The organism is Halodesulfovibrio sp. MK-HDV (genome assembly GCF_009914765.1).
Lineage (GTDB): Bacteria > Desulfobacterota > Desulfovibrionia > Desulfovibrionales > Desulfovibrionaceae > Halodesulfovibrio.
Map to the genome: position 1 here is coordinate 111,882 of NZ_WYDS01000006.1, position 93,781 is coordinate 205,662.

General features: G+C 45.0%; 83 protein-coding genes and 9 tRNA genes (1 of these 92 running past the window's edge). 47 read left to right on the forward strand and 45 right to left on the reverse strand.

Annotated features, from left to right (window positions below):
- The 8 genes from MKHDV_RS18680 to MKHDV_RS06475 form a co-directional block, all read left to right on the forward strand.
- Positions 1–15: the 3' portion of a hypothetical protein gene (locus MKHDV_RS18680; RefSeq protein ID WP_216846871.1), read on the forward strand. It extends 459 nt beyond the left edge of the window; only the last 15 of its 474 coding nucleotides appear in the window; the start codon falls outside the window, past its left edge; its stop codon occupies positions 13–15.
- Between the two features lie 12 nt (positions 16–27).
- Complete coding sequence (locus tag MKHDV_RS06445) at positions 28–1,230, forward strand: phage tail sheath C-terminal domain-containing protein (protein WP_160713464.1); 1,203 nt, start codon at positions 28–30, stop codon at positions 1,228–1,230.
- Positions 1,230–1,739 (forward strand): phage major tail tube protein, encoded by a 510-nt coding sequence (locus tag MKHDV_RS06450; protein WP_160713466.1) that lies wholly within the window; start codon positions 1,230–1,232, stop codon positions 1,737–1,739. The genes MKHDV_RS06445 and MKHDV_RS06450 overlap by 1 nt, the downstream gene beginning before the upstream one ends.
- A gap of 8 nt (positions 1,740–1,747) precedes the next feature.
- A complete protein-coding gene (locus MKHDV_RS06455; RefSeq protein WP_160713468.1) occupies positions 1,748–1,990 on the forward strand; it encodes a phage tail assembly protein in 243 nt (80 codons plus the stop codon).
- 126 nt (positions 1,991–2,116) lie between these two features.
- Positions 2,117–4,072 (forward strand): phage tail tape measure protein, encoded by a 1,956-nt coding sequence (locus MKHDV_RS06460; RefSeq protein WP_160713470.1) that lies wholly within the window; start codon positions 2,117–2,119, stop codon positions 4,070–4,072.
- A complete protein-coding gene (locus MKHDV_RS06465; RefSeq protein WP_216846872.1) occupies positions 4,032–4,481 on the forward strand; it encodes a phage tail protein in 450 nt (149 codons plus the stop codon). The genes MKHDV_RS06460 and MKHDV_RS06465 overlap by 41 nt, the downstream gene beginning before the upstream one ends.
- Positions 4,478–4,678 (forward strand): tail protein X, encoded by a 201-nt coding sequence (locus MKHDV_RS06470; protein ID WP_160713472.1) that lies wholly within the window; start codon positions 4,478–4,480, stop codon positions 4,676–4,678. Before MKHDV_RS06465 ends, MKHDV_RS06470 begins: the two co-directional genes overlap by 4 nt.
- Positions 4,672–5,661, forward strand: a complete 990-nt coding sequence (locus tag MKHDV_RS06475) for a contractile injection system protein, VgrG/Pvc8 family (RefSeq protein WP_160713474.1) — start codon at positions 4,672–4,674, stop codon at positions 5,659–5,661. Before MKHDV_RS06470 ends, MKHDV_RS06475 begins: the two co-directional genes overlap by 7 nt.
- On the opposite strand, the gene MKHDV_RS06480 is transcribed toward MKHDV_RS06475, so the two are convergent.
- A complete protein-coding gene (locus MKHDV_RS06480) occupies positions 5,653–6,054 on the reverse strand; it encodes a hypothetical protein (protein ID WP_160713476.1) in 402 nt (133 codons plus the stop codon). The two genes, MKHDV_RS06475 and MKHDV_RS06480, sit on opposite strands and share 9 nt — an antisense overlap.
- Before the next feature lie 16 nt (positions 6,055–6,070).
- Positions 6,071–6,307: a hypothetical protein gene (locus MKHDV_RS06485; protein WP_160713478.1), complete on the reverse strand. Its 237-nt coding sequence runs from the start codon at positions 6,305–6,307 to the stop codon at positions 6,071–6,073.
- Between the two features lie 177 nt (positions 6,308–6,484).
- Between MKHDV_RS06485 and MKHDV_RS06490 the strand changes: the two genes are divergently transcribed.
- The gene (locus MKHDV_RS06490) at positions 6,485–6,691 is read left to right on the forward strand and encodes a hypothetical protein (protein WP_160713480.1); all 207 of its coding nucleotides are present in this window, start codon (positions 6,485–6,487) and stop codon (positions 6,689–6,691) included.
- A gap of 55 nt (positions 6,692–6,746) precedes the next feature.
- Here the strand turns inward: MKHDV_RS06490 and MKHDV_RS06495 are convergent, their stop codons facing one another.
- From MKHDV_RS06495 to MKHDV_RS06510, 4 genes are all read right to left on the reverse strand, one after another.
- The gene (locus MKHDV_RS06495; protein ID WP_160713482.1) at positions 6,747–7,535 is read right to left on the reverse strand and encodes a hypothetical protein; all 789 of its coding nucleotides are present in this window, start codon (positions 7,533–7,535) and stop codon (positions 6,747–6,749) included.
- Between the two features lie 145 nt (positions 7,536–7,680).
- A tRNA-Ser gene (locus tag MKHDV_RS06500) sits at positions 7,681–7,775 on the reverse strand.
- A 64-nt stretch (positions 7,776–7,839) separates the two neighbouring features.
- A complete protein-coding gene (gene tadA / locus MKHDV_RS06505; RefSeq protein WP_216846873.1) occupies positions 7,840–8,400 on the reverse strand; it encodes a tRNA adenosine(34) deaminase TadA in 561 nt (186 codons plus the stop codon).
- Between the two features lie 3 nt (positions 8,401–8,403).
- On the reverse strand, positions 8,404–9,069 hold the full coding sequence (locus MKHDV_RS06510) for a TIGR00730 family Rossman fold protein (RefSeq protein WP_160713484.1): 666 nt from the start codon (positions 9,067–9,069) through the stop codon (positions 8,404–8,406).
- 195 nt (positions 9,070–9,264) lie between these two features.
- Between MKHDV_RS06510 and rsmD the strand changes: the two genes are divergently transcribed.
- From rsmD to miaA, 3 genes are read left to right on the forward strand one after another with little or no spacing between them, the layout of a single operon-like run.
- The gene (gene rsmD, locus MKHDV_RS06515; RefSeq protein WP_160713486.1) at positions 9,265–9,837 is read left to right on the forward strand and encodes a 16S rRNA (guanine(966)-N(2))-methyltransferase RsmD; all 573 of its coding nucleotides are present in this window, start codon (positions 9,265–9,267) and stop codon (positions 9,835–9,837) included.
- Positions 9,813–10,322, forward strand: a complete 510-nt coding sequence (gene coaD, locus MKHDV_RS06520) for a pantetheine-phosphate adenylyltransferase (protein ID WP_160713488.1) — start codon at positions 9,813–9,815, stop codon at positions 10,320–10,322. The genes rsmD and coaD overlap by 25 nt, the downstream gene beginning before the upstream one ends.
- A gap of 6 nt (positions 10,323–10,328) precedes the next feature.
- Complete coding sequence (gene miaA, locus MKHDV_RS06525) at positions 10,329–11,249, forward strand: tRNA (adenosine(37)-N6)-dimethylallyltransferase MiaA (RefSeq protein ID WP_160713490.1); 921 nt, start codon at positions 10,329–10,331, stop codon at positions 11,247–11,249.
- Between the two features lie 229 nt (positions 11,250–11,478).
- Here miaA and MKHDV_RS06530 read toward each other — a convergent pair whose 3' ends face one another.
- Both MKHDV_RS06530 and MKHDV_RS06535 read right to left on the reverse strand, forming a co-directional pair.
- Positions 11,479–13,092, reverse strand: coding sequence for a sigma 54-interacting transcriptional regulator (locus MKHDV_RS06530; protein ID WP_160713492.1), 1,614 nt, complete (start codon positions 13,090–13,092; stop codon positions 11,479–11,481).
- A gap of 206 nt (positions 13,093–13,298) precedes the next feature.
- A complete protein-coding gene (locus MKHDV_RS06535) occupies positions 13,299–14,990 on the reverse strand; it encodes a carbon monoxide dehydrogenase (RefSeq protein WP_160713494.1) in 1,692 nt (563 codons plus the stop codon).
- Between the two features lie 885 nt (positions 14,991–15,875).
- On the opposite strand from MKHDV_RS06535, the gene MKHDV_RS06540 reads away from it, so the two are divergent.
- The 5 genes from MKHDV_RS06540 (at position 15,876) to MKHDV_RS06560 (ending at position 21,058) form a co-directional block, all read left to right on the forward strand.
- A complete protein-coding gene (locus MKHDV_RS06540) occupies positions 15,876–16,820 on the forward strand; it encodes a hypothetical protein (protein WP_160713496.1) in 945 nt (314 codons plus the stop codon).
- Positions 16,821–16,868: 48 nt separating this feature from the next.
- Positions 16,869–17,864 carry a hypothetical protein gene (locus tag MKHDV_RS06545; protein ID WP_160713498.1) on the forward strand — a complete coding sequence of 332 codons (996 nt, stop codon included), beginning with the start codon at positions 16,869–16,871 and terminating at the stop codon, positions 17,862–17,864.
- 173 nt (positions 17,865–18,037) lie between these two features.
- On the forward strand, positions 18,038–18,682 hold the full coding sequence (locus tag MKHDV_RS06550; protein WP_160713500.1) for an OmpH family outer membrane protein: 645 nt from the start codon (positions 18,038–18,040) through the stop codon (positions 18,680–18,682).
- 279 nt (positions 18,683–18,961) lie between these two features.
- The gene (gene glpX, locus MKHDV_RS06555) at positions 18,962–19,933 is read left to right on the forward strand and encodes a class II fructose-bisphosphatase (RefSeq protein WP_160713502.1); all 972 of its coding nucleotides are present in this window, start codon (positions 18,962–18,964) and stop codon (positions 19,931–19,933) included.
- Positions 19,934–20,167: 234 nt separating this feature from the next.
- The gene (locus MKHDV_RS06560; protein ID WP_160713504.1) at positions 20,168–21,058 is read left to right on the forward strand and encodes a DMT family transporter; all 891 of its coding nucleotides are present in this window, start codon (positions 20,168–20,170) and stop codon (positions 21,056–21,058) included.
- Positions 21,059–21,241: 183 nt separating this feature from the next.
- Here MKHDV_RS06560 and MKHDV_RS06565 read toward each other — a convergent pair.
- A tRNA-Arg gene (locus MKHDV_RS06565) sits at positions 21,242–21,318 on the reverse strand.
- 512 nt (positions 21,319–21,830) lie between these two features.
- Here MKHDV_RS06565 and MKHDV_RS06570 point away from each other — a divergent pair.
- On the forward strand, positions 21,831–22,973 hold the full coding sequence (locus MKHDV_RS06570) for an arginine deiminase family protein (protein WP_216846874.1): 1,143 nt from the start codon (positions 21,831–21,833) through the stop codon (positions 22,971–22,973).
- A 506-nt stretch (positions 22,974–23,479) separates the two neighbouring features.
- Here MKHDV_RS06570 and MKHDV_RS06575 read toward each other — a convergent pair.
- The 6 genes from MKHDV_RS06575 to MKHDV_RS06600 all read right to left on the reverse strand — a co-directional run bounded on the left by MKHDV_RS06575 (position 23,480) and on the right by MKHDV_RS06600 (position 25,295).
- Positions 23,480–23,556 (reverse strand) — tRNA-Arg (locus MKHDV_RS06575).
- Between the two features lie 280 nt (positions 23,557–23,836).
- Positions 23,837–23,913: transfer RNA gene (locus tag MKHDV_RS06580), tRNA-Arg, on the reverse strand.
- 277 nt (positions 23,914–24,190) lie between these two features.
- Positions 24,191–24,267 (reverse strand) — tRNA-Arg (locus MKHDV_RS06585).
- Positions 24,268–24,546: 279 nt separating this feature from the next.
- Positions 24,547–24,623 (reverse strand) — tRNA-Arg (locus MKHDV_RS06590).
- A 277-nt stretch (positions 24,624–24,900) separates the two neighbouring features.
- Positions 24,901–24,977, reverse strand: a tRNA-Arg gene (locus MKHDV_RS06595).
- Between the two features lie 241 nt (positions 24,978–25,218).
- Positions 25,219–25,295: transfer RNA gene (locus MKHDV_RS06600), tRNA-Arg, on the reverse strand.
- Positions 25,296–25,780: 485 nt separating this feature from the next.
- On the opposite strand from MKHDV_RS06600, the gene MKHDV_RS06605 reads away from it, so the two are divergent.
- Positions 25,781–26,458 (forward strand): phosphoadenosine phosphosulfate reductase family protein, encoded by a 678-nt coding sequence (locus MKHDV_RS06605; protein ID WP_160713508.1) that lies wholly within the window; start codon positions 25,781–25,783, stop codon positions 26,456–26,458.
- Here MKHDV_RS06605 and MKHDV_RS06610 read toward each other — a convergent pair.
- Positions 26,455–26,661: a dual CXXC motif small (seleno)protein gene (locus MKHDV_RS06610; RefSeq protein WP_160713510.1), complete on the reverse strand. Its 207-nt coding sequence runs from the start codon at positions 26,659–26,661 to the stop codon at positions 26,455–26,457. The two genes, MKHDV_RS06605 and MKHDV_RS06610, sit on opposite strands and share 4 nt — an antisense overlap.
- A 277-nt stretch (positions 26,662–26,938) precedes the next feature.
- Between MKHDV_RS06610 and MKHDV_RS06615 the strand changes: the two genes are divergently transcribed.
- On the forward strand, positions 26,939–27,445 hold the full coding sequence (locus MKHDV_RS06615; protein WP_160713512.1) for a ferritin: 507 nt from the start codon (positions 26,939–26,941) through the stop codon (positions 27,443–27,445).
- 66 nt (positions 27,446–27,511) lie between these two features.
- Here MKHDV_RS06615 and MKHDV_RS06620 read toward each other — a convergent pair whose 3' ends face one another.
- Both MKHDV_RS06620 and MKHDV_RS06625 read right to left on the reverse strand, forming a co-directional pair.
- Entirely contained in the window at positions 27,512–27,793 is a 282-nt protein-coding gene (locus MKHDV_RS06620) for a ribbon-helix-helix domain-containing protein (RefSeq protein ID WP_160713514.1), read from the reverse strand.
- 97 nt (positions 27,794–27,890) lie between these two features.
- Positions 27,891–28,454, reverse strand: coding sequence for a DJ-1/PfpI family protein (locus tag MKHDV_RS06625; protein ID WP_160713516.1), 564 nt, complete (start codon positions 28,452–28,454; stop codon positions 27,891–27,893).
- Positions 28,455–28,805: 351 nt separating this feature from the next.
- Here MKHDV_RS06625 and MKHDV_RS06630 point away from each other — a divergent pair, with 351 nt between their 5' ends.
- Positions 28,806–29,228 (forward strand): N-acetyltransferase, encoded by a 423-nt coding sequence (locus MKHDV_RS06630; protein ID WP_160713518.1) that lies wholly within the window; start codon positions 28,806–28,808, stop codon positions 29,226–29,228.
- Between the two features lie 453 nt (positions 29,229–29,681).
- Here the strand turns inward: MKHDV_RS06630 and MKHDV_RS06635 are convergent, their stop codons facing one another.
- Together MKHDV_RS06635 and MKHDV_RS19110 are read right to left on the reverse strand one after the other, a co-directional pair.
- A complete protein-coding gene (locus MKHDV_RS06635) occupies positions 29,682–30,737 on the reverse strand; it encodes an iron-containing alcohol dehydrogenase (protein ID WP_305794741.1) in 1,056 nt (351 codons plus the stop codon).
- Positions 30,685–30,837: a hypothetical protein gene (locus MKHDV_RS19110; RefSeq protein ID WP_305794742.1), complete on the reverse strand. Its 153-nt coding sequence runs from the start codon at positions 30,835–30,837 to the stop codon at positions 30,685–30,687. Before MKHDV_RS19110 ends, MKHDV_RS06635 begins: the two co-directional genes overlap by 53 nt.
- Positions 30,838–31,283: 446 nt before the next feature.
- Here MKHDV_RS19110 and MKHDV_RS06640 point away from each other — a divergent pair, with 446 nt between their 5' ends.
- The 8 genes from MKHDV_RS06640 to MKHDV_RS06675 all read left to right on the forward strand — a co-directional run bounded on the left by MKHDV_RS06640 (position 31,284) and on the right by MKHDV_RS06675 (position 42,571).
- Positions 31,284–31,640 (forward strand): helix-turn-helix domain-containing protein, encoded by a 357-nt coding sequence (locus tag MKHDV_RS06640; protein WP_160713520.1) that lies wholly within the window; start codon positions 31,284–31,286, stop codon positions 31,638–31,640.
- A gap of 165 nt (positions 31,641–31,805) precedes the next feature.
- Positions 31,806–33,494: a 2-oxoacid:acceptor oxidoreductase subunit alpha gene (locus MKHDV_RS06645; RefSeq protein WP_160713522.1), complete on the forward strand. Its 1,689-nt coding sequence runs from the start codon at positions 31,806–31,808 to the stop codon at positions 33,492–33,494.
- A 5-nt stretch (positions 33,495–33,499) separates the two neighbouring features.
- Complete coding sequence (locus tag MKHDV_RS06650) at positions 33,500–34,351, forward strand: 2-oxoacid:ferredoxin oxidoreductase subunit beta (RefSeq protein WP_160713524.1); 852 nt, start codon at positions 33,500–33,502, stop codon at positions 34,349–34,351.
- Positions 34,352–34,745: 394 nt separating this feature from the next.
- On the forward strand, positions 34,746–35,237 hold the full coding sequence (locus MKHDV_RS06655; RefSeq protein ID WP_160713526.1) for a nuclear transport factor 2 family protein: 492 nt from the start codon (positions 34,746–34,748) through the stop codon (positions 35,235–35,237).
- A 204-nt stretch (positions 35,238–35,441) separates the two neighbouring features.
- The gene (locus tag MKHDV_RS06660; protein ID WP_160713528.1) at positions 35,442–36,134 is read left to right on the forward strand and encodes a CerR family C-terminal domain-containing protein; all 693 of its coding nucleotides are present in this window, start codon (positions 35,442–35,444) and stop codon (positions 36,132–36,134) included.
- Between the two features lie 4 nt (positions 36,135–36,138).
- Positions 36,139–37,512 carry an efflux RND transporter periplasmic adaptor subunit gene (locus MKHDV_RS06665; RefSeq protein ID WP_160713530.1) on the forward strand — a complete coding sequence of 458 codons (1,374 nt, stop codon included), beginning with the start codon at positions 36,139–36,141 and terminating at the stop codon, positions 37,510–37,512.
- On the forward strand, positions 37,509–40,631 hold the full coding sequence (locus tag MKHDV_RS06670) for an efflux RND transporter permease subunit (protein WP_160713532.1): 3,123 nt from the start codon (positions 37,509–37,511) through the stop codon (positions 40,629–40,631). The genes MKHDV_RS06665 and MKHDV_RS06670 overlap by 4 nt, the downstream gene beginning before the upstream one ends.
- Before the next feature lie 611 nt (positions 40,632–41,242).
- Positions 41,243–42,571: a calcium-binding protein gene (locus MKHDV_RS06675; RefSeq protein ID WP_160713534.1), complete on the forward strand. Its 1,329-nt coding sequence runs from the start codon at positions 41,243–41,245 to the stop codon at positions 42,569–42,571.
- A 262-nt stretch (positions 42,572–42,833) separates the two neighbouring features.
- On the opposite strand, the gene argB is transcribed toward MKHDV_RS06675, so the two are convergent.
- The 4 genes from argB to MKHDV_RS06695 form a co-directional block, all read right to left on the reverse strand.
- Positions 42,834–43,727 (reverse strand): acetylglutamate kinase, encoded by an 894-nt coding sequence (gene argB / locus MKHDV_RS06680; protein WP_160713536.1) that lies wholly within the window; start codon positions 43,725–43,727, stop codon positions 42,834–42,836.
- A gap of 39 nt (positions 43,728–43,766) precedes the next feature.
- Positions 43,767–45,152, reverse strand: a complete 1,386-nt coding sequence (gene hslU / locus MKHDV_RS06685; protein WP_371416015.1) for an ATP-dependent protease ATPase subunit HslU — start codon at positions 45,150–45,152, stop codon at positions 43,767–43,769.
- A 148-nt stretch (positions 45,153–45,300) separates the two neighbouring features.
- Positions 45,301–46,746 (reverse strand): Do family serine endopeptidase, encoded by a 1,446-nt coding sequence (locus MKHDV_RS06690; protein WP_160713540.1) that lies wholly within the window; start codon positions 46,744–46,746, stop codon positions 45,301–45,303.
- Positions 46,747–46,962: 216 nt separating this feature from the next.
- A complete protein-coding gene (locus MKHDV_RS06695; protein WP_160713542.1) occupies positions 46,963–48,429 on the reverse strand; it encodes a 30S ribosomal protein S1 in 1,467 nt (488 codons plus the stop codon).
- Positions 48,430–48,743: 314 nt separating this feature from the next.
- Here MKHDV_RS06695 and MKHDV_RS06700 point away from each other — a divergent pair, with 314 nt between their 5' ends.
- A complete protein-coding gene (locus tag MKHDV_RS06700; protein WP_160713544.1) occupies positions 48,744–49,025 on the forward strand; it encodes a peptidylprolyl isomerase in 282 nt (93 codons plus the stop codon).
- A gap of 252 nt (positions 49,026–49,277) precedes the next feature.
- On the opposite strand, the gene MKHDV_RS06705 is transcribed toward MKHDV_RS06700, so the two are convergent.
- The 5 genes from MKHDV_RS06705 to MKHDV_RS06725 form a co-directional block, all read right to left on the reverse strand.
- Positions 49,278–50,879, reverse strand: a complete 1,602-nt coding sequence (locus MKHDV_RS06705; RefSeq protein ID WP_160713546.1) for an amidohydrolase — start codon at positions 50,877–50,879, stop codon at positions 49,278–49,280.
- An 8-nt stretch (positions 50,880–50,887) separates the two neighbouring features.
- Positions 50,888–52,282 (reverse strand): sodium/glutamate symporter, encoded by a 1,395-nt coding sequence (locus MKHDV_RS06710; RefSeq protein WP_160713548.1) that lies wholly within the window; start codon positions 52,280–52,282, stop codon positions 50,888–50,890.
- A gap of 212 nt (positions 52,283–52,494) precedes the next feature.
- Positions 52,495–54,864 (reverse strand): ATP-binding protein, encoded by a 2,370-nt coding sequence (locus tag MKHDV_RS06715; RefSeq protein ID WP_160713550.1) that lies wholly within the window; start codon positions 54,862–54,864, stop codon positions 52,495–52,497.
- Positions 54,861–56,495, reverse strand: coding sequence for an ABC transporter substrate-binding protein (locus tag MKHDV_RS06720; protein ID WP_160713552.1), 1,635 nt, complete (start codon positions 56,493–56,495; stop codon positions 54,861–54,863). The genes MKHDV_RS06715 and MKHDV_RS06720 overlap by 4 nt, the downstream gene beginning before the upstream one ends.
- Positions 56,495–57,145 (reverse strand): response regulator transcription factor, encoded by a 651-nt coding sequence (locus tag MKHDV_RS06725; protein ID WP_160713554.1) that lies wholly within the window; start codon positions 57,143–57,145, stop codon positions 56,495–56,497. Before MKHDV_RS06725 ends, MKHDV_RS06720 begins: the two co-directional genes overlap by 1 nt.
- A 1,116-nt stretch (positions 57,146–58,261) precedes the next feature.
- Here MKHDV_RS06725 and MKHDV_RS06730 point away from each other — a divergent pair.
- The 15 genes from MKHDV_RS06730 to MKHDV_RS06800 all read left to right on the forward strand — a co-directional run bounded on the left by MKHDV_RS06730 (position 58,262) and on the right by MKHDV_RS06800 (position 76,870).
- Positions 58,262–59,263 carry a D-cysteine desulfhydrase gene (locus tag MKHDV_RS06730; RefSeq protein ID WP_160713556.1) on the forward strand — a complete coding sequence of 334 codons (1,002 nt, stop codon included), beginning with the start codon at positions 58,262–58,264 and terminating at the stop codon, positions 59,261–59,263.
- 118 nt (positions 59,264–59,381) lie between these two features.
- The gene (locus MKHDV_RS06735; RefSeq protein WP_160713558.1) at positions 59,382–60,824 is read left to right on the forward strand and encodes a Na+/H+ antiporter NhaC family protein; all 1,443 of its coding nucleotides are present in this window, start codon (positions 59,382–59,384) and stop codon (positions 60,822–60,824) included.
- A gap of 386 nt (positions 60,825–61,210) precedes the next feature.
- Positions 61,211–61,600, forward strand: coding sequence for a RidA family protein (locus tag MKHDV_RS06740; protein WP_160713560.1), 390 nt, complete (start codon positions 61,211–61,213; stop codon positions 61,598–61,600).
- A gap of 24 nt (positions 61,601–61,624) precedes the next feature.
- The gene (locus MKHDV_RS06745; protein ID WP_160713562.1) at positions 61,625–62,626 is read left to right on the forward strand and encodes a D-cysteine desulfhydrase; all 1,002 of its coding nucleotides are present in this window, start codon (positions 61,625–61,627) and stop codon (positions 62,624–62,626) included.
- 84 nt (positions 62,627–62,710) lie between these two features.
- Entirely contained in the window at positions 62,711–63,703 is a 993-nt protein-coding gene (locus MKHDV_RS06750) for a TRAP transporter substrate-binding protein (protein ID WP_160713564.1), read from the forward strand.
- A 54-nt stretch (positions 63,704–63,757) separates the two neighbouring features.
- The gene (locus tag MKHDV_RS06755) at positions 63,758–64,258 is read left to right on the forward strand and encodes a TRAP transporter small permease (RefSeq protein ID WP_160713566.1); all 501 of its coding nucleotides are present in this window, start codon (positions 63,758–63,760) and stop codon (positions 64,256–64,258) included.
- A gap of 11 nt (positions 64,259–64,269) precedes the next feature.
- On the forward strand, positions 64,270–65,541 hold the full coding sequence (locus MKHDV_RS06760) for a TRAP transporter large permease (RefSeq protein WP_160713568.1): 1,272 nt from the start codon (positions 64,270–64,272) through the stop codon (positions 65,539–65,541).
- Positions 65,542–65,599: 58 nt separating this feature from the next.
- On the forward strand, positions 65,600–66,823 hold the full coding sequence (locus MKHDV_RS06765; protein ID WP_160713570.1) for a hypothetical protein: 1,224 nt from the start codon (positions 65,600–65,602) through the stop codon (positions 66,821–66,823).
- Positions 66,824–67,090: 267 nt separating this feature from the next.
- Positions 67,091–67,762 carry a GntR family transcriptional regulator gene (locus MKHDV_RS06770; RefSeq protein WP_160713572.1) on the forward strand — a complete coding sequence of 224 codons (672 nt, stop codon included), beginning with the start codon at positions 67,091–67,093 and terminating at the stop codon, positions 67,760–67,762.
- Positions 67,763–68,054: 292 nt separating this feature from the next.
- Positions 68,055–68,486 (forward strand): Hsp20/alpha crystallin family protein, encoded by a 432-nt coding sequence (locus tag MKHDV_RS06775; protein WP_160713574.1) that lies wholly within the window; start codon positions 68,055–68,057, stop codon positions 68,484–68,486.
- 9 nt (positions 68,487–68,495) lie between these two features.
- Positions 68,496–70,964 carry a Lon protease family protein gene (locus MKHDV_RS06780; RefSeq protein WP_160713576.1) on the forward strand — a complete coding sequence of 823 codons (2,469 nt, stop codon included), beginning with the start codon at positions 68,496–68,498 and terminating at the stop codon, positions 70,962–70,964.
- A gap of 387 nt (positions 70,965–71,351) precedes the next feature.
- On the forward strand, positions 71,352–71,600 hold the full coding sequence (locus MKHDV_RS06785) for a hypothetical protein (RefSeq protein ID WP_160713578.1): 249 nt from the start codon (positions 71,352–71,354) through the stop codon (positions 71,598–71,600).
- 815 nt (positions 71,601–72,415) lie between these two features.
- The gene (locus MKHDV_RS06790; RefSeq protein WP_160713580.1) at positions 72,416–72,952 is read left to right on the forward strand and encodes an Rrf2 family transcriptional regulator; all 537 of its coding nucleotides are present in this window, start codon (positions 72,416–72,418) and stop codon (positions 72,950–72,952) included.
- Between the two features lie 224 nt (positions 72,953–73,176).
- Positions 73,177–75,453, forward strand: a complete 2,277-nt coding sequence (locus tag MKHDV_RS06795) for a PAS domain S-box protein (protein WP_160713582.1) — start codon at positions 73,177–73,179, stop codon at positions 75,451–75,453.
- Positions 75,454–75,715: 262 nt separating this feature from the next.
- Positions 75,716–76,870: a hybrid sensor histidine kinase/response regulator gene (locus tag MKHDV_RS06800; protein ID WP_160713584.1), complete on the forward strand. Its 1,155-nt coding sequence runs from the start codon at positions 75,716–75,718 to the stop codon at positions 76,868–76,870.
- A 275-nt stretch (positions 76,871–77,145) separates the two neighbouring features.
- Here MKHDV_RS06800 and MKHDV_RS18685 read toward each other — a convergent pair whose 3' ends face one another.
- A complete protein-coding gene (locus MKHDV_RS18685; RefSeq protein ID WP_216846876.1) occupies positions 77,146–78,039 on the reverse strand; it encodes a DNA/RNA helicase domain-containing protein in 894 nt (297 codons plus the stop codon).
- The gene (locus MKHDV_RS18690; protein WP_216846877.1) at positions 77,970–79,196 is read right to left on the reverse strand and encodes a DNA/RNA helicase domain-containing protein; all 1,227 of its coding nucleotides are present in this window, start codon (positions 79,194–79,196) and stop codon (positions 77,970–77,972) included. Before MKHDV_RS18690 ends, MKHDV_RS18685 begins: the two co-directional genes overlap by 70 nt.
- 264 nt (positions 79,197–79,460) lie before the next feature.
- Here MKHDV_RS18690 and MKHDV_RS06810 point away from each other — a divergent pair, with 264 nt between their 5' ends.
- Together MKHDV_RS06810 and MKHDV_RS06815 are read left to right on the forward strand one after the other, a co-directional pair.
- The gene (locus tag MKHDV_RS06810) at positions 79,461–80,060 is read left to right on the forward strand and encodes a flavodoxin family protein (RefSeq protein ID WP_160713586.1); all 600 of its coding nucleotides are present in this window, start codon (positions 79,461–79,463) and stop codon (positions 80,058–80,060) included.
- Between the two features lie 369 nt (positions 80,061–80,429).
- Complete coding sequence (locus tag MKHDV_RS06815) at positions 80,430–81,035, forward strand: hypothetical protein (RefSeq protein WP_160713588.1); 606 nt, start codon at positions 80,430–80,432, stop codon at positions 81,033–81,035.
- A gap of 1,557 nt (positions 81,036–82,592) precedes the next feature.
- On the opposite strand, the gene MKHDV_RS06820 is transcribed toward MKHDV_RS06815, so the two are convergent.
- The 14 genes from MKHDV_RS06820 to MKHDV_RS06885 all read right to left on the reverse strand — a co-directional run bounded on the left by MKHDV_RS06820 (position 82,593) and on the right by MKHDV_RS06885 (position 93,715).
- Positions 82,593–83,141 (reverse strand): hypothetical protein, encoded by a 549-nt coding sequence (locus MKHDV_RS06820; RefSeq protein WP_160713590.1) that lies wholly within the window; start codon positions 83,139–83,141, stop codon positions 82,593–82,595.
- Positions 83,116–83,481: a hypothetical protein gene (locus MKHDV_RS06825; protein WP_160713592.1), complete on the reverse strand. Its 366-nt coding sequence runs from the start codon at positions 83,479–83,481 to the stop codon at positions 83,116–83,118. Before MKHDV_RS06825 ends, MKHDV_RS06820 begins: the two co-directional genes overlap by 26 nt.
- Before the next feature lie 372 nt (positions 83,482–83,853).
- Positions 83,854–84,234, reverse strand: a complete 381-nt coding sequence (locus tag MKHDV_RS06830; protein ID WP_160713594.1) for a hypothetical protein — start codon at positions 84,232–84,234, stop codon at positions 83,854–83,856.
- Between the two features lie 119 nt (positions 84,235–84,353).
- Positions 84,354–86,297 carry a response regulator gene (locus tag MKHDV_RS06835; RefSeq protein WP_160713596.1) on the reverse strand — a complete coding sequence of 648 codons (1,944 nt, stop codon included), beginning with the start codon at positions 86,295–86,297 and terminating at the stop codon, positions 84,354–84,356.
- Between the two features lie 279 nt (positions 86,298–86,576).
- Positions 86,577–86,939 (reverse strand): DVU0259 family response regulator domain-containing protein, encoded by a 363-nt coding sequence (divK, locus tag MKHDV_RS06840; protein ID WP_160713598.1) that lies wholly within the window; start codon positions 86,937–86,939, stop codon positions 86,577–86,579.
- Positions 86,940–86,965: 26 nt separating this feature from the next.
- Positions 86,966–87,373, reverse strand: coding sequence for a response regulator (locus tag MKHDV_RS06845; protein ID WP_160713600.1), 408 nt, complete (start codon positions 87,371–87,373; stop codon positions 86,966–86,968).
- Between the two features lie 26 nt (positions 87,374–87,399).
- Positions 87,400–88,305, reverse strand: coding sequence for a universal stress protein (locus tag MKHDV_RS06850; protein ID WP_160713602.1), 906 nt, complete (start codon positions 88,303–88,305; stop codon positions 87,400–87,402).
- Positions 88,306–88,308: 3 nt separating this feature from the next.
- Positions 88,309–88,842 (reverse strand): hypothetical protein, encoded by a 534-nt coding sequence (locus tag MKHDV_RS06855; RefSeq protein WP_160713604.1) that lies wholly within the window; start codon positions 88,840–88,842, stop codon positions 88,309–88,311.
- 21 nt (positions 88,843–88,863) lie between these two features.
- Entirely contained in the window at positions 88,864–89,256 is a 393-nt protein-coding gene (gene tmcA, locus MKHDV_RS06860) for an acidic tetraheme cytochrome c3 TmcA (protein WP_254060425.1), read from the reverse strand.
- Positions 89,257–89,268: 12 nt separating this feature from the next.
- Entirely contained in the window at positions 89,269–90,582 is a 1,314-nt protein-coding gene (gene tmcB, locus MKHDV_RS06865) for an electron transfer complex ferredoxin TmcB (protein ID WP_160713606.1), read from the reverse strand.
- A gap of 17 nt (positions 90,583–90,599) precedes the next feature.
- Positions 90,600–91,256: a TmcC family electron transfer complex membrane anchor subunit gene (tmcC, locus tag MKHDV_RS06870; protein ID WP_160713608.1), complete on the reverse strand. Its 657-nt coding sequence runs from the start codon at positions 91,254–91,256 to the stop codon at positions 90,600–90,602.
- A gap of 18 nt (positions 91,257–91,274) precedes the next feature.
- Positions 91,275–92,528, reverse strand: a complete 1,254-nt coding sequence (gene tmcD / locus MKHDV_RS06875) for an electron transfer complex subunit TmcD (protein WP_254060426.1) — start codon at positions 92,526–92,528, stop codon at positions 91,275–91,277.
- A gap of 719 nt (positions 92,529–93,247) precedes the next feature.
- Positions 93,248–93,427 carry a hypothetical protein gene (locus MKHDV_RS06880; RefSeq protein WP_160713612.1) on the reverse strand — a complete coding sequence of 60 codons (180 nt, stop codon included), beginning with the start codon at positions 93,425–93,427 and terminating at the stop codon, positions 93,248–93,250.
- A 202-nt stretch (positions 93,428–93,629) separates the two neighbouring features.
- Positions 93,630–93,715 (reverse strand) — tRNA-Tyr (locus MKHDV_RS06885).
- Positions 93,716–93,781: the final 66 nt, after the last annotated feature.

Genomic DNA, 93,781 nt, shown 5'->3' on the forward strand with positions numbered 1-93,781 from the left:
CAAACTACAGAGTAAGGATTGTAACCCATGAGTACAGACTTTTTACATGGTGTCGAGTTTATCGAGATCGACGAAGGCGGTCGCCCAATTAAGGTGGTGCGTTCTTCTGTTATCGGTGTTGTCGGCACGGCTCCAGATGCGGATGAAACAGAGTTCCCGCTTGATACTCCGGTATTGATTTACGGTAGCCCGCGCAAGGCCGCTAAGCTTGATACAAAAGGCAGTCGTGCCGGAACACTCCCGAATGCAATGGATGCAATTTTTGACCAGCACCACGGGCTTGTGATTGTTGTTCGTGTTGCAGAAGGCGCAGGCGATGCCGCTACCATGACAAATGTTGTCGGTGGGACAACTAACGAAGGCATGAAGGGTGTACATGCTTTGCTTGGTGCTAAATCTAAATGCACCGTGAAACCGAAAATTTTGATTGCTCCGGGCTTTACACATCAGCGTTATGAAGATCCAGAGAACGTTGGAACCTACTTTAAAAACCCTGTAGCTGCTGAACTTGAATCTATCGCTGATAGACTCAAGGCTATTTCCATTAAAGATGGCTGTAATACAGACTCAGAAGCAGCAATGCAGGATGCCAAGTTGTTCGGCTCCGCTCGTGTCTACATCGTAGATCCGTTTGTTACTGTGTATCGCAATGGCGTGTTTGTAGATGAACCTGCTTCCGCGCGTGTGGCGGGTGTAATTTCTCGCACCGATGCAGAAAAAGGTTTTTGGTGGTCGCCTTCTAATAAACTGATTAACGGTATTTCCGGCACTGCGCGACCTATACCGTTTGAGCTGGGCGATACTGTTAGCGAATCGAACGTGCTGAACGAAAACAAGGTTGCCACAATCATTTGTGAGGATGGTTACAGACTGTGGGGCAACCGTACTACGTCCAGCGATGCGCGTTGGTCGTTCCTTGCTATCCGACGCATTGCAGACATGATTAACGAATCTATCCAACAAGCGCACTTGTGGGCTGTGGATAGACCTGTAGGGCGCACGTATTTTGAAGCTGTGCAGGAGTCAGTAAACCAGTTCTTGCGCACTATGCAGCAGAAAGGCGCGATTTTGGGCGGTAAATGTTGGGTGGATGCAGAAATCAACAGCGCAAGTGAAATTGAGCAGGGACATACCTACTTTGATTTCGACTTTACTCCTGCATACACGGCAGAGCGTGTGACTTTCCGTAGCCGTATGACAAACGGTTATGTTGAGGAGGTATTCAACTAATGGCAGTTGCAGAAAATATTTTAAAGAGCGCTAACTTGTCCGTGGATGGGCAAGGGTTTGCTGGCAATATTAAAGAAGTGAAGCTGCCGGAGCTGAGCTTAAAGCTTGAACAGTTTCGCGCTGGAGGCATGGATGCTCCGATTTCTCTTGATAAGGGGATGGAGGAGCTAGTTGTTACCTTCTCTACCACTAAGCATTGCGTGAAAACTCTAAGCCTGCTTGGAGTTAGTAAAGACGGTGGAGTGCGACTTACAGCACGGGCCAGCCTTGAAAGCTATGACGGTACAGTAACACCTGTAGTGGTTAACATGACTGGCAAGGTTACTAAGATTGCTCCCGGTGCTTGGTCGGAAGGTGGCGAGAGCGCAACGGAATACACCGTAAACTTAGGCTACTACAAGTATACGCAGGACGGCAAAGAGGTGCACGAAATTGACGTGCTGAACATGAAACGAATTATTAACGGCGTGGATCAGCTTGCACAGCACCGCGCTAATCTCGGCTTATAGGAGTCACTATGCGAACTACACAGATTGAACTGAAATATCCGGTTACTGTTGAAAGTCATGAATATAAAGTGATTACTATGCGTGCGCCTAAAGTGCGCGACCAGATTGTTGCACAGAAAGCAGCAGGTAAAGAAGAAATGGAACTGACTCTTTTTTCAAACCTGTGCGAAATTTCAATTGCGGTGCTGGAAGAGCTGGAGCTTGCAGACTATAATCAGTTCCACACCGCGTATCAGGATTTTTTGTCCTAACGCCGGAAGTGGCGCGAAATTATGTCCTATACCTCGCTCGTTACACACGGTGGGGCTATGCAGATCTGATGAACATGTCTGCTGAAGAGCTTGTTATGTGGATTAACGAAATACCACGGGATACCAATGGCAACTAAAAAACATGCTGCAATAATTGAGATCGGGGGCGCGGTAGCGTCCTCGTTCAAGTCTGTAACGCAGACGGTAAAAGGTGACTTTTCAGAGGTCGGGGATTCAATTCGTGATCTTAAAAAGCAGCAGGACATGCTTGAAAAATTTAATCCGGATGAGGTGCGTCAGGCAGGGCGTGAATACCGGAATCTTAAGCGTGAAGCCGACAAGCTTGAACGTGCGTTTAAACGTGCCGCAAAACCTACCCGCAAAATGGAGCGGGATATGCTTAAAGCCCGCCGTGCTGCTGACAAGGCGGGCTCTGCTTATAAGCACCAAAAATCTAAATTAGATGCCCTTGGTAAAGAGCTGAAAGACGCGGGTGTTGATACTCATAAGCTTGCATCTGAGCAAAAGCGGTTGGCAAAGTCTCTTGATAAAGCAAAAGCCAAAATGAAAGCCATGCAGAAGGCAAGCGCGGCGATGCAGGATGTGGGTGATAAGTTTTCCCACGCAGGACAGCAGGCCGGACGGATGGCGGTAGGTGTCGGGGCTACTGTAGCAGCGTTTACTGCGGGTGTTTCCGTTGTAAATGCGCAGACCGCAGAGCAGGTGAGGCTTGCGAAAGCTCTTGGTGTTTCCGGTGAAGCTTTTAGTGCATGGGGCGGCTTAGCAAAAGAGGCTGGGTTTGAGGCTGATGCTGTTGGTGATCTTATGGAAGAGATGACCAACAAGCTCGGTGAATCTAAAGGGCTTGGTGAGATTACCCCTGTTACTGAATCGCTCCAGATGCTCGGGCTTGCCTTTGAGGATCTGGAGAACCTTTCTCCAGAACAGCAATTCGAAACGATCAGTAGCGCCATTAAGAATATGGACGATGCGCAAAAAGCGCAGTCTGCGGCTGATATTCTTATGGGTGGCGAGGCTAATAAGTTCTTCGGCTATCTGCGTAGCCGTAAAGAGGGCGTAAAAGAGCTGCTGGATCAGCAGAAACAGCTTAACCTGATGTCTGATGAAGGGCGAAAAGGTGCGTTAAAGTATTCGCAGTCCGTGGGTAAGCTTGGAAATATTGTTTCCAGTGCTGCTGGTGAATTTTCTGGCCTTATTGGTGGCGTGTTGGCTCCATATATAGAGGGCTTGGCTCCTAAGATCGGGGCAATGTTTGAGGAACATAGGGACGACATTAAAGCCTTTGGCGAAGGCTTAGGCAAAGCCTTACCCAAAATAGGCGAATTTGCTTTCGCTATGCTTAAAGTCATGACTTCCGTTGGTAATGCTATCAACTGGGTTGCAGAGGCTGTTGGTGGTTTCGGGAATCTGGCGGGGATAGTTGGCGCAATTATTGGTGCAAAGTACGTCTATTCCGGTGTGAAGATGGCGAACACAATGTGGGAGGTGGGCCGTTCTGTTTTACCACTTATTACTACTGCTTTTCCCGGGCTTATTGCAGGGATTAAAGCGGTCGGGGTTGCTTTTATGACGAACCCAATAGGGCTTGCTATCGGCGCAATAGTAATAGCTATTGGGCTAGTGTATTTAAAGTGGGATTCCCTTAAGCAGTACTTTATTGCAGGGTTAAAATTGCTCGGACGTGCTTTTAAATATAGCCCCATAGGACTGATTGTTGGGGGGATAGCATCGGCTATTGATACGGTAATTGTTAAATGGGATGCGCTTAAAAAGTCTCTTACAGGAGGAATGATAGGCAAAATTGCCGCAAAAGTTTTTGGTGTTGGGGGTAATGCGGAAGGGGCGTCGAAAAAGAGTGAGGCACAACGAACTCAAATAAAGCAGGACTTGCCACGGATGGACTTGCCGACTGCATCCACTACCAATTCCCAACAGCTAGCAGATAACCGCAAGTACAATATTACCGTTCATGCTGCTGAAGGACAGAACCCGCAGGACGTCGCGCGACAGGTAGGCTCTCATGTGGATGATTCCGGCTTCCTGTATGATGGAGTGTGTTAATGCCAATACCTATGATGAAGCTCGGGAACTTTGTTTTTCCCTTGATACCGCCGCGTATCAAAGCATGAACCGGACAAGTAAATACAATTGGGCAGAACAGGCTCGGATAGGTCGAAATCCTGCCTTACAGTATACAGGGACAGGTGCAGACACATTAAGTTTACCGGGTATAATTTATCCCACCTTTAAAGGGGGACTCGGGCAAGTAGAAGCCATGCGTGCCGAAGCAAAGACGGGCAAGCCGATTTTGCTGATAGATCTTTACGGGCTTAATGACGAGAACCGGAATATTTTAGGCTATTGGTGCATCACAACAGTGAAAGAAAAATCCAGTGAGTACTTAGCTGGTGGTATCCCGCAGAAGATCGAGTTTTCTCTTGAGCTAAAATATTTCGGTGAAAAGATATGATCTATAGAACCAAGCAAGGTGATGTGCTGGATGCTGTCGTTTTCAAGTATTACGAGGGGCAGGCCGGAGCACTTGAGCAAGTGCTGGAGGCAAACAGAGGACTTGTAAAACACGATCCGATACTTCCCGCAGGGCTTGCCGTTGTCCTTCCGGATCTGCCGAAGCCAAGACCCAAAGAGTGCGTGACCTTATGGTAGTTGAGTACGCTTTAGATTATCGCGTTGAGGCAAACGGAAAGGATATTACGAAGTTGCTTCAAGGGCAGAACGAACAGATAACAATTACAGATGAGGCCGGATACAAGTCTGACAAGTTGAGTATCACGTTAAGTGATTCAGGAATTGCGTTGCCGGACTCTGGTGCAGAATTGACCGTGTACATGGGCTACAGGGATAACTTACGGCTTATGGGTAAGTACGTTGTTGATGAAGTGACGCTAAACTTTCCACTGGATAGCATGACGATTACCGCCAATGCAGCACCACTTAAAAAAAGTAACTCCGGCTTTACTCCGCTACAGTCACAAAAGTCCCGCTCCTTTCCTGTTGGCACGATCGGCGATTTAGTAAGTGCTATTGCAAACGATCACGGCCTTGCTCCGGCAGTGGCTTCCAGCTTGGCAAAAGTGCCACTGCCCCACATTGACCAGATCGACGAATCGGACATGAATGTACTTACTCGAGTAGCAAAAGAACACGATGCTATAGCCAAGGCTAACGGTGGTAAATTGCTGTTTGTAGAGCGTGGTGAGGGTAAGAACATTAGAGGGCAGCATATGCCCACTATTACGATTACAAAGCAGCAAGTAACGAGCGGTTCTGTGAAACTCTCCCAACGTCAAGCATACAAAAGCGTAACAGCAACGTATCGAGATACAGCAGCCGCTAAAGACATAGAAGTACACGCCGGAGCTGGTGAGCCCGTGTTTCGACTCAAAGGTATGTATGCCGATAAAAAAGCCGCAACTACAGCAGTGCAGAAGCGGCTTAAATCTTTTGTACGTGGCAAATCAACTCTATCTCTTTCACTTCCCTTCACGCCGGATCTGGTTGCAGAGTCTCGCCTAATACTGCAACAATTCCGTACTGGCATTGATGGCGAATGGAGCGTTACTAAGGCAACGCATACCGTGAATAGTAGTGGCGGAGTGACTAGTGTTGAGGGGGAAGTGTTAATATGAGAGGCGCTTCTTTTTCTGAGGTTGGGTTGAGTGATCTATGCACGTTGTATTGTCAACAGGCGGACAAATATCAATTGCGAATTTTACACGAGACACCGTTTCATTTGTATCCTTTTTCTCTGTCGTTGCGTCTACCCCAATTGACCACACTTTAAGTTTCCCACCAGCCTCAGTACCAGTTTTAGAACTGGCTGTAATAGCAATGTCAAAATCAACCCTTCTTATTGGGTGCTGTTGGCCATTCACGATAACAACGCTACTTTTGTTGTTGCTGCCATATTTGGGGTTGGCTGGGTTTAGGATACCGCCTGCTTCATTGATGTCACTTTGAGCGTCTGAAACGCCTTTTGCGATTTGTGTAAGTGTTTCTTTGATGAATTCCTGTAGTTCCATAATTCTCTCTATAATTTTATTTATTAAACAATGATGGATGGATGGTGGCAAGTAATTCTTGAAACAAAAAGAATTGTTGTTCTGTATGAGCCTGGTAATGGTTCACGCCTTCTCTACTAGATGATTCTTTTAGTATATGCAGGCAGGTGTTTTGAAGGTCTTTAGCAAGAACAATTACGTCGGGGTGTAACTCTACATTGGGATTTTCTAACCAATTGGTTACTTGGGAAAGTATGTCTTCTACAGTCATCATGATTTTTCCTTTTTTTAAATTTTAGAAGAGAGGGACAGAATCAGTTGATTTACTAACGAGTACAACCCAATACTATCGGTAAAAATACAAAATTTAAAAATTTGTTGCCCGCTGTAATAGTTTTGTTAACATATGCTTCTCTTTCACTTTTATATACGCTGTTGAATCGAGGTGCACATGAAAAGTCAAGACAGTACAGAGACTACAATATTATATGCCATTACATGCATCAGCCAGCTTGAAAGTGGTTTGAATTATGTAATTAAAAACACAAGTGACGATAATGACACAAAAGAAGTTCTGATCATCATCAAAGAACTTGCAAAAGTAAAAGCTGATATGCTGGAACGTAAGCTAATTAAGATTACAACAGTCGCAGCATAGTATTAAAAAGGAAGTTACATTGAGTAACTTCCTTTTACTTAACTCATTGATACAGCTATTCTGGTTGGATGTAAGGAACTGTTAGTAGGTAGTCTGCGAATGAGCATGAAAGGGTAAATAGTTTGTTCCAATCATCAAGAATGGTTTTGTGAAACATGACAGGCTCGCTTTCGTGAGCAAAAGAAGGAATAAGATATGGCGCAGGTGATCCTAGGGTTTCTAGCTGAGCATACAATGTTTTGACTGTATTAAAATTGCCATTTGAATATTCTGAATTGATTTGCTCTTCAATGTTACGATAAGTCCTGTCATCTTCTGTTGATAAGCATGATGGAGGAATGTACGGTGGGCATTTGTGGGCACAAGCATGCCGAAGAGGGGATAGAAATTCCTTATTCCATCTGTCAATTTTTTCGAGTGTTAGCAAAATCTCATCAGGAAGACTGTCCCTAACATACTTGTTATTTTTTCCTAACCCAACCTGCATTCCTTTTAGTTGAGTTTCATTTTTGCCTTTAACATCCATTGCAACAACCCATGTCCACGCAATGTTGTCGAGAGCACCATAAATATTGATTAATGCAGAATGAATATAGATTTCAAGATCTGTATTATCTTCACCTGACAATTTAGCTGTTAATTCAATAGGGAAAATAGAAAAAGTTTTTTGTATGCATCGTTGTATGAGCTTAAGTCGTCTCAGAAATCCGTAAAAAGAATATTCCTTTGTTTCGGGATATCGTTCGGAAACCTTACGAAACAAAGATAACATTTTGCTATATTGCCATGTAGTACAACGAAGTTTTTCATTTAATTCGTATTTATCTTGAAGTGAATATTGCATATTTAGGGAACTGCTTACTTAACGTTGATAGTTCATTTTTTACAAAATCGAGTCACAAATCGAGTCACATAAATATTTCGAGTCAAAAAATGCGCGTAAAAAAGGCTTTAGTCAATAGACTAAAGCCTTTTTATTATTCACTATATGGCGGAGAGGGAGGGATTCGAACCCTCGTTAGGCTTTAAGACCTAAGCACGATTTCGAGTCGTGTGCGTTACAGCCGGACTTCGCTACCTCTCCGTTGATGGTTGTTTATGCAATTTTATGCAGCATTGCAAGTTGTTAACTGCACAATTGCGAATTGTTACGATGTACTCTGAGCTTTTTGGGCTTCCTTGGCAGCTTTTATCTGGTTCCTGCGTTTTTTGAAAAAGGCGGAAAGCATGCTGCTGCATTCTTCTAACAAGACGCCGGAAGTGTGCCATATTGCATGGTTGTGTAGCGGCAGTTCAAAGCTGTTCAGCTGGGAATCTAGTGCGCCGGTTTTATGATCCGGAGCGCCGTACACTACGCCTCTTACTCTAGCGTGAACCAGTGCGCCGCTGCACATAAGGCAGGGTTCCAATGTTACTACGAGCACTAAGTCTTCTGTGCGGTAGTTTTGCAGTAGATCGCCTGCTTTGCGTAATGCCAGAATCTCCGCGTGTGCTGTGGGATCATTGTCGATGATGGTTCTGTTGTATGCCTTGGCTACAATTGCTCCATCCGGTGCCACAAGCAGCGCGCCCACGGGTACTTCGTCTATGGCTTCGGCTTTGCGTGCCTCTTCCATGGCTACCCGCATTAAGTCGTCCCAGCTTGCCCAGCCTTGCGGCAGGGCGGTCAGGGCATCGTAACAATGGTCTAATTCGCGTCTGGTCGTCATTATCTACCCTTGCAGGCTCGGTGAATGTTCCATGATATATTGAACCACCTCTTCCGGTGTGTCTAAAATAACCATGGCATCCAGTTCTTCTTCGCTAATGTATCCTGCAGAAACCATCTGCTCGCGTGTCCAGTCTAATAAACCTTCCCAGAATTTGCTTTTGTACAGAATAATCGGGAATGGTTTAATTTTGTTTGTCTGGCGCAGAACAAAGGCTTCTGATAGCTCATCCAGTGTGCCAAAGCCACCAGGCATTACTACGTACGCCATGGAGTATTTGATAAACATGAGCTTGCGTACAAAAAAGTACTTGAAATTACACTTAACATCTATAAATGGATTGGAGTCCTGCTCCATCGGCAGGTGGATGCATAGGCCGGCAGATACGCCGCCTGCTTCCTGAGCCCCTTTGTTACCTGCTTCCATAATGCCGGGACCGCCACCAGTTATGACACCGTAACCACCCTCACAAAGGAGCCGTGCAATTTCTTCGGCTTCCTGATACATAGGGTGGTCTGATGGGGTGCGTGCAGAACCAAAAATGGATACGCAGTTTGTTAGGTCGCTTAAGTTTTCGATTCCGTCTACAATCTCAGACATAATGCGGAAAAGTCGCCATGACTCCTGCGTGGACAGAGAATCAATCACATATTGTTTTGCTGTGCTCATAGTAGCTCCGTAAGTAGGTCTGGGGAATAGGTATTCGTCAGACTTGGAAATTGTTTTCGCAACGTGTAGTCTAGGTGAATACGCGCAACCGGTTCTGTATCGGCTAGCAATTGTTGTTCATAGTATGGCAAGAAAGAAAAAGTAAATATACCCTTCTGATTAAGTTTTAGGGTAGTGTAAGGATATTATATAGTTATGCGTATTATTGCAGGTGAGTACCGAGGACGAGTACTCAAAACCACCAGTGCACCGGGGTACCGACCAGCAACTTCTAAAGTGCGTCAGGCAGTCTTTTCCATGCTTGAGTCACGTGGCGTGTACTGGCCGGAATCTAGAATTCTGGACTTGTTCGCCGGTAGCGGATCTTTAGCTTTTGAAGCGTTAAGCCGCGGCGCAGAGCAGACTTGGTTTGTTGAAATGAACAAAACCGCTGCTAAATTGATTACTGAAAATGCAGAAAAGATTGGTATTCCACCACATCGCTACCGTGTTATCGCAGACGATATGTTCAAAGTGATCTCACGTAGAGCAGTGGAGCCGTTTGATGTAATTTTTATTGACCCTCCATACGGAAAAAACTTCTTAACACCCGCTCTGAAAGCTGTGCTTAAGAATGGTTGGTTGGCAGAAGGCGGCATTCTTTGTGCTGAAGTTGAAGCTAAGCTCCCGCTACCGCCGGAAGCAGACCATTCAGACCTCGAACTCATTGCTAACAAAGCATATGGCCAGACAAGGATTTTGCTATGGACAACAGGGGAGAGCGAGTAGCCGTTTATCCCGGCACATTTGATCCCATGACTATGGGACATGTGAGTCTTATCAAACGCGGCTGTGAAATTTTTGATCGTGTAATTGTTGCGGTGGCTAACGACACTCCGAAGTCGCCGTTGTTTTCAATTACAGAACGAGTGGCGATGGCGGAGGAAGTATTTAAAGATACTCCGGAAGTAACTGTGGAACCTTTCTCCGGTTTGCTTGTGGAATATGCAGAACGCCGCGGCGCGCACGTAGTATTGCGTGGGCTGCGAGCTGTGTCCGATTTTGAATACGAATTTCAGCTTGCATTGATGAACCGTAAACTCAAAAAGCATATTCAAACTGTCTTTTTGATGACGGATTACCAATGGCTGTACATCAGCTCTACCATCATTAAAGCAGCAGGTAAGCTGGGCGGCGATATCAAAGGTCTTGTGCCGGATAACGTCTACCGTAAGCTTCGCGAAAAATATGGGTACCCGTACCCGCTGAACTAAATATATATGTCTAAAAAAATTCCTATTGTCTGCCTGGTAGGCCCTACCGGAGCAGGGAAAACTGCTGCGTCCTTTAACCTTAGCCGTACCTTTAACGGCGGTGTGGTTAATCTGGATTCCCGTCAGGTGTACCGCGATTTTCCAATAATCACAGCACAGCCGACAGCAGAAGAACAGCAGGTGTGTCCGCATAAACTCTATGGTTTTTTAAAAACTGAAGATAAAATTGATGTGGGCAAGTTCATGGATATGGGGACGGAAGCTATTCTCCAAACCCGCGAAGAAGGTCTGCTGCCGCTGCTTGTAGGCGGAACAGGCTTTTATTTGAAAGCATTACTGGAAGGCTTGGCGCAGATTCCTCGAATCGACCAGTCATATACAGATGTTGCTGAAGCGGAAATGGCAGAACGTGGCTCCGCGCCTATGCATGAAGACCTGACGCAGATTGATCCGGATTACGCTGCGAAGATTCACTTTAATGACAGCCAGAGAATTTGTCGTGCATTAGCCGTGTATAGAGCCACAGGTAAGACTTTTACATGGTGGCATGCCCAGCCGATGACTCCGACACCGTTCCGCGGCATACGCCTTGGTATCGATGTAAGTCTGGACGAGCTGACGCCGTTGCTTGGCAAACGCATTGATCTTATGATTGAAGCCGGAGCCATTGAAGAAGCCCGTGAGGCGTTAAAGCTTAACAATGATCCAGAATCTTCAGGCTGGTCGGGCATTGGCTGTGCAGAACTGTATCAGTACATTACCGGTGCTATGTCTTTGGATGATTGCAAAGCGTTGTGGTTGAAAAACACCAGAGCGTATGCAAAACGGCAGCTTACTTGGTTTAGAAAAGATAAAGAAATTATCTGGGTTAAACCCAAAGATTTTGAAACGATGAATCGTGAAGTTACTCAGTTTTTAGCTGAGTAGAGAATGTTTTGTCTCCGACGTTGCGGCGGGGTTTAACGAGGTAGTCCTTGCCTTTCTTCCGTAAAGGGGAATTTCCTTGATCCTGAACAGCTTTCAGGTATGCCAGTAACGTTTAGTGGAAATTCATTTAGTGACAATTCATGATGACCGCATGTAAAAAGGGTGAAGTATGTAACTTCACCCTTTTTTTGTATCTACTATTTAGCACTGTAGATAATCAGAAAACTTGTTAGCGCGAGATCTTCATCTTTTTTATTCGCGTTGCGAGTGTTGTAGGCTTCATTCCTAGCAGGTGCGCTGCTCCGGTTTCTCCGTAGATTTTTCCGTTACAGCGCTTTAAAGCCCTTTTTATGTTTTTCACTTGAAGTCGAACCATCTCTTCTTCTGTAAGTAACTGGTCGCCATCTACAGCACCTGTTTCAGGACTATCAGGCGACGTTTTAGTAAAGCCGTCTGTAAGATCCAGTTGTGCAGATTCTGAAATAGAAGAAATCGCAAATCGCTCCACGATATTTTGCAGTTCTCGAATGTTACCCGGCCAGTTGTATGTGGAGAGGGTAGCGAGTTGGTCTGAAGAAAATTGAACAACAGGGCGCTTCATGACAGTGAGCGAGCGTTGCAGGAAATGATTTGCAAGAGGCTCAATGTCATCTTTACGCTTTCGAAGCGGCGGAACGGTGATTGGAAATACGTTGAGTCGAAAATACAAATCTTCTCTAAATCTTTCCGCCTTAACTTCTTCCAGTAAGTCACGGTTGCTCGCAGCAATAATGCGTGCATTTACCTTGCGGACTTTTTCTTCACCTACCCGTTCGTATTCCCCTTCCTGCAAGACTCTAAGCAGCTGAGCCTGTAATTCGAGTGGGATTTCGCCTACCTCGTCTAAAAAGAGCGTTCCGTTGTGGGCAGCACCAAATTTACCTTCGCGGTGGGTGTGCGCGCCGGTGAAGGCTCCTTTGGCGTGTCCAAAGAATTCACTGGCAAACAGTTCTTTAGGGATCGATGCGCAGTTAACTTTAATAAGCGGTTCTGAGCTTCTATTGCTTCTTCTATGCAATTCTCTGGCTACAAGTTCCTTCCCTGTTCCAGATTCCCCTTGAATGAGTACGTTTGCTTCTGTAGGCGCTACAAGATCAATTTGCTGAACGATTCTTTGCAGTGCTGCGCTATGTCCGATAAATCCGCCGTGGAGGCTGGATTCAGACAATTCTTCGCGTAAATATTTGTTTTCTTTTTTAAGCTGAGTGGTGAGTTCTTCAATTTTTTCGAAGGCTCTGGCGTTAGCTAGTGCTGTGGCTGAATGGTTTGTTATGATATTCAGCTCATCGAGAATAGGTTGGGTTATTTGAGACTTGGTAAAAACAGCCAATACTCCCAGAACCTCACCATGAAACTGCATGGGATGCCCCGCGAAACCATTTATTCCCTCTCGTTTTGTCCATTCCCTGTCAACAATCCACTTGGAATCTTCCGAGACGGATTTAACGATTACTGGCTGGCCGGATGCGGCAATGTGTCCCACCTTTCTAAAGCCCATGGGGAATCTGCTGAATTTTCCGTTCAGGCGCGACCAGTCTTCATTTTTATTTACGACAGAATGACCCGCACTGGCGACAAGGTGCAGGCAGGTATCCCTTTGCTGACATTCTTTGAGCATGCGGCAAGATGAGCATATGTCGCCTTTTTTAACGAGCCATATGCGTACAAGTGATACATCATCAAACTGGAACAGTCGGTTAACAATAAGACTGAAGAGCGAGCTTGTTGATCGCTGCTCGCCCATTTCCAGAAGAAGTGATTGTAGTTCCATATTTTTTAAGTGGAATGTTTGCTTACCAGTCATCCCGTAACGCTAAACCAAAGGGGGCTACATAACAACAGTAAGTTAGGTATTGCGGAGGGATTAAAGGTGACGCCTTCATGCACAGAACAGTGACGTACAGTGTGGGTGATGGTGAAATGGCACTGCCCGCCCTTAAGTGGTGGGCAAGGGCAGGCAGTGCAGAGTCTGCTGACGAAAGGACTATGTGATCGCGTTGCTGGTGGGGACTAACGCCAGCAAAGCGTGGATCTCGCGTTGTTAAAGTCAGTAATGATCATGGTTGCAAGTTCCTCAGGAGTAGGAACTACGTGCATGGATGATCCGAGTTGATCCTTTACACCATCGTACAGAAAATGCTGAACATTTTCTGCCTGCTCTAATACAGGAGGAGTGAAGTGATAGGTGTCAAAGCCTGACATGCGGAATGCGAGTGTTGCGCCAAGTCCTTCTTCATGAGGCCATTCTGGAATGACAGCAGCAAAAGGAAGATCTTTCATTTTATGACCGGCATATTTAGCAATCTCTCTAAAGGTTGCCAAAGGCTGTGCGACATCAGTGCCTTCGCCAAAGTGCCATACCGGCGGCATGGTTGCATCAAGGAAGAGCTGAAGCATATCGCCGCATTTTTCGCGTGCTTTACTGGAGCAGAAACCCTGAATTGCCATAGAGAAGGCAGGGTCGCCGTTTGCGAAAACCAGCACGTTATTTTCAAGCAAGGTATTCACGAATGTAGCAAGATTTTTTGCAGATTCAGCGTCGGCAGGAGAACCGCCTGAAAGGCTGACGATACCTTTAATTTTTCCATTAATTACACCGGAAGCGATAACCTCTATGCACCCAAAATGCTTATCGATTGTATCAAGGGTGAAACCTACCTGAGCGGTGATAACTTCCGCAGGAAGGACTCTTTTGATAGCACGACGGTTTTTGAAGCTTTCAATTGCACGTGTGACAATGGCTTCTGCCAAAACATCGAGTGATTCATTTGGGGCGCCAATGAATTCAGCATTGGAAAAATGACTTGATTCATTGGTTGTTACGATGGCGGTGGCATGGCAGTCGGCAATGGCTGCAATTTTAGGCTGAACCTTTTGTGTATCAGCAAGCAGCACATCAATTGCACCAGTTTCGAGAGCTATGCTGATACCGTTTGTTGTCGCGAGGGGCAGTATGACGTCCGAGGTGTCTGTGGATGGTTCATCAGTACTGCGAATTCCGTATGCTTGGATTCCGGTTGCGCCTGCTTCTTTAGCCATAGCGGTAAATTTCTCGCTTTTGGCTGTTGCGTCTACAGAAGCTGCGAGGGTTGGGATGTGTTCGTACAGAGCAATGTTGACTGTGTCTGCCTGCAATGATTCAAGATGAATTTTAGTCGTAGTGCGTTCTGCTGGACCGCAAAGACAGTCAGTAGCAAGGGAGTTTCCTGCCATACTGTTGAGTAAAAATGCACTACCGAGGCGGAAGGATGCATTCATGCTTTTTTGCCAGTCTTCCTGTTTCTCGTCTGCGGTTTGCTTCGGTGTGGTGGAAACTTCACATGATGAGCTGACAGGCAGCAGATCAAGTTTTCGCCACAGCTGAATTCGTTCAGGCGGGGCAACCACACTAAGGGTGGAGCAGGCGCTTGACTCTGTGCAGCTAAGATCATTAAGCAGTGCGTCCGCAAGTTCAGCAGCAATGGCGTTTGTTTCTTTACCGTTGGTGCTGATGTCGAACTCGACTGCAATTTTACGCAGTTTTCTTTCACCGACAATGGAAAGAGTTGTGTCATCTTCCGCAGCTTTTTTCAGGGTAAGAATGATCTCTCGAGTTCGTGCTTCATGGGCAGCAACGTCTTTTGCCGCAGAGCGGAGTAAATCGCTGGCAGCTTTATTGTTGGCAGAATCACAGTCGTTATGGATATGGCTTTCTGTTTTCATGTATAGATCCTTTTAAAACTGAATGGTAGCAAGCGGCGGTATAGATGGCGCTATGTGGATGATTGCCTGTTACTCCATACACTCCGCGGGAAAAAATTTGATTTGGCGGTTCTTACAAAGCAAGAGATGAACCAAAAGTTCTCAGTACCTATCTTCCTAAAATAATGTGATTAAATTTTTTGACATTAACTCTCTCCAACGGGATTCCGTGATTAGAACGGGATTCCGTTGTTTCGCTAGCGAAATTCCGTTGCTGTTGCGCTGAACGACTCTCGGTTTCCCGTGTTGAAGCATTTTGAAAACGATCACGGTGAAAGGAGCAATGTACAGAGGAACAAAAAAGCGTTGTCGTCGTTAGCTGTGCTCGTCACCCGTAAAACTACAACATATTCAGAAAAATCTTTCGCGTGGTTTTGTAACTGGGCTGTTACATAGTCCATTGCGGCGTTTCTGCTCTATACAATCTGCCAATCAGCGAACGTTGAATGTCGGGTGGGCGAATAACAGATAAGTAAATGCAAATAATGTTGAGAAGCGAATAAGAATAGGTGGTTATTCACAGATTGTTTGGCTTGAAAGGGCTAAGGCAGGCTGAGGAAGCCTGTGGGACGTACTTGTGTGAGATGGAGAAGGGAACGGGAAATAAAGTTTTACCAGCAAGCTAGACTGTTGAGGGAATGCCGTATCGTCAGGTAGGGTTGTTGGGCTGTGTAAGTCTGAAAATATACGTTTTTCTGCAACACTATGCGTGAAAAGTTCAAGGCGAAAATTCTACATGTTGTTTAATGTAATAGAATGTACTTATTGTAAATATATTGACGCCTATGTTTTTTTGTGATGTTGGAATGGTTTGTATAAATCTTACTAGTCTTCATAGAGGAATGTATGCGCAAATTTCTTACTCTACTTATTGTTATGCTTTCGTTTTTGTGGACGGGGTGTAGCGCGGTACATCAAAAAACTTCACCGACACTTTCTGAAACATCACCATCAGTGTCTAAAACATCTCGAATTTCTGAAGAAGCTTCTAAAACATATGTGGCACGATTTGCAGACGTGTTTTGCGACAAGACGCCAGTGACAGAGCAGCTGATTAATGATGCTATTCTTCGCAGCTTAGAAGTAAAGATTAATGCAATGAGCAGGATCGATGACGAAGAGGACTGGTATGTGTTCAGCAATGCCGGTGTTCAATGGAAAAATGATGACACCCTGCAAATTGAAGTAAAAAAGTCATTACGTGAAAATGGACAGGAAGTGCAGTGGTTGGTGCGTTCCTACATTGCTGAAGTGCAGCGCATTCATGACATGGAAAAGAATGAGTTTGAGGTGCGTATTACTCCGGACAGCATTGTCTCAGAGAGCACTTCGCCGGAATATTATCAATATATGCCGGATGACATGTATGTACCTTCCAAATGCAATTTGAGTAACGTATCTCCAGCCCCGTGGGGCAATCATGACTTTGCAGTTGTTTCAGCTTTTAAAAGTACCTTGCAGGATTTTATGGATGAGAATGAAAATGCCATTTATTACACCCAGCCTGGTACCTATTCATTTTCAAAAACTGTTTCGGGCAATCCACAAGCCATCCGCAGGGCATTTACTGCCTATCTTGCAGATAAAAAAGAGAATGCTGTTGTAACCCGCAAAGGCGTCTTTTACGCAGGCAGTCAGCTTGTGCATATCATCGATTCTTCTAATTCCGTGACCTTTATGTGGGACGTAAAGTTGCAACAAGAGGTCGGGCTTGAAGAGGTAACGCATCGAAATTTCTTTTATGAATGGTCTATTCTCGCTGCAACAAAGAAATATGTAAGCGCACTGTAGTGCGTGTGTAGCTCTCCTTTTTCACGTTAGTAAATAATGAGATTATCCATGAAGAAGATCATATTCAGCCTGTTTTTTCTCGTGCTTACAATCTTCTGTGTGCGTGTTGTAAACTCGGTTGCCGAGGTGGAACATGTCGCGCAAGACACAACATCGTTTAGAACCTTATTCAATAAGCCACTTGTCACAACATTTGTTTCTTTGGATGCATATAAAGATGGCTCTCCTGTAACTAGAGAGCAGTTAAAGAATGCGTTTGTCGACATGATGGTGTGGAAGTACAAAAATGGTATTGGGGTTGTACGTTACAAGGCCTATTCAATATTTAAAGAAATGAAAACCGCATGGGTTGGTGATACCAGTGCCGCAGTCACGCTTGTGCAATCTTTATATAAAAATGGTAAAGCAATAGACGAACTGAAAACAACATACTTTTTCACATTCGAATATATGCATGATGCCTCGAAGTCTGTATACGAAGTACGCTGCACTGTTAACGACATGGCTGTGGAAGTGAGAGAGAAAGAGCCTAAGAAGGTTTTTAACAGGTACAAGAATGCATCTATGTGGCCTCCTTCTGTAAACGAGCAGGACGAGAAGGTGTTGTCTCTTTTTGACAAGGAGTATCGCTCCTTCTTCAATAACAGTATCCATTATAAAAAAATAGAAAACTATCATGCTGAGATCGTAACATCACTGGAGAATTCATATATTCAGCAGATGTTGGGACAGCATGTGCCCGCAAAGCGTTCTGAACTACGCGTGATGGAAAATGGAGTTTTTTGGGGCAACACCCCTTTAATTACCATTACCCCTGAAAACGGTCAGAATAAAATTACAGCGGATTTTGATTTGCACTACACCGTCTCAATGAACGGGAAGCGGCTGGCAAAAGCTGACGTAGTCCCTTACAAGTATCTGCGCGAAACGTTCGGTAGATCGTTAGCACGGTGTGATTCAGATGAAGTGCAGTTACAAACCATCCAAAAATACACTGTCGAGGAATACTTAAAGAAACTCGGCACCTTTGTTTTTCCAGAATAACATGTTTATAACTTTAACCACCCGTTATTTTTTCGTTAACTAGCCGCTATAGTGCAATTAATCCTTGGGAAAAAATGAAAGTTGCTCTATTTTAACAGCACCGTCTGAGAATGTGGTGCTTGGTGTGTGTATAACGAAAATAAATGTGGCTTCAATAACATCCGGAGATATCGATGAAAAAGTTAGTTTTACTGTGTGTTGCTGTTTTTTGTTTGGCGCTTGTAGGTTGTAATCAGGAAATGAAGGCGGACTCCTCTCCTAAAGTTGCCGTTGTAGACCCTGCAAAAGTTTTTCAGGATAGCAAGCCAGGTAAAGACGGCATGGCGTACTTGGAAAAAGTAAGCGCAGAAGTACAGCAGAAATTTAAAGATTTGCAGAAAGAAGCTGCTGAATCAAAAGGTCAGGACACCGCAAGTGTGAATGATCTTCAGGCACAGGTTGCTAAAATTCAGGAACGTGTATCAGCAGAACAGCAGATGGTTGTTACCAAGCTGAACGATCTTTTCCAGAAAGTGCTTGAGCAGTACCGTAAAGAAAACGGCGTTGCTTTGGTAATTCCTGCTGAACAAGCATTAAGCTTTGACGAATCTGCAGACGCAACTGCAGCTATCGTAGCAATTATGAATAAAGAAAATGTAACTTTTGAATCTCCAGCAATGGACGATGCTAAACCTGCTGACAAAATCGTTAAGCCGGAAGACAAAGCTGCTGATATGAAAGACGATGCTATGAAACAGGCACAAGAGAAAAAAGACGAAGTAGCTCCAGCTGACAAGCCAGCAACTACGCCTGACGCAAAAGACGTTAAAAAGCAGTAATATTGTACAAAAACCGTACTGGTATTTACAGTAGGTTAATAGTATACGACTGGGAGATCGCTACAAAGCGGTCTCCCTTTTTTTATTCAAGCGGTAAATGCTTGATGGTGTGTGCTACCTAGGGTACACAACCCGCAGGAAGACTGCTAACCGCAGATATACTGTGTTAGTTTTTTATTTTTTGCAGTTTGAAGTTTTGTGATGTTTCACAGACTTAGCTAATAATCCGCCACACATATATATTATGTGTATCCGCAACTCATATTTGGAGGAGACCCGATGGAAGCCGCCCATAAAAACCTTGCTTTAGACCTTGTTCGCGTTACAGAAGCAGCAGCATTGGCATCTGGCCGCTGGCTTGGCAAGGGTAAGAAGAACGAGGGCGACGGTGCAGCCGTTGATGCAATGCGTTACGCCTTTAATAACTTGTACCTTTCCGGCACAGTTATCATCGGCGAGGGTGAAAAAGATGACGCGCCTATGCTCTTCAATGGTGAAAAGCTCGGCATGGGCAAAGGACCGCAGGTTGATGTTGCGGTTGATCCCGTCGAAGGCACCAACCTTCTTGCATACGGTCGTCCTAACGCTATTTCTGTTGTAGGTACCGCTCCGGCAGGCACCATGTACAACCCTGGCCCAAGCTACTACATGCAGAAGCTTGTTGTGCCACCAGCAGCGAAAGATGTTGTAGACATCGACGCTCCTGTTAAAGAAAACTTGAATAACATCGCAAAAGCTCTCGGCAAAGACGTTGATGACCTTGTTGTGTTTGTTCTTGATAAGCCACGCCACGAACAGCTTATTACTAAGATTCGTGAAGCTGGCGCACGCATTCAGCTGCATACAGATGGTGACGTTGCAGGCGCACTCATGGCAGTTGATCCACGTAGCGAAGTTGACGTAATGATGGGTACCGGCGGTACACCTGAAGGCGTAATCGCTGCATGTGCAATTAAAGGTGTCGGCGGCCAGATTTTTGCCCGTCTCGACCCGCAGTCTTACGTGGAAAAAGAAGCGATCCTTGAAGCAGGCATCGATCTTCGTGAAATCCACACAGTAAATACTCTCGTACGTAGTGACGAAGTATACTTTGCTGCAACCGGTATTTCCGGCGGCACATTCCTTCGCGGTGTTCAGTACACCGGAAACGGCGTTGTGACTCACTCCATGGTTATTAAAGGCCATAGTGGATCTATCCGTTACCTCGAAAGCATCCACAACTGGGATCGCGTTCGTCCAGAAGGCTTATAGTCATATATTTGTTTGTAAAAAGGCTGCTCGAAAGAGTAGCCTTTTTTTTGTGCCTGAAATTTTAGCGGCGCTGTTTTTCGACAGTATTCCTGAAAGAACGGCTACGTAGAAAGTTTGAATTGTCTTAGATTTGTTGCCATAGGTGCGTACAGAACCTATATGCAGTGAGTTGCATAGAGAGCGGTGTATTCCGTAGGCTCAAGATGCCTAATATTCATTGAAGGAACCGAAATAATGGAAACGTTAAAGGCTCATGGTTTGATTCTGCTTGCAACTTTTTTGATTGCAGGATCATTCATCGCATCTGCTAATGTGACAGGGCAGGTACATCCTGTCTCATTGAACTTGCTCCGATTTGTGATTGCAAGCGCCTGTTCATTACCGGCAGTACTTTTGAATAAGCGATACCGTAAGCAAATACCCTCGGTATTTCCGCGTTCATTTATCATCAGCTTTTTTTACTGTGGCTATTTTGTGTGCCTGTTTGCAGCGCTGCTGACCACCACCGTAATTAACACGGGAACCTTGTATACTCTTACTCCGTTTATTACGGCCTTACTGAGTGTTGTGCTGCTTAAGCAGGCTATAGGTCTGAAACGCACGCTGGTATATATTCTGGGTGCCGTGGGAACGTTGTGGGTTGTATTCAAAGGTGATCTGGCAGCATTTAAAAGTCTTTCGCTTAACTCTGGTGATATGCTCTTTATGCTGGGTGTTCTTTCCATGTGTGGTTATACGCTTGCGCTGAAGCTTCTGTACAGACAGGACAGCGTGGTCGTTCTTACATGCTGCACGTTGATGGGCGGAACGATCTGGATGGCTCTCGCTGCGATAGCCTTCGGCATTCCGCTACAATGGAATTTGCTGACACCTGGCGACTATGTAAACTTGCTGTATCTTGCAATAGGTACAACGCTGGTTACGTCTTACCTTTTCCAAAAAGCCTCCATTACACTGACTCCGAACAATGTCACCGCGTACATTTATTTAAGTCCGGCATGTGTGGCAGTGCTCGATTATGTTGTTAACGGCATCACACTGTCTAACACCATTTTATTCGGTATTGTGCTTTCTATGGTGGCAACATTTCTGCTGCAAGCCATGAGCTATTTAAAGCAAAAATAGCAATTCGGGCGTTTGCCTGATTGTCTAGAATACGAACAAAGCCCCCTGTGGAAATTCCAACAGGGGGCTTTTGTAATATCTTATGATGGGATGCGAGGCTTGTGAGGGGGAGAAGTGATGTCAGAAAAAAGCATTGCCCACAAAAAAAGCTGCTAGTTAAAAAACTAGCAGCTTGTATAAGCATGGTGGGGATGGGAAGATTCGAACTCCCGACCAACTGGTTCGTAGCCAGCTACTCTATCCAACTGAGCTACATCCCCTCAGTGCGAAAAAAGGTATATGTCTGTAAGCCGTGATCGTCAAGCACTTTATAAAAAAAATGCAGGTAAAGTTCTCCATCAAACAGCTGAGTATTTCTTCAGTCCTCGAAATGGATCAATCCAGCTAATTAGTCAGCATACAGTATGCCGTTCTCATCGGAATTGGGTAATGATTACCTGTTCAGCGGTTGTACTGCTTGATGTCACTGTAAAAAATAATCGGAAAAAGGCTGACGATGAATGTAGTACCTTTTTATTTCTCAAATTGTGTTTCGCACTAGATAAATATTTTGTTTCAGTGAGATAGCCAGTTGTATTTATTTTCAGAGTGTATCAGCTTGGTAATTACAGGCTGGAAAGATGATTTACAGCGGCGTTAGTCTCATTTCGCATATGCTTTTATTGGCTTAAACTGACCTCTATTGTTCTTGCATGGAACCATAGAGGTTGGACAATATGTGCATTTTTAATGCACGCCGTTTTTTAATGAATGCTAACCGTTGAGGGAAGATATGAGTAATGCGACAAACAACAATACGATGAGTAACACATATCCGCGCCGCGATTTTTGCAAAAAGACTGTAATTGCCGCGGCAGTAACAGCTTCTGGCTATAATTTTGTTAATTCCGGTATAAAAGCTCATGCGGCGACCCCTAGTAAGGTGGGCACAAACAAGGTGTCAGTTCATTACGAATGGGGGACATTAAAAGAGGTTGTGTGTGGCATACCTAATTTTCGTATCCCCATAGAGCTACCGGATGCCGTCTACAAATATGCTCCCTCTGAAGGGCTTAAGTTTCTAGAAGCTAATCTTGGGAAAAACCTCAAAGAAGCTGATCCAGGTGTTCATAAAATTATTTCTGATCAGATGGATGGTGCAGTTAAAATTTTGGAAGAACGTGGAATAAAGGTGCATCGGCTCAAAGAAGTTACTGATGATGAAAATGCATATTTATCCAGAATTTTTCCGCCAAGTGTTGTGCAGTTTTTTCCGCGAGATCCGATGCTTGTCATCGGAAACAAGTTTATTGAAACAGAGCTTTTTTTCCCTTTAAGGCGTCGAGAACGGTTTGGTGTCCGGCGTACCTTAGCTAAGAGACTGGCTGATAGTGATGCACAGATTGTTTCCGTTCCCTTAGCTGACCCTGTTCAAGAACAGCAGGATGGTTCATGGGGAGCAGGGCCATTTCTTGAAGGTGGAGATGTCTTTCTTCTCGGTAAAGATATTTATGTAGGCAACACCGGGAACGCAAGTAACACAGCAGGTGTGCAGTGGTTAGCACAGTATCTCGGCGACAGTTATAATGTTCACGAAATCAAGTTATCCAACAAATTTCTGCACCTTGACTGCTGTCTTGCAACACCTAGACATGGTTTAGCCATTGTGTGTCGAGAAGCGTTTATTGATGGCCTGCCCGAATTTTTGAATGGATGGGACCTTATTGATGTTCCAATGAAAGACGCCAAAGAAAAGCTTGCTTGTAACGGGTTGGTTCTCGATAAAAAAACTATCCTAATTGCATCAGGACTCGATTATCTTGCAAAGGGGCTTCGTGAAGCAGGGCAGGTGGTTATTGAAACACCGTTCGATGCTGTATATCAATATGCCGGTGCATTTAGATGCTGGCATCATCCGCTCATCCGTGAGTCTTAGAATTCGAGTCTTAGAATTTTGGTCGAATGATTGAGTAGGGTACAGGGGGTCATAACTCAGATGCTAGGCGTTGTTTTTAGCAATTCCTCAACAGTGAAAAAATGCCAATGAGAGTTATCAGCATTTTCAATCTGACTAGAGGTGTTGTCGAGCTGAGGCACGTCTTTTTAATCTGGTTCATGGCAACATGGCAACATGGCAACATGGCAACACGAATACTGGTAACTGAGTGTAGGGTTGCATAGAGAAATGCAGCCGTGTTTTTGCTGGAAAAAGTCAATTCCCAATTGATGGGTAATAAGGCAGCGTTTCGTGCAAAAAGTACGTTAGCGCTTGGTTAGTGTTCGATTTATTTTTTTATTTGCTTAAATAAAACGTTCAGACAAGGGCTCAAAGTGGATTTTTTGGTGCGGATTGGTGACGAGGTCTTTTTAGACTTGGTGAGTAGGGGATTTTGCATAAAAAAAAGGCTGCTAGTTAAAAAAACTAGCAGCCTATATTCTCAATGGTGGGGATGGGAAGATTCGAACTCCCGACCAACTGGTTCGTAGCCAGCTACTCTATCCAACTGAGCTACATCCCCACTTGTATTGATGCCAACCTTGCACATCGCTGCGCACCCCTAGGGCACTTGCATCCGTACGGTTCGTTACCTTACCTACGGCTTGCTGGCGTTACTTCGCAGTTCTCAAATCCTCACATATGGTTAGATATGCTTCGGTCTTGATCACTGCTCGTGCCTTGCGCTGCACAAACTTGTCTCAATCCAAATGTATATGTGTGATGAAATAAATCATCACTTGGTGAGAGCTTGGATAACTCTCATATAAAGCGTCTGCATAAACAGTCGCATATAATCAAAGTGGTGGGGATGGGAAGATTCGAACTCCCGACCAACTGGTTCGTAGCCAGCTACTCTATCCAACTGAGCTACATCCCCACTTCGATTTGCTATTTTCGCGTATTGTGGCGCACCCCTAGGGCACTTGCATCCGTACGGTTCGTTACCTTACCTACGGCTTGCTGGCGTTACTTCAAAAACGTCAAACTCTCGCATATGTTAGATATGCTTCGACCTTGTCGTTTTTTCGTGCCTTGCATTACGCAAAACTATCAAAATCTCAATGTATATGTGTGATGAAATAAATCATCACTTGCTGAGAGCTTGGATAACTCTCATATAAAGCGTCTGCATAAACAGCCGCATATAATCAAAGTGGTGGGGATGGGAAGATTCGAACTCCCGACCAACTGGTTCGTAGCCAGCTACTCTATCCAACTGAGCTACATCCCCACTTCGACTTGCTATTTTTGCGTATTGCGGCGCACCCCTAGGGCACTTGCATCCGTACGGTTCGTTACCTTACCTACGGCTTGCTGGCGTTACTTCAAAAACGTCAACCTCTCGCATATGTTAGATATGCTTCGACCTTGTCGTTTTTTCGTGCCTTGCACTACGCAAAACTATCAAAATCTCTATGTATATATGTGTGATGAATTGAACCATCACTTGGTGAGAGCTTGGATAACTCTCGTATAAAGCGTCTGCGTAAACAGCCGCATATAATCAAAGTGGTGGGGATGGGAAGATTCGAACTCCCGACCAACTGGTTCGTAGCCAGCTACTCTATCCAACTGAGCTACATCCCCACTTCGATTTGCTATTTTTGCGTATTGCTGCGCACCCCTAGGGCACTTGCATCCGTACGGTTCGTTACCTCACCTACGGCTTGCTGGCGTTACTTCAAAAACGTCAAACTCTCGCATATGTTAGATATGCTTCAACCTTGTCGTTTTTTCGTGCCTTGCACTACGCAAAACTATCAAAATCTCAATGTATATGTGTGATGAAATAAACCATCACTTGGTGAAAGCTTGGATAACTCTCGTATAAAGCGTCTGCATAAACAGCCGCATATAATCAAAGTGGTGGGGATGGGAAGATTCGAACTCCCGACCAACTGGTTCGTAGCCAGCTACTCTATCCAACTGAGCTACATCCCCACTAGATATTGATGCCTGATTTCTTCACCTCTAGGTGCTTCAATCCGACTCAATCAAAATTTTGTGAAGTGACATTTGTCACAGCGAGAGGGGGTATATGTTCAACCCTCTGCAAGGTCAAGTGCTTTTTAAAAAAAAGTTTTTTTTCTAAAAACGGCTGACTCTGTGTTGTTAGCTTTGCTTGTTTTTCTTTGGAAGAAAAAGGCCTGTCAGAAAAAAACTGACAGGCTTTATAAGCAAATGGTGGGGATGGGAAGATTCGAACTCCCGACCAACTGGTTCGTAGCCAGCTACTCTATCCAACTGAGCTACATCCCCACAACAAAGCGTTGCTAACAACGTGAGGAGGGTTATATGCAGCATTGTTCAGCCAGTCAAGACGAAATTTAAAAAAAATTGAATGTTCTCTGAAGAGTGAGTGACACTAAAAGCCGTATATAAGGATACAGAATCGGAGGCGTGAAGAAGGAGTACTACATTTTTTGTGTGTACGGTTCTTTTTTTACGTTTTTTGTCTATTGCCTACTGCGGCAGAAGTGGGTAGGGGAACAATGCTTTTGTTGTGTCTATCGTAGAAACTATCTTTGTATCGGCTCTGTTGCCGATAATTATAATGCAGCAAATTGCTTTGTGCATATACTAAAGCACGCAGACGGCACTAATTACATAGTGCTTAAAAAGAAACAGCCCGCATTATAATGCCGGTTTGTTAGCAATCAAATATCACATCTTGATTGTATGATTACTTGTGTTACAGTGTAGCGCGACATTCAATCACTATGGGATATCAACTAGAGAAAAATATGCTCGAGAGAAAAATAGAAGCAGCTCGGAATGAGCTGAGACAAATAGCTGCCGAATACGGCGCAGATAACATTTCCGTGGCATGGACAGGCGGTAAAGATTCTACCGTTACCCTCCATATATGGAAGGACATTTTGGCCGAAATGGGTGTGGAGCGCGTAACGGCTCTGAACATCGATACAGGCTGTAAATTTCCGGAAGTGCTGGACCAGCGTGATACGTTGGCTCAGGATTGGGGTATTGACCTTACCATCGTGCGACCGGAAGTGGATATGTCACAATATCCAGTGGCGCAGAATAAGGTCACTTGTTGTGCAGATTTGAAGGTTGAACCGCTAAGCCGCGGTGTCAAACAGCAGGATATTGAAGTTTTACTGACCGGTATCCGTAAAGATGAGCATCCGGACAGGGACCGCCCTATGCGCGAGCAAAGAGATCGGCCCAACTGCCTTATGATGCATCCAGTACTGGATTTTAGTGAGATGGATATCTGGGCGTACACAATGCAGCACAATCTACCGTACTGCCCGCTGTACGATTCCGGCTACCGTTCATTAGGGTGTGTGCCATGTACCAAACCGTGTGACGGTTTTGGTAGTCAAACTGGCGAACGTGCCGGACGTGATGGTGAAAAAGAAGCTAAAATGGATATGCTGCGAAGCCTCGGATACTTTTAGATCCGGTCGCAGTAAACACCTTCCATAAAGGCTTCCAAAGCGTCATCCATTTCACGCAGGTAAGCTGCAATGTCACTCTTATCACCGCAATGGGTGCATTCCATATACACCTGATGACAGCTGCGTTTTACGGTAAGCGGTTTTTTGCATTTTTTGCATGGAATAGTTGTCTCAGCGCTTCGCTTCCAGCTAGATCCCCACATATGTAAACTCCTGATTAGACCCAGAGTACGCCTTGGTCTAAATATTTGATAGTTGTTTGCGAAACACGCTGATACCGCATAATTTTTCACACTGCAATTGACTTATGTGATGAATTATTGCTCACACCATCACAATATTCCTCACTTGTTGCTTTTTACATAGCAACATGCCAAAAAGTTCGTCTAACCGTTTTGATGATTAACCTGCTTTGCACAACAAGACTGGTTTATCAAAAAATGATATTTTGCACTTCCAGTTACCATAAGGAGAATTCTAATGTTGTCTGAAAAAATGAACCAAGCTTTGAATGACCAAGTGAAATGGGAAATGTTCTCCAGCTACCTGTACCTCTCCATGTCCGCTTACTTTGCTGATAAAGGCATGGGCGGCTTTGCAAAATGGATGCGCGCACAGGCTCAGGAAGAGCTTTTCCATGCAACAAAAATTTATGACTACATTAATGAACGCGGTGGTCGTGTTATTCTTCAGCCAATCGAAGCTCCTCAGAACGAATGGGCAGGCACCATCGACGTGTTTGAAGAAACTCTTAAGCACGAACAGAGCGTTACTTCCCTCATCAATAATCTCGTAAACCTTGCTATCGATGAGCGTGACCACGCAACCAACATCTTCCTTCAGTGGTTCGTTTCCGAACAGGTTGAAGAAGAAGATACTGTGAACGATGTTCTCGGTCAGCTTAAAATGATTGGTGGTGAAGGTCAGGGCATGCTTATGCTCGATAGAGAGCTTGGACAGCGCGTGTTTACTCCGCCTGTAAAATAAGCGCCTTCTCTTTCAAAAAATAGTTATTAAAAAATCCCCGCATACAGACTGTATGCGGGGATTTTTTTATGCGGTCGCTTGCTCTGCAAGCAGTGGCTCAAGGGATGTAGTACAAACAACACGAAGTAATGAGGCAAAGTTGTCAATTTCCCCATGGATAGACGTGGCTTCATTATGCAAGGTCGATAAGAACCGACCAATCGTGGTGTTTTCCTGTTGTGAAATGCGTTCAAGGATGCTCCAAAAGCGCATTTCTAGGCGTATGCTTGTAACAGCTCCGTTTAGGCGTATGGAGCGGGTTTGTTGCATGTATTCTTGCGGTGGAGTAGACGCATAAATTAGGCACATATGTTTTTCCTCATCTAGGGATGTGAACATATTGTATCGCTTTTTATGTGGATTATCTACCCCGATTGGGTCGTCTATCTGTCTGTAAAAACGTTTGTTAGCTAAGAAGCGCTACAAACTGCTTGAGCCATGCTGGGTGTGCAGGCCATGCAGGCGCAGTTACGAGGTTGCCGTCAGTAAGCGCGGAGTCGAGCGCTATTTCGCAGTATTCACCACCAGCGGCTGCTACTTCAGGGGCACAAGCAGGGTATGCTGAAATTTTATGGCCTTTGAGAATATCCGCAGCGACAAGAATCTGCGGGCCGTGGCAGATAGCTGCAATCGGCTTTTTAGTGCTGTCAAAGTGGTGTACCATGGCGAGCACTTCAGGATTAAGGCGCAGATACTCAGGTGCGCGGCCACCAGGGACCACTAAGCCGGCATATTCTTCAACAACAACAGAAGAAAAATCCTTGTTCAACATAAAGTTGTGACCGGGCTTTTCGGTGTATGTCTGATGCCCTTCAAAGTCGTGAATAGCGGTTGCAATAAAGTCGCCGGATTTTTTATCAGGACAAACAGCATCTACCTGAAAACCCATAGCCTGCAATGCCTGAAAAGGAACCATCAATTCGTAGTCTTCAACAAAATCACCGCAAATAAGAAGTAATTTCTTTTCCATATATATCTCCTAGTTTCCATGTTCTGGTGCGTGCTTAGTTCTTGTGATTTGCAACATGTATATAGTGTTTTGGGGATACGGTGGTAATATTCCAGTACTACACAGATAAGAAATCTTAGGGACACAGTGTGAAAAGTGTTGCTGAGATTTTTGTATTTCTGAAGGGCGGGGATACTTCTATTTGGTTTGAGTTGTTTAAGATACGTATGATGGTGAAGAGCTCACAACAGATAGACAGCTAAAAGGGAAAGAGCTAATCTGCTCAATAGCCTTTACTACTAGCCATCCCATAGTGTCTGTACAACATAGATAATACTGTATGGGGTAAGATAAACAATGCAGGTAAGGACAATGATAAGAGCATTCCAACAAGCTGATATGGATCAGGTTATAGCAATATGGCTTGATGCTTCAATCCAAGCTCATGACTTTATAGCGCGTACATTCTGGGAATCTAAGATTAACGATATGCGTGAAATATATATTCCATCTGCTGAAACCTATGTTTATGAGGAAAATGGAACAATCAAAGGCTTTGTTGCGTTGTATGAAAATACGATTGCATCGATCTTTGTTTCCCCCGATCATCAAAGACTAGGTATTGGCAAGCAACTTATTGCCAAATCTAAGGACGTTCGTTCCCAATTATCTCTTTCAGTCTACAAACAAAACCACAGCAGCATTGTTTTTTATAAGGAATGCGGTTTTAAAATTATACGCGAACAAGTTGATACTCATACCGGAGCTCCTGAATTTTTAATGAGTTTTCCATAACCTCCTTGCTAGCTCCCCTCAGCGCTTCGCAATACCTCAGCACAATAAACTGAGGGTGACTTCAGATACCTTGCGGGACATAAATTTTGAAAACCGGTCAGACACATTTAACGTGTTCGTCCGGTTATTTTAGATGCTCGTAGAAATATGAATTCGAGTTGTTAAGTCGATAAACTTAGGCTGAGAATTGTTTCCGGCAATGCTAGAGAGCTTAACAGCCAGCATGAAAGCAAGTTTGAAGAATAGGTTTGAAGCTTTGCTAACAGCTCGGATATGCAATGAAACTATTCCGAATCATAGCTGAAAAATTTTTCGTTAAAAGAAAGCCCCTGTTATCAGTTGATAGCAGGGGCTTTCTTTTAATTGATCTCAAAATCAGCATTTATGTCCCGCAGTTTGATACGAACTATGCAGGGTCTTTTTTTTATGCGTTTTGGAAACTACGTATGTTGCTTATTCGCCGTAGTATGCTGTTTTGAAGAGTTCTTTCATCTGCTCAACAGAAATTTCTCTTGGGTTGGTGCTGGTGCAAGGGTCACCTACAGCGCCTTCAGAGATAACATCAAGGCTTGCAAGGAAAGCTTCTTCCGGCACGCCGAATTCTTTTAAAGAAGTTGGAATATGGAGTGCGTTGTTCAAGTATTCTACAAAGCCGATGAGAGCGTTAACACGTTCTTCAGTTGTGTTGCCTTCAAGGCCAAGGCGCTTCGCAATGTCTGCGTATTTTTCACCAGCAACTTCTGCGTTGAAGCGAATAGCAGCCGGAAGGTAAATTGCGTTAGCGCAGCCGTGAGGAATGCTGAACATTTTACCGGTTTTGTGCGCCATACTGTGAACGATCCCCAGAATTGCATTGGAGAAAGACATACCAGCAAGGCACTGTGAAAGGTGCATTTTAGCGCGTGCGTTCTCGTCACCTTCGTATGACTCTACAAGATGATCCTGAACCATCTCGATGGATTTCATAGCAAGGGCATCAGTCAATTCGTTTGCCATAATGGAAACGTAGGCTTCCAGTGAATGGGTCAATGCGTCCATGCCGGTGTGGGCAACCAGTTGGCCAGGCATTGTCTGTGCGAGATTGGAATCTACAATCGCCATGTCAGGGGTGATGTTGAAATCCGCAATAGGGTATTTCAACTCAGTTTCTTTACTTGTTATGATCGAAAACGCAGTAACTTCTGTACCGGTTCCGCTAGTGGTAGGAATAGCCACAAAGCGGGCTTTGCGGCGTAACTGCGGCAGGTTGAAAGGAATTGCTGCTTCCTCAAAAGTGAAATTAGGGTTTTCGTAGAAAATCCACATTGCTTTAGCAGCATCAATAGGTGAGCCGCCACCGACGCCGAGAATGAGGTCCGGCTGGAATTCGTTCATCACGGCAACGCCGCGCATAACTGTTTCGTCAGAAGGATCAGCTTCTACGCCTTCAAAAAGACGCGTCTCAATGCCGGCTTCTTTAAGGTAGCTTTCGATTTTTTCTAACGCACCATTTTTTTTTGATGGAGCCACCGCTGATAACAATAACAGCTTTATTACCATCAAGTGTTTTAAGTTCTTCAATAGTATTTTCACCAAAGTAAACATCTCTAGGAATAGTAAAACGAGCCATGTGTAAGTCTCCCTATTGTATAAATAGTATTGTAAATTTAGTTATGTTTTTCTTTGTGCCAATTGCATTGTCGACGCGCTTAGTGAATCACATTATCTTGCTGCTTGCAGGGGGAAAGAGTGGGCAATACAAAAACAATGCACAAAGAGAAATAGGCGCTGCACCCACCTTGGATACACAGCCAAGTTGTATAAACAGTATTTCGATTTTTCTGTAAAGTACGCACTTTTCGGTGCAGTAGTGTGCATTTTGATACTGGTTTACAAAAGGTAACTACCCAGAAATACATTCGTGGGGGTGTCCAATACTTGGCGAATATGCTATTGATATCCCGATAAGCATGTGGATGTAGAACGTCATGTGCGTAGTAAAATAAACTTGCAATCAATGAATGATCAGAATCTGTTGCGATTGCTGATTACGATATTTATGTAAAGGTTGGTTTAATGCCTGAAGATAGAACGAATAAGATTAGTTGCAGCAGCTATGCGTACGAACTTGAAATTGCTTTTGAAATTCTTTCAGGCAAATGGGTGCCTCAAATTATTTGGCATTTGGCTAAAGGAGAGCAGCGTTTTGGACAGCTACGAAAGTTGATGCCGAAAGTGACGCAAAAAATGCTCACCCAGCAGCTTCGCAGTTTGGAAAAGAATGGCATAATCAACAGAAAAGCCTATCCGGAAGTTCCTCCCGTGGTGGAGTATTCACTTACGGAGATTGGAAAAAAGTTAATCCCTTCGTTTGATAGCCTTGATGCATGGGCTGTGGAGTATTTGAAAAATAGAGATGAGCAGGCTGAATAAAAAGAGTATTATAATTCCGCAAGTTGCACACTGAACAGTTTTTTACGAGCTGGCTGAATGTTACGGAAATATGTCTTTTCATAATATCTTTTGCCAAGTTGACTTATCTGCTATCGTGGAGACTACATTTTCTACAACCTCAGTTTTTCCTGTATTGGAGGTTTTGTGCCCACATTCGACAGAACAATCATAATCGCCGGAGCGGCTGGTCAGGGACTGGTCACTGTTGGTGAGTTGCTCAGTAAGCTTTTGACCCGCGCAGGGTATGAAGTATTTGCAACACAGTATTACATGTCGCGTATTCGTGGAGGTCAGAACTCCTTTCGAATCCGTATAAGCGATATGCCGCAGTTTGCTTCAGCAGATGAATGCGATATTTTGTTTGCATTCGATCAGGATGCAGTCGCACAACATTTTGAAATGCTGCACGAAAGCGGAACCGTTATTTTAAGCGATAAGCTTAATGCTATGAACAAGCAGTGCGTAAGCATCCCTTTTGATACGCTCGCTTCTAAGCCCCTATATGAAAACGTGGTGGCTTTAGGTGTGTTGTGTGCATTGCTCGGACTGGATCGTTCGTTGCCGGAACAATTGTTGTCTGAACGCTTTACTCCTAAGGGGGAAAAGGTTGTTACAGATAATATTGAAACACTAGGCGGCGCGTACGATTGGAGTTTAAATTTCACAGACAAATGTTCACAGTTACCTAAAATGCACATGCATCCGGAACGTATCCTTATCAACGGCAATACCAGCATTGCCTTGGGTGCTATGGCGGCAGGCGTAAAATTTTGTTCGTTTTACCCTATGACACCGGGATCTTCTGTCGCACAAACGCTCATTAACCACTCCCAAGAAATGGGTATAGTGGTTGAGCAGGTGGAAGATGAAATTGCAGCGTTGAATATGGCACTCGGTGCTTCATACGCTGGCGCAGCCTCGATTGTTCCTACATCGGGTGGTGGATTTGCACTTATGACGGAAGCTGTGAGTCTTTCGGGGATCATGGAGCAGCCAATTGTGGTTGTTATTGCACAACGACCGGGCCCCGCAACAGGTATGCCGACTCGTACAGAGCAAGGTGACCTGCTGTTTGCCATGTTCGGCGGACACGGTGAATTCCCGCGTATAATTTTGACCCCAAGCACAGTCGAAGAATGTTTCGAAATGGGGCATCGCGCCATCAGGTGCGCAGAACAATACCAAAGTCCGGTAATTATTCTTACAGACCAATTCCTCGCAGATGGTTTGCAGAGTCTAGAAACATACGACCTGCACGATCTGCCTGAAGTGGCACAACCGGACTATTCTGATACTCATTCAGAAGGCTACAAACGTTATTTACTGACGGATGATGGAATTTCACCGCGCCGCATTCCAGGCTATGGTAAATCCATTGTTCTGGCAGACAGCCATGCACACAACGAACGCGGTAATATTACGGAAGATAGGCAGCTCCGTAATGTGATGGTGGAAAAAATGCTGCTGAAAGAGTCCTGTATCCGTAAAGATGTGCTTCCTCCGCGGTATTTCGGAAACGAAAATGCGGACAAGTTGCTTATCTGTTGGGGCTCAGTAGAAGGCGCCGTGCGTGAGGCAGCAGCAGAGATGACAGAACGTGGCGAAAACGTCGCAGTGCTCAGCTTCTCACAAGTTTGGCCGTTGAATGTGGAGCAGTTCCTGCCGTATCTGGAAAACGCCAAAGAACGTGTGTGCATTGAAGGAAACTCCAATGCACAGTTTGCATGGCTGTTGAAAGGGCTCACCTGTGTTCCTATTCAGAAAATAGTCAGCAGATACGACGGACGTCCGCTAACCGCTGGCTACATTATCCGTAAGATGTACGAGGAGTAGGCACTATGCGCGATATCAACGAATATGGTCATTACAACGAAGCTTGGTGCCCCGGCTGTGGTAACTTTGATATTTTGAAAGCATTAAAGCAAACGCTTGCTGAACTGGATATTGCACCGCATCAAGCGGCGATTATTTCAGGAATCGGGCAGGCTGCCAAAGTGCCGCATTACATAACTGCCAACGGATTTAACGGGCTGCACGGCAGAGCGTTACCACCGGCACAGGCGGTAAAGATTGTTAATCCGGAGCTTACAGTTATTGCCGCCAGTGGTGACGGCTGTACCTACGGTGAGGGCGGAAACCATTTTCTTGCCGCCATCAGGCGCAATGTGGATATGGTAGCACTCGTGCACGATAATCAGGTGTATGGACTCACCAAGGGGCAGGCAAGCCCGACAACTTTAGAAGGGCAGATAACAAAGACGCAGCCGTTTGGTGTAACAAATTCGCCGTTTAATCCAGTGGAAGTAGCCATTGCCATGCGCGCAAACTTTGTTGCCCGTTCTTTCTCCGGTAATGTGCCGCATCTGGTGGAAACATTAAAGGCCGCTATTGCACACCCGGGATTCGCTCTTGTGGACGTGTTCCAACCATGTGTTACCTTTAACAAGGTGAACACCTTTGGTTGGTATAAAAAGCGTTGTTACGAGCTAGGTGAAGAGTACGACTCAACAAACTGGCATGCTGCTATTGAAAAAGCAAACGAGTTTGATGAGCAGATTCCTATAGGTGTGCTCTACACTAATGATCGTCCTGCCTACGGTGGGCATCTTCCTAAAGATCTTGAGTATCCGCTTGGCTCTGGGGATGTTAATCATGAAATGTTTGATAACATCGTGAAAAAGTATTCCTAAAATCAGATAAAATACATACAGGCTGCTTCCCATATAGGGAGGCAGCCTTTTTTGTTTTCAGCTTTTCTTCGACGAGATACTCGTTGGTCTTCGATAAAACATTCGCATGTCTCCGACGGATAGGAGAGCTCACCCCACGGCACTTGCTTCCGTAACGCTCCTAGACTCGCGAACGGTTGACTGGCGCAGCCTAAACGCTTCGTAGATGGACACTGTCCCTTTAACCCCGTCCATATTTTTTAGTAATTCGGTTATTGTTAAAAAATAGTGGGATGCGCGTTTTGTCTCTTTGGAAGGGCAATATATCCATTCTTTCCCTCTTCATTTTGGATATACTGAATGTACTTTTTATAGTGCGGGAAGTTGAAAGACATAAACGAAAGGACGGGTGTGTATGCTTACCTATATAGAGCGCAGAGAAAAAACGGACATTGCACTTATCGAAACCCTTGTGCAAAGCATGGCTGTGTTACCGGATTTACGGTTATTCAGCGTGCTTGAAACATTGCTTACAGATGAAGTTGTTGTTGATTACACATCGCTGGTCGGTGGAGAACCACACGAGGAGACGCCAAAGGGTGTAATCCGTCGCTGGAAAGAATCTTTGTGCGGGTTTGATGCTACACAGCATAAACTAGAGAATATTGTTGTTGAACTAAAAGGGCAGGAAGCCACAGTAAAGGCTAATGCTACCGCCACATATTTTTTGAATGAACACATATGGGAAGGCAAAGGTCGCTATGTGTTCGGATGTCGCTTTACTGCAGATGGTTGGAAGATTAACAAACTTCAATTTAATTTCGAGAGCGAAAAAGGCAAACGGGATATTCTTCAAAAAGCTCGGGAGCTGGTAGATAAAAAAGGAAAATGCAATATGAACGAGTGAGCCACACCTGCTTTGATTGACCAACATTCCTCGACAAAAAATGAAAAAGGCTTCTGCATACAAAATGCGGAAGCCTTTTTTTGTGCTTTCTGAGACACAATGTCTTTGTCGAAAGAGTGTTGACGAAATGTTGAAATCAATCTAACCAAATGAATAAATCAAATGAATGAATCAAGTGAATGAATTAATTTTAAGGATGAAGATATGTCTGCAAAAGTGTGGAAGGAACGAAAAGTTCGAAAAACACCAGAAGAAACTCGCCAGTCTCTACTGGGTGCAGGGCTTATGCTGTTTGGTCGGGATGGATATAAAAATGTGACAACTAGAGCTTTGGCTGAAGAAGCCGGAGTGAATCAGGCTGCCATTCCGTATCATTTTGGCGGCAAGAAAGAACTCTACATCGCTGTGGCAGAAAGCATTGTGGAAGATGTTTCGAAGCAGTTTGGTTCCATGGTGGAAATGTTGAATAAAGATCTACACACAGCAAATGGCGACAAGAAGGCAATTGCAGAAACACTTACTGCCTTTATTAATATCTTTTTGAATACGGTTCTGGGCAACGATGTGAATGAGCTGCGGTTCCAGTTTATCAATCAGGAATATCTGCGCCCGAGTGATGGGTTCACTATCATTTATGAACGAGTGATTCAGCATGTGCATAAATTTCTCACAGCATTGGTATCTACATGCTTCTCGCTGCCGGAAGAATCCGAAGAAGCCAAGCTGCGGGCAAACTCCCTAGCGGGTCTGATGCTCATTTATCTGTTTGGTCGTCCTGTAGTGCTGAAACGAACAGGGTGGGATGAATACACCCCGCAAAATATTGCTAAGATAAACACAGCGGTAACAGAAATGGCGTTGAACATGCTGTGTCTGAACAGTGCTCTGAAGGATTAATATCATGCGGTTGCTCGACATTGTGAAGACGAGAAAGCTGGTAGTGGTGCCAGTTCTGCTCATTGGTGTACTGGTTTTTGTGGGCATGGTTAAGACAAAAAAAGCACCACAAAGAGTGCCGCCGCAGGAGCGAGTGCAGGTTGTACGCACTCTTACTGTTCCGGCGGTGAGTGTTGTGCCGCGTGCTCTGGGCTATGGCTATGTGCAGCCGGGGCAGGTGTGGGACGCTGTTGCTGAAACGAGTGGCAAGATTGTAGCTGTGCATCCGGCGCTGAAGAAAGGTAACATTATCGGCAAGGGTGAAGTGCTGTTACGTATAGATCCTGTTGAACAAGGAAATGCGCGGCAGCGTGACGAAGCCAATGTACAGGATGTTCTCGCGCAGATTCGCAGACTGGATCAAACCGAAAAAGATACCCAACGCAAGTTGAAAATTGAGCAAGACAAGCTGAAACTGAGTCGTAGTGAGCTTGATCGTAATTCTATCTTGTTTGCAAACAATGTAATTTCTAAATCAGAACAGGACACGGTCGAACACAATTACCTGACACAGAGTAATGCTGTGCAGAATTACTCTTCTACCTTGAACACTATTCCTGCGGAACGCCAACAGTTACGTGCGCGTCTTTCATCAGCTCGTTCGCAGGTGGCAGATGCAAAACACGACGAAGCAAAGACTGTTATTCGTGCTCCGTTTGACTGCCGTGTTGCGGACGAGAAAGTGGAAATTGGTCAAGCAGTAAAAACAGGGGAGCTGCTGGCAACGCTGGATAGCATGGGACGCTCTGAAGCTCTTGCGCAGGTTCCGTTGTATCTTTTCAAAAACGTAGTGCCCCGCGGAGAACGGCCAAATTTCGATGACGGGAAATCTACAGAAGTTGTGCGCGATTTTGTTAAGCTGGATGCTATCATTCGTCTAAAATTACCGGATAGCATTGTGGAATGGACAGGCAAAGTTGTGCGCTTGAGTGATGCCGTGGATACTGCAACTCGCACCATAGGTATTTATGTTGCGGTGGATGATCCGTACCTAAAAGCAGAAGGCGGCAAGCGACCTCCTTTGCTTAAAAATATTTATGCAGAAGTAGAGCTGCGCGGTGCTCCGCGTCCGAATACTGTTATTGTTCCCCGCTCTGCCGTGCACGACAAAACTGTGTATGTGGTAGATACACAGAACCGTTTGCGTTTGCGCACAGTGGTAACGCATTCTCCGCAGTCCGGATTTGTTTCTATTTCAAGCGGCATCAAAGCTGGCGATGTAATCGTGCTGAGTGACGTAGTGCCAGCCATCGACGGTATGCTTTTAAAAACAGTGGACGATGCTAAAGCTCTCCAGCGTCTTGTTGCCGAGGCAACTGGTGAAGGGAGCGTAAAATGAGTCGGCAGATAGGATTTATCCGGTATTTTGCAGGGCATCCTACTGCGTCGAATCTGCTTATGCTGATCTTGTTGGTACTTGGTATTGTCACTGCGCCAAAATTGGTGCGCGAAACGTTTCCAGACTTTTCCCCTTCAGAAGTGGAAATTGTAGTTACGTATTCCGGTGCTACTGCGGAAGATGTGGAAGAATCTATTTGTCAGCGAATTGAAGATGCAGTGGATGGCGTTGCCAACGTGGAGGAAGTGCGAAGCGAAGCCCGCGAAAACAGGGGCAGAGTTGTTGTAAAAATGCTCGAAGGCGGCGACGTAAAACAGTTTGTTGATGATGTAAAAACAGAGATCGACGCTATTGATGACTTTCCAACGGAAGCGGATGAGCCTGTTGTGCAGCGGCTTGGTCGTAAACATAGTGTGGTATCCATTGCTGTCAGTGGTCCTATGTCGTTGCCGCATTTGAAGTTGTACTGCGAGCAGTTGAAAGACCGCATGTTGAAAGATCCGCTCATTACGCTTGTGGATGTTGAAGGCTTTTCGGAGCATCAAATTCGTATTGAAGTGCCAGCGGCAACGTTAATGCAATTCGGGCTTTCCATGTCGGATATTACCGATGTCATCAGCCGTCAGAGTATTGATTTACCAGCGGGTACAGTACAAACACACGACGCAGACATTCTAATCCGTTTCGCTGATCAACGTAGAAAAATTTATGAGTTCGAAGACCTGATTGTCGCATCCGGTAAAACCGGAGCAGAGATTCGACTCGGTGATATTGCACACATTAGCGATACCTTTGAGCTCGACGAGGATAAGTACATCTTCAACGGCAATCGTGCAGGCAAGCTGGTTATTAAAAAGACTGTAGAACAGGATTCGTTGCGAATTCTCGATTCTGTTCAAAAAATTATGAACGCAGAACTGTCAGTGGTTCCGCAGGGTGTGTCTTTAGCCTTAACAGACAACACAACAACCATTGTGCGCGATCGTCTGCAAATGCTTGTTATCAACGGCATAGAAGGGCTTATTTTGGTATTTTTGGTCATGTGGCTTTTCTTTTCCATCCGGCTTTCATTCTGGGTTGTTATGGGGCTGCCTGTGTCCTTTCTTGGCGCTGTGTTTGCCATAGATGCAGCGGGGCTGACGCTGAATATGATCACCATGGTCGGTATGCTGCTGTCTCTCGGGTTGGTGATGGATGATGCCATTGTTATCGCCGAGAACGTTGCGGCGCATATGGCACGAGGGAAAAGTGCGTTGCGCGCTGCTGTGGATGGCACAAGCGAAGTGGCAATGGGCGTACTTTCTTCCTTCGCCACCACTGTGCTTATCTTCGGTGCCATTGCAATGCAGGTGAGCGGTAATATCGGCAGAGTGCTATGGGTAATGCCCGCTGTGCTTATCTTAACCCTTTTTGTAAGCCTGGTTGAAGCCTTCCTTATACTGCCGAGTCACCTTGTGCATTCCTTGGAGCATGCACCGGAAACCAAAACTCGCTTTCGTGTATGGTTCGATACAAAATTTGAACACATTCGCGAAGATGTTTTGGGACGTGCTGTAGATACCGTCATTAAATGGCGTTATCTGTTTGTAAGTAGCGTATTCTGCTTGCTCCTTATCTCTGTAGCTATGCTTGCGGGCGGCGTGCTTAAAACAAGTGCATTCCCCGATGTGGAAGGCGATGTGCTGCAAGCTCGTGTGCTGTTGCCGCAGGGAACTCCGCTAGAGCGTACAGAATCTGTTGTAGAAAAACTCATCAGCAGTCTAGACGTCATAAATAGTAATTACAGCCCACAGCAACCGGATGGACAGCCATTGGTGCAGAATATTGCGGTTCAATACAATAAGAATACGGATGCCAACGAAGTGGGGGCGCATGTAGTGACGCTTACGCTCGACTTGCTGAGTGCAGAGCTGCGAACAACATCTATCGATGAACTCACACAAGAATGGCGCAAGACGGCAAAAAATATTCCGGATGTAGTCACCATCACATATAAGGAACCGGCGCTGGGTCCAGCGGGGCTTCCTATTGATATCCGTATTAAAGGAAACGATCTGCCGCAGCTCAAAGCCGCATCGCGCGAGCTTCAAATCTGGCTTGCTAGCTTTGAGGGCGTGTTTGATCTGACAGATGACCTGCGACCGGGGAAACCTGAAATTTTGGTGCATTTGAAATCAGGTGCTACTGTTTTGGGAATGAGTGCAGGAACTATTGCACAGCAGCTTCGTGCTGCATTTAATGGCAAGGAAGCGGCGCAGATTCAAAATGGCGCAGAAGCATATGACGTGAGCGTTCGTTTAGCAGATGCAGATAGGAACAGCCTTGGCGATTTGGAATACTTCCATGTAACCACGCCTTCTGGTGCACAGATTCCGCTAGGCACTGTGGCAGTATTGGAAAATGGCAGGGGCTATGCCCGTATCGCTCGTATTGATTCTGTTCGCACTGTAACAATACAGGGTGACATAGATACGGCTGTGGCGAACTCCAACGAAATTCTTGCAGAAACAAAGGCATCATTCTTCCCTGCTCTTATGCAGAAATATCCCGCAATTGAGTTCGCTCTGGAAGGGCAGGCAAAAGAAGGTGCCAAAACAGGCGAATCCATGCGTGACGCGTTGCTGTTTGGCATTTTCGGTATTTTTATTCTACTTAGTTTCCAGTTTCGCAGTTACATAGAACCACTTGTAGTCATTAGTACCATCCCGCTGGCATTTATCGGCGTGATATGGGGACATTTGCTTATGGGGCTGGAGCTCTCAATGGTCAGCATAATGGGCTTTGCATCCTTAGCAGGGGTAGTGGTGAATGATTCCATCTTATTGGTGGAGTTTGTGAAAATACGCCTGCGTGAAGGGGCATCTGCATCTCAGGCTGCCACATCTGCAAGTAGAAGTAGATTTAGAGCCGTGTTGCTTACATCGCTTACCACCATAGTGGGGCTGGTGCCGTTGCTCAGCGAGCGAAGCTTGCAAGCACAGGTGCTTATTCCACTGGCAACAAGCCTTGTATTCGGGCTTCTCGCGTCTACTTTGCTCGTTTTGTTCGTCGTACCGTCGCTGTATACGATACTCGATGATCTAGGACTTACCGCACGGCAAAACACTTCAGTAAACTAGCTGATATCATTAATTAGGTGGTCAAAAAGTCTGGTAAGTATCTTATGTTGAAAAATAGTAAGATGGTAAACAGTTGGCTTTCACCTTAGAATAAATACTCTTTTAACATATAATAAGAAAAGGTCTGTTCCAGAATAACTGGAACAGACCTTTTTTATTCAAGCAATACCTAATATTGCAAAGAGAGTCGCAATTAAACGCGTAAGATCGGCATGTTGCCATCAGCAATAAGAATGTCAGGCTATTTCATGCAAGGTATATGGGATAGCCTGATTTTTTGTGCTCTTGTTCTGGTTCTAAGGAGAACAAGGGCATGGTCATAAAGAAGATCAAGTTGCTGTAGACGAGATTGATATTTCTAAATGTAGAAAATTAAAAATAGGATGACGCGTGTTTTTAATTATAAGTGAAATTTTCACGAGAGATTGTCTACGGCAGCGGTTATGTAGTGTGGTTCTATGTCTCTAAAATATAGAGATAAAATATAAATATAAAGAACGTATTAATAAAGGTTTCTGCAATATTGACGATTCAATAAGTAGGGAGCAGGTATGTTCCATTTATTGAGAATAGCTGCGTAGAGTTTCAAAAAATTAGGGAGGACACTTCATATGTCAGGTATGGGCATTGCTGAACTTCAAAGGGGAATGGATGCACGGTACGCAAAGGATCGTGTACTGGCATCGCGCGGGGCTGGTTCGCCAGTTGCTTCTGCAAGTTCCAGTAGTAACTCTGCATCGACATCGGCTCCTGCGTATGTCGTAGAAATTTCGTCTGAAGCAAAAGAGCTGTCAAAGCAGGCATTGGAAAAAAGCCTTACAGAACAAGCGAGTAGAGGGATCGAACGCACTGTTGTGGATATCGATTCATCGTCTACGTCAGATGTTGCATCACTGGTTACCAAGCTGGGAAGTAAGCTTACTTTTAAGCATGGAATGGACAGGGCAAACAGCCCGTTTGTATTGATCGAGGTAACTGATTCAAATGGGAATCACTTTCATGCAAAAGTCGCTGAGAATACCATAATTAATGAAAATAAAGATGGCACACTATCGTTCCAGAAGTTTTCAGGACTTAGCGGAAATGAAGATGACATCATTATCGATTTTTCAGGTGATGTAGATTCTGGCGCGGGCGACGACTTTATTGTGTCCGTTGCGAATGAGGGCACACTGCGGCGAAAAGGCCGTGTGTCCATAGATGGTGGTGCTGGTAACGATATTATCTATTCGACCACTGATGCTGGGTTTGTTACCCTGAAGGGTGGCGCCGGTAATGACTATATTAATGTTAATGCTGGTAATGCATCTTTAGATGTAAATTCAGGCGCAGGTCATGATTTCGTAAAAATTGATGATGTTGGCGCCAGAGGTGTTGTTGATTCCGGTGCAGGTGATGACATTGTCTCTGTAACAACTGATAGTGGTGCTGCCTTAAAGATTCGTACCGGGGACGGGGATGATTCTGTTAATGTGGACAGAACAGAATCTTTCGATACGACTATAGGCTATACAGACATATCTACAGGTGCTGGCAAGGACCAGATTTATGTAAGCCGTGTCGGCTCAGAGTCGAATATTCCGATAGATGAAGTTGGCGGCACAATTGATACTGGTACTGGCGCGGATTCTGTTGTCGTAGGGAAGGCCTATAATCTCGAATTAAAGGGCAATGAGGACGGTGCAGATAATGTTACTATTGTGGAAGAATATGAGACTCCTCCAGAACTAAAAAAGAAAGGGTATGTGCAACCTGATTTCAAAGGTGAAATAGCAGAAAAAGGCGATCATCGAGCAGAATTTACTAAGGCTGTTCGAGAGGCTATGTTGCATAATGCAGATGAGAATACCACTAAGCTGGTTGCAGCCGGTAGCACTGTGAAAAAACAGCAAGAAGCAGCTGCAAAGGCTATCTATAAGGATGCTGCCACGGATGCCTAACGTCTTAACAAACTTTTTGATATCTTTTCCCGAAGGTTGATCAAACAAAAAAGCGTGAGCCATAAGCCCACGCTTTTTTGTTTAGTATCGAAACCCAGATAAGTCGAAGCCTGCGCAAGGCCTGATGACTGACTCGTTAATCGCAGTCAAGAGGACGTTCCTCTTGCGGGGATGCAAGGGGGAGAACCCTTGCCCGTCGGAGACCCGCCGGAGGCAATAGCTACATATCACTCTCCAACGTCTTGCTTTCGCAAAATCTTATCTACTTATTACCGAGAATCTGTGTACCAATGCCGCTGTTTGTAAACAACTCCAGCAGTACGGAGTTTTCTACACGACCATCGAGAATAGTAGCGCGTGAGACGCCATCATTGATGGCATCGAGGCAGCATTTCACTTTCGGGATCATGCCACCTTGCAGCGTTCCGTCCTCGAAAAGTTCGAGAGTTTCTTTTATGGTCAGCTCTTCGAGCAAGTTTTTGTCTGCATCAAGGATACCGGCAACGTCTGTAAGTAACAGAAGTCTTTTAGCGGGCAATGCGCCTGCTATTGCACCGGCTACGGAGTCTGCGTTGATGTTGTAGGTGTTACCTTCTGCATCTACGCCTACTGGTGCGATAACTGGTGTGTATCCTTCTGAGAGCAGACTGGTTAGCAGACCTGACTCTACACCTATTACTTCGCCGACTTTACCAAGATCGATGATCTCAGGTGGCTTGTCTACGCCACTTGCAACCATACGAAGCTTGCGGGCGCGAAGAAGTGTACCGTCTTTGCCGGAAAGCCCTACAGCTTTGCAGTCTGACATATTGAGCTTGTTAACAATCTCTTTGTTTACTTTGCCTACGAGCACCATTTCTACAACATCCATGGTTGCTTCGTCGGTTACTCGCTGTCCCTCGCGGAACTGGCAGGTAATATTAAGAGCATCAAGCATTTGACCAATCTGTGGGCCGCCGCCGTGTACGATTACCGGCTTTAAGCCTACGTACTTTAAAAGAGCAATGTTCTGAGCAAATGCACGACCAAGCTCTTCGTCTTTCATTGCGTGACCACCATATTTGATGACCACAATTTCACCATGGAACTTCTTAATATACGGAAGAGATTCAATGAGAATGCGTGATGTAAGCTGTGCTTTAGCGTAGTCTTTCATTTACGTAGTTCCTGCTGCGGGGGTTGCCCCGCAAGTCTATTAGAGGATGTAGCGACTTAAGTCTCTATCCTCGCGAACATCTTCTAAGTGCTTTTCTACAAATGCGCGGTCGATAACAATTTCTTCACCGGAACGATCTGGAGCTTCAAAAGAGATGTCGCTCAGAATCTTTTCCATAATAGTGTAGAGACGACGCGCGCCAATGTTTTCAGTTTCCTGGTTGGTCATTTCTGCAAAGGCTGCAATTTCTTCCAGCCCGTCGTCTGCGAAGGTAATAGTTACACCTTCTGTTGCAAGGAGTGCAGAGTATTGAATGGTAAGGGCGTTGTGAGGCTCTTTAAGAATACGTAAGAACTCGTCTTTGCCCAAAGCAGTCAATTCTGCACGGAGCGGGAAACGACCCTGTAATTCCGGAATAAGGTCAGACGGCTTGGAGTGATGGAAAGCACCCGCTGCGATAAACAGAATGTGATCTGTTTTGATCATGCCGTATTTAGTATTAACAACGCTGCCTTCAACGATTGGAAGCAAGTCTCGCTGAACACCTTCGCGTGAGATGTCTGAAGATTTGCCGCCTTGCTGGGAGCTGGCAACTTTGTCTATTTCGTCGATAAAGATAATACCGGACTCTTCAACACGTTCTTTTGCCAGTTCGGTGACTTTTTCTTCATCAACAAGGCGTGCTGCTTCTTCTTCAACCAGAAGCGGCAAGGCATCGCCAATTTTCATGCGCTTTTTCTTTTTCTTAGAAGGAAAAGCTTTGCTGAAAAGGTCGCTAAACTGGCTGCCCATGGTTTCCATGCCCGGAACTGCCATGACTTCGATGCCCTGTGGAGCGATTTCAAGCTCCATTTCTACTTCGCGGTCATCAAGTCTACCTTCACGGAACATTTTACGCATTTTCTCACGGGTGGAGTTTGCTTTGTCCGCGTCAGCTGCTGGCGTATCAAATGTTGTAACAGGTTCCTGCATCGGTTTTGGGGCAGAACCCGGAAGAAGCAAGTCGAGAAGACGTTCTTCTGCGTTGGTTTCTGCCTGTGCACGAACACGAGTTGTTTCTTCGTTACGTACAAGGGCAACGCTCAGTTCCATCAGGTCACGAACCATAGACTCAACGTCACGGCCAACGTACCCGACTTCTGTGAACTTAGTTGCCTCTACTTTTACAAACGGAGAAGCAGAAAGCTTGGCAAGACGGCGGGCAATTTCTGTTTTACCAACGCCGGTAGGACCCATCATAATAATATTTTTAGGTGCGATCTCGTCGCGTAATAACGGCTCGATCTGCTGGCGTCGCCAGCGGTTACGCATAGCAACTGCTACCATGCGTTTGGCACCATTCTGTCCAATAACGTATTTATCCAGTTCGGATACAATCTCACGTGGTGTAAGCACGTTATAATCTCCTGATAAGTATGTGTACAATAACGGGCTATATTAACAAGCTGCAGGTAGATTGCCAATCGCAAATTAGGTGCTGCCATATTTAGCTGTAGCAATCGATGCGATGGGCGGATAGCTAAACTTCAAAATAGAAAAGGGCACCTTCCGGTGCCCTTTTAGTCATCGGGGTTTATTTATCCAGAGTCATAGTCCTGAACATAACCTGCTGCTGTCGAACGATTTTGAGGAGCACAGCTCCGCGTTTTTCGCCTTGAGTCTTCAGGATGTTTTTGAACTCTTTGACTGAGTTGACCGGAGTCAGGTTTGCTTCGAGGATAACATCACCAGCGCGCAGTTCTGCGCGTGCAGCAATGCTTCCTTCAATAATATTAGTAATAAGTAGACCTTTGATCTCTTTAAGACCAAGTGCCTGTGCTGATTTCACGTCGAGCGGGCCGAGAGTAAGTCCAAGCCCTTTTATGTCACTGTCTTTGCCGCGTGGGCCTTTCTGTGAAGGCTTTTTCTGGTCTTTAGCTCCGCGTTCGCCAAGCTTTACCTTAACGGTAATATTCTTGTCTTTGCGGTACACGGTAAACTTAGCAGTGCTGCCCGGTTCGAGTGCGGATACAGCGCGAATAAGTTCTGCTGCGTCTGCAACGGCTTCACCGTTTACTTTTAAGATGATGTCACCTTCGAGGAGACCTGCCGCTGCGGCGGGCTCTCCCGGTACCACCTGCGCGATGAATGCGCCTTCTGCTTCTTTAAGTCCGAGAGCTTTCGCCATGTTCGGGTCTACGTTGGTAATGGAAACACCAAGCCAACCGCGACGGATTTTTTTGTCGGTTTTCAGTCTGGTGATGATGTCTTTAATAGTAGAACTAGGAATAGCAAAACCAATACCCTGACCACGTGCGATGATGGCGGTATTGATGGCGATTACTTCACCCTTGAGGTTAAGAAGAGGGCCACCGGAGTTACCGGGGTTGATGGATGCATCTGTCTGAAGGAAGTTGTCATACGGGTTGTTGCTGATGTTACGGCCAAGCGCGCTGACAATGCCGCTGGTGACAGTATGATCCAGCCCGAACGGGTTACCGATAGCGAGAACCCATTGGCCTACTTCAACTTCAGAGAACTCGGCGAGTTCAAGGGTAGGAAGCTCTCGTTTTGCTTTAATTTTTAAAAGAGCGAGGTCGGTTAACGGATCGGTACCGATAATTTTTGCGTCGTATGACTCGTAGTCTCCCTTTTCATCCAGAATGTTAACTTTGATTTCATCTGCACCCTCAACAACGTGGTTGTTGGTTGCGATGAAACCGTCTGAAGAAAGGATAAATCCGGAGCCGAGTGAACGTTCTGTTTCGGCGCGAGGGCGGCCACCACCGAAGTACCGCTCAAACTGTTTAAAAAAGTCATCGAACGGTGTGCTTGGGTTATCTTTAAAGAATTCCTGCATGCCCGGCTGGTTTTGCTGCGGGGCTGCAACTTTTTTTTGTGTGCTGATGTTAACAACAGCTGGGCCTGCTTTTTTTGCTAACTCGGTAAAGTTAGGTAAATCCGCCATGGCAGGGAGAGTTGTTAGCGTAACCGCTAATACAAAAATAGGGAGTAAAAGTAGCTTTTTACGAATTGTCATTATTCAAAATCTCCTAAGGGCTCAGGTGGGAACTCTATCCGTGCGGTATAATAAGATCATACGTCCATCTACATAATATTTATTTCATCATTGTAAACGAAAAAAAGTATAAGGGATGGTTATTTTTTACGGAGGAGAAAGTTGAATGCGGTAATTTTTGGACAAAAAAAAGGATCAGTTACCTGATCCTTTTCAATTAGCGTGTGCATCAACAGATTATTTTTTCTTGTTGAGCGCGTCCTGCAGTAAGGAACCCAAAGAACCGAAGTTGCTCTGTGGCTCTGCTTTTGCAGTTTGTGTTTTACGATGCGCTTTCCAGGAAGTGTCTTCAGAGGCTGCTACGCCTTTAGGAGCGAGAGTAACTTTACGCTCAGCAGTGCGGAGCTGAGAAATAGTTACTTCAACCTTGTCGCCTGCTTTGAGAGCATCAAGGTTTGCTGCTTTATCAGCTTTAGCCATCAAAGACTTCGGCATAAGACCGGTAACGCCCGGAGCAAGGTTGATAAACAGACCGAAATCAGAGGAAGACTCAATTGTGCCTTCAACTTCAGCGCCTGCTGGGAAGCGTTCTTCAACGTCTGCCCAAGGATCACCTTCAGCATCACGCATGCTGAGGGAGATGCGACGGGAACTTAAGTCGATGGACTTAATTTTAACAGAAACGGTGTCGCCAACGGAAACAACGTCTTCTGCTTTGTGGATACGTTTGGTGTAGGACATTTCAGAAATGTGTACCAAACCGTCAATGCCAGGAAGCACTTCAACAAATGCACCGAATGGTGTGATACGAACAACTTTACCGTTGCGTACTTCACCAGCAGTGATTTCAGACTCAACACGGTTCCAAGGGTTTTCCTGAACCTGTTTAGCTGAAAGAGAAATGCGGAGCTGACCTTTTTTGTCGGTTTCTACGCCAAGCAGTTTAACGCGCAGTTTATCACCAACGGATACAGCTTCGTCTGACTGGGCAATACGTGTCCAAGACAGTTCTGAAACGTGGATGAGACCTTCAACGCCAGCAGTAAGTTCTGCAAATGCGCCAAAGTTAGTAAGGCGAGTGATGGTTACATCAATAAGATCGCCTTCGTTAACGTCTTTGAGGAACTCATCACGAGCTGCCTGCTGTTCCTGCTCGAGCAGAGCACGACGGGAAACAACAATGTTGCGGCCGCGCTGTTCGAATTTGATGATAGCAAAGGAGAATGTTTGACCAACATACTCTTCTGCATTTTCAACAAAACGTGTATCAATCTGGCTAACTGGACAGAATACGCGACGTTTAGAAACTTCAACATCAAAGCCACCCTTACGGGTAGCAAGAACTTTACCTTCAACAGGAAGTTTTGCGTTGAATGCTTCTTCGAGCATAGCTGCACCAGCAGGGCCACTGATAGCTTTTGAGAGATGGATTGCGTCAGCTTTGACAGCAGTAACGTAGAGTTCTACGGTGTCGCCTTCAGCAACTGTGAGTTCACCTGCGTCATCGAGGAATTCAGAACGGTCGGCAATGCCGTCGATCTTCGCTCCAGCGTCGACAAAAAGGTTATCACCGGACATACCAATGATTGGGCCAGAAACTTTGTCGCCAACAGAAAGCGCCTTATCAGCGCCAGTGTAGGCTTCCAGCATTTCTTCAAAATTTTCCATGGTGCCGTTTGGACGGCTATCTTCGGAACCGGTCATCCAGTTCTCCTTGAGAGAGGGGGTTAGATGATTGATGCACATACGCTTTGGGCGCTATATCTTTCATTTGTCTTATATACAAGTGCGAAAACGTAAAGAGCGCCACCAAAAAATGGGCGCTGAAACTCCCGCACGTTGCTTTAACCTTGAAAACACTGACCTTCTGCGTATAAAATCGATTTTCGACAAGTCCGCAGATAATTTAATTTTTTTGTGTAACACTGTACAGTTTGGCAGTGTGAATTTACTAAGTTGATTCATTTTGTATCATCTGGCATGATATGCCTCTTATATCATACATTAGGAGTTTTACCATGGCAAAAGCTAAAGCACGTCATATCCTCGTTGATTCTGAGGATACTTGTAACGAACTTAAGGCACGCATTGTTGGCGGAGAAGATTTCGCTGCGATTGCAAAAGAGTACTCTAAGTGCCCATCTGGCCGCCGTGGCGGAGAACTCGGTGAATTCTTCCCGGGTCAAATGGTACCAGAATTTGATACTGTTTGTTTCCACGAAGAAGTAGGCGTTGTGCACGGCCCTGTTCAGACTCAGTTCGGCTACCACCTCGTGGAAGTTACTGAGCGTCAGGACTAGCAGCCTAGACTAAAAAAGTAAGTGATACTTGTGTATCGCACTGTGCAAGATACTCTTTTTGGGTATCTTGTGAATTTTTGCCCCGTTAGTTGTTGCAACAACTAGACGGGGCTTTTTGCTGGGCAAGTTTTAACAGGCGGGGGAATACTTGGTGTAAGGGAAGTTATCGCACTGCGTGAAGTCAAAACAAGAAAACTCCCTGTAGGGCATTTTACAGGGAATCTTCTTATTAAAGGTTGTAGAAAGAGAATGCTAGGAAGAGCTATCAGACATATAGACGATTTCTCCACCGACAATTGTCATCAGTACCTCTGTGTCAGCTATTTCAGCAGGTGGGACAGTGGTAATATCTTTTGAAAGCAGTGTCATATCTGCAAGCTTTCCGGCAGTGAGCGTACCACGATGTTTTTCTGACCGACTGCATAATGCCGCATGGCTTGTGTAAGCGGCAACAGCTCCATATTGAGTGGTGCATTGTTCCGCTCCGAGAACATGGCCGTCTCTTGTTTTTCGTGTAACTGCTGTCTGGATGGATTCTAAAACCTGTACTGGAAGAACTGGCGTATCAACGTGCATTGTAAATGGCAGTCCCATTGACTCAGCTTCACCTGCCGGATTCATACGTGCAGCTCTTTCCGGCCCTACAAAGAGCTCTTTATGACGGTCACCCCAGTTGTAGACGTGCATGCAAAAGAAGCTCGGGATGATGCCGCAGGTGCGCATGCGTTGCAGATGACCTGTGTGAGCCATTTGCGAGTGAATGAGCATATGGCGATTATCGTGTTGCGGTGAGGCGGCTTGCGTTTTTTCTATAGCCGAAATGATAGTTTCAATTGCCGCGTCACCGTTGCCATGAATGGATATATGATGACCCGCCGCATGATATTTTTGTACAAGAGCTTCAAACTCTTCTACCTGCATGACAAGCTCACCTTTCCAATCGTCGTGTCTCGCATAAGGGCTTAGCAAAGCAGCTGTTTCTGCTTGGATTGAGCCGTCAATAAAGAGCTTCACTCCACCGATAATGACTCGCGTGTCGCCCATTTCTGTTAGCGGAGCGGGCTGTATAGTGTCAAACGCATCAGGCATTGCAGAAAGAAAGACTCGTAAGGGCAGTCTGTTTTCTGCTTCAAGGGTTGCATAGCTGTCGTAAACAACATCGGGCATTCCCTCGATACCAAGTCCTGCATCGTGTACGCCGGTGATTCCTCTCTGGTTAAATTCCTTAACCGTTTCTTCGAGTAAACTTAGATACGTTTCGGGATCAGGTGTTTCTAGTTTTGAAACAATATTGAACCATACCGTCTCATCAAGTCGCCCTGTAGGATTGCCTTGGGAATCCTTATGAATGACTCCGCCTTCAGGGCATGGTGTATTTTTAGTAATCGAAAATTGCGCCATTGCACGTGTATCTAAAAAACCAAGGTGTGCTGATATGTGAATAACTACGACTGGTTTATCTGTGGTTACTCGGTTCAGATCTTCACATGTAATCTGGCGGTTGTCTGTAAGGAGAGTATCATCATAACTGTAGCCAACAATAATAGGGGCATCAGTATTTGCAGCATGGTCACTCAGGGTTTGAATGAGTTCATCAATTGTCATACAGGCACCTAGGTATGCATACTGTCTAAAGATAGCGTACATAGAAAGATGGTTATGAGTTTCGTTGAACCCCGGGAAAAGTGCTGCTCCTTCTAGGTCTATTGTTTTAGACTCCGACCCTGCAAGGTTAAGCATGGCAGCCGTACTACCTACTCCAAGAATTCTGCCTTTTTCTGTTACAAGCGCTTGTGCTTGGGGAAGAGCTGGGTCCATGGTGACAATTGTGCCATTTCGGTAAAGTGTTTTCATGGTTATCCCTACGCTTCTACTTTTGCGTCTGGCAGCAGTGCTGTTTTCTCTTTTCCGAAACTTAATCCACCCAGGAAGTGAATGCCGATAATGGCAGCCACACCGTAAAGAAGGTAGCAGCCCATAACCGTCAGGGCGGACATGCTAGGAATTATAGGGGCAAGCAGACAAAGCATAGGGAACGTTGCGACAACAATTGCTACGTTGAAGAAGGCCAGTTCCATTGAAACACTTGTTGAATAGTCCGGATCAACAATACGGAGTAAGAGAAGGCCGTTTGCGGTGGCTCCGCAGCAGCAACCGAACTGGGTAATCATACGTTCAGGGCCAAGGTGTTTCAGTTTGCGTCCGCATGTCCATATAAGGATAAAAGTGACGGTTGTGGCAGCAATGCAAACCAGAAGAATAGGCACGATATACGCGGTAAGGATTGAGAGTTTCACGCTCATGAAGCTGGCAACAAGCATGACATCAACGGACAGGCTTGTAATATGTTTCTGGACTCCACTGTCGAGGAGATGAACGCATCCGAGTTTGGTCATAATGAATCGGATAATTAGGCATACAACTAAGCCATGCAGAAAGAAGAAGCCCCAGCTGCACATGGTGCCGATTCCCGGAACATCTTTAAGGTTCGGAACAGCCCATGAAAGCCAATGATAGGTTATGAAATAGGCAACTCCAAGAATTGCAACATGTACTGCCAATGTGTCGATGTTAGAAGGGTGGGTTGTTTCATGGCCAATGGCATGTTTCTTTTTATCTGTGTAAATGCCGCGCAGAAATTCTTCAGTAATTTTTGCTTTTTTGTTTGTGTTAAAGTTTTTACCTACGACCCAGCGGGCAACAGGAACGCCCATAATAAATGCTACAATGAAACCTATGTTGGCATAGATGAGACCCAATACACGAGTGTCTGCAAGTCCGAAGTTGTTTTCCCACATGCCGCCGATGGCTAAACCCTGACCGGGGCCTTGTGTGAATCCGTGTGTGACCAGAAATCCGTATGCAGGATCAAGGAAATTTGGACTGAAGAGGTTGTAACCCCATATGGCTGCGGCACCGGCAGCGGCCTGTAGTGCAAAGCTGGCAGTCCAGATAAGTGTCATCCACATACTGCCGCGCAGGTATTCTTTACGTGAAGATTTAGAAGAAGTTGAGGTGGTCAGACAGAGCGACATAAAGCTGATGTTGAATGCGTGCATGGTAAAGGGGAGGAAGCTCTCAGAGGAGAGATCCCCCATACCTGAATTTACAAGGATAAAGCCTGCTATCCCGCCAAGAATTGCTGCCGGAACAAGATATTGCTGGAAAATTTTAATGTTTGCTCGAATGAAAATGCCCACAAGCAGCATTGCTCCGATGACACCAAGCGTCATAAATCCTTGATATGTTCCTAGCATGTGACCTCCTCAGGTTGCTAAAATAATCAGTGAGGAAACGGTATCTCGGGGTGTTAGGAATACCGTTTGCTTACCTTCTTTTTAACAGTCTGTTCGGAGAGTTGAATGAGGTGCATACCTTAGATGACAGAAGACATTACCTTATTTTAAGACGGGAATTCCCAGAGAGTCTCGGGAAATAGAAAAGCACCCCGAACGGGGTGCTTGGTGTTTTATGCTATGTTTTCCAAAGATGCGTCATCAGGAGGGGAAGTAGACTGAAGCAGTGGGTCAAAGGTCCATTGTGCTTCGATACGAGTCCCTTGATTCGGAGCTGTGCGAAGCGAATAAATACCCTCAGAAAGTTCAATTCGTTCTCGCATACTTACTAGCCCGAGACAGCTGCAATTGCGGGTGCGTCGTGTATCAATAAACTTATCCAGATCAAATCCTTTGCCATTGTCTTCAATACTGAGCTGCAGGGTATCGTCTTCGGATTTAAGAATGAGTGTTACTTCGCTTGCTTCACTGTGTTTAGCGATGTTGTTCAATGACTCTTGAACAACACGGTAAATAATAATGCCGAGCTGCTCGGGGATTAACTCTTCTGTTGTATGGATGCACTTGGTAACCGTTATGTGACGGAAAACTCGCTTGTATTCCTGACAGTACCAGTCCACGGCTTCCAGAACTCCAAAGTCGTCAAGGATGGATGGTCGAAGCTCCATTTGGATTTTCCCGATATGTCGGACAATTTTCTTTACGATATCAATCACAGTGTGAAGGATTTCTTTTTGAGCCGATTGGTTTTCGTGCAGATTCTGAACAACATTCTCTACTCCAAATTTAACTGTTCCCAGAGCAGGGCCAATATCATCATGAAGTTCTGCGGCCAGACGTCTACGTTCTTCTTCAAGTGCATCAAGAAGCTGTGTAGAAAGGTATTTTAATCGCGTTTCAGATTCGGAAATACGCTTCTCATTATTCTTACGATTCGTAATATCTTCTGCCATAACAGCTGCTCGAATTTTGTGACCAGCTTCATCACGGAGATGAATAATTCTTGAGAAGAGCCAACGGATACTATTGTCCGGCGATATCATGCGATATTCAAATGCATTGTTTTCAATATTATCTGTTCCCCATTGGGAGGTGAGCACTTCACGCACCATGTTCTTATCTTCTGGATGGATTTGATCCAAGAGGAGGGAAGGGCTTTGGATCAGGGAGTCGGTATCAGCTTCAAAAGCTGTACGAAATGCTCTGTTAACATAGCTGACAGTGTTTGTGTCCATCTCTACAATGCATAACATTTCTTTTAAATTTTCTGCGAGTAAACGGAAGCGGCTTTCACTTTCGCGTAACGCTGTTTCAGCTTCCAGCCTTTCAAGAATTTCCCGCTGCAATAACTCACTTCGCTGTTTAATTTCTTTTGTGCGTTTCAGAACACGTGCTTCAAGTTCATCGTGTGAGTTTTGTAATCGTTCTTCACGCTTTTTGATTTCATTAATAAAGAAATTAGTAGCCTGTCCCATTGCGGACAATTCATCATTTCCCGCAATGCAAATTATAGCATTACCGCCGTTAACATGGTTTACCATGGCATTTTTAAGCGAGAGCATACGCGCAATGACGGATCGTTTCAGATACAGAATAATGAAAAAAGAACAAAGCAGACAAATAATAGGGAGCATAATAGCTAAATAGTTTGCCGTAGCGAGCTGTGTTGCAAGTTTTTCTGCCTTGTTTTTTATGCGCAGGATGATGTGGGCGTTGACTGCGTTTGTTGAGGTAACAATACCGTTGGAAAGAAATTTGTTTCCAACCAAACGATCTTCCAATTTCTTTTTGAAGTGTACGTTTTGTTTAGACAAAGTAAAAACGCCGTCTTTTTCCTGCCCGAAGCGTCTTATTTCATTAAAGATGGGAGTAAGAAGACTTTTCAGTTTATCCGGAGCGGCGGCTAGCAATGTAGTTATTCTTTCATTGCTGTTCCTGTAATCGTCTTCAAGTCCGGCAATTTCCATCGGGCTGCTTGCTGTATTAGCTACAAGTAAGAGAATTATGGACTGATTAAGAGATTGGAGGAGTGTGCGCGTTAAGCCTGTTTGTGGAAGCTTTTGAATGGCGTTGAGCCTTTCACCAATGCGCCGGATGCGGCGTACGGATTGCGCCATCTGATTTGTATTACACATTTCAAGGTTGATGATGTCAGAAATTTTCGTGATGTTTTGGTGCAGGCTCAGGGATTTTGAAATAAGCTGATCCACTTCTGGGGGTGCTTCGCTTTCCTGTATCTTTGCTACTAACGTATTCCAACGCTCAGCAGCATCTTCAAAATCTTGCGTCAGGGATTCTCGAACAAACTCGTTTGGTGCAGCAAGGATATCTGGGGTAATAGCCTCCATATCCTGTGACTCACGAACGAGAAGAAACGTGTTCATGAGCGAAGGCATGTCTTGCATTGTAATGCTGTTTATTGAATCTGTGACGTTTCTAAACGTGAAGGCAATGACAGTTGCTGAAAGCACGATGCTGACAATAATAACCATGAGTCCTGCTGTGACTCGTGTGGAGATACTTATTTCTGAATGTGAGATCATTGCTGTTTCACCCAGTAGGTAGTGTCCATTGGAGAGAGCAGGCCCCAGCGGGAGTTGTTTATGCCACGTAGTCTACCGTCAATAATAGAGGTGTAAGGCATTGTACCCAGCCAGATAATGGGTTGGTCTTCACGTACTATTTGTTGGAATTGAGCATAAATTTCTTTTCGGCGTGCTGTGTCTGGTTCTTTTGCCGCAGCATCTAAGAGTTCATCCACTTTCGGATTGCTGTATCCTAATGTGTTCGACCAAAGCACATTTCGATGTGCGTTTGTAGAGTGGTAGGTGCGGTGGACTCCGATAACCGGATCTTCCCATGAAAATACAATATCAAAGGTCATATTAAATTTGCCGCTCGCAATCTGCTTTGACCAGACGAGAAAGTCGTAATTTTCTTCTATGATTAAGTCGATTCCGACCGTCCGGCTTAAACGGTGACGCAGGTACTTAAGTAAAGGGATTGCAAGTGCGCTTGCGTTTGGTGGGTATGTCACTTGAAGTGTCATACGTTTGCCTGTTGCGTTGCGTTTGAAGCCTGCTTCATCAAGGAGTTTGTTTGCTTGTTCTATATTAAGAAGATGTGGTTTCTCTGATGGAGCGTAGAAAGGGTTGTCCGCAGGAAGGGGGCCATCCATTGTTCGTGAATTTCCGCGAAAAATCTTATGGGTAATAAAGTTTTTATCAATTGTAAGTGCCAGTGCCTGCCGGACTCGGCTGTCGTTGAAAGGCGGACTTTGTAAGTTTAATCCCAGCCATGCCATTGCTCTGATTCCGTCCAACCCTTCTGTGGTCACCAATAAATGTTTTTGTTTTTTAAGCTGGTTATGATGTTCTTCCAAAGGAGAAAAGCCGGTCACATGAACTTCACCGTTTTCCATGGCCATCGGGATTTCATCCGGTCCTTGAAAAAGTTTGAAGTCGATGGTGTCTAAATAGGGGCGATTTGGAATGAAGAAATTTTTGAAGCGAGTAAGCAGGATGTGATTCTTAGGTTGATTGGCAGCAAGTTGAAATGGACCGGAGCCGACAACGTTCCAATTGGCTGGATGGGTTCGTATGTTTTGTCCGTCGCCATAGATGTGCTTAGGTAAGATAGGTGTGAGCACTGGCGTAAGAATTCGTAGCAATGCAGGATGGTAAGTCTTGAGCTTTAGAATAACTGTGTATGCATCAGGTGTTTCGATTTTTTGTAGCGCAGCGAGCATAGGGAAAAATGGATGGTATTTGCTGACCGTTTCTATGGAAAAGGCAACATCTGAAGAGGTGATCGGCGTGTCATCATGAAAGGTCGCATTCTTTCGTAGGTGGAGTGTGAGTGTGTGATTGTTGTTTGACCATTCCCAGCTTTTAGCGAGATATGGATAGATGATCCCGTCTTTGCCATATCGAACAAGTCCCGCAAACAGCTGTGTCCCGACGAGTCCTGTGAGTGTCCCGGAATGCACAGCAGGATTTAGATGAGCCGGAGTGCTGTTAAGGGCAACCACAAGTGTGCCGCCTTTCTGTGGGGATGCGTTTGACTGTTCCGAGGAGTAGGGGGGCGATGCATATGCCGTTTGCACGATAGAGCAGATTGAAAGAACGAAACAGGCCACGGAAGTAAGAAATAAGTACTGCACAAACTGTTTCATTAGTCCTCCACGAGCAGACCGTACTGGCGGGCATAGTGTGTCAGTTCCACAACGTTGTGCAGTTCCAACTTTCGCATGATGTTAGAGCGATGGTTGTCCACAGTCTTGGGAGAGATGGTAAGCAGGTTTGCAATATCTTTATTTGCATTGCCTTCTGCCACTAATTTCAGAATCTCTCGCTCTCTGTTGGTCAGTGTGTCAAATGACGAATGGTCTTCCGGCTCCTGAGAACGATAGACATCCAGAACAAGACTAGCGAGATCGGAGCTCACATATGATCTGCCACCAAGAATAGCTTGTATAGCGACGTAAAACTCATCCTGATCCGCCATTTTAAGCAAGTAACCGTCGGCGCCTGCTTTAAGAGCTGCCCGTAGGTGCTTCTCAGTGACATGCATGGAAACAACAAGGATTTTTGTATCCGGCGCGATTTGTTTAATTTGTCGTATAGCCTCAATGCCGCCTAATTTGGGCATGGAAAGGTCTATCAGTATTAGAGTGGGCTGGTTATCGCGTACGAGTTGAATGGCTTCTAACCCGTCTCCTGCCTCCCCGATGACTTCAAGGTCTGGCTTGGAAGAGATCAGTGAACATAGCCCTGCTCTAAAAAGTGCGTGGTCCTCGATAATAGCAATGCGATGTTTTGTCATAAAATTCACTCTGTATGGCAGTTGTGAGATGTGTTGTGAAAAACAGCTTTGTATTGAAGTGGTTATCGGTAGTTGTAATATAGTGAGAGAGCCGTTGCGGCGGCACGCGGTTGATTTAGTAACAACGAATCGTGTGTTTTTTAACCGACTGATAGGTTTCGTAAATGTTGTCTGGTTGTGCGAGGTATGTTCAAAAAAAAGATACGATTCTTTGATGTAGTTTCCTACATAGCTTTCTGTCGTAGGTAGCAAATAATTTATTGAATTCCAATGGAAGAGTGCTTTTTTAAAACTGTGTTATGTGAAATGACGCAGATATTTTTATGGCAATTTCTAATGACCATGGTCGCTCTGAAGTCGAAAAGTTTATACGGCAGGGTGCAGTAGTGGGTAAAACTTTGATAGTGTAATTATTTTACTATCTAACAGATCATTATACGATTAAAAAAAGTGAATTAGCAAAATATAGTGAATTTATTTTTGAGTAATCTTTTTCTATCTTTTTTTTTATAAAGCTGTTTTTTTTTAAAATGGTTAACACGAACAACTTTCTTTTTTTGAGTTCATTTTAACTGTTCTGAATAGATGAATCTGAAAAAATTCAAAAGATATGTTTGACAAGATCTGCAATAAATCCTTAATAAAAATCCACGGCATTTGAAATGTCGACATTTAACATCTGTACCAAAATAGCAACTGCTCGATGGGATTTGTAAGATGTCGGCAAAAAAATCAGTTTTTTAAAGAGTAAGTGCTTACGTATAAAGTTTTATTCTCAAACAATATGCCGATGACTTTGTGTGAACACTAGAAGCTTAGTTGTTTTTGTTCCGCTGGTATTCGTGAAAACACTACTACTGATAAAGTGTGTGTGATTTTGGCGAAGTGTACGGCTGTCGCAAGAATTGTTGAATGCTTTGGGTGTACCGCATAACGTCACTGAATTTTTTATCGATATTAGCGACCATAAAGAAGTTGATATCGTTGCTGGGTCCTTTCGGAAACCAGCTTTGACCCTTGATGATTTCGATTCAGCTTGCATTGTGGGAGCGGATATCGAAATCAAAGTTATTTTTTTACTAAAATTTAACTATCTTTTTTTTAAGAGAAAACATCATGAATCTCGCTAAATTTGCACGTCGTGGCTATGTTTCTTCCGCAACTCCACTCGAAGCTGCTCCTGCTTTTTCAAAAGCATTGGGCGGTAAAGTAAACGTATTTATCAAACGTGATGACCTCCTCCCAGGTACATCCGGTGGTAACAAAACACGTAAGCTTGATTTTAGCATGGCCGATGCTATCGAAAAAGGCGCTGACACTATCATTACTTGTGGTGCTGTTCAGTCTAACCATTGCCGTCTTACACTCGCTTGGGCTGTTAAAGAAGGCATGGATTGTCACCTTATTCTCGAAGAACGCGTAAAAGGCAGCTACAAACCAGAAGGTTCCGGTAACAACTTCCTCTTCAACATCCTTGGTGTTAAGAGCACAACCGTTGTTTCCGGTGGCTCTGACATGATGGGCGAAATGGAAAAACTTGCTGCAACTCTTACTGCAGAAGGCAAAAAGCCGTACATCATTCCTGGTGGCGCTTCTAACTCCATCGGCGCACTCGGCTACGTTTCTTGTGCTGAAGAAATGCTTCAGCAGTTCTTCGAAATGAAACTTAAAGTTGATCACGTTGTTGTTCCTTCCGGTAGCGCTGGTACCCACGCAGGTATGGCTATTGGTATGTACGCAAACAACTCCGGTATCCCAGTTTCCGGTATCAACGTAAGCCGTCCAAAAGATGTTCAGGAAGCACACGTTTACAAGCTTGTTGAAGAAACCGTAGCACTTATTGGCGACATCAAGTGTGACGTTCCTAGCTCCGTAATCGAATGTTTCGATTCTTATGTTGGACCAGGCTACTCCCTCCCTACTGATTCCATGATCGAAGCTGTTAAATTGCTTGCTCAGACTGAAGGTATCCTTCTTGATCCAGTTTACTCTGGTAAAGCAATGGCTGGCCTCATTGACCTCGTTCGTAAAGGTCATTTCCCAGAAGGTTCTAACGTAGTATTCCTGCACACTGGTGGCTCACCAGCTTTGTACGCGTACCTCGATACCTTCAAATAGAAAGTACCGTCTCTTTTAGCCGTGCGAAGCTTGTAGCTTTGCACGGCTTTTTTAATATCCAATTCACTATGAACACACTATCGCAACGCTGTATGATGGTGTTGCAAAGGCAGGATCTATGGAAGATTTGACAAAAAAGAAGCTTGATCTGTATGGCGGCGTGTGGGGTGGTCTTGTTCCATTAATGGTACTGATTGTAGGGCTTGTGTGGCTTTCTGTAGCAGAACGTGGCGGAACAAAACCTTTTTGGGCGTGTGCGTGGATGGCTCTTGTTGCGGGACTTTTCTTTGCAAAAAACAAACACGAATATTGTCAGGCAGCAATGCGTGGCATCGGTGATTCCACAGGCATCGTTATCATTACTGCTTGGTTGTTTGCTGGTGTGTTCGGCAAGCTGATGGTTGGTGGCGGTCTTGTAAAAGGTCTTCTTTGGCTTGGTATGACCACCGGCGCACAGGGCGGCCTGTTTACACTGGTAGTATTCATTGCAGCAATGCTTTTTGCACTTGGTACAGGCACAAGTACTGGTACCTGTATTGCGCTGACTCCCGTGCTTTATCCAGCAGGGTACTTCTTAGGTGCAGATCCGGCTCTTCTTGCCACTGCAATCCTTTCTGGTGCTGCCTTTGGTGACAACCTTGCACCTATTTCTGACACAACAATTGTATCCGCTTACACTCAGGGTGCGACTATGAGTGATGTTGTGCGGAGTCGATTCCCGCTCGCAATAGCTGCTGCTACAATTGCAGGTACTATCTTCTTGGTTTTTGGTGGTGGCGGAACCGTACAGTCCCTTCCACAGGTTCAGGCACAGATGAATCCTACCGGCGCGTTCATGCTCATCGCTCTTTTAGTAGTTGTGGTCTCTGCATTGAAAGGACGCCATATTATCGAATCTTTGATCTACGGTAACATTACAGCTGCGATCATCGGCGTTTCCATCGGCAACATGACGTTGGCAGATATTTTCCACGTTCCGGCTGAACGAGGTCTGTCTACAGGTATCATTCAGAATGGTATCAACAGTGTTGTCGGCGCAGCGTTCTTCGCAATTCTGATTCTTGCCGTAACTCAGATTCTTGTTGAAAGCGGCATCATGGAAAACATCTTAGTTTTCGCAGAAAAATTCATGATCGGCACTGTTCGACAGGCAGAGTTGTCAATTATCGGCGTAACCATTCTTGCTTCTATTCCAATTTCCGCAAACGCACCGGCAGAACTTCTTGTAGGTCCAAGTCTTGTGAAACCGATTGGTAAGCGATTTAAGCTGGCACCTGCTCGAAGAGCTAACTTGATGGACTGCGCTGTATGTACAGTCTTCTTCATTCTTCCTTGGCACATCGTAGTGGCAGGTTGGTACGCAGCGGTTATTTCCTCCTCAGAGGCTTTCGGCATTTCAGCACCTCCGATTACTGCTGCTCTTTGTAACCCATATTCTTGGGCTCTCTTTGCGGTACTTATGTTCTCTGCCATCACCGGCTGGAACAGAGCATATGAAGAAAACGAAGAGGGTGACGATACAGATATGGATAACGTTCAATCTGTTAGCGAAGCTGCGTAACAAGCTGCTATTTTAAACAGGATTCATAATAAGCCAGTGCTTCTATAGTGAACCTGTTAGTATGATCGTTTTATTAGGATTACATTGATGTGAGCAGAAGTGGTTCAACGTCCTATAAATATGCAAAATTCGTTGAAGTTTCTGTAAACAAATATTGTCTGTTTCTACCCTGATAAAAAGCTTTTATTGTTAACAAGTTAAGAGTGCCACTTCATTTTCTGAGTGACAAATCTTTGGCATGCATTAGAGCAAAACTACGAAAGTTCGCAAAATGTATTTGACAAGCTTTGTAAATTCTTTTTAAGACAAAACACGCCGTGTGAAATGTCGACATTTTACATGTCGCAATACGGCACTTAAAATAAACCAGTGAGACTGGAGACAACATGTCTACAAAAAATCCAATATTTACCGAGAAATTGCCTGCTGCTGTAGGTCCTTATTCTCAAGCAATTGAGTCTGACGGCTTTGTATTCGCATCCGGCATGCTGCCGATCGACCCTGCAACCGGTAACATGCGCGAAGGCACAATTACTGACAGAGCACATCAGGCTCTCACAAACATCAAAGCGTTAGCCGAAGCTGCTGGCTGCACTCTTGATGATATTGTGAAGACAACTGTATTTCTTACCGACGTTAACGACTCTAAAGACGTTAATGCCGTTTACGCACAGTTCTTTAACGAGCCTTTCCCAGCTCGTAGCGCGTTTCAGGTAGCTGCTCTTCCACTTGGAGCAGATATCGAAATTGAAGTTATTTTCCGTAAAAAAAACTAACTGTCTTTTAAAAGAGAAAAAATTATGAACCTCGCAAAATTTGCTCGTCGTGGCTATGTTTCTTCCGCAACTCCGCTCGAAGCTGTTCCTGCTTTTTCAAAAGCACTCGGCGGTAAAGTAAACGTATTTATCAAACGTGATGACCTCCTCCCAGGTACATCCGGTGGTAACAAAACACGTAAGCTTGACTTTAGCATGGCTGATGCTATCGAACAGGGCGCTGACACTATCATTACTTGTGGTGCTGTTCAGTCTAACCATTGCCGTCTTACCCTCGCTTGGGCTGTTAAAGAAGGCATGGATTGTCACCTTATTCTCGAAGAACGCGTAAAAGGCAGCTACAAACCAGAAGGTTCCGGTAACAACTTCCTCTTCAACATCCTTGGTGTTAAGAGCACAACCGTTGTTTCCGGTGGCTCTGATATGATGCGCGAAATGGAAAAACTCGCTGCAACTCTTACTGCAGAAGGTAAAAAGCCGTACATCATTCCTGGTGGCGCATCTAACTCCATCGGCGCACTCGGCTACGTTTCTTGTGCTGAAGAACTCCTTCAGCAGTTCTTCGAAATGAAACTTAAAGTTGATCACGTTGTTGTTCCTTCCGGTAGCGCTGGTACCCATGCAGGTATGGCTATTGGTATGTACGCAAACAACTCCGGTATCCCAGTTTCCGGTATCAACGTAAGCCGTCCAAAAGACGTTCAGGAAGCACACGTTTACAAGCTTGTTGAAGAAACCGTAGCACTTATTGGTGACATCAAGTGTGACGTGCCTAGCTCTGTAATCGAATGCTTTGATTCTTATGTTGGACCTGGCTACTCCCTCCCAACAGATTCTATGATCGAAGCTGTTAAATTGCTTGCACAGACAGAAGGTATCCTTCTTGACCCTGTATACTCCGGTAAAGCAATGGCTGGTCTCATCGACCTCGTTCGTAAAGGCCATTTCCCTGAAGGTTCAAACGTAGTATTCTTGCACACTGGTGGCTCACCAGCGCTGTACGCTTACCTCGATACCTTCAAATAGAAAGTATTGTCCCTACGCCGTGCGAAGCTCGTGGACTTTGCACGGCTTTTTGTAAGAAAATAACACCTAGTGAAGGAGAGAAGTATGAGAAATGTTAGAGTGATCATTCTTGCGCTTGTTGCTGTTCTTTTGATTGGCGCAACTTCAGCTTTAGCTGCACCGAAAGTTATTAAACTTGCACACCCGAACGTGCCTCAGCACCCAATGGGCATGGCTTTTGAAAAATTCAAAGACCTTGTTGAAGAACGTTCAAATGGTAAATACAAAGTTGATATTTACGATAGCTCAAAGTTTGGTAACTTTGACAGCGTAGTACAGGGCTTGCAGCTTAACATGCTGCAGATGGGTTCTGCTGCTACACCGAACCTTGCTCCGTTTTCTGATGAGTTCCTTATCTTTGACCTTCCGTTCCTGTTCCCTTCTTACGAAGCAGCAGACAAAATTACCGATGGTCCTATCGGTATGCACGCTACCAAAGCTCTTGAAGCTTCCGGTATCGTAGGTCTTGGTTACATTGAAATTGGTTTCCGTAACCTTTGGAACAACCAGAAGCCTGTAAGAACTCTTGAGGACGCTAAAAACCTCAAAATTCGTTCAACTCCATCTAAAGCACACATCGCAACTTTGCGTGCTCTTGGTATGAACCCAACTCCAGTATCTTGGGGTGAAGTTTACACAGCGCTTCAGCAGAAAACTGTTGATGGTATCGATATCGATCTCAACCTCGCTTGGCACAACAACTTCCCAGAAGTTAACAACAACGTAACTATTGTTAACAGCCTTTACAGCCCGCATCTCGTAATGATCTCTAAACGTTTCCTCGACAGCCTCAACGCTGCTGATAAAGAACTGATTCTCACCGCATTTGAAGAATCTAAACTTTACGAACGTAAGCTCATTCGTGATGGCGAAAAAGAAATTCTTTCTAAACTCGCTGCTAAAGGCGTTACAGTTGTAAAACTCACTCCTGAAGAACGCGCTCGTTGGGCTGCTGCTTCTGCAGGCGTATACAAAGAGTTTGAAGACCGTATCGGTAAAGAACTTATCGAAAAAGCAAAAGCAACTATAGCTGAATAACAGTACTTAGTTCTGTCGGCCGAGTTATTCGGCCGACAGGCTTAAGGAGAGTGCATGTCTTGTAATGGAAAATCGTATCTTGCTCGTTTTGAAGAAATCTTCTCAGCATCCTGCCTCGTTGTGATGACCTTGCTCATCGCAGTACAGGTTTTTTCACGATACGTTCTTGAATATTCTTTCGAATGGTCAGAAGAATTAGCCCGTTATTTATTTATCTGGGCTGTATATGTTGGCTGTAGTTATGCAACTAAAGAAGATAAGCACCTTGAAGTGACTATCTTCCGTACTGTTGCAGGCGGTCGCCTTGCAAAGCCTTTCACATTGATGGCGTATGTGTGCACAGCTGTTTTCTGTTTTGCATGCACATGGTGGGGCGCGGAAATGGTTCTATTTCTTATGACCACAGGTCAGAAAACCCCTGCATTGGAAATCAAAATGTACTGGGTTTTCCTTAGCCTTCCATTCGGCATGTTCCTTATGGGATTGCGCACCGTTGAAAGAATTATTGGCGTAGCAACTGGTAAAATCGATCCAGTTCCTTCAGCAGAAGTATAGAGGCCTATCTCATGGAATTTACAATCGTTATTATTTTTGCATCGCTTGCATTCTTTCTGTTACTTAGTGTGCCAATCGGCATTGCTATCGGGCTTTGCGTTGCGGTAGGTATCGTTTTTGGCGATATGCTACCACCAGCATTCCTTGTTCAAAAGATGATTACTTCTCTTGATGTTTTCCCCCTTATGGCTGTTCCATTCTTTATTATGGCAGGGGAGATTATGCAGAAGGGGAGTATGGCACAGCGGTTACTTAAAGTTTCCCACAGCTTTGTAGGGCACGTAACCGGCGGTATGGCTCATATCTCCGTTTTAACAAGCATGTTCTACGGCGCTCTTTCCGGTTCTTCCCCGGCAACCGTTGCTGCTGTTGGCGGCATCATGGTTCCTGCCATGGTAAAAGAAGGCTACAGCCGTAGTTTTGCAGCGGCAGTAAACACATCAGCAGGTTGTCTTGGTGTTATGATTCCACCTAGTGTGCCTCTCATCATTTACGGCACAACCGCTGGCGTATCTGTTGGTGACTTGTTTATTGCAGGCGTTATTCCTGGTATTTTTGTAGGCATATGTCTCATGGCTTGTAGCTACGTTATTGCTCGCCGTCATGGTTACGGTGGGGGCAAACGTGCTACCTTCATGGAACGCATCACTGCATTGCGTGAAGCTCTTGTTGCTCTTATGGTTCCGCTTATTGTACTTGGCGGTATCTACGGTGGTCTTACTACCCCGACAGAAGCAGGCGTTATCGCTGTTGTGTATGCCTTTATCGCAGAGGGCATTGTCCTTCGTACGCTTAGCTGGCAGAAAGTGTGGGAGATTTTCCGCGGCACTGCCATCACATCTGCATCTATCTTTATTGTAGTAGCAACCGCTACCGCATTGGGTCAGATTCTGTTATTCTACAATGTACCTGACATGCTTGTAGAAATTCTTGTTGGTATTTCTGACAACAAATATGTTCTGATTCCTATCATTCTGGTATTCCTCCTTGTTATGGGTACCTTTATGGACGCACTGGCAAACATTCTTATTCTTACTCCGCTTCTTTTGCCAGTTATGAAGCACCTCGGTATGGATCCAATCCACTTTGGTATCGTTATGATTGTAGCAGCTTCAATGGGCTTCCTTACTCCACCGGTTGGTGTAAACCTCTTTGTTGGCTGTAGTATTAGTAATTTGAGCATCGAACGACTCAGCGTAGCTGTTCTTCCGTTCTTGTTCACTATGTGTATTGCACTCTTAGCAATCACATTTATTCCGGCTCTGTCTCTGGGACTTCTCTAGTAGACGCCGAACTGCATATGTACGGGGAGGATACTGTCCTCCCCGTTAAAAGAGGACTATGCAAGAATATTCAATATCCACATGCTCCGAAGCCACAGGTTGCTTTGGAATTATGGGACACGCAGGCGCGGGTCACGTCCACAGCCATTCCGGTTTTATTCAGGACGATACCGCAGGTTTTGCTGTTACTGTAACTCTTATGGCGCAAGCCTATCCGGTTAATACAACTGTTAAGACTGTTACAGTAGAAGGCGACTGGTTTACCGTAACCACAGAAGACGGCGGCGCAGGCAAAGCACATGCTCGCAGGGGAATTACTCCCTACGAGGCAGAGCTTGCTCTCCGTACAGTGGGGGCGGATGCCATATTCAACCAGCAGATAGTGCTGGAAGCCTTTGGTCGAATCTACGGGCAGGGCGTAAGCGAAGTGCCGGTAGCACTCCAGACGGCGTTGTGCCATGCGGTCATGAATACCTTTCTTGCAAAATATCCAGAAAATTTTGTGTACGAAGATGAAAGCCTCGCAGGAACCTGCGGTGGCTGTCTTGGTACAGTTCTTACCATCGACGGGCATCCTGTTTCTGTTATGGCAACGCTGAATGCCGCAACAGGTGGAACAGGCCCCATTGAAGATGCTGAAGGGAACCTTGCATACGGTGGCAAAGGTGTTGCAATGCAGCGCCTTGGGCTAGACAAGCTGCCAACCATTGTTCTTGAAAGCAAAGCCTACGTACCTGCCGCATGCAGTGAACTGAGTGCGGATGTATTGTGGGTTCGGTATAATGAAGAGGCTGACAACCCTGTTGTGGGTAAAGCCTTATGTTGCGGGGCACATGATGCGAGTGTGGTAACTATGTGCTCCAACACCGCGTATCCACGTGGTGGAAAAGAATTGGAAACGATGACTCATCAACTAGGTGAGCGCATCGCAGAGCTAGGAGTTGCGCTTTCTGCTGCGCAGTCTTCTGTCGAGAAGGTTTCCCTTATTGGCGAGCTAGCCGTGCTTGTCAGCCAGGACGCTGGCGGGGTTACTTTTATGAGTTCAGCTCTGAATACGCTTGTCGGTGGTGGAGGGTTGCAGCCCGGCATGGCTGCAGTTCTCTCCATGGCTGTTTCAGGCGTAAACATTAGACGATGGCACATCCCGGCAGTATCCCCGATGGATGTAAGGCAATATCTGCGGGTAGTTACCGCAGCAACCCCCCATTTGGTCGCCAACATTGATGAAGCAACGCAGCTAGTGCGGGCGCGGCAGATTTTAATGCCGCCGGACACATTTTAAAAAATGATGTTTTGCGATACAGTTAACGCCTCTTTGTCACATGGGCAGCTTTTGTCCGTTTGCACAATGCGCCAATAGAAGGGTTAACTGATCATCAATAAAGATATTTGCCTATGTATTGTATCTTTATTATAAGTACCAAGTCCTTATAATGGGCAAAACCATTTGCATGTTCGTGTCGAAGGTCAGAGAGAAGCGTTGTGGGTTTAAGGCGTTTTCGACACAGAGCATAAAATCTCTTAATCAGAGCTTGGTAGAAGGAAAAACATGTCCGCCGTAAAAACTTATAGCGAACAAATAATAGTTCATATTAAAGATGCCATTCTTACCGGGAAATTGCACCCGGGAGATAAGGTTAATGAAGTTGTAGTGGCGACTGAGCTCTCCATTAGCAGGGCACCTGTGCGCGAAGCGTTACAGATGCTTGTTAAAGAAGGGCTTATTACCTCCATTCCCCAGCGTGGTAAGTTTATCACAGCTCTTACTTCTAAGCAGATCCGAGACAGCTATTTTACTGGCGGTGTTTTGGAAGGTGCTGCTGTATCCTCAACCATTTCAAAGTTTACAGAAAACGATTTCGCGCAGTTGCAGCAAGTTGTTGAAGACATGAAAAAAGTTGCCGAGCGTGGAGAGAATGGAACCTCCATGGCTGAACTTGATGACCGTTTTCACGATATTCTGTTCTCCAAAAATACCAATGAGCTTATTGGTGAATTGGCACGCCGTTCTTGTCAGGGCATTTCTAAATTTCTCCTCTTCCGTTACTGGAAAGAACTGTTCACCTTAGATGCCGTATATGAACGCCATAAGACCTTATTAGAGGTACTGCGAACTAAAGACGTTGTTGCCATAGAAAATAATCTCCGAGAACACTACATAGAGTCCGGACGACGCATGGAGCGTTACGGCGTAGATGTTTTGGAGGATGATGAGGCGTAAATCGCCCATACTACTTTCATATTTAGTCACATCTACACAGTATTGTTTGAAAAAATAGACACAGTTGTTTGTGTCGATTAATTTCAGTGTCCACCCGTATGTTCATTACGTGTGATGTGACGTATCAAGCCCCTCTTTTGAGGGGCTTGTTTATTTTGTAATGGTCTTGTTTATTTTACGTTTATTATGTCGTATAGCTTGCTAGAATCATATCTACAAAATGGCAGGTGCGATACAAACTTAAGGAGCGATTAGTAATTGATGAACGCGCATAGGCGCAGGAGGTCTGTCAATGTCCAATCTAAAATCATGGAGAAACCAGCAACTGCAGCAGCTGAAACTCGATAGCGATCGAATGTTTAATCAGATTTGTTCTGAGTTCGGATTACCTTCTGTATGCCAGCCGCTGATGGATACAGAATTACGACTGGTTGAAACTGATGAAGGGTACCGCATCGAGGCAGAGCTTCCCGGTGTGACTGAGGACAATTTAGAGTTAAGTATTGATGGTGCATATATAACTTTACGATGTGCTTTTTCTGAAAAGTCTGAGGGTGCAGAGTCTGTAGGCTCTTTTGAAACTCAGATGCGTTTACCCTGCAAAATCAGATTAGAAGATGTGGAAGCCCGTTTGGAAGATGGTCATTTAACCGTCTCACTGCCGAGCTGTAATATCCCCGAGAGACGTACAATCCCAATCACCCGCGGCGACAAAAATGAATAGGAGGCTCACATGGCAGAGATTGTAGAACGCAATTTGGTTCCTATTGATAAGCTGCGGTGGAAAGTTGATCCGGCAACGCTCCCGTTTTCTAAAACCACAGACTTGGAAGAACTCACAGACATTATTGGCCAGCACCGCGGCGTGGAAGCATTCCGCTTTGGTATGGGCATTGATGCGAAAGGGTACAATATTTTTGTAACCGGCGCGGCGGATGTAGGAACATTAGGTATGGCGCGGCAGTTGCTGGAAAAATCAGCACGTAAGCAATGTACGCCTAATGACCTATGTTACGTGAATAATTTTAAAATTCCGGAAGAGCCTATCCTGCTCACGTTTGAAGCGGGGAAAGGGCAGACTTTTAAAAAAGATATTGAAGCCTTTTTAGAAGATATTAAGCGTGAAATTCCTCAGCTTTTTGAAAGTCAGGAATACATAAACAGTAAGAACGCTTTATTAGAAGAACACGACAAAAAAACTCGTGATTTCTTTAAGGGGTTGGAAGAGCGCGTTAAAGAAGCTGGTTTTGTGCTTGTAAACATGCAGATGGGACAAGTGCAGCGTCCGGATATTGTTCCTGTAGTCGATGGCGAACCTACACACTTGCTCAAGTTGGAAGAGCTTGTAAATAAAGGTCGTTTCCCTAAGGAAGAGTATGAAGCGCTTCAGAATAAGTACAAAGAACTGAAAGATGAAATTGATACCATTTTTATGGATGTGCGTCGCTTACAGAAAGATGTGAAGACAAAGAGCGAAGAAGTTGATCGCTTGATGTTTATGAATACTGCCAAGGATCTTGCTGTGGGGCTGGTTGCTGCGTGGAAAGATCACGAAAAAGCAACTAAGCATATAACAGATATGCTGGAAAATATGTCTGAGCAGCTCGATATCATTAAAATGATTGGTCAGCCGCAGATGGGGCCAATGCCCGGTATGCAGCTTCCTACCATTAATGCAGAGGCAGTTCTGCATCCGTACGGCGTAAATCTGCTGGTTGATAATGCAGAAAGTGACGGTCCGCCGGTTATTGTTGAATCCTTCCCTAACTACCGTAACCTGTTTGGTTCCATCGAACGTGCAATGGACCGATCGGGTCTGTGGCGTACTGACTTCCAAAAAATTACCGCTGGTTCTTTCATTAAAGCCAATGGCGGGTTCCTTGTTATCAACCTGCTTGATGCTATCGCAGAGCCGGGTGTCTGGCAGACTCTTAAGCGAGCCCTGAAGACTTCCGAACTGGAAATCCAGACTTTTGATCCGTACTCATTTATGGCCTCAACCGGTATTAAGCCGGAATCCATATCAATGGACGTAAAGGTCGTTGTTCTTGCAACTACACAGCTGTACCACATGCTTAAACATTATGATCCGGAAGTGGAGATGATCTTTAAGGTACGGGCAGATTTTGATTCAAGTATGGACAACACGAGTGATGGCGTTACTGAAGTGTGTCGCCTTGTCGCCACCTATGCAGAAAAACGTAAGTTGAAAGCATTCAGCAATAGCGCTGTAGCGGCATTGTTGGAACACAGCGTTCGCAAAAGCGGCAGACAGGAAAAATTGAGTACCTCTTTCCCAGCCCTTGGTGATGTTATGGCAGAGGCTAACTATTTTGCAGAAAGTGCTTCGTCCGATATCGTTGATGTAAAGCACGTTCAGGAAGCTTTGGATGCCCGCATCTACCGTTACGGTCTTGTGGAAGAGAAAATTCAAGAAATGATCGACCGTGGCAGCATATTTATCGATACAGAAGGCGGAGTCGTCGGGCAGATTAACGGCCTTGCGGTGTATTCTACGGGCGATATTATGTTTGGCAAGCCATCGCGTATTACGTGTACTACCTCTATGGGTAAAGAAGGCATTATCAACATTGAACGCGATGCAAAGATGTCCGGCCCTACCCATAACAAAGGTATGCTTATTCTAAGCGGCTATCTGCGTAAGAACTTTGCGCAGAGTAAACCGCTCACACTTGCAGCTTCCATTGCTTTTGAACAGTCTTACGGCGGTGTGGACGGTGACTCCGCATCTACAACAGAACTGTATGCGCTCTTATCTAGTTTGTCTCAGGTGCCTATTAAACAGTCTATAGCTGTTACAGGCTCTGTAAACCAGAATGGTGAAGTGCAGCCAATAGGCGGCGCGAATGAAAAGATTGAAGGCTTCTATACTGTTTGTAAGGCAAAAGGACTCACTGGTGATCAGGGTGTTATGATTCCTGAATCTAACGTAAAAGACCTGATGCTGAAACAGGAAGTGGTTGACGCCGTGACCGAGGGTAAGTTCTCCATTTGGGCAGTTAAAGATGTTAATCAGGGTATTGAAATCCTGACAGGAATGCCGGCAGGTGAGCGTGATGCTGACGGCGTATATCCTAAGAATTCAGTATACGGCCTTGTGGATGAACGACTTATATCCCTTGCTGAAGGACTTCGTGACTTTGGTAAAGGCAATAAGGATAGTGAAAACAACGACGATTAGTTTCGCTCCTGAAATAGGGGCTGTTTCAACATGCATAGTTGTATGACTGGCTCTCTTTGTGACTGATGGTGCTGTTAGTGAAGAGTAACAAATCTTGTCGTAGAGCTATGGATTGCGAAACAGCCCTAGAAAAAAGGTGTCATGTGAAATTGAACATGACACCTTTTTTCTTGTGCCATTTTTTTGCACATTCCATCGTTCTAATGCTGTGAATACGGAGTTTTTTGAAATTGCTTGCTGAAAAAATAATACTGGTTGAATAGGCAATGCATTTTTTTGTTTTGCAAAGAGCCTGTCAGTTGTGCAAGTAGAGAAAAGATAGATCATATTTTAAGCGTTACTTACTAACCGGATGAATTCGGGCAAATCAAACGGAGCGAGTGAGTCATGGGCAACGATGGCAAGGTTGTTGAAGCGATTGATCGTGTAGAAATTGTATTAACTAAAGCATGCGGGGAACGGATAGAGGTTAATGTAGACCAAGATGGTTTGCTTTACATTGACGTTGAATCTGACAAGCGATGCACATTAAACTATGCAGAAGCGTGGAAAGAGATTCCTAGAGATCAGAAAGAGTGTCTTAAAAAGATGCTTGAAGGGTTAGTTCAGAATCTCGATAAGCTCGTAGAACAATAGAAAGGGCACTGTTGTGCATTGTCTGAGCGTCCTATTTCTACCTGTGTGGTAGAGTATCAGGGTGTCAGACATCGGCGAAAGGCTTGGTTGTATGATGCTTAGCCTCTCCACTTCTATTTATACATCTATGCATTCCATGAGCTTTTGGGTGTCGATATACGGCACAAAATTGTCTTATCTGCATACAGATTTCGGGTTTAAAAAAAGAGCCGTCTAAGTAATTAGACGGCTCTTTTTTTATGGATTGTTACTGATCGGGTATTTTTATGAGCTTATCTCGATGGGGTGAAGAGTCATCCCATACACATCCGTACATATGATTTCCCAGTTCCCTATCCTGATATTCTGCGTTCTTTAGATCATTGAATGGGCGCAGAGTGCAGGTCGGACAAAACGAATCAGGATATGGGCATGAAACACAGAGCGGAAGGTAGTTGCTACACCTCTTTCGTGACTTTGTTGTAATACCGATTGTGCAAGTGCCTCTATGATATACACAACAGTTACAATCGTTGTTGTTTGAACGTGCCATTATTCCTCCGAGAACAAATTGCCACTTATTAAAGTAGCAGGTGTATACGAATTCTCAAGGTGAAAAATAAGAATATATATTTGCTCAAAAGGCTCACAGTCTAATTGAATAGGAACGTTGGAAAAATTTATTGTTGATTAAAATAGTCTGAAAAATTCATTAGTTGTTAGAAACCCTCCGGTAGGGTATAGGGAGTAATGAAGTTACTTAGCCGACTGATATTGTCGGAATTAGTAATGCGTATATATTTTTTTTTATAGGGTATTATCATAAGGAGTTTGCTATGCGACTATTAACCAATAGCAGATATGGCACGAGATTATTGCTCGATATTGCCACCCATAGTCAGGAAAAACCGGTTCTCATGAAGGAATCATCTGCCCGTCTTGGTATTTCTCAGAAGTACTTAGAAAAAATTGCCAGACAATTACGTGCTGGCGGGTATTTGAAAACTCGACGTGGTCCCAGTGGTGGGCACAGGATGGCGGTTGATCCGGCGACTATTACTGTTGGTGAAGTTGTTAGATTGTTAGAAGGGGGAACCGACATAGTAGGTTGTGGACAGGATGCGGCAACATGTTGCGATGCGCCGGGCTGTCTTACAAGGCTGCTATGGAAAGAAGCGAGCGGTGCCATGTATTCTCATCTGGACAAATTTACCTTTGCTGAGCTTGTAAGCTATTCAGAAAAAGGCGTTAAATTTGGTGACTACTGTGTGCGTACTGTACAAAATGCAGCTACTGCTCCAATGGACGAAGAGCAAAAACGGCTCAATTTACTACGTGAATACTCACTGACTGGCCTTGAGGATTCTTTCTAACTCGTAGGGCTAAATCCTACAGTGCACTTTCTTTCTAAGTTTAGATTTTTAAAAAATTTGAATGGTTAGAAAGAAGGGGGGCTTGTGTAGCGCTCGAAGAGGAGCTGCTGCTTAGTGTGCATTGTATAAATTGCCTATGCAAAGTGTATCGTTAACAAACTGATCTTTGTAATGTTCCTGTAGTATATTTCATTTTGTGTGTACCGCCTTACAGGGGGTTGAGCATGTATTTCTGGCTTTCCCGTTTTCGCAATTCGTTGGCTGTTAGAGTCCTTCTGCTTACCGCGGTAGTACTTATTCTTTGTCTTGGACTGCATTCATGGGGAACCATGCATTTTCTTAATAAGGATAACGCTTCAAAGCTTTCTATTGAAGCAGACAGACTTAGTAAGACTATATTGCTTTCCGCCCGTTATGCCATGATGGCAAATTCACGTAGTGAGATAGATCAGATTGTTTCTGATATCGCTAAACATCCGGATATCACCTCTGTTAGGATTTATGACAAACAAGGTGTTATCCGGTTTTCTAATGTTCAGAAGGAGGTAGGAACGCAAGTTGCTATGGATACTCCTGCCTGTTCAGCCTGTCATGTCACTGTTCCGCCTAAGTCTGCGCTTACGCTCGAAGAACGTACCAGAACTTTTGTTGTGAACGATACTGAGCTGCTTGGAACCATTACCCCGATTATGAATGAACCAAGCTGTTCGGTTGCTCCGTGTCATGCGCACAGTACCGATCATACAGTTCTGGGTGAGCTGGAACTTATTCTACAAACAGGGCAGGCTGCTGTTGGGCTTGCCGCTGTGCAGAAAAAACTTCTCGGTCTTACCGGACTTATCTATATCCTGTCTGTATCTCTACTTGTCTTTGGGCTGCGGCGGTATATCACGACTCCAATCAAGCAGATTATTAATTCTACGAAACGCATAAGCGAAGGTAAGCCTTCAGGGCTGGAAGAACTGCCGCGTACGGATGAGCTTGGATATCTTGTTGACGCCGTTGTTGCTATGGAGCAGGCGGTCGCGAAAAAGCAAGTAGAGCTGGATAAAAAGCGTCAGGAGTACCAGTATCTGTTTGAACAGGTTCCGTGCAGTATTACTGTTCAGGACAAAGACATGCGTATTCTGAAGTATAATAAAGAGTTTGCGGAGCGTTTCAGCCCACAGCCTGGTGCATTTTGTTATGAGGCGTACAAGGGGCTGTCAGAGAAATGCCCGAATTGTCCGTTGGATAAAACATTCGAGACGGGGCTTCCGTATTGCTCAGAAGAAAGTCGCACTAATCCAGACGGAAGCAAAGCACATTGGCTTGTGCATGTTACCCCTGTGTTTGGTGAAAATGGTGAAGTTGTCGCAGCCATGGAAATGGGAATAGATATTTCTGCCCGTAAGCGTGTAGAAGAACGCCTTCTTACTTCCGAGGCAAAATACCACGCAATTTTTAACCATATTCCTAACGCGGTTTTTGTTCTGGATGTGGAAGAGTACGTTATTCTTGATTGCAACGACATGGCAGAGCACAGCTACGGTTTTGAACCGGGTGAAATGCATAATACGTCGTTTATTCACCTGTTCCCGACAGAAGAGCAGGATAAAGCCAGATCATATATTAAAGCATTCACTGCTTTGAATCGTGTACGTCAGAAACGCAAAGATTCTAGCGCATTCTATGTCGATTTTAGACTTTCTCCAGCTGTGTACAATGATCGCAATGTGCTTCTTGTTTCCGCTACAGACGTAACAGATCGTCTTGAAACAGAGCAGAAACTCATTCAGGCCGGTAAAATGGCAACGCTGGGTGAAATGGCAACCGGAGTGGCGCACGAACTTAATCAGCCCTTAACCGTTATTAAGGCGGCGAGTGGGTTTATTATGCGTAAGATCAAACGATCACAGCCAATTGATCCGGATATTTTGAGCACAATGGCGGAAGAGATAGACTCGCATGTAGATAGAGCTAGTCAGATCATCGATCACATGCGTGCATTCGGTAGACAATCTGATCATGCGCTCGAGCGAGTCAATGTGAATACTGTCATTGAAAGTTCAGTGAATATGTTCATATCGCAGCTAACGCTTCGCGGTATTACTGTTACTCTAAACTTCAAAGAGAATTTACCGGAGATTCTGGGGGTCGCGAATCGTCTTGAGCAAGTTTTTATTAACTTATTGCTTAATGCCCGCGATGCTATTGAAGAAGCTGAAGCTGAGGGTAAAACCGAAGAGAAAAATATTACTCTTCGAACATATTCAACCCCAAGAGCAGTCGTTGCGGTGGTGGAAGATTCAGGTGCTGGTGTACCCGCGGGATTGAGCGACAAAATTTTCGAGCCGTTCTTTACTACCAAAAAAGTTGGCAAAGGAACTGGGCTTGGTTTGTCCATCACTTATGGTCTGATAAAAGATTTCGGTGGCACTATCCGTGTCAGAAACAAAAAAGAGGGCAACGGCGCGCAGTTTACACTTACATTCCCTCGTAGCAGCAGTCGACGTGTGTAGTCTGTAGGTCGCTGTTATTGATTGTAATATAGAGTGCTTATAGTTTTTAGTATGAAATAGGTTCGTTAAAGGAACTAGCTTGCTCGCTGGTATGCACATTCTTTAATTGACCGTTATGTTTTGTCTTAAAAATACGGCTGGACACAGTCGAAGTTACTATTCAAAAAATTACTACTCGCACAATCGCGGTCAAGGGGGCGTCCCCCTTGCGGGTGCAGGGCAGAGCCCTTGCCTCTCAGAGAGCCGCCGGAGGCAAATACAGATGAACATCGCATCTAGATCATCAGTACTGTTGGTAGACGACGAAAAGGGCATCACAGTTGTCCTTGGCGCGTATATTACAGACTTAGGGTACGTGGTCGACACAGCTCTTAGCGGCGAAGAGGCCATTGAGAAGCTTCAGAAGAAGTCTTACGAAGTGGTCGTTTCGGACGTGCGTATGCCCGGTATGGACGGTGTTGCGTTACTGAAAGAAATTAAAAAACAGTGGCCGGAGACTGCGGTGATTATCACCACAGGCCATGCAGATGTTTCCATTGCCGTAGACTGTTTGCGCCTTGGCGCGACTGATTTCATCACTAAGCCGGTGAATGTAGAAGTTTTGGAGTTTGCGTTGCGGCGGTCTGTGGAGCGCGTTGTTATGCGCAGACAGCTTGTTGACCACACCATGCATTTAGAGTCTCTAGTTGAACAAAGAACTCGCGAGCTGGTGCGTGCTGAACGTTTTGCCGTAATGGGCGAAACTGTTGCGGGGCTGGCTCATGCGATTAAGAATATTGCAGGCGGGCTTGAGGGCGCGTTGTTTGTGTTGGAGAAGGGGCTTGAGCTTGATCGTAAGGACTACTTAGAACAGGGCTGGGGCATGGTTAAGCGTGACGTTACACGGGTTCGGGATTTGACAATGAACTTGTTACAACTCTCGCGTCCATTGTCGTTGCGTCCTAAGACTATCGACCCCGGCGCACCGATGTGTGAGATTGCAGAATTGCTCACAGCAAGGATGCACGAAGCAGGTGGTAAGATTATCCATGCCTGTATGCCTCAGACTTCCGCTCTACTGGACGAACAGGCTGTGCATACATGTTTGATGAACCTTGCGACAAACGCGGTTGAGGCGGTCGAAGAAGCGATTCAATCGGGTCGTCGAGAATTTGGTGACGGAAAGGTCATGCTTCATACTGAATGCGACGCCCTGCATGTTCGTTACCTTGTAGAAGATAACGGGCGTGGTCTTTCATCAGAACTATTTGAGCAGCTTGAAGAAGGACTTGTCACCACTAAAGATCGAGGTTCAGGCTTTGGTCTTATGGCAACCCGTAAAGCAGTACGCGAAATGGGCGGTGAACTTATTCTGGAACACGGCATTGAGGGCGGCGTACGCGCTGTTATCCTTTTACCGTATGTAGCTGGAGAATAGCTGTACCCTTTCAGATTGCTGACAAACCGGCACATTGATGCGCACCCCTAGGGCACTTGTCCCCGTGGGGCCCGAAGACTCGCTAACGGTTGACTGGCTTTATTTCAAAAAAGTCAGACGTTCACATGGTCTAACTATGCTTTGCCCCTGACTTTTTCTTACGCCTTGCACTGCACAGATTTATCTCTATTTGTTTAAAAAAAATTTTGTCAGTAACCTCAAAGAGTGGAGAAGTATCTCCACTCTTTTTTTATTCTAAATATACCCAACGGAATTTACTCTACATCTATGGACGGAACGCCGCAGGCAGAAAATAATTCATATATTGGCGTATAGAATTCAGGCAGGCGTGTTTGATCTTGTTGGTCACCGTGAGGAATGCATATGACCATTCCTTGCCGTGCTCTTGTGAGTAGTACACGGTAGGCATTGAGAAGGTACCTGCGGCGAACAGCGTCATTAATATTCTGCCATTTGGTGCCCCGGAACGTTTTAAACTCCCATTCCTCGTGAGCGATTCGCAGGCTGGGGTCCCACACAACGCACGTCCAGTCCAGCTCTAATCCCTGAATATCAAATTCTGTGGCTACATCTTCAAGAAACATGGAAGATCGCACATCGCTCGATTCGTTCAAAAACCAGTTTTTAGGGTCAATTTTCGATTTAATATGTATGCCCTCAGGTTTTAAGCGAAGTGCGCCAGAATATGCCGTTATGCCATATTGCTCGCCACCTCTTGCTTGAGTTCGCAGCCATTCTTTTGCTTGCTGTAAATTTTTCGTTAAAACTATCGGGTATGTTTTTTGGACGGTTGAGAATAATTCTGTGGCTTTTGGTTTGTCGAGGTTTAGCACACTGCCGATGAATTCTGATAACAGTTCTGACCGGAATGAACGAAGGGAGACAGCAAGGTGCAGTTCCTCTTTTACTGTAAGCTGGTTGGAGCCCAGTGAGCCGTAGATATCTTCACCGTTTGTGTATTCTTTTTCGGAAAGTGAGCCGGATGCGTAAACATCCCAATGGGAATACTTTGTACTAATAGCCGAGAACCATTCCGGCAGTCCGGCTTCACCAGTGTTAATTTCCTGCCCGCCGCCAATTAGGCAAACGATTGTCGCCCAATCTTGATGGCGATCCAAGACACTAATAAGAAATTCAGGTTCAGACATTGTAAAGTTTGCAATGCCCTTTTCCTCGCCATAAAAGAAGACGCTTGTTCAGCTGTCCATGCACGTTGCGCTTCGTCAAAAATGGTAACTTTCTCTATGGGGGCTATGTCGCTTTGCAGGTTGTCGTCTCTAAAATGGTGAATGTTTTGTATGAAAGATTTCACCTTGGAGAGAGCCTGTTTTTTCGTGATTCCAGATTTTATGGCTTTGCTTTCGTCAACTTCATTTCTGGCTAAGGCTTCTTGTAAGACTTCAACCAGCGAACCGTTGCCTGACAGAAAGACGGCATGTTCACCCTCATCAGTATTGTGGCGCTCGTTTGCCAGTGTTAATCCGGCCAGTGTTTTTCCTGCACCGGGCACACCGGTTATAAAGCAAATTGATTTACGAGAATGCTTTTTTGAGTACTCGATTATTTCAGAAACTGCGGCTGACGTTTTTTCAAGGTTAATAGCGCCTGAGTCTGATCGAGATATCTCCTTAACGCTATGCCCTTTGTACAGAGCTTGCGCTGCTTCGATAATGGTCGGTGTGGGTTTGTAGATAGAGTTACACCATGCGACCGGATCAATTTGTTCAACTTGTTTAAGTGGCTCACCATGACCAATACGTTCAAGATGAGTACGAGAATCGTTTGGGGTAGTACATCGTGTGTGGTGTTTGTCGCTAATGGTTAAGATGCAAGCAGCAATATTCGACTTGTTGGCTTTTACTGGAAAGCACACGTTATCAGCATAGTTACCGAGTGCCATTTCAACTGATGCGCTTTCAGTTGCGATAACCATAGGAACAATTGGTACATTATGACTTTTCTCATGGAAATTTTTTAGATCTAGTGCATAATCCAACGCTTGAACTAACGCATGCTGTGTATGCTTTTTTTCGCCAGCTTTAAATTCTAATACGAAAACAACTCCAGAATGTATTATGACAACATCTACGCGTTTTCCCATGCGTGGAATTGCGTACTCAAAAGCGACAAAACTGTCTGGTAGAGTAAGCAATTGGCTTTGTAAAATTTCAATCTGCGAGATCCATGCGTTTCTTTGTAAGTCTTCAAGTGAAAACGGATGGCTCCTTGTGAGTGAACCTAAAATAGAATTTGGATCAGCAGCTAAGAATTCGCTTTGTGTAGCAGAGTAGTAAGCGCGTTGCATTATCAATATCCGATGGCTGTCATGTGAGGTGAATGGTGCTTTTCTGTATGTTCGCAGCAAGTTAAGATTTTTTATCAGCGGAGCCCGCGGGCAACAAGTAATTGTTTCAAAGATTACTTTGATACTCATCATAAGTCGTAGGTGAAATGTATTAATGCTCTGATTGATTTGTGATGTCTGTACGCTAGGTTGCATGAATAATGTCACTGGTGATGATGTTTGCCAGTTGAAGTCATGTTCACAGTGTAACGTACGGATTGAGTTATGAAAAAAGTTTTAGTTGTTCACGGTAGTCCACGGAAGCAGGGAAACAGTCATGCGGTTGTTGATGCTCTTTGTGAGGGTTTCAATGAGAATGTAGATATTACAACCTATGAATTATCGCGTCTTGATACAAAAGGGTGTCTTGCCTGCTTTGCGTGTAAAGGAAAGGCGGAGCGCTGCGTTGTAAATGATGGGCTCAGTGAGGTTTTGGACGCAGTGCACGAGATTGACGTACTGGTGCTCGCTGCTCCTGTGTATTTTGGGGATGTTTGCTCTCAGATGAAAACATTTATTGACCGCCTGTATCATTTGTTTTTGCCAAATTTTCATGACGCTACGCCTAATGATGACAGTACTGGCAATATTCGCGTGAGCCGTCTGCGTGAGGGGGTTAAGCTCGTTTTCATAACAACACAGGGAAGTGTTGATCCCGCATTGTTTGGCGATATTAATCCACGATACGAACGGTTCTTCAGATGGCTTGGCTTTGATGAAGTGTACAATATTAGAGGAGTGGGTGAGCCAGCTCGCCATGCTGGGCATCAAATGGATAAAGCCTTTGCGCAAGCTAGAGCGTTGGCTTCCGATGCTGTTGCTTAGTTGAGCCTGTTTGAAACAAATTTTCGATTGTTAAACATATGGCTTCCTTTATTGAAGGTAGTTGTTGGGGAAGAGCGGTGCAGGGGTGTGCCGCTCTTTTTTGTTGGCGTATCCATACTGACTACAGAGAGTGGTGTTTCAAGGGGTTGAATTGAGAAAATCTTTAGTTATTTTTTGATTATATTAATAAAATTACGAAAAAGTATTTTTTAAAAACTCTTAGGTGAATGCGGAGTTTGTCAGCTTGTCTCATGTAAGTGCCTGCTTTCTTATGTGTTTGTCCTTATAAAAGTTAACAATTGCTATAAATTAATTAAGCAGATTGCCGATCAGCAGGTAGGACAGAAAGTGATACATGCGAGGTTCATTATGATTACCGCAACATTGAATGCAGAAAATGTGCTGGCGAAACCTTTGGCGCAAGTAAACGCGCAATTGGCTTCTAAGCAGGATGAACGACTGGCAATGCCGCTTGCGCAACACAATGAGATGGTTCAGCCGAATGTGGTTGATTCTGTCGAGTTGTCTGATGAATATCAGGCGTTGATGGCGGGAGAAGTTGCCGGCGTGCAGTTTGATGCAAACGCACATGCGGGGATTATGAGTACTGCCGGAGCAGCACCCACCTCTGTTGAAGTAAGTGACGGGTATACAGAAGCACGCATGAACGCCATGCCGGAGTCTCCCACTGTGGAGGATGTGAAGAAAGTAATAATGCGCAACATGTCCCGCGCAGCCGATGAGGCCTTCTTCCGTGGCGATCAGCATACAGGTGCAGTAAACCATGCCGCTATTGCAGCACAGATGGGTGTTTCAGTTCCGCAAGCAGCGCTTGATGTACAAACGGTTCAGAGTGTTCAGTCTGTATCGACTGCACAGCCTGTTCCTCGTACTTCCGGAGCTGTGGGATACAAACCCATGAGTTCCCGCGCGGTTTCTTCAACTGCGCAATCGAGCATCCGTGTAACAGCGTAGAATGTATGACGGTGGTTTGTTGGTTTCAATCTTTACGCATATGAATGTTTGAGTATGACGAATGTTCAATATGTAACGGACAAGTTTCATGACAGGGATAGTATCCTATAAATCTTAGCATGATGCATCTGCTAGCCTGAGTTATGATACTTATGTCTAGGGATGGAAACCTGTTGGGAACAAATGCATCTCGCTATTTTCTCAATGAAGCTACCTGCTATGTGTTCCGCGCGTCCTTTTTAAAAAAGCTCCGCTATTGCTGTTTGTTGTCGTAAACAGTGCTAGCGGGGCTTTTTGTTTATTTATCGGATGGTTATAATTTGGGAGAATGAGCTGTTTGTGATTTTTCCGTAGAAGAAATGCAAATTTCCATGTGTGCTTATATATATAAACAACAGGCGAAAACATCATTTCCGACACCAATTAGGCACCAAGCTTAAGATACCTCGAATCGGTTATGGGTGTGCATCAACCCATACTCTTCGGCTCTAAGTGTCAGGGGTTTTGTGTTCAGAGCCTCATAGCCGGTTACGATTTTAACACGGTGTGGATTCTCTTTAAATGTAACGGGCTCAGCATAGTCATCGAGTGCCATTCTTCTTGGATTCGAGAGGGAGCATGACGTTTAAGTTTGTAAGGAGTCCTTGTATGCCGTTAGTGTTTGTTATGATGTTGTAGACACTAGACTTGCTAAGAAGGACTTAACAACCCGTGTTGTTGAATGAGATAATTTCGCGAATGTTCTGGTTCATTTTATTAAGTAGAACTGATTAAGCTGAGCTCGCTATTGCAGAATATTTAGATACTGATTCATAGTTAGCAGTTAGCAGGCGGCAGGCAGCTTGTATCCACGCAGGTACACGTAGCTTTGTGACAGATCTGTTGAGGGTGTGGTTGGCGTATCCAACAATGAAGTTTGAGATAGCGGAGGTTAAGACATCTGAGCTAATCTCTTTTTATGAATATTCTGATTCATCGCCAGCTCAGCCTTTGCTCGGGTTGAACGTGCTTTTTGATGAACTTATTTAGAAACGTAAGAGTGTCTTCTAAAATGTAATGGCTCAAGCATACGGATAAAAGAAAGCGCGGCAAAAGAGGCTGCCTATGGTGTTTATGTATCGCCAAAAGACACCACAAGCGAAATTCTGTCGAAATTCTGTAGCTCAGGCCGTTATCCCTATATACATAGACAGGCGTAACGAACGCGAGGTTTTCCATGTTTTGATACAAAAGGATCTGTCTATTCTTACATTTGTTCTCGTAGACAACCTTTCACAACCCGTTTTTAGACTCTGGCGTGTTGATTTGGTTAAGCCTGTACTCCTTAAACACTTCCAAATCTGTTCCAAATCCGTTTCGCATTCGCATCTGTAGCATGGAACATGGCAATCGGAGGTCTACGCACAAGCTTAGGGTTCTTTTAAGCAGTATGCCGGGAAGAAGGGACTTTATGTATTCTTTGGTAAAAGAGTTGTACTTCCTAATACGAATGCCACCTTCACCTATAGCGTTATGAAACCCTTTTTCAGAACTAAGAATCAGCCGTTTAAAAAGCTCTTATTGATTTAACGTTGTCAGCGTTGCACGTACATTTGGATCGAGAGTCCTGAAGTTCGCAAAAATACCCTGCGCTGCTTTCCATGTGGTGTCTGTAATCTTCAAATACGCGTCTGCGATAATGTGTTTCCGTTTCTTTGCATCAAAAGCGTAATGGTTGATGGCAATGCATTTATAGACAGTATGGTAGTAGACGATGCCGTTCAGATTTTGGAAAAGGATATGCTCTGGCGGAATCCGCTTCATCATTAACGTGTTGTAGTCGAACGCTGAACTGTCCGTTGAGAAAGCGTGAATGCCTGCAACTGATGTATTATGGGTAACAAGCGTATACCATTCATCATCGTACGTTTGCACGTAACCCTTTTCCAAAGCACTCGGGAGCGTAGAAATGCTATTAATTAACGTGGAGCCCATAGGAGCGTATAACGCGATAGAGCCTCGTTTAACTGTCACAGAATTCGTGTCTGGATAGATGATTGGCAACACCTTTTTCTTTAACGACGCAAAATAGGCAAGGTCATCAGTGCGCTCTTTTTTTTTGCGCATTTTTTAAATCCAATAGACGCGGATCGCTTTCTTCAACCTTAATGCATGTGACGTTCTTTTTACTGCCTAATTCGTATGCCTTAATCCATAGAGTGTAATTGATGGAAAACGAGGTTTCGCTTTCACGTTTAAAGTTCACATTTGCATTAGGGAATACAAGGCTTGTGTTACCGTCGGCATCGGATTGCAACGAGCTTATGTTTTCCACCTTTCTACGGAAACGGTGCAACTGGTTATTCTCGTTGTTAAAATAGAAGTAATCGTTTTTTTGCGTTGCAGAATCTTTTTCGCCGAACGCTTGGCAGGCCGCGAATTGATCTTCAAGCATTTGATCAAACAAATTCTCCACCAGAGGAAGGTGCTCATTCAGGGGAAGTTGTTCATTCTCTAAAAAGAGTAGGCTTTCAATTTTTTGGAGGAGTTTTTTTGTCCCGCTTTTTTCATGAGGAATGCCTCGCAGGTTCGTAAATTGACCTGTGTCGATGTCGGAAATGATGTAGAAACCACGTTGCGGCGGGAGATAGTTCTTTTCGTAAAAATCGTAGAAAAATATACAACCTATGATGAAAAGAGCCGCGCAGTAGATGCGGTCATTAGTTTTGTATCAGACATGAAGTGGTACCTTAGAACATGGGGAATAGGAATTGGGGAGAAGTGGGCAACTATGTAGCTCGTAAGGGTAGTTTTTGGAAGAAAATACCTTTCCGAATAATTATGCAACTTCGAGAAGAAACAGGTGATGTGATGCTAATAACATGTGCCGTGCGTTGCGGTGGAGTGTGCCCTTCTGAGTGGTGTGTGGTGAGGAAAATTTTAACGAAAAGACAAAATTCAACGGCTCATGATTAAATAAAAAAGCGGAAAAATGGTGCAATCGCAAGAAATAAGTAATTTTTTGATAATAAGCATTATGCCATGCGTTGCGGCGGGTGGTGGTGTTTTGAATAGTAATGGCTGAGTAGCTTCTATCGAAAAGGCAAACGGCAAGGGATTGAACAAAAAAAGCGGACATGATGTCCACTGGATGAGAAAACGATTGGCAGTAATGTTCAAAAGTATCTGATGAGGCGATGCGGGCTTCACACCGCCTCATACAGGCACTCTGTTTAGTACAGAGTGTGTGGGCTATGGACTATTTCTAAAGGAATCCGAGATGAAAAGCGCTCTGAGCAGAAGCTTTTTGCACGGACTTATTTAAAAACAACCCTTAGCCTAACTTTCTAAAATTTCTTTTTTGAGATTATCAGGAAGTTCAGAATGCATACGTACTGCAAAGCTGCTGCCTTCCCCTTGTTCGGAGGCTACAGAGATAGTGCCACCGTGTTGTTGTACTGTCTGGTTCGCCACAAACAATCCGATGCCGGTTCCCGCAGAGCCTTTGGAAGAGAAGAAGAGCGTAAACAGCTTTTCCCGTGTTTCCTGTGACATCCCTGTGCCGTTGTCGGTAATGGTAAAATCGATCGTCTTACCATCTGTGCACACTGAAAATTCTACACAGTATTCGGCTGTCGAACGTGCTGCGTCGCAAGAATCAACAGCATTTTCTAAAATATTTACAAGAGCTGAAGATAATCCGCCATAATCTGCCTCAATGGTGCCGTCTTCCGGCACGATACAGTTGAAGGTAACACCCTTAGCCTCGGCTTTAGGACGGATGATGCTTTCAATTTCCCGTACAAAGTTCGGCAGAATAATTACTTCCCAGTTTAGCGAACGCTCTTTTGCGTAGTGCAGAATATCCAGCACCATTTTACGCAAACGGTCGATGAGGTGCGAAAGGTCGTTGTAACTATCTTCAATGCGTTCCGGCTTATCCAAATTGATGCCGGTACCAAGACGGTAGATGCCACCATCCAGTGCTGTAAGCAGCCCTTTAATACCATGTGCGGTGGAACCCAACAGCAGGCCAAGCGTTGAAAGCCTATCCTGCAAAGCACGAAGTTGCGTGATATCTGTAGACATCTCCATAACTTCAGCAATATTTCCTTCCACATCACAAATCGGAGCTGTCCAGATAAGTACGTTACGTTGTTCGCCAGTTTTAGTGGTGATTACTGTTTCGTACTGATGAGTTTTGCCATCTTCAAATGTCTTCATAACCGGACATTTGTTGCATGGCGTGTCCCTGTGGGCATAGAGTTTGTGACAGCTCTTGCCGAGAGAACTGCCAAAATCTTCGCGGAATCGTCTGTTGTTCGCGATAATCTTGAGGTTCTTGTCCTGTACGCTAATATAGCAGGGGGATTCTTCAAAAAGCTGTTGGTAACGATGACGCGTAATACGCAGTTCTTCCTGCATACTTTGTACTTCTGTCACGTCTGCTGCCAATTCAAGCACCAGTTCAATCGTGCCGTCATTGTCCAAAATAGGCACGGCGTTAACCTGTACCGGCAGCTTCTTCCCATTTTTATCTGTAATAATTTCTTGCGAAGATTGAGCGTCACCAGAAAGAAGAACGCGTTCAACAGGCGAGCTGTCAGGGCGGCTTACATCGTTTTCTTTGTATGCCCACCAGCTAGGTTTGCCTGTGGAAGGGCCAATGCGTTCGTTGAATAGCGGGTTTGTGGAAACGATTTCGCTGTCGGCGTTGTGTACGGAGACAAAACACGGCAGCTGGTTGAACATAGAAGCGCCACCATCGATAAGATTAACGATAGTGCGTAGTCCATCCGCAAAACCTTCTGCAATTTGCAGCGCGGCAAGCTGTCGTTCCTGTTCCACGAGTTGTGTTGCCTGTTCGTCAACAAGGCGTTCAAGATCGCATGTGTACTGGTTGAGCTGACGACGCATCTCAATGCGTTCGTGCGCACGTTTAAGTGCAATCTCCAATGCGTCTTCGTTGATAGGCTTAGTGATGAAGTCAGTAGCATTATTTTTGATGCTCTGAATGGCTAGGTCCATGTCGCCGTGGCCGGTGATCATGATGACTTCGGTATCCGGAGCTTGAAATTTGAATCGCTCAAGTAAATCAAGGCCGGTTATTCCGGGCATTTTAATGTCCGTGAGCACAATCTGTGGCTCATACTTATTGAATAACTCGATGCCTTCTTCGCCGCTGGCGGCTGTGTGTACAATGTATCCTAGATCCCGGAGCGACAGACCTAAGATCTTTCGAATGCCTTCCTCATCATCCACGAGCAGGATCGTGTGCAACATTATTCCTCCAGCGGGTTAGCGAGGATTTGTTTGGTGTTCGGCGTTTCGTTGTTTTTCAAATGCCTCCGGTAGCTGGAGAAAACCTTTTTGTAAAAAGGTTATTCCCCAGACTCCGTTCCAAAAACTTTTATCAGGGCTGATTGAAGTTTTGAGTACACCTAAGTCTAGCAGACTAAGTGTTCCCTCCACAAAAAAGTCAGCCTTAATCGCGGTCAATGCGGGTACAGAACAGCGCCCTTGTCCCTCGGAGAGCCGCCGGAGGCAATTATCTTCAATAACTTAATCTTTGTCAGCCAGCGCACTTTTGATAATTTCAAGCAGTGCCTTAGGATCGAAAGGTTTTTTCAGCGACGCGACAGCGTTTTTGATAGCGAGATGGATACCTGGCAGACCGCTGATTACGATAACCGGAGTATTTTCGAAGCCTGGTTCTTTTGCCATTTTGCGGTAAAAGCGTGGGCCCCATTCTTCCGGCATTTCCAGATCAAGAGTTACGAGATCTGGTTTTTCGCGCTTCAGCACTTCGATACCTTCGGCACCATTAGAAGCTGAGCATGTTGCGTAGCCATTATCGGTTAAAATATCGATAAGGTATTTAACAATATATGGATCGTCATCAATGACAAGGACTTTATGTGGCATTGTAGACACTCCTTGGTAGTAGCAGGTTATTCGGAAACACTTTGGTTCAGCAGACCACGTACGATAGCGAGAAGCTTATCAGGGCTCGGGGGCTTTTCCACATAGGCTTCGGGCGGTGCGAGTTCCGTTTCCGATATACCTATCATGTTAAGAGCGTGGGCAAAACCCTCTGGAGCTACCGCAGAAAGCATCACTACCGGCACATTTGCCAGTTCCGGCGTTGTTCTAATTTTTCGGTACATATTGATTCCGCCCCATTCGGGCATCATCACATCAAGTACGATTAAAGATGGCTTGTTAGCGCGCGCTTTATCGTAACCTTCACTGCCGTTACGGGCACTTTCTACCCGCATGCCACTTGTTTCGAACAGCGTCTTTAAGAACAGCCTGAAACTGAGTTCGTCATCTACTACAAGTACGCGCGGTGTATTCATGTTTCACCTCTAACCAGCTTGTGTCACTATGCACGCGACACGCTGGCGACAGGGCAGGCGGAACGGACAACAACCTGTTCAATGGTGCTGCCAAGTTCTGCGTCTTCTGCTGGAACTTCAGCAGTATGGTGTGCCATGATGATAAGGTCGGCTTGTTTTTCCCGTGCGAATTTAAGAATTTCAACGTACGGGGTGCCTTCCCAAATTTCTACATCATAGTTGTCATAGTCTTTCAGTTTGGAAACATAGCGTTCGTCAATTTTCTTCTGTGCAGATTCGAGCTGACGTTCAATGTCACTTTGAGACGGGAACAGACCCATTTTAGAGCTGGTCATATCGAATGCGTGGAAGATGTTGAGCTTTGCGCCTATTTCCTCAGCGGTTGTGCGTGCAAACTCAAATGCATTATCTGCTGCAGGAGAAAAGTCCGTACAGTATACGATATTGGAGAAGAGTTTCCAGCAAGTTGTGCATGGTCTGTTTACGATGAGCACAGGGCACTTGGCGAGACGCGCTACTTTTTCCATAGTACGGCCTACAATAGAGCGGGAACGGGCAGATTCTGGATCATCGTCACGGGTGTTTGCGCCCATAACAATAAGATCAACCCCTTCCTTGCGTGCAAAGCGAAGGATTTCTGTAGCAGGAACGCCAACGGCAAGTTCCAGTGCTGTTTTTTCGTAATCAGCCAATTGAGCCGCATATGTTGTAGTTAATTCTTCCATTACCCAGTCACGGTAATCGGCATCAACTGTTTCCTCTTCGCCGGAGCGAAGGTCGGTTACAGTAGTGCTGAAACCTCGGGATGGAACGCCGAGAACATGCAGGGTATACAGTTTAGCATCGTTTTTTTGTGCAAGATCAAAAGAAACCTTGGCTGCGTTATCGCAAGCGGGAGAAGCTGATGTAGCGAACAGAATTTTCTTAAACATATGCTACCTCCTGAGGCTGCATGTAGGGGAACCACCCTGGAAACTAAGCTCCCAGGCAATTCCTTCGATTACTTCAAAGAGAGAGAACGTAGTGTTACAGTAAAGCTCACTTGTTCTGTCCCCGAATAGTACATGTCGCATTTGGCCAAGTGAAAATGGCATGTCCAACAGACTTTCGAGACGGAAAAACCGCAACTCATGCCTGCCAGTATTGTTTATGCCGCGAACCAGAGTATGGATGTTCATTTCCGGCGTACCGGGAGCACCTGTCATCTCCAGTTGTCTATAGAGCTCCAAATGCGTGAATTCCTCTGTCGTGCATCCTGAATCTTTGCAGGCAGCCGCATCGCTGCAGGCTCCCTGCAAAAAAAGATTCAGGCGAAGTACATCTGGATACGCAGAAAACAAGGAGAAGAACGAGCGCAGTGTCACTCCATCCTCAAGCACAACCTTATTACTAAGGCAGCTGATAACATCCGTAATGGCTGCATTGTTCAGCCGGAGTGTTCCATCATGTGCCAAGGTGAGTTCTTCCATGCTGCTTCTCCTGTTTACATGCTATTTTAGAGGCTGATGGCAGGCTTTACACTGCACAGGGCCTTTGTTCTGTTGTTCGTGACAAGTGATGCACTGTAAGTGGAAGGCTCTGCGTAATGGTGTGATTCCTTTTTGCTTTTTCACGGTGTGGCAGTCTGCACAAGGAAGTTCTTCATCATATTCAAGAACTTTCTTGCCGTCTTCACTACCGTGGTGACATGCAGAGCAGTCATCATCCAAGCCAGCTTTCTCGTTATGTGCATCGTGGTCAAATGCTGCAGGTGCATATTTGAACGGCGCAAGCTGCGGTACGTCCATTTCACCTTCCGGCATGCCTTCAGCAAATGCGGATGCTACCGGAACGGTCAGCATGAGGGCAAAGACCATCAGTATCGAAGTGAATACTTTGTTCATGGTGCTCTCCATTTATTCCGGTTTTTCCATTAACTCATAAATGAGGTCGCCGAGGAACTTCAGTTGAATTCCTAGGTCGTAATGGTGGATAACATCTTCAAGGCCGCCGTGGCAGTTATGACACGGTGCGATGCAGATTTTAGCGCCGGTTGCTTTAAGCTGGTTAGCTTTAGCAAGGTTGCCTTCTACACGAACCTTTTTGAATGGAGGGCCACAGTTAATAACACCACCGCCTGCTGAACAACAGTAGTTGTGCTCACGGTTTGGATACATTTCTACGATGTTGTCACACAGCTGGTGAGCAACATAACGCAGTTTATCCATAAGGCCGTAGCCGCGGATGATGTTACAAGGGTCATGGATGGTAACTGGTTCCTGAATTTTGTGGGTAAGCTTGATGCGACCCTGCTCAAAAAGTTCTGCAAAGAACTCAATTGAGTGTACTACAGGCACCGGATAGTCTTTCCAACCAAGCCAGCGGTTACCGTTATCGTAAATAGAACGGAATGCGTGACCACATTCGCCCATAACAATACGGCTTACTTTAAGCTTCTGCGCCAGTTCAAAGTGCTGACGTTTCAAGCGACCCATCATTTCAAAGTCGCCTGAGTACATGCACATGTCACTGTTATCCCAGCCCGGCATGGACGGCATTGTCCAGTCACAGCCAGCCTCGTTCATGATAGCAGCAGCCTGATAGATGAGTTGGGTACGGAATTTTGGTTCCGGTGCGATAACGGAGTAGTAGAAGTCAGCGCCTTCTTTATCCATTGGAATACGAATATTCGGGAATTCTTCCCGTGCTTCATCTTCCTGCCAGAAAAGGCTGTCTACCCACTCGTCATCTTTTACCCACATCTGGTTCATGGTCGCAGAGTGAGAGTTTGCGGTATCCTGAAGGTACTGTGGTGTTACGCCAAGCTGGTGGCAGAACCGACGGATGGTGGTCATAATGTAGGCCACGTCAATACCGATCGGACAATAGTGCACACAGCGGCGGCACAAGTTACATTCAGTGTATGCAATCTGTGCCATGCCGTAGATATCTTCAGGAGTTACTTTGCCGTCTGCGGCAAGTAACTTTGTCATGGTTGCAGAAACCTTACCTACAGGAGAGTAGGAAGGATCGTTGTCATGAGATACGAAGAAGTGGCAAGCCTCTGCACACATGCCGCAACGCATGCAGCTTTCGGAGAAGGCTTTTAACTTGGCACCGGTTTCATTATCAATGAGAGCTTTGAATGTCTGCTGGATCTTCTCAGTAGTAAGATTACTTACACCGAAGGAAAGACCTGCATCCTCAATTTTTCTGTCTTGAATACTCATTTATTTCCTCCCGCCCGTTACCAGTCTTTACAATGGCGGACACCGCCGAATTCAGATCCGATGTAGGCTCTGGTGAACAGGGCGAACAGGATGTGAGCAAGACGGGTAAACGGAATGGCAACGATAAGAGCTTCTGCTGTGAGTACGTGCAGCAGTGGCATAATTTCTCCGCCTACGCTCCATGAACCGAGTATTGCTGTAACAAAAGGAGCCGCAACAAGACCAAGGCTAATCCAGTCGTTAGTGCGGGTAACAAAGCGGACAGTCGCGTTAGTAAGGCGGCGGTACACAAAGTAACAGCAACAGGCGATAACAATAAGTGTAAGCACATCAGCAGCTTTAGTTGGTAGAGTCGGGTAGGTGATACCGAACGCATTTTCCAAAAGAATCTGATGAGGAGTTACAAAAATAACCAAAACAACAAAGCAAATATGAAACACAAAAGTAACTGCAGTAAGAACTGGATTTGCTTTCCAACCAAGTGATTTGTAAGGAATAAGCCAGTTGAAAATTGAGCGGAAACTAAATTTCCAGCTCATGTAAGCTACAGATGACGCATCTTTTTGTTTAGCAAGGGAGTACATGGACCACAGGCGCCACACTGCGGTTACAGCCAAAATGATGAAGGCTGCCCATGCTAACGGTCCTACAGCGAAATTGTAGAGACTGTTCATAGCGAAATCTCCGGTCGGTTATTTAGGCACATTAGCGACAATACGCAGAGCTTTTCCATCGTGCAGACCACGAACGAGAACTTTGCTGCCATCTGCATTAAAGATAGGGTCAAAGCACATATCAAACTCGCCGCCAACAGCTTTGCCGTTAACGAGTACAGTGTATCGTCCGTCTTTACGTACTTTAGCAGCAACCGCATCGCTGTTCGGACAGAACACAGGTTTCCACGCCATATCGTATGATCCATCCCAAACGGAACCGTTTACACAAACACGCCAATTTTTATTCAAGGTGTTTGCCAAAGCAGCAGCTTTTTTTCCGTCAGGAGAAACAGCAAGATCTGTCACAACAGGAGAACGCATAGCCCAAGGCTTGTCGTTTACTGCAACAGAAAATTTGCCGAACTCAGGAGCAACAATCGCGTAGAGGTTTTCGCCGTCTGCGCTGTACTGTTGATGCCAACAGTTAGCGTAAGTGGCTTGCCATATGAGTTGTCCGTCCTTAGCCATACCCCATTTTCCACCCTGACGAACAGGTGCAACAACGTGCTTGCCGTTAGGTGTAAAACATGGGTTCCACACACCCTGATAGGTATTATCCCAAAGGGTATTGTCTACAATAATACTGTAATCGTAGAGGTTGAGTCGCACCTGAGCAGCAACGCGGTATGCGTTGTTATCGAATACAGGTGTCCATAAATTCATGAGATTGTTATCCCATGCAACGCCGTCCACTGCGATGGAGAAAATACCACTGCGGAATGTTGCAAGGTCAGCCTGAGCCATAGACTTAACCTGAACGACTGCCGCTGATTTTGTACCATCAGAGCTCAACGTAAAGTTGTTAGCGTTTTCAAAAAGGTTTTCCCAGATTGCTCCGTCCACAGACATGCCATACCTCATGTCTTGTTGAACAGCTGTGGCAACTTTGTTGCCGTCAGCACTGAACAATGGGGACCAGACAAAGCCGTAGGTTTCATCCCAAGCTTTGCCGCCTACCATCATGGTCCACTCTTCGTCCTGCATTGCGTAGCAGCAGAGTTCGCCATTGGCAGAGTGCTTAAGTTCCCACAATTTTTCGAATGTGTTTTCTGAAACACTATCATTCGTCCGTATTGAGAACTCAGCATCATCTACACAGACAACGGCAGAAGCCTTTTCTCCGTCAGGAGAAATAAAAATCTCTTCTTGCCACTTGTGGTTACTGTCGGGTGTCATGTCCGCAATAGTGCGCTGACCGACCTCCCAATTCCACATTTCAGTTTTATACATGCTGGCCTCCTTGGCCATCCAAGGGTTAACAGACGTTCCTTTTGTCAATACACATGGCAAAAGGGAGAAATATAGTTGCAAACCATATTTCCCTATTTCGTTAATAATGTAGCACAGAGAAATGGAAAAACGGTCAATAAAAATGAAATTAATACGTAACAAGCGCGGTGGGAAATACCCTTAGTCACATTAATCTTTTATAATGTTCCTAAAAACAGCATGTTACAAACTGTATTATTGTGATTATAACTCTACTGTTTTGGTATGTAACTCTCGCTGCAGTTCGATCTACGTTCTTTTTTGGCACTAAACGCATAAAGTAGAGTGCTGCGGTATTAAATCGATGCATAAAAGTATTTTGAATACCAAAGTACAGTCTATAAGAACTACGTATTATCATGCAGTATTCATTAGAGAAATAAAAATATGAAAAAATATAAACTCTACACAGCAGGTATAGAATAACACGAGATAACACGACTATTCGCGGTAATTGCTTACAGTTTACTGAAATGCCAAATACATAAAGGTAAGGGTAAAAAAGCAGTAGCGAGGCTGTTTTTAATATCTACTGTTGCAGTATGGAATTAAAGTTAGATAAATTAATCTGTTAGCGAGTACTTACAAGTGGGGTTTTTAAATGGTGAAAACGAAACAAAAAAAGACTCAGAATCACATATAATGATGTGATTCTGAGTCTTGTAAAACTGGTGTGTATTTTACTGGGTGGAGGGAATGAGCAAACAGTGGCCATCACTCCATGCCATGCATCGCTCTGCCATGCATTTTCCGTGATCTGAAGTGTCGTCTTTGAAACGGAAGGCAAAGTCTGCATTACCTAGTTGAAACGGACAGATGAGTTTTTTGGCTTCATCGGGTGAACGCTTTGGTTGTTGCATAAAAATCTCCAATTGTTGCTTATGCCACAACTCAAACTTGATTTTTATTATAAACTTGTGAGATATAGTTATATAGCTTGAAAGTCTTTTTATTTTCTTGACGCATTATGCGTAACTATTTGGAGTATAACTATGGGGGGGAAAGATGAGAGGACAAAAGAAAAGCGGTTAGCTTTTTCAAACTAACCGCAAACGTGTTTCGTGGTGGTGGGGGGAGGATTTGAACCTCCGAAGGCGTACGCCGACAGATTTACAGTCTGTTCCCTTTGGCCACTCGGGAACCCCACCATGTATGGTCTTGCCTAGGAATTTGCTGTTCCTTGGCAACGGAAAGGGGTTCTACGCATGGCCACT

Excerpts from the sequence above, each read along its gene's own strand:
- MKHDV_RS06445 (WP_160713464.1), top strand. The coding sequence starts at position 28 with ATGAGTACAGACTTTTTACATGGTGTCGAGTTTATCGAGATCGACGAA.
- MKHDV_RS06450 (WP_160713466.1), top strand. The coding sequence starts at position 1,230 with ATGGCAGTTGCAGAAAATATTTTAAAGAGCGCTAACTTGTCCGTGGAT.
- MKHDV_RS06455 (WP_160713468.1), top strand. The coding sequence starts at position 1,748 with ATGCGAACTACACAGATTGAACTGAAATATCCGGTTACTGTTGAAAGT.
- MKHDV_RS06460 (WP_160713470.1), top strand. The coding sequence starts at position 2,117 with ATGGCAACTAAAAAACATGCTGCAATAATTGAGATCGGGGGCGCGGTA.
- MKHDV_RS06465 (WP_216846872.1), top strand. The coding sequence starts at position 4,032 with ATGTGGATGATTCCGGCTTCCTGTATGATGGAGTGTGTTAATGCCAAT.
- MKHDV_RS06470 (WP_160713472.1), top strand. The coding sequence starts at position 4,478 with ATGATCTATAGAACCAAGCAAGGTGATGTGCTGGATGCTGTCGTTTTC.
- MKHDV_RS06475 (WP_160713474.1), top strand. The coding sequence starts at position 4,672 with ATGGTAGTTGAGTACGCTTTAGATTATCGCGTTGAGGCAAACGGAAAG.
- MKHDV_RS06480 (WP_160713476.1), bottom strand. The coding sequence starts at position 6,054 with ATGGAACTACAGGAATTCATCAAAGAAACACTTACACAAATCGCAAAA.
- MKHDV_RS06485 (WP_160713478.1), bottom strand. The coding sequence starts at position 6,307 with ATGATGACTGTAGAAGACATACTTTCCCAAGTAACCAATTGGTTAGAA.
- MKHDV_RS06490 (WP_160713480.1), top strand. The coding sequence starts at position 6,485 with ATGAAAAGTCAAGACAGTACAGAGACTACAATATTATATGCCATTACA.
- MKHDV_RS06495 (WP_160713482.1), bottom strand. The coding sequence starts at position 7,535 with ATGCAATATTCACTTCAAGATAAATACGAATTAAATGAAAAACTTCGT.
- tadA (WP_216846873.1), bottom strand. The coding sequence starts at position 8,400 with ATGACGACCAGACGCGAATTAGACCATTGTTACGATGCCCTGACCGCC.
- MKHDV_RS06510 (WP_160713484.1), bottom strand. The coding sequence starts at position 9,069 with ATGAGCACAGCAAAACAATATGTGATTGATTCTCTGTCCACGCAGGAG.
- rsmD (WP_160713486.1), top strand. The coding sequence starts at position 9,265 with ATGCGTATTATTGCAGGTGAGTACCGAGGACGAGTACTCAAAACCACC.
- coaD (WP_160713488.1), top strand. The coding sequence starts at position 9,813 with ATGGACAACAGGGGAGAGCGAGTAGCCGTTTATCCCGGCACATTTGAT.
- miaA (WP_160713490.1), top strand. The coding sequence starts at position 10,329 with ATGTCTAAAAAAATTCCTATTGTCTGCCTGGTAGGCCCTACCGGAGCA.
- MKHDV_RS06530 (WP_160713492.1), bottom strand. The coding sequence starts at position 13,092 with ATGACTGGTAAGCAAACATTCCACTTAAAAAATATGGAACTACAATCA.
- MKHDV_RS06535 (WP_160713494.1), bottom strand. The coding sequence starts at position 14,990 with ATGAAAACAGAAAGCCATATCCATAACGACTGTGATTCTGCCAACAAT.
- MKHDV_RS06540 (WP_160713496.1), top strand. The coding sequence starts at position 15,876 with ATGCGCAAATTTCTTACTCTACTTATTGTTATGCTTTCGTTTTTGTGG.
- MKHDV_RS06545 (WP_160713498.1), top strand. The coding sequence starts at position 16,869 with ATGAAGAAGATCATATTCAGCCTGTTTTTTCTCGTGCTTACAATCTTC.
- MKHDV_RS06550 (WP_160713500.1), top strand. The coding sequence starts at position 18,038 with ATGAAAAAGTTAGTTTTACTGTGTGTTGCTGTTTTTTGTTTGGCGCTT.
- glpX (WP_160713502.1), top strand. The coding sequence starts at position 18,962 with ATGGAAGCCGCCCATAAAAACCTTGCTTTAGACCTTGTTCGCGTTACA.
- MKHDV_RS06560 (WP_160713504.1), top strand. The coding sequence starts at position 20,168 with ATGGAAACGTTAAAGGCTCATGGTTTGATTCTGCTTGCAACTTTTTTG.
- MKHDV_RS06570 (WP_216846874.1), top strand. The coding sequence starts at position 21,831 with ATGAGTAATGCGACAAACAACAATACGATGAGTAACACATATCCGCGC.
- MKHDV_RS06605 (WP_160713508.1), top strand. The coding sequence starts at position 25,781 with ATGCTCGAGAGAAAAATAGAAGCAGCTCGGAATGAGCTGAGACAAATA.
- MKHDV_RS06610 (WP_160713510.1), bottom strand. The coding sequence starts at position 26,661 with ATGTGGGGATCTAGCTGGAAGCGAAGCGCTGAGACAACTATTCCATGC.
- MKHDV_RS06615 (WP_160713512.1), top strand. The coding sequence starts at position 26,939 with ATGTTGTCTGAAAAAATGAACCAAGCTTTGAATGACCAAGTGAAATGG.
- MKHDV_RS06620 (WP_160713514.1), bottom strand. The coding sequence starts at position 27,793 with ATGTGCCTAATTTATGCGTCTACTCCACCGCAAGAATACATGCAACAA.
- MKHDV_RS06625 (WP_160713516.1), bottom strand. The coding sequence starts at position 28,454 with ATGGAAAAGAAATTACTTCTTATTTGCGGTGATTTTGTTGAAGACTAC.
- MKHDV_RS06630 (WP_160713518.1), top strand. The coding sequence starts at position 28,806 with ATGATAAGAGCATTCCAACAAGCTGATATGGATCAGGTTATAGCAATA.
- MKHDV_RS19110 (WP_305794742.1), bottom strand. The coding sequence starts at position 30,837 with ATGGCTCGTTTTACTATTCCTAGAGATGTTTACTTTGGTGAAAATACT.
- MKHDV_RS06640 (WP_160713520.1), top strand. The coding sequence starts at position 31,284 with ATGCCTGAAGATAGAACGAATAAGATTAGTTGCAGCAGCTATGCGTAC.
- MKHDV_RS06650 (WP_160713524.1), top strand. The coding sequence starts at position 33,500 with ATGCGCGATATCAACGAATATGGTCATTACAACGAAGCTTGGTGCCCC.
- MKHDV_RS06655 (WP_160713526.1), top strand. The coding sequence starts at position 34,746 with ATGCTTACCTATATAGAGCGCAGAGAAAAAACGGACATTGCACTTATC.
- MKHDV_RS06660 (WP_160713528.1), top strand. The coding sequence starts at position 35,442 with ATGTCTGCAAAAGTGTGGAAGGAACGAAAAGTTCGAAAAACACCAGAA.
- MKHDV_RS06665 (WP_160713530.1), top strand. The coding sequence starts at position 36,139 with ATGCGGTTGCTCGACATTGTGAAGACGAGAAAGCTGGTAGTGGTGCCA.
- MKHDV_RS06670 (WP_160713532.1), top strand. The coding sequence starts at position 37,509 with ATGAGTCGGCAGATAGGATTTATCCGGTATTTTGCAGGGCATCCTACT.
- MKHDV_RS06675 (WP_160713534.1), top strand. The coding sequence starts at position 41,243 with ATGTCAGGTATGGGCATTGCTGAACTTCAAAGGGGAATGGATGCACGG.
- argB (WP_160713536.1), bottom strand. The coding sequence starts at position 43,727 with ATGAAAGACTACGCTAAAGCACAGCTTACATCACGCATTCTCATTGAA.
- MKHDV_RS06690 (WP_160713540.1), bottom strand. The coding sequence starts at position 46,746 with ATGACAATTCGTAAAAAGCTACTTTTACTCCCTATTTTTGTATTAGCG.
- MKHDV_RS06695 (WP_160713542.1), bottom strand. The coding sequence starts at position 48,429 with ATGACCGGTTCCGAAGATAGCCGTCCAAACGGCACCATGGAAAATTTT.
- MKHDV_RS06700 (WP_160713544.1), top strand. The coding sequence starts at position 48,744 with ATGGCAAAAGCTAAAGCACGTCATATCCTCGTTGATTCTGAGGATACT.
- MKHDV_RS06705 (WP_160713546.1), bottom strand. The coding sequence starts at position 50,879 with ATGAAAACACTTTACCGAAATGGCACAATTGTCACCATGGACCCAGCT.
- MKHDV_RS06710 (WP_160713548.1), bottom strand. The coding sequence starts at position 52,282 with ATGCTAGGAACATATCAAGGATTTATGACGCTTGGTGTCATCGGAGCA.
- MKHDV_RS06715 (WP_160713550.1), bottom strand. The coding sequence starts at position 54,864 with ATGATCTCACATTCAGAAATAAGTATCTCCACACGAGTCACAGCAGGA.
- MKHDV_RS06720 (WP_160713552.1), bottom strand. The coding sequence starts at position 56,495 with ATGAAACAGTTTGTGCAGTACTTATTTCTTACTTCCGTGGCCTGTTTC.
- MKHDV_RS06725 (WP_160713554.1), bottom strand. The coding sequence starts at position 57,145 with ATGACAAAACATCGCATTGCTATTATCGAGGACCACGCACTTTTTAGA.
- MKHDV_RS06730 (WP_160713556.1), top strand. The coding sequence starts at position 58,262 with ATGAATCTCGCTAAATTTGCACGTCGTGGCTATGTTTCTTCCGCAACT.
- MKHDV_RS06735 (WP_160713558.1), top strand. The coding sequence starts at position 59,382 with ATGGAAGATTTGACAAAAAAGAAGCTTGATCTGTATGGCGGCGTGTGG.
- MKHDV_RS06740 (WP_160713560.1), top strand. The coding sequence starts at position 61,211 with ATGTCTACAAAAAATCCAATATTTACCGAGAAATTGCCTGCTGCTGTA.
- MKHDV_RS06745 (WP_160713562.1), top strand. The coding sequence starts at position 61,625 with ATGAACCTCGCAAAATTTGCTCGTCGTGGCTATGTTTCTTCCGCAACT.
- MKHDV_RS06750 (WP_160713564.1), top strand. The coding sequence starts at position 62,711 with ATGAGAAATGTTAGAGTGATCATTCTTGCGCTTGTTGCTGTTCTTTTG.
- MKHDV_RS06755 (WP_160713566.1), top strand. The coding sequence starts at position 63,758 with ATGTCTTGTAATGGAAAATCGTATCTTGCTCGTTTTGAAGAAATCTTC.
- MKHDV_RS06760 (WP_160713568.1), top strand. The coding sequence starts at position 64,270 with ATGGAATTTACAATCGTTATTATTTTTGCATCGCTTGCATTCTTTCTG.
- MKHDV_RS06765 (WP_160713570.1), top strand. The coding sequence starts at position 65,600 with ATGCAAGAATATTCAATATCCACATGCTCCGAAGCCACAGGTTGCTTT.
- MKHDV_RS06770 (WP_160713572.1), top strand. The coding sequence starts at position 67,091 with ATGTCCGCCGTAAAAACTTATAGCGAACAAATAATAGTTCATATTAAA.
- MKHDV_RS06775 (WP_160713574.1), top strand. The coding sequence starts at position 68,055 with ATGTCCAATCTAAAATCATGGAGAAACCAGCAACTGCAGCAGCTGAAA.
- MKHDV_RS06780 (WP_160713576.1), top strand. The coding sequence starts at position 68,496 with ATGGCAGAGATTGTAGAACGCAATTTGGTTCCTATTGATAAGCTGCGG.
- MKHDV_RS06785 (WP_160713578.1), top strand. The coding sequence starts at position 71,352 with ATGGGCAACGATGGCAAGGTTGTTGAAGCGATTGATCGTGTAGAAATT.
- MKHDV_RS06790 (WP_160713580.1), top strand. The coding sequence starts at position 72,416 with ATGCGACTATTAACCAATAGCAGATATGGCACGAGATTATTGCTCGAT.
- MKHDV_RS06795 (WP_160713582.1), top strand. The coding sequence starts at position 73,177 with ATGTATTTCTGGCTTTCCCGTTTTCGCAATTCGTTGGCTGTTAGAGTC.
- MKHDV_RS06800 (WP_160713584.1), top strand. The coding sequence starts at position 75,716 with ATGAACATCGCATCTAGATCATCAGTACTGTTGGTAGACGACGAAAAG.
- MKHDV_RS18685 (WP_216846876.1), bottom strand. The coding sequence starts at position 78,039 with ATGTCTGAACCTGAATTTCTTATTAGTGTCTTGGATCGCCATCAAGAT.
- MKHDV_RS18690 (WP_216846877.1), bottom strand. The coding sequence starts at position 79,196 with ATGCAACGCGCTTACTACTCTGCTACACAAAGCGAATTCTTAGCTGCT.
- MKHDV_RS06810 (WP_160713586.1), top strand. The coding sequence starts at position 79,461 with ATGAAAAAAGTTTTAGTTGTTCACGGTAGTCCACGGAAGCAGGGAAAC.
- MKHDV_RS06815 (WP_160713588.1), top strand. The coding sequence starts at position 80,430 with ATGATTACCGCAACATTGAATGCAGAAAATGTGCTGGCGAAACCTTTG.
- MKHDV_RS06820 (WP_160713590.1), bottom strand. The coding sequence starts at position 83,141 with ATGCGCAAAAAAAAAGAGCGCACTGATGACCTTGCCTATTTTGCGTCG.
- MKHDV_RS06830 (WP_160713594.1), bottom strand. The coding sequence starts at position 84,234 with ATGAGGCGGTGTGAAGCCCGCATCGCCTCATCAGATACTTTTGAACAT.
- MKHDV_RS06835 (WP_160713596.1), bottom strand. The coding sequence starts at position 86,297 with ATGTTGCACACGATCCTGCTCGTGGATGATGAGGAAGGCATTCGAAAG.
- divK (WP_160713598.1), bottom strand. The coding sequence starts at position 86,939 with ATGCCACATAAAGTCCTTGTCATTGATGACGATCCATATATTGTTAAA.
- MKHDV_RS06845 (WP_160713600.1), bottom strand. The coding sequence starts at position 87,373 with ATGAATACACCGCGCGTACTTGTAGTAGATGACGAACTCAGTTTCAGG.
- MKHDV_RS06850 (WP_160713602.1), bottom strand. The coding sequence starts at position 88,305 with ATGTTTAAGAAAATTCTGTTCGCTACATCAGCTTCTCCCGCTTGCGAT.
- MKHDV_RS06855 (WP_160713604.1), bottom strand. The coding sequence starts at position 88,842 with ATGGAAGAACTCACCTTGGCACATGATGGAACACTCCGGCTGAACAAT.
- tmcA (WP_254060425.1), bottom strand. The coding sequence starts at position 89,256 with ATGAACAAAGTATTCACTTCGATACTGATGGTCTTTGCCCTCATGCTG.
- tmcB (WP_160713606.1), bottom strand. The coding sequence starts at position 90,582 with ATGAGTATTCAAGACAGAAAAATTGAGGATGCAGGTCTTTCCTTCGGT.
- tmcC (WP_160713608.1), bottom strand. The coding sequence starts at position 91,256 with ATGAACAGTCTCTACAATTTCGCTGTAGGACCGTTAGCATGGGCAGCC.
- tmcD (WP_254060426.1), bottom strand. The coding sequence starts at position 92,528 with ATGTATAAAACTGAAATGTGGAATTGGGAGGTCGGTCAGCGCACTATT.
- MKHDV_RS06880 (WP_160713612.1), bottom strand. The coding sequence starts at position 93,427 with ATGCAACAACCAAAGCGTTCACCCGATGAAGCCAAAAAACTCATCTGT.